At 71.1% G+C, this 115,004-nt stretch carries 100 protein-coding genes and 3 pseudogenes; 62 read left to right on the top strand and 41 right to left on the bottom strand.

Annotated features, from left to right (window positions below; genetic code table 11):
• Positions 1-198: 198 nt before the first annotated feature.
• Together IH45_RS0110460 and IH45_RS0110455 are read right to left on the bottom strand one after the other, a co-directional pair.
• On the bottom strand, positions 199-477 hold the full coding sequence (locus IH45_RS0110460) for a hypothetical protein (RefSeq protein WP_158813004.1): 279 nt from the start codon (positions 475-477) through the stop codon (positions 199-201).
• A 1,132-nt stretch (positions 478-1,609) separates the two neighbouring features.
• Positions 1,610-2,377: an SDR family oxidoreductase gene (locus IH45_RS0110455; protein ID WP_030664957.1), complete on the bottom strand. Its 768-nt coding sequence runs from the start codon at positions 2,375-2,377 to the stop codon at positions 1,610-1,612.
• Between the two features lie 191 nt (positions 2,378-2,568).
• Between IH45_RS0110455 and IH45_RS0110450 the strand changes: the two genes are divergently transcribed.
• The gene (locus tag IH45_RS0110450) at positions 2,569-3,075 is read left to right on the top strand and encodes a carboxymuconolactone decarboxylase family protein (RefSeq protein ID WP_030664954.1); all 507 of its coding nucleotides are present in this window, start codon (positions 2,569-2,571) and stop codon (positions 3,073-3,075) included.
• Positions 3,076-3,752: 677 nt separating this feature from the next.
• Here the strand turns inward: IH45_RS0110450 and IH45_RS0110445 are convergent.
• Positions 3,753-4,544: a MerR family transcriptional regulator gene (locus IH45_RS0110445; RefSeq protein WP_030664950.1), complete on the bottom strand. Its 792-nt coding sequence runs from the start codon at positions 4,542-4,544 to the stop codon at positions 3,753-3,755.
• A gap of 210 nt (positions 4,545-4,754) precedes the next feature.
• Between IH45_RS0110445 and IH45_RS0110440 the strand changes: the two genes are divergently transcribed.
• The 5 genes and pseudogenes from IH45_RS0110440 to IH45_RS0110420 all read left to right on the top strand — a co-directional run bounded on the left by IH45_RS0110440 (position 4,755) and on the right by IH45_RS0110420 (position 9,423).
• Positions 4,755-5,918, top strand: coding sequence for a serine hydrolase domain-containing protein (locus IH45_RS0110440; RefSeq protein ID WP_050514707.1), 1,164 nt, complete (start codon positions 4,755-4,757; stop codon positions 5,916-5,918).
• A gap of 673 nt (positions 5,919-6,591) precedes the next feature.
• Complete coding sequence (locus IH45_RS0110435) at positions 6,592-6,795, top strand: cold-shock protein (RefSeq protein WP_030664939.1); 204 nt, start codon at positions 6,592-6,594, stop codon at positions 6,793-6,795.
• 341 nt (positions 6,796-7,136) lie between these two features.
• Positions 7,137-8,609 carry a DEAD/DEAH box helicase gene (locus IH45_RS0110430; RefSeq protein WP_030664937.1) on the top strand — a complete coding sequence of 491 codons (1,473 nt, stop codon included), beginning with the start codon at positions 7,137-7,139 and terminating at the stop codon, positions 8,607-8,609.
• 46 nt (positions 8,610-8,655) lie between these two features.
• Positions 8,656-9,059, top strand: a pseudogene (locus tag IH45_RS0110425) (CBS domain-containing protein).
• Between the two features lie 49 nt (positions 9,060-9,108).
• Positions 9,109-9,423, top strand: a complete 315-nt coding sequence (locus tag IH45_RS0110420; RefSeq protein ID WP_030664933.1) for an SCO5918 family protein — start codon at positions 9,109-9,111, stop codon at positions 9,421-9,423.
• 248 nt (positions 9,424-9,671) lie between these two features.
• On the opposite strand, the gene IH45_RS0110415 is transcribed toward IH45_RS0110420, so the two are convergent.
• Positions 9,672-10,010, bottom strand: coding sequence for a MerR family transcriptional regulator (locus IH45_RS0110415; protein ID WP_030664931.1), 339 nt, complete (start codon positions 10,008-10,010; stop codon positions 9,672-9,674).
• A gap of 1,600 nt (positions 10,011-11,610) precedes the next feature.
• Complete coding sequence (locus IH45_RS0110410) at positions 11,611-12,453, bottom strand: AfsR/SARP family transcriptional regulator (protein ID WP_030664930.1); 843 nt, start codon at positions 12,451-12,453, stop codon at positions 11,611-11,613.
• A gap of 200 nt (positions 12,454-12,653) precedes the next feature.
• On the opposite strand from IH45_RS0110410, the gene IH45_RS0110405 reads away from it, so the two are divergent.
• The 4 genes from IH45_RS0110405 to IH45_RS0110390 all read left to right on the top strand — a co-directional run bounded on the left by IH45_RS0110405 (position 12,654) and on the right by IH45_RS0110390 (position 16,198).
• On the top strand, positions 12,654-13,412 hold the full coding sequence (locus tag IH45_RS0110405) for an IclR family transcriptional regulator (protein WP_030664927.1): 759 nt from the start codon (positions 12,654-12,656) through the stop codon (positions 13,410-13,412).
• Between the two features lie 194 nt (positions 13,413-13,606).
• A complete protein-coding gene (locus IH45_RS01000000143440) occupies positions 13,607-14,818 on the top strand; it encodes a cytochrome P450 (RefSeq protein ID WP_030664925.1) in 1,212 nt (403 codons plus the stop codon).
• 6 nt (positions 14,819-14,824) lie between these two features.
• Positions 14,825-14,911, top strand: a complete 87-nt coding sequence (locus tag IH45_RS1000000151175) for a hyalucidin A family RiPP precursor (RefSeq protein ID WP_461791938.1) — start codon at positions 14,825-14,827, stop codon at positions 14,909-14,911.
• Positions 14,912-14,974: 63 nt separating this feature from the next.
• Complete coding sequence (locus IH45_RS0110390) at positions 14,975-16,198, top strand: cytochrome P450 (RefSeq protein ID WP_030664922.1); 1,224 nt, start codon at positions 14,975-14,977, stop codon at positions 16,196-16,198.
• A 34-nt stretch (positions 16,199-16,232) separates the two neighbouring features.
• On the opposite strand, the pseudogene IH45_RS1000000147795 reads toward IH45_RS0110390, so the two are convergent.
• Positions 16,233-16,322, bottom strand: a pseudogene (locus IH45_RS1000000147795) (IS5/IS1182 family transposase); the annotation flags it as partial.
• Positions 16,323-16,663: 341 nt separating this feature from the next.
• The gene (locus tag IH45_RS0110385; RefSeq protein WP_030664919.1) at positions 16,664-16,999 is read right to left on the bottom strand and encodes an ArsR/SmtB family transcription factor; all 336 of its coding nucleotides are present in this window, start codon (positions 16,997-16,999) and stop codon (positions 16,664-16,666) included.
• A 170-nt stretch (positions 17,000-17,169) separates the two neighbouring features.
• Here IH45_RS0110385 and IH45_RS0110380 point away from each other — a divergent pair, with 170 nt between their 5' ends.
• The 6 genes from IH45_RS0110380 (at position 17,170) to IH45_RS0110355 (ending at position 25,855) form a co-directional block, all read left to right on the top strand.
• Complete coding sequence (locus IH45_RS0110380) at positions 17,170-18,312, top strand: FAD-dependent monooxygenase (RefSeq protein WP_030664916.1); 1,143 nt, start codon at positions 17,170-17,172, stop codon at positions 18,310-18,312.
• A gap of 568 nt (positions 18,313-18,880) precedes the next feature.
• Positions 18,881-19,942, top strand: a complete 1,062-nt coding sequence (locus IH45_RS0110375; protein ID WP_158813002.1) for a class I SAM-dependent methyltransferase — start codon at positions 18,881-18,883, stop codon at positions 19,940-19,942.
• Positions 19,943-20,052: 110 nt separating this feature from the next.
• Entirely contained in the window at positions 20,053-21,546 is a 1,494-nt protein-coding gene (locus IH45_RS0110370) for an asparagine synthetase B family protein (protein WP_158813000.1), read from the top strand.
• A 114-nt stretch (positions 21,547-21,660) separates the two neighbouring features.
• Positions 21,661-23,040: an ATP-grasp domain-containing protein gene (locus IH45_RS0110365; RefSeq protein ID WP_030664905.1), complete on the top strand. Its 1,380-nt coding sequence runs from the start codon at positions 21,661-21,663 to the stop codon at positions 23,038-23,040.
• Between the two features lie 61 nt (positions 23,041-23,101).
• Positions 23,102-24,304: an MFS transporter gene (locus IH45_RS0110360; RefSeq protein WP_050514704.1), complete on the top strand. Its 1,203-nt coding sequence runs from the start codon at positions 23,102-23,104 to the stop codon at positions 24,302-24,304.
• 765 nt (positions 24,305-25,069) lie between these two features.
• Positions 25,070-25,855: a phosphotransferase gene (locus IH45_RS0110355; protein ID WP_030664900.1), complete on the top strand. Its 786-nt coding sequence runs from the start codon at positions 25,070-25,072 to the stop codon at positions 25,853-25,855.
• Between the two features lie 292 nt (positions 25,856-26,147).
• Here the strand turns inward: IH45_RS0110355 and IH45_RS1000000150985 are convergent, their stop codons facing one another.
• Both IH45_RS1000000150985 and vanY-N read right to left on the bottom strand, forming a co-directional pair.
• Complete coding sequence (locus IH45_RS1000000150985) at positions 26,148-26,501, bottom strand: hypothetical protein (protein ID WP_030664896.1); 354 nt, start codon at positions 26,499-26,501, stop codon at positions 26,148-26,150.
• A 203-nt stretch (positions 26,502-26,704) separates the two neighbouring features.
• Positions 26,705-27,283, bottom strand: coding sequence for a D,D-peptidase/D,D-carboxypeptidase VanY-N (gene vanY-N / locus IH45_RS0110340; RefSeq protein WP_050514703.1), 579 nt, complete (start codon positions 27,281-27,283; stop codon positions 26,705-26,707).
• 86 nt (positions 27,284-27,369) lie between these two features.
• Between vanY-N and IH45_RS0110335 the strand changes: the two genes are divergently transcribed.
• Both IH45_RS0110335 and IH45_RS0110330 read left to right on the top strand, forming a co-directional pair.
• A complete protein-coding gene (locus IH45_RS0110335; protein ID WP_030664891.1) occupies positions 27,370-28,065 on the top strand; it encodes a response regulator transcription factor in 696 nt (231 codons plus the stop codon).
• The gene (locus IH45_RS0110330; protein WP_030664887.1) at positions 28,058-29,314 is read left to right on the top strand and encodes a sensor histidine kinase; all 1,257 of its coding nucleotides are present in this window, start codon (positions 28,058-28,060) and stop codon (positions 29,312-29,314) included. Before IH45_RS0110335 ends, IH45_RS0110330 begins: the two co-directional genes overlap by 8 nt.
• Positions 29,315-29,418: 104 nt before the next feature.
• On the opposite strand, the gene IH45_RS0110325 is transcribed toward IH45_RS0110330, so the two are convergent.
• Both IH45_RS0110325 and IH45_RS0110320 read right to left on the bottom strand, forming a co-directional pair.
• The gene (locus tag IH45_RS0110325; protein ID WP_030664884.1) at positions 29,419-30,537 is read right to left on the bottom strand and encodes a lipid II:glycine glycyltransferase FemX; all 1,119 of its coding nucleotides are present in this window, start codon (positions 30,535-30,537) and stop codon (positions 29,419-29,421) included.
• Positions 30,538-30,545: 8 nt separating this feature from the next.
• On the bottom strand, positions 30,546-31,928 hold the full coding sequence (locus tag IH45_RS0110320) for a UDP-N-acetylmuramoyl-tripeptide--D-alanyl-D-alanine ligase (protein ID WP_032917115.1): 1,383 nt from the start codon (positions 31,926-31,928) through the stop codon (positions 30,546-30,548).
• A 514-nt stretch (positions 31,929-32,442) separates the two neighbouring features.
• Here IH45_RS0110320 and vanH point away from each other — a divergent pair.
• From vanH to IH45_RS1000000148655, 4 genes are read left to right on the top strand one after another with little or no spacing between them, the layout of a single operon-like run.
• On the top strand, positions 32,443-33,483 hold the full coding sequence (vanH, locus tag IH45_RS0110315; protein WP_078897419.1) for a D-lactate dehydrogenase VanH: 1,041 nt from the start codon (positions 32,443-32,445) through the stop codon (positions 33,481-33,483).
• The gene (vanA, locus tag IH45_RS0110310) at positions 33,471-34,511 is read left to right on the top strand and encodes a D-alanine--(R)-lactate ligase (RefSeq protein ID WP_030664875.1); all 1,041 of its coding nucleotides are present in this window, start codon (positions 33,471-33,473) and stop codon (positions 34,509-34,511) included. Before vanH ends, vanA begins: the two co-directional genes overlap by 13 nt.
• Positions 34,508-35,116, top strand: coding sequence for a D-Ala-D-Ala dipeptidase VanX (gene vanX, locus IH45_RS0110305; protein WP_030664871.1), 609 nt, complete (start codon positions 34,508-34,510; stop codon positions 35,114-35,116). Before vanA ends, vanX begins: the two co-directional genes overlap by 4 nt.
• A complete protein-coding gene (locus IH45_RS1000000148655; protein ID WP_158812998.1) occupies positions 35,088-35,759 on the top strand; it encodes a hypothetical protein in 672 nt (223 codons plus the stop codon). The genes vanX and IH45_RS1000000148655 overlap by 29 nt, the downstream gene beginning before the upstream one ends.
• Positions 35,760-35,808: 49 nt before the next feature.
• On the opposite strand, the pseudogene IH45_RS1000000149805 reads toward IH45_RS1000000148655, so the two are convergent.
• Both IH45_RS1000000149805 and IH45_RS0110295 read right to left on the bottom strand, forming a co-directional pair.
• Positions 35,809-36,197 (bottom strand): annotated as a pseudogene (locus tag IH45_RS1000000149805) (IS5/IS1182 family transposase); the annotation flags it as partial.
• Between the two features lie 287 nt (positions 36,198-36,484).
• Positions 36,485-36,793, bottom strand: coding sequence for an AMP-binding protein (locus IH45_RS0110295; RefSeq protein WP_030664861.1), 309 nt, complete (start codon positions 36,791-36,793; stop codon positions 36,485-36,487).
• 480 nt (positions 36,794-37,273) lie between these two features.
• Here IH45_RS0110295 and IH45_RS0110290 point away from each other — a divergent pair, with 480 nt between their 5' ends.
• Positions 37,274-37,846, top strand: coding sequence for a dihydrofolate reductase family protein (locus IH45_RS0110290; RefSeq protein ID WP_030664858.1), 573 nt, complete (start codon positions 37,274-37,276; stop codon positions 37,844-37,846).
• A gap of 248 nt (positions 37,847-38,094) precedes the next feature.
• On the opposite strand, the gene IH45_RS1000000147785 is transcribed toward IH45_RS0110290, so the two are convergent.
• From IH45_RS1000000147785 to IH45_RS0110245, 10 genes are all read right to left on the bottom strand, one after another.
• The gene (locus IH45_RS1000000147785; protein ID WP_158812996.1) at positions 38,095-38,583 is read right to left on the bottom strand and encodes a hypothetical protein; all 489 of its coding nucleotides are present in this window, start codon (positions 38,581-38,583) and stop codon (positions 38,095-38,097) included.
• Positions 38,486-38,767: an NAD(P)-binding protein gene (locus tag IH45_RS1000000150980; RefSeq protein WP_158812994.1), complete on the bottom strand. Its 282-nt coding sequence runs from the start codon at positions 38,765-38,767 to the stop codon at positions 38,486-38,488. The genes IH45_RS1000000147785 and IH45_RS1000000150980 overlap by 98 nt, the downstream gene beginning before the upstream one ends.
• A 220-nt stretch (positions 38,768-38,987) precedes the next feature.
• Positions 38,988-39,800 (bottom strand): sulfite exporter TauE/SafE family protein, encoded by an 813-nt coding sequence (locus IH45_RS0110280; protein WP_030664852.1) that lies wholly within the window; start codon positions 39,798-39,800, stop codon positions 38,988-38,990.
• Entirely contained in the window at positions 39,800-40,948 is a 1,149-nt protein-coding gene (gene aepY / locus IH45_RS0110275; RefSeq protein WP_030664849.1) for a phosphonopyruvate decarboxylase, read from the bottom strand. The genes IH45_RS0110280 and aepY overlap by 1 nt, the downstream gene beginning before the upstream one ends.
• Positions 40,945-41,898 carry a phosphoenolpyruvate mutase gene (gene aepX, locus IH45_RS0110270; RefSeq protein ID WP_063762967.1) on the bottom strand — a complete coding sequence of 318 codons (954 nt, stop codon included), beginning with the start codon at positions 41,896-41,898 and terminating at the stop codon, positions 40,945-40,947. Before aepX ends, aepY begins: the two co-directional genes overlap by 4 nt.
• A 73-nt stretch (positions 41,899-41,971) precedes the next feature.
• Positions 41,972-43,330, bottom strand: a complete 1,359-nt coding sequence (locus IH45_RS0110265; RefSeq protein ID WP_234440491.1) for a cupin domain-containing protein — start codon at positions 43,328-43,330, stop codon at positions 41,972-41,974.
• 78 nt (positions 43,331-43,408) lie between these two features.
• Positions 43,409-44,674 (bottom strand): phosphonoacetaldehyde reductase, encoded by a 1,266-nt coding sequence (locus IH45_RS0110260; protein WP_050514700.1) that lies wholly within the window; start codon positions 44,672-44,674, stop codon positions 43,409-43,411.
• 23 nt (positions 44,675-44,697) lie between these two features.
• Positions 44,698-45,714: a C-terminal binding protein gene (locus tag IH45_RS0110255; RefSeq protein ID WP_030664833.1), complete on the bottom strand. Its 1,017-nt coding sequence runs from the start codon at positions 45,712-45,714 to the stop codon at positions 44,698-44,700.
• A 113-nt stretch (positions 45,715-45,827) separates the two neighbouring features.
• Positions 45,828-47,228: an aldehyde dehydrogenase family protein gene (locus tag IH45_RS0110250; RefSeq protein ID WP_032917114.1), complete on the bottom strand. Its 1,401-nt coding sequence runs from the start codon at positions 47,226-47,228 to the stop codon at positions 45,828-45,830.
• A gap of 279 nt (positions 47,229-47,507) precedes the next feature.
• Positions 47,508-48,194: a TetR/AcrR family transcriptional regulator gene (locus IH45_RS0110245; RefSeq protein ID WP_030664823.1), complete on the bottom strand. Its 687-nt coding sequence runs from the start codon at positions 48,192-48,194 to the stop codon at positions 47,508-47,510.
• Between the two features lie 195 nt (positions 48,195-48,389).
• On the opposite strand from IH45_RS0110245, the gene IH45_RS0110240 reads away from it, so the two are divergent.
• Positions 48,390-49,253: an NAD(P)H-binding protein gene (locus IH45_RS0110240; RefSeq protein WP_030664818.1), complete on the top strand. Its 864-nt coding sequence runs from the start codon at positions 48,390-48,392 to the stop codon at positions 49,251-49,253.
• Positions 49,254-49,362: 109 nt separating this feature from the next.
• Here IH45_RS0110240 and IH45_RS1000000145145 read toward each other — a convergent pair whose 3' ends face one another.
• A complete protein-coding gene (locus tag IH45_RS1000000145145; RefSeq protein ID WP_030664815.1) occupies positions 49,363-51,099 on the bottom strand; it encodes a nitrilase-related carbon-nitrogen hydrolase in 1,737 nt (578 codons plus the stop codon).
• Positions 51,100-51,113: 14 nt separating this feature from the next.
• Complete coding sequence (locus IH45_RS0110230) at positions 51,114-52,544, bottom strand: cobyrinate a,c-diamide synthase (RefSeq protein WP_030664814.1); 1,431 nt, start codon at positions 52,542-52,544, stop codon at positions 51,114-51,116.
• A gap of 266 nt (positions 52,545-52,810) precedes the next feature.
• Between IH45_RS0110230 and IH45_RS0110225 the strand changes: the two genes are divergently transcribed.
• From IH45_RS0110225 to IH45_RS0110195, 7 genes are all read left to right on the top strand, one after another.
• Positions 52,811-53,485, top strand: a complete 675-nt coding sequence (locus tag IH45_RS0110225) for an SCO2322 family protein (protein WP_030664810.1) — start codon at positions 52,811-52,813, stop codon at positions 53,483-53,485.
• A 177-nt stretch (positions 53,486-53,662) separates the two neighbouring features.
• A complete protein-coding gene (locus IH45_RS0110220) occupies positions 53,663-54,226 on the top strand; it encodes a hypothetical protein (RefSeq protein WP_030664808.1) in 564 nt (187 codons plus the stop codon).
• A gap of 410 nt (positions 54,227-54,636) precedes the next feature.
• Positions 54,637-55,218, top strand: a complete 582-nt coding sequence (locus tag IH45_RS0110215) for an EF-hand domain-containing protein (protein WP_158812992.1) — start codon at positions 54,637-54,639, stop codon at positions 55,216-55,218.
• Between the two features lie 118 nt (positions 55,219-55,336).
• Positions 55,337-56,875 carry a PfaD family polyunsaturated fatty acid/polyketide biosynthesis protein gene (locus tag IH45_RS0110210; protein ID WP_234440490.1) on the top strand — a complete coding sequence of 513 codons (1,539 nt, stop codon included), beginning with the start codon at positions 55,337-55,339 and terminating at the stop codon, positions 56,873-56,875.
• Positions 56,876-56,989: 114 nt separating this feature from the next.
• Positions 56,990-62,053 carry a type I polyketide synthase gene (locus tag IH45_RS0110205; RefSeq protein WP_063762966.1) on the top strand — a complete coding sequence of 1,688 codons (5,064 nt, stop codon included), beginning with the start codon at positions 56,990-56,992 and terminating at the stop codon, positions 62,051-62,053.
• Between the two features lie 64 nt (positions 62,054-62,117).
• The gene (locus tag IH45_RS01000000143420; RefSeq protein WP_032917112.1) at positions 62,118-63,569 is read left to right on the top strand and encodes a polyketide synthase dehydratase domain-containing protein; all 1,452 of its coding nucleotides are present in this window, start codon (positions 62,118-62,120) and stop codon (positions 63,567-63,569) included.
• On the top strand, positions 63,566-64,606 hold the full coding sequence (locus IH45_RS0110195; RefSeq protein WP_030664797.1) for an SDR family oxidoreductase: 1,041 nt from the start codon (positions 63,566-63,568) through the stop codon (positions 64,604-64,606). Before IH45_RS01000000143420 ends, IH45_RS0110195 begins: the two co-directional genes overlap by 4 nt.
• Before the next feature lie 60 nt (positions 64,607-64,666).
• Here the strand turns inward: IH45_RS0110195 and IH45_RS0110190 are convergent, their stop codons facing one another.
• The 3 genes from IH45_RS0110190 to IH45_RS0110180 all read right to left on the bottom strand — a co-directional run bounded on the left by IH45_RS0110190 (position 64,667) and on the right by IH45_RS0110180 (position 68,684).
• A complete protein-coding gene (locus tag IH45_RS0110190; protein WP_030664793.1) occupies positions 64,667-65,251 on the bottom strand; it encodes an Rv1733c family protein in 585 nt (194 codons plus the stop codon).
• Between the two features lie 123 nt (positions 65,252-65,374).
• Positions 65,375-67,114 carry a GAF domain-containing sensor histidine kinase gene (locus tag IH45_RS0110185; RefSeq protein WP_158812990.1) on the bottom strand — a complete coding sequence of 580 codons (1,740 nt, stop codon included), beginning with the start codon at positions 67,112-67,114 and terminating at the stop codon, positions 65,375-65,377.
• Between the two features lie 124 nt (positions 67,115-67,238).
• On the bottom strand, positions 67,239-68,684 hold the full coding sequence (locus tag IH45_RS0110180; RefSeq protein ID WP_234440489.1) for a serine hydrolase domain-containing protein: 1,446 nt from the start codon (positions 68,682-68,684) through the stop codon (positions 67,239-67,241).
• 325 nt (positions 68,685-69,009) lie between these two features.
• Between IH45_RS0110180 and ppk2 the strand changes: the two genes are divergently transcribed.
• From ppk2 to IH45_RS0110120, 12 genes are all read left to right on the top strand, one after another.
• Positions 69,010-69,852, top strand: a complete 843-nt coding sequence (gene ppk2, locus IH45_RS0110175; protein ID WP_032917128.1) for a polyphosphate kinase 2 — start codon at positions 69,010-69,012, stop codon at positions 69,850-69,852.
• Positions 69,853-70,031: 179 nt separating this feature from the next.
• Positions 70,032-71,207, top strand: a complete 1,176-nt coding sequence (locus IH45_RS0110170; protein WP_030664782.1) for a 4Fe-4S dicluster domain-containing protein — start codon at positions 70,032-70,034, stop codon at positions 71,205-71,207.
• A 23-nt stretch (positions 71,208-71,230) separates the two neighbouring features.
• The gene (locus IH45_RS0110165; RefSeq protein ID WP_030664778.1) at positions 71,231-71,680 is read left to right on the top strand and encodes a cyclic nucleotide-binding domain-containing protein; all 450 of its coding nucleotides are present in this window, start codon (positions 71,231-71,233) and stop codon (positions 71,678-71,680) included.
• Entirely contained in the window at positions 71,677-72,510 is an 834-nt protein-coding gene (locus IH45_RS0110160) for an FAD/NAD(P)-binding protein (RefSeq protein WP_030664775.1), read from the top strand. The genes IH45_RS0110165 and IH45_RS0110160 overlap by 4 nt, the downstream gene beginning before the upstream one ends.
• Position 72,511: 1 nt before the next feature.
• Positions 72,512-73,336, top strand: a complete 825-nt coding sequence (locus IH45_RS0110155) for an NADH-quinone oxidoreductase subunit B family protein (RefSeq protein WP_030664772.1) — start codon at positions 72,512-72,514, stop codon at positions 73,334-73,336.
• A complete protein-coding gene (locus IH45_RS0110150) occupies positions 73,333-74,733 on the top strand; it encodes a Ni/Fe hydrogenase subunit alpha (RefSeq protein WP_030664769.1) in 1,401 nt (466 codons plus the stop codon). The genes IH45_RS0110155 and IH45_RS0110150 overlap by 4 nt, the downstream gene beginning before the upstream one ends.
• Positions 74,724-75,422 (top strand): CBS domain-containing protein, encoded by a 699-nt coding sequence (locus IH45_RS0110145; protein WP_050514699.1) that lies wholly within the window; start codon positions 74,724-74,726, stop codon positions 75,420-75,422. The genes IH45_RS0110150 and IH45_RS0110145 overlap by 10 nt, the downstream gene beginning before the upstream one ends.
• Complete coding sequence (hypD, locus tag IH45_RS0110140) at positions 75,422-76,531, top strand: hydrogenase formation protein HypD (protein WP_030664763.1); 1,110 nt, start codon at positions 75,422-75,424, stop codon at positions 76,529-76,531. Before IH45_RS0110145 ends, hypD begins: the two co-directional genes overlap by 1 nt.
• Positions 76,528-77,559 carry a hydrogenase expression/formation protein HypE gene (gene hypE / locus IH45_RS0110135; protein ID WP_030664761.1) on the top strand — a complete coding sequence of 344 codons (1,032 nt, stop codon included), beginning with the start codon at positions 76,528-76,530 and terminating at the stop codon, positions 77,557-77,559. Before hypD ends, hypE begins: the two co-directional genes overlap by 4 nt.
• Positions 77,560-77,580: 21 nt before the next feature.
• On the top strand, positions 77,581-78,156 hold the full coding sequence (locus IH45_RS0110130) for a flavodoxin domain-containing protein (RefSeq protein ID WP_063762965.1): 576 nt from the start codon (positions 77,581-77,583) through the stop codon (positions 78,154-78,156).
• Between the two features lie 98 nt (positions 78,157-78,254).
• On the top strand, positions 78,255-78,965 hold the full coding sequence (locus IH45_RS0110125) for a response regulator (protein WP_030664755.1): 711 nt from the start codon (positions 78,255-78,257) through the stop codon (positions 78,963-78,965).
• 212 nt (positions 78,966-79,177) lie between these two features.
• Positions 79,178-79,594, top strand: coding sequence for a cupin domain-containing protein (locus tag IH45_RS0110120; RefSeq protein WP_050514698.1), 417 nt, complete (start codon positions 79,178-79,180; stop codon positions 79,592-79,594).
• A gap of 64 nt (positions 79,595-79,658) precedes the next feature.
• Here IH45_RS0110120 and IH45_RS0110115 read toward each other — a convergent pair whose 3' ends face one another.
• Positions 79,659-80,525, bottom strand: a complete 867-nt coding sequence (locus IH45_RS0110115) for a universal stress protein (RefSeq protein WP_107058604.1) — start codon at positions 80,523-80,525, stop codon at positions 79,659-79,661.
• A gap of 207 nt (positions 80,526-80,732) precedes the next feature.
• Here IH45_RS0110115 and IH45_RS0110110 point away from each other — a divergent pair, with 207 nt between their 5' ends.
• From IH45_RS0110110 to IH45_RS0110080, 7 genes are read left to right on the top strand one after another with little or no spacing between them, the layout of a single operon-like run.
• The gene (locus IH45_RS0110110) at positions 80,733-81,275 is read left to right on the top strand and encodes a hydrogenase maturation protease (protein WP_030664746.1); all 543 of its coding nucleotides are present in this window, start codon (positions 80,733-80,735) and stop codon (positions 81,273-81,275) included.
• A gap of 5 nt (positions 81,276-81,280) precedes the next feature.
• Complete coding sequence (gene hypF, locus IH45_RS0110105) at positions 81,281-83,602, top strand: carbamoyltransferase HypF (protein ID WP_030664743.1); 2,322 nt, start codon at positions 81,281-81,283, stop codon at positions 83,600-83,602.
• A 5-nt stretch (positions 83,603-83,607) separates the two neighbouring features.
• Positions 83,608-84,048: a HypC/HybG/HupF family hydrogenase formation chaperone gene (locus tag IH45_RS1000000149795; protein WP_234440492.1), complete on the top strand. Its 441-nt coding sequence runs from the start codon at positions 83,608-83,610 to the stop codon at positions 84,046-84,048.
• On the top strand, positions 84,045-86,738 hold the full coding sequence (locus tag IH45_RS0110095; RefSeq protein ID WP_030664737.1) for a bifunctional acetate--CoA ligase family protein/GNAT family N-acetyltransferase: 2,694 nt from the start codon (positions 84,045-84,047) through the stop codon (positions 86,736-86,738). The genes IH45_RS1000000149795 and IH45_RS0110095 overlap by 4 nt, the downstream gene beginning before the upstream one ends.
• A 24-nt stretch (positions 86,739-86,762) precedes the next feature.
• Positions 86,763-87,656: a universal stress protein gene (locus IH45_RS0110090; protein WP_030664734.1), complete on the top strand. Its 894-nt coding sequence runs from the start codon at positions 86,763-86,765 to the stop codon at positions 87,654-87,656.
• A gap of 52 nt (positions 87,657-87,708) precedes the next feature.
• Positions 87,709-88,437, top strand: a complete 729-nt coding sequence (locus IH45_RS0110085) for a CBS domain-containing protein (RefSeq protein WP_030664731.1) — start codon at positions 87,709-87,711, stop codon at positions 88,435-88,437.
• A 42-nt stretch (positions 88,438-88,479) separates the two neighbouring features.
• Positions 88,480-88,977 (top strand): flavodoxin domain-containing protein, encoded by a 498-nt coding sequence (locus IH45_RS0110080; RefSeq protein WP_030664728.1) that lies wholly within the window; start codon positions 88,480-88,482, stop codon positions 88,975-88,977.
• A 10-nt stretch (positions 88,978-88,987) separates the two neighbouring features.
• On the opposite strand, the gene IH45_RS0110075 is transcribed toward IH45_RS0110080, so the two are convergent.
• The 3 genes from IH45_RS0110075 to IH45_RS0110065 form a co-directional block, all read right to left on the bottom strand.
• A complete protein-coding gene (locus IH45_RS0110075; RefSeq protein WP_030664715.1) occupies positions 88,988-91,708 on the bottom strand; it encodes a cation-translocating P-type ATPase in 2,721 nt (906 codons plus the stop codon).
• A gap of 38 nt (positions 91,709-91,746) precedes the next feature.
• A complete protein-coding gene (locus tag IH45_RS0110070; RefSeq protein ID WP_030664714.1) occupies positions 91,747-92,760 on the bottom strand; it encodes a polyphosphate kinase 2 family protein in 1,014 nt (337 codons plus the stop codon).
• A 303-nt stretch (positions 92,761-93,063) separates the two neighbouring features.
• Positions 93,064-93,600, bottom strand: coding sequence for a SixA phosphatase family protein (locus tag IH45_RS0110065; RefSeq protein ID WP_030664711.1), 537 nt, complete (start codon positions 93,598-93,600; stop codon positions 93,064-93,066).
• 296 nt (positions 93,601-93,896) lie between these two features.
• Between IH45_RS0110065 and IH45_RS0110060 the strand changes: the two genes are divergently transcribed.
• The 3 genes from IH45_RS0110060 to IH45_RS0110050 all read left to right on the top strand — a co-directional run bounded on the left by IH45_RS0110060 (position 93,897) and on the right by IH45_RS0110050 (position 96,856).
• Positions 93,897-94,445 (top strand): DUF1269 domain-containing protein, encoded by a 549-nt coding sequence (locus tag IH45_RS0110060; protein WP_030664709.1) that lies wholly within the window; start codon positions 93,897-93,899, stop codon positions 94,443-94,445.
• A gap of 156 nt (positions 94,446-94,601) precedes the next feature.
• Entirely contained in the window at positions 94,602-95,021 is a 420-nt protein-coding gene (locus IH45_RS0110055; protein ID WP_030664707.1) for an SHOCT domain-containing protein, read from the top strand.
• A 218-nt stretch (positions 95,022-95,239) separates the two neighbouring features.
• Positions 95,240-96,856 carry an alpha/beta hydrolase gene (locus IH45_RS0110050; protein WP_234440488.1) on the top strand — a complete coding sequence of 539 codons (1,617 nt, stop codon included), beginning with the start codon at positions 95,240-95,242 and terminating at the stop codon, positions 96,854-96,856.
• A 125-nt stretch (positions 96,857-96,981) separates the two neighbouring features.
• Here the strand turns inward: IH45_RS0110050 and IH45_RS0110045 are convergent, their stop codons facing one another.
• Positions 96,982-97,725, bottom strand: coding sequence for a CPBP family intramembrane glutamic endopeptidase (locus tag IH45_RS0110045; protein ID WP_234440487.1), 744 nt, complete (start codon positions 97,723-97,725; stop codon positions 96,982-96,984).
• 207 nt (positions 97,726-97,932) lie between these two features.
• Positions 97,933-98,841, bottom strand: coding sequence for an NADP-dependent oxidoreductase (locus IH45_RS0110040; protein WP_030664700.1), 909 nt, complete (start codon positions 98,839-98,841; stop codon positions 97,933-97,935).
• Positions 98,842-98,911: 70 nt separating this feature from the next.
• On the opposite strand from IH45_RS0110040, the gene IH45_RS0110035 reads away from it, so the two are divergent.
• Positions 98,912-99,499 (top strand): TetR/AcrR family transcriptional regulator, encoded by a 588-nt coding sequence (locus tag IH45_RS0110035; protein WP_030664696.1) that lies wholly within the window; start codon positions 98,912-98,914, stop codon positions 99,497-99,499.
• A gap of 75 nt (positions 99,500-99,574) precedes the next feature.
• Here IH45_RS0110035 and IH45_RS0110030 read toward each other — a convergent pair whose 3' ends face one another.
• Positions 99,575-100,054, bottom strand: coding sequence for a MarR family winged helix-turn-helix transcriptional regulator (locus tag IH45_RS0110030; RefSeq protein ID WP_030664692.1), 480 nt, complete (start codon positions 100,052-100,054; stop codon positions 99,575-99,577).
• Positions 100,055-100,170: 116 nt separating this feature from the next.
• On the opposite strand from IH45_RS0110030, the gene IH45_RS0110025 reads away from it, so the two are divergent.
• Positions 100,171-100,920 carry a dienelactone hydrolase family protein gene (locus IH45_RS0110025; protein ID WP_030664691.1) on the top strand — a complete coding sequence of 250 codons (750 nt, stop codon included), beginning with the start codon at positions 100,171-100,173 and terminating at the stop codon, positions 100,918-100,920.
• Here IH45_RS0110025 and IH45_RS0110020 read toward each other — a convergent pair.
• From IH45_RS0110020 to IH45_RS0110005, 4 genes are all read right to left on the bottom strand, one after another.
• Positions 100,845-101,489 (bottom strand): HAD domain-containing protein, encoded by a 645-nt coding sequence (locus IH45_RS0110020; RefSeq protein WP_063762964.1) that lies wholly within the window; start codon positions 101,487-101,489, stop codon positions 100,845-100,847. The genes IH45_RS0110025 and IH45_RS0110020 overlap by 76 nt on opposite strands.
• A gap of 101 nt (positions 101,490-101,590) precedes the next feature.
• Positions 101,591-102,400, bottom strand: coding sequence for a bestrophin-like domain (locus IH45_RS0110015; protein WP_030664688.1), 810 nt, complete (start codon positions 102,398-102,400; stop codon positions 101,591-101,593).
• A 177-nt stretch (positions 102,401-102,577) separates the two neighbouring features.
• Positions 102,578-103,291 carry an SDR family NAD(P)-dependent oxidoreductase gene (locus IH45_RS0110010; RefSeq protein ID WP_030664685.1) on the bottom strand — a complete coding sequence of 238 codons (714 nt, stop codon included), beginning with the start codon at positions 103,289-103,291 and terminating at the stop codon, positions 102,578-102,580.
• The gene (locus tag IH45_RS0110005; RefSeq protein ID WP_030664677.1) at positions 103,288-104,316 is read right to left on the bottom strand and encodes an NAD(P)H-dependent flavin oxidoreductase; all 1,029 of its coding nucleotides are present in this window, start codon (positions 104,314-104,316) and stop codon (positions 103,288-103,290) included. Before IH45_RS0110005 ends, IH45_RS0110010 begins: the two co-directional genes overlap by 4 nt.
• 356 nt (positions 104,317-104,672) lie before the next feature.
• Here IH45_RS0110005 and IH45_RS0110000 point away from each other — a divergent pair, with 356 nt between their 5' ends.
• The 3 genes from IH45_RS0110000 (at position 104,673) to IH45_RS0109990 (ending at position 108,234) form a co-directional block, all read left to right on the top strand.
• The gene (locus IH45_RS0110000) at positions 104,673-105,305 is read left to right on the top strand and encodes a helix-turn-helix transcriptional regulator (RefSeq protein ID WP_030664673.1); all 633 of its coding nucleotides are present in this window, start codon (positions 104,673-104,675) and stop codon (positions 105,303-105,305) included.
• A 173-nt stretch (positions 105,306-105,478) separates the two neighbouring features.
• Complete coding sequence (locus tag IH45_RS0109995) at positions 105,479-106,156, top strand: Pvc16 family protein (protein ID WP_030664670.1); 678 nt, start codon at positions 105,479-105,481, stop codon at positions 106,154-106,156.
• Positions 106,153-108,234 carry an ATP-binding protein gene (locus IH45_RS0109990; RefSeq protein ID WP_030664666.1) on the top strand — a complete coding sequence of 694 codons (2,082 nt, stop codon included), beginning with the start codon at positions 106,153-106,155 and terminating at the stop codon, positions 108,232-108,234. Before IH45_RS0109995 ends, IH45_RS0109990 begins: the two co-directional genes overlap by 4 nt.
• 21 nt (positions 108,235-108,255) lie before the next feature.
• On the opposite strand, the gene IH45_RS0109985 is transcribed toward IH45_RS0109990, so the two are convergent.
• Positions 108,256-109,656: a hydrolase gene (locus IH45_RS0109985; RefSeq protein ID WP_030664663.1), complete on the bottom strand. Its 1,401-nt coding sequence runs from the start codon at positions 109,654-109,656 to the stop codon at positions 108,256-108,258.
• Between the two features lie 206 nt (positions 109,657-109,862).
• Here IH45_RS0109985 and IH45_RS0109980 point away from each other — a divergent pair, with 206 nt between their 5' ends.
• The 4 genes from IH45_RS0109980 to IH45_RS1000000149250 all read left to right on the top strand — a co-directional run bounded on the left by IH45_RS0109980 (position 109,863) and on the right by IH45_RS1000000149250 (position 112,628).
• Entirely contained in the window at positions 109,863-111,464 is a 1,602-nt protein-coding gene (locus IH45_RS0109980; protein WP_030664660.1) for a phage tail sheath family protein, read from the top strand.
• Positions 111,465-111,532: 68 nt separating this feature from the next.
• The gene (locus IH45_RS0109975) at positions 111,533-111,976 is read left to right on the top strand and encodes a phage tail protein (RefSeq protein WP_030648231.1); all 444 of its coding nucleotides are present in this window, start codon (positions 111,533-111,535) and stop codon (positions 111,974-111,976) included.
• Complete coding sequence (locus IH45_RS0109970; RefSeq protein WP_030664657.1) at positions 111,976-112,473, top strand: hypothetical protein; 498 nt, start codon at positions 111,976-111,978, stop codon at positions 112,471-112,473. The genes IH45_RS0109975 and IH45_RS0109970 overlap by 1 nt, the downstream gene beginning before the upstream one ends.
• Complete coding sequence (locus IH45_RS1000000149250) at positions 112,470-112,628, top strand: DUF6760 family protein (protein ID WP_199810650.1); 159 nt, start codon at positions 112,470-112,472, stop codon at positions 112,626-112,628. Before IH45_RS0109970 ends, IH45_RS1000000149250 begins: the two co-directional genes overlap by 4 nt.
• 44 nt (positions 112,629-112,672) lie before the next feature.
• Here the strand turns inward: IH45_RS1000000149250 and IH45_RS0109960 are convergent, their stop codons facing one another.
• Positions 112,673-112,945, bottom strand: coding sequence for a hypothetical protein (locus IH45_RS0109960; protein WP_030664654.1), 273 nt, complete (start codon positions 112,943-112,945; stop codon positions 112,673-112,675).
• Positions 112,946-115,004: the final 2,059 nt, after the last annotated feature.

Below are 115,004 nucleotides of genomic sequence, written 5' to 3'. Positions count from 1 at the left end.
CGAATCCGCCTGGCGCGCTGCCTCCAAACCAACACCGACTGGACCGCCACGCTGCAACGCGTCGCACACGTGCGCCATTCCGCCAGGAATCCCCACAGCCATCTGGCTCCGCCGGCTTGAAGGCTGGCTCCACTGCTGACTCTTGGCGGAGGCCTGAGCACGATGAAGGCCCCGCGCAGCACATCGGCCTCCGCTGGCTCACGTGATGGGGCGGCCCACCTCGTGGCGGCCCTGCCCGGGCGCGTGGATCCAGCTGTATGCCTGGGTGCCGCAGCAAGCCACGGCCCACAGCAGCGCGAACGGCAGCGCGCCGTAGTCGGGCCACAGCAGCCATATCCAGCCGATCGCGGAGCCTGCCGTCGCCGACAGGTCGAGCAGGATGCGTACCTTCCAGGGCAGGTCCCTTGTGGCCCGGGCCACAAGGCGGCCGAAGCCGACCCCGAACCCGACAATCAGGGCGCACCAAATCAGGAGCACCGCATCCACATCCCTTCCGGCTGCCGCCCGCCCCGGTCGCGCGAGCCGGCGCTCCATGCCCCCGCGGCGCGGGCCGAGGACAGCGCGAGCACGGCGGTAACCGCGAGCACGCATGCTTGCCCCGCCCCTGGCCCGGCCCCGGCACCCGGCGTACGCGCGTTCCGGTTCAAGGTGCAGTATCACACCTGCGGACAAAGGCTTGCGCACCGGGCGCTTTGTCTGTCCGCCCGACGCCCTTGTCCGACGCCCTTGCGCGGCGTCGACTCCTGATGTGGTCGTTCCACATCCACGCAGCGGGTCAGCCCGTCCGAGCCACGGCGCCGAGCCTGTCGGCGGGGACGTCCCCCGCCGTCAGTCTTTCCTGATCTGACTCAAGAACGGACCTGCGTACGGGGAAGCGGGATTCAATCTCTGCGGGGCTCCGGAGGTCGGCCGGCTGCTGGCGTCAAAAGGCCGGTTCGTCGTCCACGGATGCCGCGGAGCCGCATTTGTTGTTCGCCAGTGCGGTATCGAGCTGCTTCTTCAGCGTGTTCTTCTATTCGTAGCGGGTCTGGTTCTTGCCGGCTTTCAGGCACTTCTTCGCGTCGTTCTTGAACATCTTGTGGATCCCGATATTGCTCTAGGATCCCGACTGATCGTGATGACCGGTCGGGATGTTGCCGTTCCGGGAACTTCGTTGTTTCGGGATCAGCTCAAGAGCCCGTGCTGACGTCACGAAGCACCGACGCAGCGGTGTGACCATCCGGCTCAGCCGACTGGTGAGCAGCTGGGGTCGGACGGGTTCGAGGCGTAGGCCGTGGCGAGCTGTTCGAGCAGAGATGCTGTGCAGGAATGAGCGTTAGCTGCACCCCTTGGCGCCCCTGAACGGGCGTGCTCTACCGTGATCGCCGCGACCCTGTCCACCAAGACCTCGACCATGTCCGTGCTCACAGTAGGGCGGGGGCGGCAGTCGGGTCACGGCTTGCGGGCTGTTCCGGTGCCCACTCCTGGGCTGAGCTGGGCTGCGCCGGCCACGTCGCGAGGCCGTGCGAGGCACCGCGGAATTACGCATCACGCACCACACGCTGACGTTCAGATCAGCCTTACCGCGGCAACCGGAAACTTCGGGCGTACGCGAAAGGTCGCGAAAGGTTCAGCCAGTCCGCTCGGCCAGGAACGCCTCCCAGGTGCGGGTGCCCGACACGCCGCCGTGAGCGGCCAAATTCTCCCCGGCCCGATACGCGCGGCCGACCTTTCCGGGCATGCGGACCGGCAGCAACGGGCGCCGTTTGCCGGTCGACTTCAGGTAGCTGCGGACCAGTTCGCCCAGTTCGTACACCGTCGGTCCCGAGAGCTCGGGGACCATGCCCGCGGGTTCGCTCAACGTCAGCTCCGCCATGCGGGCCGCGACCTCGCGGGCGTCCACCGGCTGCCAGCGCATTCCGCCCGGCGCCGGTACGACCGGCAGCTTCCCCATCTTCTCCGCCACCGTCAGCGCCAGATCGTGGAATTGGGCCGCCCTCAACGTCGTCCACGGAATTCCCGAATCGGCGACGGCCCGCTCCGCGCCCAGCTTCGCACGGAAGTAGGCCAGCGGAATCCGGTCCGCGCCGATCACCGATATGTACACCAGGTGCCGCACCCCGGCTGAGCGCGCGGCGGCCACCAGGTTCCTGGTCGCCTCGTCGTCGCCCTTGGGGCCGCCCGCCAGGTGCAGGACCGTCTTGACGTCTTTCAGCGCTTCGTCCAGGCCGGCACCTTCCAGCAGGTCGCAGCTTCGGTATTCGATGCCGCGCGCCGGTTCGCGACTGTTGCGGGTCAGGATACGGACGTGGTGGCCCGCCTCACGCAGCAGCGGTACGACGTGACTGCCGAGCGTGCCCGTGCCTCCGGTGACGAGGACGGGGGCGGATGTGTTCATCGTTGTCTCCCGGACGATCGACCATGTGCCTTGCTGCCATGACGCGCGGCGCGCCGGGAATGTGACGGCCCAGTCGCAGGTCGTCCAGGATGCGCCTCGGATTGATTCACGTCCGCCTGTCACATCGTTCCGTCGGGCTCCGTCAGAGGGGTGTCAACACGATCCCCCCTGGACTTGAGGAGTTGTCGACTATGGAATCGCGTGCGATCACGGCGGAGGTTCCGATGGTTCCGCGGATGTCGGAGGACCCGGCGGAACTTGTTCCGGAGCTGGCGGAGGTGTCGGCGGCGTTGTTCAAGCTCGTCGGGAACGGTTCGGTGCCGCGTGCCACGATCAGTCTGGTCCAGCTGCGGGCCGGTCAGCTGGTGGGAAGTACGTATCTGACCGTTCTGCACACTGGTTTCCTGCGCACGGGCGGGGAGCCGGAGGAGCGGATCACGTCGGTGGCGTCCTGGTGGGACTCGCCGTACTTCACCGCTGCCGAGCGGGCCGCGCTGGCGCTCGTGGAGGCGGTGGCACAGCCGTCCGCGGGTGGTGAGCGGGTCTCGGACGAACTGTATGCCCAGGTGGCCGAGTACTACGACGCCAAGGCGTTGGCCACCTTGATGTTCGCGATCGGTCAGGTCAACTTCTTCAGCGCCGTGGCCCTCATCGCCAAGCCGGTGCCCGGTCGCTCCTTCACCGACCCCTGGAACTAGCACCGCCCCTGGTAGCGAACTGACTACGTCATGCCTCCGCATCAGCCAGGGCCAGTTCCTCGGCGAGGTGGCGGGCGTAGACGATGTGGTTCGGGAGGGCCTGGCGGCCACACCGCGCTCCGTCTGTCCCTGGGCGGAGCAACGGATCGGCCGGGGAGTCGGGCCTGGCAGGCGAGGACGCCACCTGTCCGCTGGCCATGTCGCCGAGCACGCCGCACTACTGATCGCCGCCGACTGGCTCAGCCAGGCCGACACCACCGCGAACCGGCTGCGCGGCCGGTTCGCCGAGCGCGTCTGGCCGCTGAGCGCACTACTGTCGAGCCGCTCACCTTCTTGTCCCCGTGAGCGGCCCCGTCAGCCGGCCCGGAGTGGGCCGGCCAACATCGCCACCGAGGGGTCAGTAATCACTGCTGCGCCTGCCTGGCACTGCGTTCACGGCGGCATGCGTCAAGCGGCTGCCCAGTTCTCGTACTCGCGGCGGGCCTTGTGCTGGGCCGGCACCGTCGGAGCGGCTGGCAGCGGGCGTTGAGCCGGTAGTGCATGGCCAGGGCGCGGTGATGCGCAGGGTGTGGCCCTGGCCGCGTCGTACCGTCGTCTCACCGAGGAATACGCGGCACCTCAACATGCGAGCCCAGTCCCGGGACCGGGAGACCTGGAGACCTGGAGACGGGTGGCTGTCATGGACGCGGGACGTCGATGCCGGCCGCGCGCAGATTCGTCTCGACCAGCGCGTTGAGCCGGGCGATGGACGGTGCCTCGTCCGCCCGGTGACCGTTGATGACCGCGTACCGGGAGGCGGCGTCGGACCGCTTGCGGAACCCGGTCGGCATCGACGGCAGCGCGCGGTCGGCCAGCAGCTTGCCGGCCAGCGCGGCCGCCAGCTCCTCGATGCGCGGGTCGTCCGGGTCCCAGGTCCTCGCCTCCCAGCCGCGCCGGGTCAGCTCGACGTGCTCGGGGTCGTCCAGGAGACGTTCCAGCCGGGTCAGGAAGCTGTCGAGGATCTCCGGCATCAGCGCCCGGACCAGCACCAGAGCTTCCCGTTGGACGGCCACGTAGTCCGGGCCGAAGCCGGCACCGACGAGCCGGTCCAGCACCGCGCAGGCCCGGTCGGGAAGCAGGGCCCGGTCGCCGTGGGTGAGCCGGTGCAGCGTGTCGCGGCGCGCGGTCAGGTCCTCTATCTGTTCGGTGAGCCGGCGACGGACGTCGTCCAGGGCGGCGGTGAACCGCTCGGGACCGGCGTCCAGCAGGTCGGCGATCCCGGCCAGCGGCACGCCGGCCCCGGCCAGGGTCCGGACCTGGATCAACCGGTGCAGGTCGGCCGACCCGTAGCGCCGGTAGCCGGAACTGTCCCGGTCCGGCTCGGCGACCAGGCCGAGCCGGTGATAATGCCGCACGGTCTTGACCGTGACGCCCACGAACGCCGCCGCCTGGCCGATCGTGAGCCCGTTCGCCGGGTTACGGGTGATCACAGCGGCGAGGGTAGCGCGCCTTCGCGCCGGTGCGGCACCCCCTCGGGGACGCCGGCAGCGCAAGGATCGGCAGAAGTTGACCTTGACCTTGGGTCAGGGTGAACGCTCGTCTCATCGCCGCCTCGAAGGGGCCGGTGCCCACCTTCCGGGGCCACCGACGCGCGGCCCGAGCGGTGCCGCGTACCTGCTGACCTGAGACAAGGAATGACCATGAGCGAGTCCCTGCACACCGCCGAGAACTCCGCCGCCGGGCCGGACCGCCCGGAGCTGCGCAAGGCCCTCCAGGAGATCGTCGATTCCGGTATCACCGGAGTGCACCTGCGCGTGCACGACGAGCGGGGCGGGTGGGCCGGCAGCGCCGGGGTGGCCGAGCTGAGGGCCGATACCGAGCCGCCGGCCGACGGGCACGTGCGGATCGGCAGCAACACCAAGACCTTCACCGCGACCCTGGTGCTGCAACTGGTGGCCGAGCAAAAAGTCGAACTGGACGCCCCGGCAGCCGGCTACCTGCCCGGCTACGGGCTCGACGAGCGCATCACGGTGCGGATGCTGTTGCAGCACACCAGCGGGGTGTTCAACTTCACCGGCGAGTACTACGAGGACGGGACGGTGGCGCCGGGCATCCCCTCCACCATCTCGGGCAAGGAGTGGGTGGACAACCGGTTCCACACCTACCGGCCCGAGGAACTGGCACGGCTGGCGCTGTCCCGGCCCGCGCGGTTCGAGCCGGGGACGGACTGGAGCTACTCCAACACGAACTACGTACTGGCCAGACTGCTGGTCGAAAAGGTCACCGGCGGTTCGTGCGCCGAAGTGACCCAGGAGCGGATCGTGCGGCCGCTCGGACTGTCGGGCACCGTCGTGCCGGGCACCTCACCGGAGATCCCCGGGCCGTACGCCCATGCGTACTACCGGTACGAGGACGCCGGCCGCCAGGAGACGGTCGACGTCACCCGCCACAATCCCTCCTGGATCTCCGCCGGCGGCGACATGATCTCCACCACCCAGGACCTCCACACGTTCATCTCCGCGCTGGCGGGCGGCCGGCTCCTGCCCGCGCCGCTGCTGGCCGAGATGGCAAAGCCGCACCCCAAGAGCGGTTTCGGCCTGGGGCTGCGCGTGCAGGAAGCGGGCCCCGGCGGCGGCACGCTGTTCTTCCACAACGGTGGCGCCGCCGGCCACGCGGCGCTGATGTACAGCACGTCCGACGGCAGCAAGACCCTGACCGCCTCGCTGAATTATGTGGACGACGCCGCACTGTCCCTGGCTGGAGCGTTCCTTGAGGCGCAGGACAGGCTCGTGCAGGAAGTGTTCTGCGGCAAGGGGACCGGACCGGCCGGCGAGGCGGCCGAGCCTGCCCAGCCGACGGGCTGAGGACGACGGGCTTGCCACCTTGAGCGCGCCCGCCTCCCCGGCCCATGCAGGCCGAACACCCGGGCCGCCGCCGGAACGCTTCGCGGGCCGGACGGCCTTAAGGCCGCGATGCGCCGCGGCCCTGGGCGGCGGCCCTGGGCGGCTGGGGGCAGCCGCGCTGCCGCTGTTGCTTTTGGCCACGTCTGCCACAGCCGCACCGCCCTTCGCAGCCTTCTTCAGCAGCAGGCCGGCGGGGGTGAAGGCGGCTTTCCTTCCCGCTCAGCCGGCGGCGGGCTTGCGCAGCGCAGTTTGGTGGAGGTCCAGCGGGGGCCGGGGGCCGGGGGCCATCACAGTCTGCAAGCCCTGCTTGCGGCTGAAGTCTTCGCTTTTTCGGAGGTAGCAACTCCGATTTGGCCAGTATCTGCGCCCGCGAGGTGAGAGTTTGGCGGGTCGCGTAGTGAGAGTTCTTGCCGCGGTGAGCGGAGTGGAATTATTCGAGCGACGGGGGCCGTTGCGGCGTGCTACTGTCGATCTCAGTTGCAGTTGTGGTTCCCGAACTTCAAGTGCCCCCACTCGGCTTCAGCCGGCGGATGCGCTTTTGCTTTTCCGGTCATTTCCGGGCGGGGTAATCATTGCGGCGACACGGCGTCCGCGCAGTGCGGATCCCGATGTACTGCCCCGAAGGAGATATGGCATGGCTGCTGGCACCGTGAAGTGGTTCAACGCGGAGAAGGGCTTCGGCTTCATCGAGCAGGACGGCGGCGGCCCCGATGTGTTCGCCCACTACTCGAACATCGCCGCCCAGGGCTTCCGTGAGCTGCTCGAAGGCCAGAAGGTCAACTTCGACATCGCGCAGGGCCAGAAGGGCCCGACGGCCGAGAACATCGTTCCGGCCTGACATTGACGCACACTTCGCAGCTGGGGCCCGCATCCTTCGGGGTGCGGGCCCCAGCTGCACGCGATTCCCGCAGCGGTATCACCGGCGGGACGATACGGAGGATTCCGTAGCCCCGCCACGCACGGATCCCCGTTCAGAGGTGCAGGAGCATCCTGAAGAGCTGCACCGAAGCCGGCGCCCTGATTTTACGCATCCCGACGCATCACCTATTTCAGCACCTGCGTCCGCGCGTTTCCCCGTCGGCCAGATGTGTTTTTACTATCGGTCCATACTTGAAATTCTCCATGCCGCTCGCCGCTGCGGGGATTCCTTGATATGCGCCGTATCGAGGAAGGTTCCGCATGAACCGCACACGCTCGAACGACCGCTTTGACCGCAACCGCAGTGCCGATGCCGCCGCTGGAAAGGGCGGCAGCCGCTCCGGCTCGACGCCGCGCCGTTCCGGCGGTCATGGCCGCCGGCCCGCCGCGGTGCAGGGTGAGTTCGCGCCCCCCAGGACCATCACCCGCGGGCTGCCCGCCGTCGACAGCTTCGCCGATCTCGGCATGCCCGAGCAGTTCCTGGCCGAACTCGGCAGGCAGGGCGTGAGCGCCCCGTTTCCGATCCAGGGCGCGACGCTGCCGAACTCCCTGGTGGGCCGTGACGTCCTGGGCCGCGGGCGGACCGGTTCCGGCAAGACCCTCGCCTTCGGCCTCGCGCTGCTCGCCCGCATCGCTGGACAGCGTGCCGAGCCCCACCGGCCGCTGGGGCTGATCCTCGTACCGACACGCGAGCTGGCGCAGCAGGTGACGGATGCGCTCACTCCGTACGCCCGCTGTGTCCAGCTGCGGATGGCCACGGTGGTGGGCGGGATGTCGATCGGCAGGCAGGCCGGCGTGCTGCGGGGCGGGGCCGAGGTCGTCGTCGCGACCCCGGGCCGGCTCAAGGACCTCATCGACCGTGGCGACTGCCGGCTGAACCACGTGGGCATCACGGTGCTGGACGAGGCCGACCAGATGGCTGACATGGGGTTCATGCCGCAGGTCACCGCGCTGCTGGACCAGGTGCGTCCAAAGGGGCAGCGGATGCTGTTCTCCGCCACCTTGGACCGTAACGTCGACCTGCTGGTGCGCCGCTATCTGAGCGATCCGGTCGTGCATTCGGTCGATCCGTCGGCCGGTGCGGTCACGACGATGGAGCATCACGTCCTGCACGTCCACGGCGCCGACAAGCACGCCACCACCACGGAGATCGCCGCCCGCGACGGCCGCGTGATCATGTTCCTGGACACCAAGCACGCCGTCGACCGGCTCACCCGGGACCTGCTCAACAGCGGGGTACGGGCCGCCGCGCTGCACGGCGGCAAGTCGCAGCCGCAGCGCACCCGCACGCTGGCGCAGTTCAAGACGGGGCACGTCAGCGTGCTGGTGGCGACCAATGTCGCGGCGCGCGGCATCCACGTCGACAACCTCGACCTCGTCGTCAATGTCGACCCGCCGACCGATCACAAGGACTACCTCCACCGCGGTGGCCGGACCGCCCGCGCCGGCGAGTCCGGCAGTGTCGTCACCCTGGTCACACCGAGCCAGCGCCGCGGCATGGTCCGTCTGATGTCGGACGCCGGAATCCGGCCGCAGACCACCCAGGTCCGCTCGGGCGACGAGGCGCTGAGGCGGATCACCGGCGCCCAGGCCCCGTCCGGCATCCCGGTCGTCATCACCGCACCGGTGGCCGAACGCGCTCAGCGCAGCGCCTCCTCCCGACGCCGGCGCCGCTCCGCTTCGGCGACCCTGCGTGCACCCGTACGCAAGTCCGTCGTCCGTGCGGCGGCTTAGAACCTTCGTGGTCAGGAAGCTGACCCATCTCTGCAGGAGGCACCTTTTGACGCTGGTTCAGATGCAGCCCCGCCCGACGGGTTCCAGTCCCGTGGACAGGAAGGCGGTTGAGGTCATGGACGCAGCCGGACCGCAGGTCTGGGGCGACATGAGCGTCGAGGTGGCGTTGTCCGTCATGGCCGCCGCCCGCACGGGCCGGCTGGTCGTCTGCGACCAGGACAGCCGGTGCATAGCTCTGGTCACCCAGAGGGAACTCACTGCCGTCCGCGACAGCTCCGCATACACGGACCGCGTCCGCCTGCGCGACGTCCTCGGTGTCCACGCGCCGTTCGCCGCACCGTGACCACGATGGCCGAAGCCGAGCACGCGAGGTGCATCCGTCGGCTCGGCGGCCTGCCGGTGGTCGATGAGCAAGGCGAAGCTCCGGGCGTCCTCGCCCCCTCCCGCTGAACGGCCACGCCCCGGCCAGGCCGTTCTTCCCCTCTCCTTGTGAGGTCATATGCGCTGTGTCATCGCCCGCTTCCCCTTCGAGCTCACCAAGAGCGGTGTGCTGGAATCGATGAAAGACATCAAGCCCGAAGCCTGCACCGGTGAATCCGTGACCATCGGCCGCCGCCGCTATCCCGTCAAGCAAGTCGGCCAGGTCATCACCCACCAGGACCGCCGTGATTTCACCGTCGGCGAAGTCGTCCGGGCCATGACGCGGCTCGGCTTCACCTGCCACCCCCGCCCCGAGGCCGAGGCCGCACCCGTACGCGCCCTCAGCCCGCTCCAGCACGCTTCCGCGATGCTCGGCACTCCCCTGTCTGCCTGACCGGGGAAACAGGCACGACCTGGACAGTGTGGGCCCGGCCGGAACGTACCGGCCGGGCCCACACCGCTTGCAAGCGGTTCCCGGCGCTCGCGGAACCTGGACGAACCTCTGTGAAAACGACGGGGCGTGACATCCGTGGCTTGAGGCGGCTCCGGACCCGGGCGAAAGCGCTCAAGACGTACAGCGCTGCGGGCAGCGTGCGCGAGTGGCAGTCACGAAGCTTCGGAAGACCGCCGGCCCCGTCCGTCTCAGGGCTCGGTCGGCGGGTTCGGCCGTTCGGCGGCGCGGCGGTATTCGGCGTTGATCCGCTGGGCTTCTTCGAGCTGGTCTTCGAGGATGATGATGCGGCAGGCGGCCTCGATGGGGGTGCCCTGGTCGACGAGCTCGCGGGCGCGGGCGGCGATGCGCAGCTGGTAGCGGGAGTAGCGGCGGTGGCCGCCGGCGGAGCGGAGCGGGGTGACCAGGCGCGCTTCGCCGATGGCGCGCAGGAAGCCCTGGGTGGTGCCGAGCATCTCGGCGGCCCGCCCTATCGTGTAGGCGGGGTAGTCCTCATCATCGAGCCGGCCGTACGAGTCGTCTGCTGTCATCGAACCTCTCTCATGGAACGCGTCGAGGGGCCCGGATGCCGCACCGGCACCCGGGCCCCGAAGGAACTGCTACACCATCTGCCGACCGTGATACTGCGTCGGCCTGCTGTTTCCGCCGGCCCGGCCGAAAGGCTGCCGGGACCGCGGGGATCGCGGTTGCTTGACCGGAGACCACCTCACTATCGATGTCCTGCGGTACCCGGACTCAGACAGCCGCCCGGGCGATCCTGATGGCGATCGCTCCTCCGTTCTTCCCTCAGTGATCAACTACTCCGCTGTACTACTGGTGATGCGAACTGCTCAGCGGCCTGTGGCAGCGCCGCTTCCCGGCAGCAGGCCCCGTCGCCCATCCTGCGGCGCGAGACTCACTGCCTTACGATCCGGTGCGCGCGCCTGCAGCCGACGCCTTCACCGGGGTACTGCTCCGGCGGCCCCTGATCACTGCGGGCCACCCGGTGCGGCCGTCAGTCCCGTCGCCGTCCTGCACCAGCTATGGCTTCGGGACTCCACCGCCGCACCGTCCTGCGTGCTGCATGTGCGGGTCCTGCTGCCCGGCAGTTCGTCTCTGCCGGGCCCTGCGGTCTCTTTGGGTTACGAGAGAAACCATAACCATGCCACTGCCCGATGTCTACCCTGGCCGACATAGATTTTTGCCTGTTCGGCAGGGAAGTAATCGGCTTCGAACGGTGTCGGGGCAGGCGCACCGCCCGCACCGCCGGAGTAGCGGGCCGCAAGCCGGGCACAGGGTGTGGTCGACGGCTTGACGGCCCATTACGCATCACGGCCTCTTCATTTCCCCCATGCTCCGCCGCGCCCAGGCGCACACGCCCCAGCGCACACGTGCCGATCCGCACCCCCCGGAGTGCACCACCCCGGTCACACCCCACCTCACCTCAAGGCCTCTCGGCCAGGCCCAAAAGAATCTCCAACCCTGTACGCCACATGGGGCACATCTGCCTGTCCGGGCAACGCCGGTGGCCGCCGGGACATCTGCGGTGGTGCGGGTGATCGGGCCCGTACGGAGCCTCGGCAGAGGAGGCGCTGTGCCGCTGTACATGGCCTGGCGGGACGAGCGCGACCAGGCACTGTGGTGGACGATGTGCGACGGACGCGGCTGGAGCGGACCGCGCGCGATCCCCGGCAGCACGGCGCAGAGTGGAACCACCGCAACGTCCTGCACGGACCGCGGACCGCGGCCGGCTCCTGGCCCTCGGTGGTCGGCCGGACCGGCCCGGGGCGCGCCGACCGCCTACTGCTGGCCTGGCCCGACCGCGACGGCGCCGTCTGGTGCGCGCGCTCCGAGGACGCCGCCCGGCACTGGTCGCAGCCGGTCCCCGTACCCGCCCCCCGCTGCAGCACGGCCAACGACGCCTGGACGAGCACGCCTCGCTCAGAGAACCGGCCATGGCCGCCTACGGCACCATGTGGCGATGACGCCACGGTAGCCCCCGAACCGGGGTGTGCAGCCGGTCGGCGCGGACCGGTCCCTCCGGACGGACTAAGCGCCCGCGCCGCACGCTCTGCTCGCACCGGTGGCCGGGTTGCCTGGAACCCGGAGCGGCCGGGGACGCGGGGGTACCTGTGCAGTGAACAGCGGACGTCAGTCAGCGAGGAGGAGCTGACCGACAGGGCTGATTCGTGCGTCCGTGTCCGGGACAGCGGGCGCGGACGGCATGTACGGCGCGCCTCCCGGGGGTCGGCCCAGCAGGATCCGTCGATGCAGGTCCCGCAGACCGTGGCCGGGTTCGGCACCGAGCTCTTCCACGAGGCGGTGCCTGAGCTGCGCATAACAACGCAGCGCCTCCGCGCCGTCTCCCGCCAGGTACAGGGCGTGCATGAGGGCCTCGGCGACGGATTCCGTCGTGGGGTGCTCATCCAGCAGATCCCTCAGCTGCTGTGCCACGGCGGCCGGGTCGCCGCTGCGCACCTCGATGTCCGCCAGGCGTACGGCGGCATCCACCCGTCGGCGCCGCCATGCCTCGCGCACCCTCACCGGCCATCCTCCGCGCAGTCCGACGAGGGGTTCGCCGCGCCACAGGGCGAGGGATTCGCGGAGCAGCGCGGCCCGCCTGTCCTGAGGCTGTCCGCTCACGTGAGCCAGCGCCACCAGTCGGTGGAACCTGCGCAGGTCGACCGCATCGGGGTCGAGGTCCAACTGGTAACCGCCGGACCGGCGCAGCACCGGCAGCCATCCCCGGCCACCGCTGTCCGGCTCCTCACCCAGGCGCCGAATGCGGCATATGTGAGCGTACAGCGCGCGGCGCGCCCCTTCCGGGGGGTTCGCGCCCCACACCCGCTCGATCAGCACATCGACGGGCACCGCCCGGCCGGCATCGACCGCCAGCGCGGCCAGCACGGCCCGGCGTTGAGGCGGCCCCGCATCCACCGAACGCTCCCGCAGCACGACTTCCACCGGCCCCGACAGACACAGCCGTACCACCATATCCAGCCCCCGTTCACCTTTTCTCCACGGTCCTCGCGCAGTCGCCACAGGGCGACAAGCTTTCGGCAAACTTTCAATCAATAACCAGCCGTCAGCCTGAACCCGGACATGCCGGGTCCCGCCACAGGCGACGGGCACCGGCCGGAAACCGACGCGGAGTTCGGTGCCCGCGAACACCACCCGCAGAGGGGAGTTGACCCGTGTACCGATCGAACACGGCGACGGCGGTCCGGTGGAACGGCTCACCACCGGCGCCCTCGACGGCCGGAGCGCCGCGGCGTGGCGTACTGGCGGGTGCCTTCGCGCTGCTGTCCGTCCTACGGCAGATCGAGGACGCGAGTCTCACCGCCCTGGCGTCCGCCAGCGGCCTGCCCAAGACGACGGCGTACCGGCTCCTGGAGCAGTTGAGCGACCTCGGGGCCGTCGAACACCGGCAGGGCCGGTACCGCATCGGTCCGCATCTGTTCCAGCTCGGCCAGGGGTGGCAGCCATGTCCCGAGCTGCGTCCCGCCGCACGACGGCCATCGCGACGGCTGGCGTCCGTCACCGGGACAACGGTGGGACTCGCCGTGCTGTACCAGGGACAGACGATGATCCTGGACTGGACGACCGGACTGGACACGACGCCTCCGCCGGTGAACGACCGGTCGCTCTGGCCGTGGTACACGGCGGCCGGGAAGGTCCTGCTCGCCATTTCCCGCTCCGAGCTGCCCTTCGCTCCCTTGCCGGACACTTGGCCGGACGAGGCGGCCGCCATCCGCCGGCGCGGAGCCGCTTTCGACCGGGAGGAGGTGCTGGAAGGTGTGTGCTGCACCGCGGTACCGGTGCTGGGGCGCAGCGGTCTACCGGTGGCGGCGCTGTGCGTGCTGACCGATCCGCAACACCGTCTGGACCGCCTCACCGAGGCCGCCCGGCGGACCGCGACCGCCATCGGCGCGGCGCTCGGCCACCGGCGATGACCCCGCCCCGCACTCCCCGAGTTTCCGCCTCCCCGGTTCCTTGCAGGTGTTCCGGCCCGCGGCCCTGATCCCCTGTTCCACTCAGCGGCACAGCGGGCGACAGGACACCGCCCGGTCGGCAGGCTGTCCACGCCGGCCGGGTTCCTCGTACCGCGCAGGCACACCGAGCTCCGACGGTCTGCTGGGAGGGCCTCATGAAGTCGTCCGCGACCCGGCCCGGGACCAGTGGGGACGCCCGCACCCCGCGCGGCGCCGTGGCCCGCGCCCGCTCCAGCGGCCCACTGGGCCTCTTGACCGCCGAGTTCGACGGTGTTCACGACGTGTGGCGTTCGGCCCCGGGGATGGTTTACGTGGCCGGCCCGGAGGCGGCCCGGGCGGTGCTGGGCAACCGACCGGCCATCGTGGCCGAGACGTCCGACTTCTACCGGACCCGGCACGGCGTCTTCGGGCCGCGGGCCGCGCAGGCGGAGATCGGCCGTGCGGCCCGCGCCCTGATGCACCACCACCTCGACGCCCGGCGGTCGCAGCTGCCCCGGCTGATCCACGAGCGCCTCGCGCCCCGCAGTTCCTGGCCGGACGCGGGGAACCTGCTCGTCCACGAGCACCTGGCGGATGTCCTGCTGCACCCGGGCGCGCCGATCTCCCTGCGTACGACGGTCGACAAGGTCGTCACCCGCGCTGTGCTGGCGGGTGCCCGCAGGCGCCACGCACCGCCGTCCAGGCTCCTCCTCCGCCACCGCGCGTCCGCCGCGCTGCAGGCCGAGATACGCGCCCGGCAACACCTGCGACAGCACCACGGCGGCAGCGCCGGCCCCCGAGACCTGCTCGATGTCGTGGTGGACGGCTGCGGTCCCGCGACGGCGTCCCACGATCTCGCCGAGGTCTACCTGTCTTTCCTGTTCGCCGCGGTGGGCTCCATCGGCTTCGCCCTCGGATGGTCGGTCCACCTTCTCGGCACCCACCCCGGCTGCCCCGCGGCGGCACCGGACCGGATCGTGCGCGAGGCCCTGCGCCTGTGGCCGGTGGCCTGGCTGTTCGCCCGTACGCCGCTGCGGACTCTGGAACTCGGCGGGACGACGGTGACGCCCGAGGACCGGCTCGCTGTGTGCACCTACCTGGTGCACCGGCATCCCGCGTACTGGGAGCGGCCCGACGAGTTCCTCCCGCAGCGCTGGGCGGCACCCGTCTCCCGGGCCGCCTACCTCCCCTTCGGGCACGGGCCGCACACCTGTGCCGGAGCGACCGTCACCCTCCGGCTCCTGGAGGACATCGTCGGCCTCCTCATCCATGACTGGCAGCTGTCGGTCATCCACGACGGCGGCGGGCCCCAGGTGGGCCCGGCGCTGGCTCCGCCGCGCTTCACCGCTGTGCTGAGCACACGTGCCAACAGCTCCGGAAGGAGGTGAACCCCCATGCGCGCGTTGTACCGCCAAGTGAAATCGGCTCTCAACATCCGACGCCAGTACGAGTACTTCTGGTACCTCTACCACCACATCTGACCGGCCCGGCGCGGGGACCCACGCCCGGCCGGCTCCCCGCGCCACGTAGGGGGAACGCTCGCCATGACCACTCCCCAGCACCCCGACGACTTCCTGCGTCTCATGCTGATGCGCAGCGCGGCCGAGGACGGGATCTTCTGGGTCGACGACGAACGGCTCGCCGTGTTCGATCCGGAAGCGGCCCGCCGGGTCAGCGCCACGAACTGGCACCGGTTCGTCATGCACGACCGACTGGTCGACATGGTGCGGCGGCGCCGGAGTCCCGAGGTGCGGTGGAGCCGGGTGAGGTCCGCCTGGCTCACCCAGCTGCACGCCCTGGCCACGCCGGAACACCACGGCCGGCTGATGGAGCGCATGGCACAGGTCATGGACGCGCGGCTCGACCGGGACGTGGACCTCACCATGCTCGGCCAGGACGTGGCCGTGCGGTCGTTGCTGCCGCTCGCGCTGTCGGGCCTTACCACCGGTGAGGCGGACCTCGTCCGCCGGGACCTGGAGATGAAGCTGCTGCGGCTGGTCTCGCCCGACCCGGGCAGCACCTGGCACCACCTGCGGTTCGTCGCGGTCCAGGTACGGTCGGGACTGGTCGTGCGCCGGGTCCTGCGCCAACGCGCCCGCGGGCGGCGAAGCCGCGAACCGGACCTCGCCGACCCGATCGTCGACCTGCTGCCCGAACTCGGCATGGACCGCGCCCTGGACGTGGTGACGGCCGTCCTCACCGCCATCGGCGGCCCGCCGGGCACGGCCGCCGCGAGCGTGCTGTACGAGTTCGCCCGCCGCCCCGAGTGGCAGCGGCGGCTCGCCGATGAGCTGGGTGCCGTCGACTCCGCCGCGTTCCGTACGGCACCGCCGGACGCGGCCCCGGTGACCCACCGCTTCGTCAAGGAAGTGCTGCGCCTGTGGAGCCCGCCGCTGCTGCTGGTACGACGCTCCACGGTCCCGTCCGACCTCGGCAAGACGCGACTGGCGCCGGGCGACTGGTACTTGCTGAGCCCGCACATGATCCATCGCGACGACCGCGTCTGGAAACGGCCCGACCTCTTCGACCCGGACCGATTTCTGCCCGGCGCGCCGCACGGCCCGGCGGACCGCACGTGCTACGTGCCGTTCGGCTGGGCGCCCAAGAAGTGCGTCGGCGCGAACGTCGCCATCGTCCAGCTGATGGCCCTGTGCCACCTGCTGTGCACCAGGTACCGCCTGACCGTGCACCGGCCGGACGAGGTCACGATGGCCTTGCGCTTCGCCCCGGTACCGGAGAACTTCCGGGGGCGACTGGCCCTCAGGTAGCGAGGGCCGATTTCTCAGTGAGCCTTTTCCAACCTCAGTTTGAGCATGCCAGGTGCAGGGTGAGGATGGCCTGGGCGAGGCTGGTGATACGGCTGGTAGAGCATCGCAGTTTGCGCATGAGCCGCCCCCGGCTGGGTGGACGAGCATGCGGAAAGCTCCTGGCAGGACGGCTCGGACTCGACACGCACCCGTCTACCAGGAGCTTCTCTACGCCCGGACCCCGCCCTCACCCCAGTGGCCCCGCTCCGCACGCAGGTTGAGGAAACCTCAGTGGGTGGTGGCATGAGGGAGCGCGCGCGGAAGTGCCCGGCGCCGATCAGGAGCGCGGGACGGTGGTCGAAGCGACACCGATCCCCTGCGTGCCCGCGTCGTGCCCGGCTACCTGCGGGCCGGGCGCGAGCTGGATTCGGTCGAGCTCGCGGCGCAGGGCCGAATCGGACTCCCCTCCGGCGTGCTCAGCAGTGCTCAGCGAGGAGCGGTATCGGCCGGGGGCCCTGCTCCCAGGAGCGCGAGGAGCCCGGGGAATCTCTTCTCGATGTCCGCGCGTCGTAGTCGGATGCCCTTGCGGTTGCCGTAGTCGATCTCGTCGATGAGACCTGCCTCGCGCAGGACCCGGAAGTGGTGGGTCTGGGTCTGCTTCGAGATCGGAAGATCGAACGAGTTGCAGCCCCGCTCGCTGTCGCTGCGGTCGGCGGCCAACTCCGTCATCACCGAACGACGGTGCTCGTCGGCGAGGGCGCGAAACACCGCACCCAGATCGAGCGCATCGGCCTTTGGGCCGCCCAGGTTCCTCCCGGCCACGCGGCACCTCCTTCAAGTACGACTTGCATCGTACCTGAAGGGCATGCTTCCCTGAGGTACGAAATTGATCGTACCTTGGTCCGGTTGCACCGCCCCGTGCCGCCGCTCCCTCGGACCCGGCCCGGCACTCGCCGGGGACCTGGTCATCGACATTCCGAGAGGTCATCGTCATGAAGAAGCCCGAGGTGCTGATAGTCGGTGCCGGAATCGCAGGGCCCGCACTCGCGTACTGGCTCTCCCGGAACGGCTACCGGCCGACGGTCGTCGAACACGCCCGGCAGCTGCGCTCCGGTGGCAGCGCGATCGTCGTGAAGGGGCCCGCGATCCCGGTCGCCGAGCGCATGGGCATCCTCCCGCAGCTCCGCGAACTCGCCACCCGCAACCGGTCGCTGACCCTGCTCGACCCCGGCGGCAGGCGCATCCTGCAACTCCCGCTCACCTCGGACAAGGCGCCGACGGTCGAGGTGACCCGAGCCGACCTGTCCGAGGTGCTCCACCGGTCGGCGCAGACCGAGGCCGAGTTCGTGTTCGACGACACGGTCACCGCTCTCGACCAGGATGAAGACGGGGTGGACGTCACCTTCCGGCGGTCCGCGCCACGGCGCTTCGACCTGGTAGTCGGTGCCGACGGGATGCACTCCACCGTACGGCGCCTGGTATTCGGGCCGGAGCGGCAGTTCGCGAGCGACCTGGGCCTGTACGGCGCGACCGTCCCGCTGGAACCCGACGCCATCGAGGACCCGACCGAGATGACGATGCTGACCGTGCCGAACCGGATGCTGGTTCTCCACCCCTCGCGGACCACCCCGCTCGCGATCTTCACCTTCCGGGCCGCACAGCCGGCGCCCCACGACCGCAAGAACATCGCCCTTCACAAGCAGACCGTGGCCGACGCCTACGCCGACGTGCGGTGGCGGGCACCGGAACTCGTGGCAGCCTTCCTCGACCACCCGGCTCCGTTCTTCGACCCCCTGACCACCCTCCGGGTGCCCTCGTGGTCCCGCGGACGGGTCGTACTGCTCGGGGACGCGGCGGCGGCGACGGCCCTGCTGGGCGACGGGTCCAGCATGGCGATGGCGGGCGCGTACGCCCTCGCGGAAGAGCTCGCCGCCCATCCCGGAGATCACGCCCGCGCCTTCGCCGCCTACGAGTCGCGGCTCCGCCGTGAGGTAGGCCCGCGGCAGCGACGCGTCGGTCTGCTCTCCAGGCTCATGGTGCCCCGCACCCGGCCGGGCCTCGCGGTGCGCAACGCGGTGGGCCGCGCGGTCGGTCGCACGAACCGGATCGCCTCTCGCGAAGCCGCGAACCGGTAGACCGGGTCCGCACCGACCGGTCACCGGTCGGTGCGCAGCTCCGCGGTAGCTCTCAGCCGGGTCGGCGCCGCCATGTCCGAATAACCGCACCCACACCAGGATCCGCTGCCCCGGCGAGCAAGCCATGGCCGCTCTGAAGGGCTGGTGCCGCCCGCAGAAACTCCGCTGTAGCACCAACCGGGTCACCGCCATCGTGAAGACCATCCCCGCCCTTCGTCACGCCTCAACCTGAGGTCGGAAAAAGCTCAGTGGCAGTACCGCCGCACACCCGCAGTCGTGCACTGGTGGCGGCCCTGTTCGAGGTGACCGACTCCGCACACCGACTGCACCGCCTCCCTGACGCCGTACAGCGCACCGGGCGAACCGTCAGCGTCGGCCTGCGTGGCCGCTGATCCGGGGTGTGAGCGTGTGAAGTCCCACCGGGAGCAGACGGGTTCCGATGAGCGGAACAGAGCATGACCGGGAGACCGCGGGCGTATCAGACTTCCGACTGCGTCATCTGAGCCGCAACCGTCGGAGGGTGCCGGATCATTCGGCTCCGCGCACCTCAAGACAGTGGGGAATCGCCATGGAAGCGCAATCTCTGTTGCATGAATTACGTGACACCGCATACCTGGACGGAATCGACGTAGGCACCTATCTCGACCTGGCCCGCGAGCAACACCCACAGCTGTACGCGGAACTCGACTTCGGCCGGGACGGCGCCCAACAGGCCCTCGAATCGCTCGCCCAGGTGTTCAACGAGTTCGAGACCGACGACCGGGAGAACGGTCGCGGAGATTCCTATCGCCGAGCTCAACAGAACATCGCCGTACGGATGACGGGAATCCGCCGGCTCTTCGAACTGGCCGGTGGAGTACGGGACGTACGGGACCTGCCCCCCACGTGGCGCACCCTGGACCTGCTCGCGGGCGACGGGCTGCTCACCCGAGCCCTGCAAGTGCTGGCACCGCAGGTGCGCGGCGGCGTCATCAGCAGCGACATCGCGCGCACGATGGTGACCGCGGCGCTGGCCGCGGGCCTGCCCGCGATCCGGCAGGACGCCCGGTTCCTCTTCATGCGGAACGCCACCATGGACGCCGTCATCCTGGCCTACGGAAGCCACCACGTGCCGCCGGACGACCGCACCACGGTGTTCCTGGAGGCCGCGCGGGTGCTGAGGCCGGGCGGACGGTTCGTCGTCCACGACTTCGAAGAGGGCTCGCCCTCCGCGCGCTGGTTCTCCGAAGCCGTCCACCGGCACTCCGCGGCCGGCCACCCATACCGGCACTTCACGACGGAGGAATTACGGCGGGGCCTCGGCGCGGCCGGACTGCGCGACATTCGCGTCCAGCGCGTCTACGACCCCTTCATCATGCACGCGGCCACACGCGAGGACGCCGTCGGGCAGCTCGCCGACTACATGCACGACATGTACGGCCTGTGCGGTCTCGACCGCGGCGACGCGACACGGGAATCGGTACGTGCGCGGGTCTGGAACCTGTGTGAGGAGTGTTTTCGCTTCGGCTCCCACGATGGTGGTGCCGACCGTACCGACACGTGGCCGCGAAGTCCCGCCGTGTACCGCGTGGGCGGGCAGTGGGTCGCGGAGATTCCACGTATCGCGCTCGTCGGAGTGGGCGAAAAATAGCCCGCCCCACGCACGCAAGGAAAACCAAGGGAAGCAAAGGCAGGAGAACAGGGGGGGCTTGGAAGATGTGTGGAATCGCCGCGGAATTACGGCCGCGCACGCCGGGAGAAGTGACCGTCGCGCGTATCGGGAAAATGCTCGCGGAGATCACGCACCGCGGTGACCCGGAGAACTCGGGAGGGGTCCGCGGGCTGCCGGGAGCGGCCCTGGGCTGCAACCGGCTGGCCATCGTGGACCGGGAGTCGGCGATCCAGCCGATGTCCGACAGCACCGGCGACCTGTGGGTCGCGTTCAACGGAGAGATCTACAACCACGCCGCCCTGCGACGCGAACTGCGCCGCCTCGGCCACCCCGTCCGCACCGGCTCGGACACCGAGATCCTGCTGCACGGATACCGGGAGTGGGGCCATGACCTGCCCGCACGTCTGGACGGCATGTTCGCCTTCGTGGTGTACGACGTCGCCCGCCGCGCATACCTGGCGGCCCGCGACCGGTTCGGGGTCAAACCGCTCTACCGGGCCACGGACGGCGACGCCGAGTACTTCGCGTCGGAGATGAAGTGCTTCCTCCCCTTCGGGCCGACGCCCGAGGTCTTCCCGGCCGGTCACTGGACGGACGGCAGCACCACGGTCCGCTACCACGAGGAGCCCGAACGGCCGGCGGCCGGGGCGGACAGCTCGCTGGTCGCGGAGTTCGGGCACCTGCTGGACGAAGCCGTCCGCAAACGGGTGGCCACGGACCTGCCGATCGGCGTCATCTACAGCGGCGGTCTGGACAGCGCCTCCGTGCTGGCCCTGGCGGCACGGCACCATCCCGACGTCACGGCCATCTCGGTCGGCTTTCCCGGCTCGTCCGACCTCACGTTCGCCATCAGGTCCTGCGCGGACCTCGGCATCCGCCATGTGGTGCGGCACCTGACCCTCGACGGCCTGGTGCGCGATCTGCCGGAGCGGGTCCGGGAGGCCGAGACGTTCGAGACGGTCGACATCATGGACGCCTCCGTCATGGCACCCGCCTTCGAGACCGCCGCCGAACTCGGCCTCAAGGTCGCCCTGGTGGGAGACGGCAGCGACGAACTGCTGGCCGGGTACGACCTCTTCCGGGAGCACCCCGACCCCGTGGAGCTCATGCGGTACCGGGTGGGGAACCTGCACCGTACCGATCTGCAGCGGGTCGACCGGGTGTCGATGCACCGCACCGTCGAGGCCCGGGTACCCTTCCTCGACCGCGACCTCGCCGATTTCGCCTGGCGGCTGCCGATGGACGTCAAGTACCGCCACGGCACCGAGAAATGGATCCTGCGGGAGGCCATGGTCGGCATCCTCCCGCCGTACCTGGCCCGGCGCCCCAAGATCCGGATGCCCGAAGGCACCGGCCTGCTGTATCAGTTGCTGGAACACGTCAAGGGGCAGTGGCCCGGCCGGGCCCCCGGCCGGGACCCGGAGCTGCGGCGCCGGATCGGACTGGACCAGCCGGACGCCGCGTACCTCCTGGAGCTGTACCTGGAACACGGCTATCCGCTGCCCCGAAGCCGTCACAAGCGGCCCGGCTGGGACTTCGCCCCCCACGGCTACTTCGCCTTCTCGGGCGCCGGGGCCCACTGACCGGTTCCGTCACCTGACGAGGAAGCCCGGCCGGGCAGTCCGTCGGGGAGCCCTGTGAGGAAGCCCGGCAAGGAAGCCGGAGGAAGAAAGCAAGAAGAGGAAAGGGACGACCCTATGGGGGATTCAACAGTGCTGCTGGTGTACGCCCGGGGCGGGCCGCCACCGAGCGACGCCATTCCGAAGGTCGCGGCCACCACGGACCGCCTCCACCTGTTGCTCCTCGACCCGCTGCCCCTCCCGGCGGTCGCCCTGGCGACCCGGTGCTGCACCTCGGTCACCGACCTCACCGCCGACCGCCCGGAACCGGGTGGGCTGATCGACAGGATCGTCGCCCTGGCCCGCCACACCGCGGCCGACGCGGTGCTGACCTTCTCCGAGTTCGCGCTGCTCGCCGTCGCCGAGGCCGCCGAGCGGCTCGGCCTGCGCGGGCCCGGTCCGGGCGCGGTCAGAGCCCGCAGCAAGCGCCTCATGCGGAGCACCTGGGCGGGCGCGGACCTGCCCGTACCCCGCTTCCGGTACGTCGACTCGCTCACCGACCTGGAACGGGCCTGGGCCGAACTGGACCCGCCCGTGCTGCTCAAGTCGGCGTGGGGCGCCGGGTCGATCGGCCAGGTCGTCCTGGAACGGGGGGCCCAACTGGCCGGCGCGTGGAGCCACATGCTCGGAGCGCTGACGGCGGCGAGGGCCCGCGGCATGAGCGAACTCAAGGCCGGCGAGGCCGGCCACGAACTCATCGTGGAAGAACTCATCCCGGCCACCACCGAGTCCTGGTACGACGGATCCGGCTACGGTGACTACCTCAGCGTCGAGGGAATGGTCGTCGACGGCGTCTACCACCCGGTGTGCGTCACCGGGCGGCTGCCCACGGTGCCCGACTTCACCGAACTGGGGAACATGGCGCCCTGTGTGCTGCCCGAGGCGCTTCAGCACACGGTCTCCGAGCTGTCGCGGCGGGCGGTCGACGCCCTCGGCCTGGGGACCTGCGGTACCCACACCGAGATCAAGCTGATGGCGGGCCGCCGCCTGTGCCTGCTGGAGACCGCGGCCCGGTTCGGCGGCCTGCTCCTCACCCAGCAGATCGAGGCCATCCACGGTGTGGACCTGGTCAGTGCGCTCACCCGGGCGCACCTCGGGCAGGATCCGGGCCTGCCGGACGGGCTGCTGACCGGCCCCGGACGCTGCGCGGCCGGCTCGGTCAACATCCTCGCGACCGACTCCCGTGGCCGGCCGTGGACGACCCGGCCGCTCTTCATCCCCGAGGCGGTGGACTGGGACCGCCTGTTGTCCCCGGGCAGCGGTATCCGGGTGGCACCCGATTTCACGGTCCCGTCCGGCACCCTCATGCACCGTTACCGGACCGGCCACGGCTCCCTGAACCTGGCGGGTGTCCTCCTCCTCACGGCACCCACCCCCCAGGTTCTGCTGCGCGATTCCTACGCGGTCCTCAACGGTCTCGAAAAAGCCTTGCCGGGCACCGCCCTCGCTCATGGCTGACCGGCCCCGGCCGCACCTCGCACCAGGCCGCCGGACCCCTGGTCCTCCGCGCGCCGGGGTGATGACGACCTGGCGCGAGGCGCCGCCCGCGGCCCGCGCCCTGATCGGCGGCATGTTCGTCAACCGGCTCGGCGGCTTCGTCCAGGTGTTCATCGTCCTCTACCTGACCGGCCTGGGGTTCTCCGCGACGCAGGCGAGCCTGACGCTCGCCGCGTACGGCACGGGCTCGGTGGCCGGAGTCCTCGCGGGCGGCCGACTGTGCGACCGCGTCGGCGGGCACGCCACCATCGTCGGGTCCATGGTGGTGTCGTCGGTGCTGCTGCCCGTTGTCCCGTTCACCCGCAATTTCACCGTACTGCTGCTCGTCCTCGCCCTTCAGGCGGCCGCCGGGCAGGCCTACCGCCCGGCCGCGGCCGACCTGCTGAGCCGTATGCTGCCGGCCGACCGGCACGTCATGATCTTCTCGATGTACCGATTGGCGATCAACCTCGGCGCCGCGGCGGCCCCGCTGCTGGGCGCGGCACTCGTCGCCCAATCGTACGAACTCCTGTTCTTCACGGAGGCGGCCGTCGGCCTGATCTACGCGGTGGTCGTCGCGCGCTACGTGCCCGGGCAACGACGCCGGGAACCAGTGGCCCGCGCCCGCCCGGGCTCACGCGGACGCGGCTACCGTCCGCTGCTCGCCGACCGCCGTTATCTGCTCCTGCTCCTCGCGATGCTGATCAGCACCCTGGTCTACGTCCAGTACCTGTCCGTCCTGCCGCTCGCCGTCCACGACCGGGGCCTGTCCACCACGGTCTACGCGGTGCTCATCGCGGTCAACGGACTCACCGTCGTCGCCTTCGAACTCCCGGTCAGCCGCTTCACCCAGCGGTGCCGCGTGCGGCCGGTGGCCGCCGCGGGAACGGCACTGACCTGCCTCGGTATGACGCTGTACGGACCGTACTGGGGCATCGCGGGACTGGTCGTCGCGACCCTGACATGGTCCTTCGCGGAAGCCCTGTCGGCCCCCACCCTCTTCCTGGCCTACCCGGCCAGGGCAAGCCCGCCGGACCTGCGGGGCCGCTACCTGGGCGCGGCGAGCGCGATGTACGGCCTCGGATCCACCGCGGGCCCGGCTCTCGCGGTCGCCGGCTGGGACGTGCTCGGCCGCTCCCTGTGGTGGTGGTCGGCCGTCGCCGGGCTGCTGGCCGTACCCGCCGCATGGGCAGGCGTACGGCCCGATGCACACGGCGACGGCTCACGTCCGGCCGTCGGCCCCTGACCCGGCCCATCGAAGACCCGGTCGGCCGAGGGCACCGCGCAGGGCGTCGGGCCTCGATACGCGATGCGGAACAGCCCCTTCTCCCAGCGGGTCACAACACCCGCCTGCTCGCTCGCCCGCCTGCAAGCCCCCGACCGGCATGAGCGCGCAGATCTCCGAACACGCCTCCCTGCGTCCGCTTCCCCGTCCCCCCGTGTCCGCCTCTCAAGTTCGGCGAAGGCGACGGCTGGCGCATCCTCGCCACCTGCCCCGGCCGGCGAGCCCGGCTCGTGCCGGGCCAGGCCGCGGTCGAGCGGCTCGCTCTCCTCCGCCTCGGCCCGGGGTGCGGCCTCGTCGGTGAGGCGGTGCCGGCGTGCCGTCCACGCCGTAGTGTCACCGCCGCAGGCCCGCACGTACGCCAAGACGACCGGCAGGGACGGCGGCCTGGTCGCCCGAAGCGGCCTGGGCCAGCGTCGCCACCAAATAGCTTGCCCTCTTGGCCATCTCGCGGTAGGTCGGCCCGCCTGCTTCCCGGCGCAGCGTGCATAACTCATACGCGAACTGCTCGACCGGGCCCGCTGTAGGAGCCCAGCAGCTTCCCCTTGCGTCCCGCCATCGAGCCTCCCCGCCAACTGCTGCCGCTCGGTGCTCGGGGCGGCCAGGCCAGGCAGCGCCCAAAGGTGCGGCAAGAGCGTTTCTGGGGCGTGGTCGTAGTTCTTGTATCCGGCCGAGCGCCGGACGCATTCGGCATTGAGCTCGGGCGGGGCCGCAGGTAAGACTGGCTTTATGGCCGAGCAGCGTCTCCCGGGCGGCAGGACAACTGGAGCGGTGCTTCGTGGTGGCGCAGTCCACCGGCCCGTCCAGCCGTGGACACCCGCGGTCCACGCGGTGCTGCGCCATCTGGAGGCCACCGGGTTGGAGGGCGCGCCCCGGGTCCTGGGAGTGGACGACCAAGGGCGCGAAATCCTGACTCACCTCGACGGGGAAACGGCGGGCGAGAACCTTCCCTGGCCCGCCTGGGTGTACTCACAGACCGCGCTGGAGGACCTCGGCCGGTGGGCCCGCAGGCTGCATGACGCGACCCGGTCCTTCGTGCCGCTACCGGGTGCGCGCTGGCTCGCCGGCCAGACTTGGCGCCCCGGCCTGGTCATCGGCCACCATGACGCCGCTCCGTGGAACGCGGTGTGGCGCGACGGACACCTGGCGGGCTTCTTCGACTGGGACACCGCCGGCCCCTCGACACGCGAGTTCGACCTGGCTTTCATGGCGCTGACCTGGGTCCCCCTGCACGCGCGCACCTTTGCTGAACGGACCGGATTCACCGCCTTCGAAGACCGCTCCCAGCGGCTGCACCGGCTGCTCGATGCCTACGCGTACGAAGGCGACCGCTCGGCATTCGGGACCGTGGTGGCCATGCGCGCCAGGACCAACGCGGAGGTCATCCGCCGTATGGCCGCCGATGGCGACCCGGTCTACACCGCTCTGGAACCGATCGCCACCGAACTGGACCAGGCCGCCCGCGAAGTCGACATGCTGCCTGCCTCCTTCTGGCAGCCCCCACCCCGCGGCTAGCGGCCCCGTCGAAACCAACTTCCCGCTGGAGTACCTGCGTGAGGCATATAGCGGCGGTTCAGAGCAGGATCCGGACCATACACGGCCCAACGCTCCCCCAACGACAGCCCCGCCCAGCATTACCGCAGGTCAGCGCCACCATGATCTCTGTATCACCAGCAGGCGAAGAACCTGTTGGCGTCGTATTCGCCGAAGAAGCTCGGGCTCTTCTGAGCGCACAAGAAAGGGCGCCTGCCCTGGGCTTTGCCCGTCAGACGCCTTCCGCTGGGCTCACTCAGAGCCAGGACCGACTTCACCCCGCGGGAGCGGTTCCTCCGCTGAGTCGATACCAATCCCGCAGAAACTGCTCGATGAGCCGGTTGGCCTGCTCGTGGACGCCGCAATGGCCTGCCCTGTTCCGGAACAGCCGCCCGTCCGGTGCCACGCCGAACCGTTCCATGTACGCCCTGAGCATGCGCACGAACTGTGGCGGGATGGGCACCGGCCGGGTCGCGGTGACCGCACGGCGCTTGAGCGCGTCCACCTCGTCCACCTCGTGCACCTCGTGCACCGGACCGTCGTCCTTCTCGTCACCGGTGGTCCGGTCACGGCGCACGGTCGCCGTTGCCGACAGGAGGGCCTCGGCGTCCTCGTCGTAGAGGTCCAACCCGAACGAGCCCGGTCGACGAACCGCACCGCCGCAGCCAGAACAACAGCATCGCCGCATGACGGCGGCACCCTCGCCCGCAGGTGCCGCGGCACCGAGCGAGAGGGCAAGCGGGTCCGGCGGCGAAGGCGAGCAGCGGATCGTGCAGCTCATCGGCCACGCCGCGGGAGTCCAGCGGTGCGGCGGCGTCCGTGCGCTCCAGCTCACCCAGCCTGATGATCTGCAGCAAAAGCGTCCCAGCAGCGCCGACTTGCCGATGCCGCCGGGGGCGTGAGGGAGCCGGCGTCCGGATGGTATTCGAAGTGCCACCACTCGTTGTCATAGATGCGGTAGAGGCCGTAGCGGGCACCGTGTTCCTCTAGCCAGCGCGCGCCTTCGAACGGGCGCACATCCAGCGCGGTGCCCTTGACGTGCCGGGATTCCGCCGGTGGCAGTACGAACATCCGCGCCGCGGCCGGTGAGCCTACGCGGCGCACCTCCTTGTCGAACAACCGTTGCTGGACGAGGGGATCGCGGTATCCCGAGGTGAGGCCGATGAGCTGCCCGTGGCGCCAGAGCGCCGCAGCGCGTGCAGCGGTGAACGCCGCCCTGGCACCCTCGGTCAGCCCGGTGAGGTCCTCGGCAGGAAAACGGAGCGCCAGCGCCCAGCGGCAGGCCAGTTCGCGGGCGCGGCCGGGATGGCGGACGAACGCAACGGGCAGCAGGAGCACGGCGAGCACCACCGCAAGCAGGGCGAACAGCCGGTCACGGGGCCGAGGTGGGATGATGTGTGGTTCGTTCATGCCTCCAGTCGAGGGGGCGTGGTGTTGCCGGTCCGTATCCGGTTTTCGATATACCGGCGATATGCACCGACTCGTAGCATCTGACCATGCGTGTGTTAGTCGTCGAGGACGAGCCCTACATGGCAGAGGCCATACGGGACGGGCTCCGCCTGGAAGCGATCGCGGCCGACATCGCCGGTGACGGTGATACCGCTCTGGAACTGCTGAGCACCAACGCTTACGCCATCGCCGTCCTGGACCGGGACATCCCCGGGCCGACCGGCGACGAGATCGCCCGGCACATCGTGGCCGCCGGCGGCGGCATGCCGATCCTCATGCTGACCGCTGCCGACCGGCTCGACGACAAGGCCAGCGGGTTCGAGCTCGGCGCCGACGACTACCTCACCAAGCCCTTCGACATGCGCGAACTCGTGCTCAGGCTCAGAGCACTCGACCGCAGGCGCGCCCACAGCAGGCCGCCTGTGCGGGAGATCGCGGGCTTACGTGTGGACCCCTTCCGCCGCGAGGTCCACCGCGAGGGCCGCTACATCGCGCTCACCAGGAAGCAGTTCGCCGTGCTCGAAGTGCTCGTCGCTGCCGAAGGCGGTGTCGTCAGCGCAGAAGAGTTGCTGGAGCGGGCGTGGGACGAGAACGCGGACCCGTTCACCAACGCCGTACGCATCACGGTCTCGGCCCTGCGCAAACGCCTCGGCGAGCCCTGGCTGATCGCCACCGTGCCCGGGGTCGGTTACCGCATCGACACAGGGCCGGACGCCGATGGCCGGGGAGCGGAGCGTGGATAGGCGTCAAGGGTTGAGCGCCCGTCTCAAGCTCACCCTCAGCTACGCCGGGTTCCTCGTGATCGCGGGCGTCTTGCTGCTCACCGCCGTGTGGGTGTTCCTTCTGCGAGGAAGGTCGAACAGCCTCAGCTTCCCTGATCGGTCCGACTTCCTGCGCGTCTTCGACCCCAGCAATTTCGGCCCGATCGTCTTCATCCCGGCGGGAATCCTGGTGCTGGCGTTCCTGCTGGTGTTCGGTCTCGTGGGCGGGTGGATTCTGGCCGGCCGGATGCTCGCCCCGCTGACTCGCATCACCGATGCCACACGCAGGGTGGCGAACGGGCCGCTCTCGTACCGGATCCACCTACCGGGCCGCCGAGATGAGTTCCGCGAACTCGCCGACTCCTTCGACACCATGCTCGCGCGGCTCGAAGCCCACGTCGCCGAACAGCAGCGATTCGCGGCCAATGCCTCTCACGAACTGCGCACCCCGCTGGCGGTGACGCAGGCGCTTCTCGAAGTGGCCCGCAGCGATCCGAACCGCGACACCTGCGAGCTTGTCGAACGCCTCCGCGTGGTCAACACCCGAGCCATCGACCTCACTGAAGCATTGCTCCTGCTCAGCCGCGCCAACCAGCGGTCATTCACCAGGGAACAGGTTGACCTGTCCCTTTTGGCGGAAGAAGCCACTGAAACGCTCCTCCCCTTGGCAGAAAAGCAGGGCGTCACCATTGAAGCCTCCGGCGACATGGGCACCACCATCGGCTCACCGGCGCTCCTGCTGCAGATGACCACGAACCTTCTGCACAACGCGATCGGCCACAACCTGCCTGGCCAGGGCATGGTATGGGTGAATACCAGCGTCCGCCACGACACTGTTGTGCTCACTGTCGAGAATACCGGCGAGAAACTCACCTCACAGCTGGCCTCGACACTCACCGAGCCATTCCAGCGCGGCACCGAACGCTTGCACACCGGCCAAGCAGGTGTCGGCCTCGGCCTGGCCATCGTCAAAAGCATCACCGAAGCACACGACGGAACCCTCACCCTCACCCCACGCCCCGCCGGCGGCCTCCGCGTCACGGTGCAACTGCCCGCCGCGTCAGCGCACACACCAACAGGTCGGTCAGGCCTGACGAACGTCCGGATCTCCCAGGGGGAACCCGCTGCCCGCCCACGGCTGGAGCGGCGTCGTGGGTTTCGGCGGCCGAGCGCCAGGTGCGATGCGAACGAGTGGCCCAATGCTGTCACCAACCGATCTGTTGATCGCTGAGACGGCACGTGCAATCGACGGGCACGAGCACCCGAACAACGCCGCTTGCTGCTTCCCTGCCCACTTCGCGTCTCACCCGCCGCGTTTCGCCACCCCCAAGTGCCTCAGCCTCGGCGGGACATGTAGACGTCAAATGCCTTATAGAGCAGGCGATTCAGCGGCAGATCCCATTCGCCGAGATACTCCACGGCTTCGCCGCCGGTGCCGACCTTGAACTGGATCAGGCCCAGGTGCGGGCCGTTCTCGTCCACGGTGTCGGTGATGCCGCGCAGGTCGTAGACCGTGCATCCGGCAGCCAGAGTGTCAGTGATCATCTTCCACTGCACGGCGTTCGACCCGCGTACCGCCCGCTTGGCCGTGGTAGAGGCGCCGTAGCTGTACCAGGCGTGTTGCCCGACCCGGATCCAGATGGTGGCGGCAACGAGGTCACCTTCGTGGTGGGCGAGGTAAAGCCGGATCCGGTCCTTGTCCTCGGCCAGCAGCGCCTCGAACATGGTCGGGAAGTAGCTGAACGGCCGCGGGATGAAATGATCACGTTTCGCGGTCTCGAGGTAGACCCGATAGAAGTCGGGCAGGTCCTCGACGCCGCCCTGGGTCACGATGACGCCCGCTTTGTCGGCCTTCTTGATGTTGCGCCGCCAGAGCTGGTTCATCCCCTTGAACAGTTGATCTTCGTTCTTGCCGGCCAACGGGACCTGGAAGACCCAGCGCGGCTGCCCGGCCGAGAATCCTTCCCCTGCTTTCGGCGGGCGCCAGCCCAGATGCCGGAGCTGGGTGCGTGCCCGGGCGGCGGCGTCGTTGACAGTATCCGGCGGCACGTCGCTGAGCCTGGTGACCTCCGGGTCGGCAATCGCGGCCTTGATCGTCACAGCACTCCAGGTGCGGGCCACCACCGTCGTTCCGATGCGTATGGCGAATGCGCCAGAGCGCTTCAGGTGGTCCACCAACGGGCCGAGCCAGCCGGCCAGATCATCCGAGGCCCAGTCGATCACCGGCCCTTCGGGCAGGTACGCCAGCGACGCCTTGACCCCGGGCAGCCGCCGATACAGCACCAAGCCCGCGCCGACCAGTTGATCGCACTCGTCGAACCAGCCCAGCGACTCGGCTCCCCACTCACTCTTCACCGACGCCCAGGCTGGGGTCTGCAGGAAACTCACCGCAGGTCGGGACGCGTTGAACGCGGCGTGCTCCCCCGCCGTGATGGTCCGTACCCGAAAAGCCACAGCCGCTCCTACCTGTCGGTCATAGGTCGATCTACCAGCACATCGCGGGATCCGGACACGAGCGCGCCGGCGACCTCGTCGAGGCGCGCCCCACGGGAGGCCTTGACGAGCACCACATCGCCGGCAGCGAGCCGGCCGCGCAGCCATTGGACAGCAGCGGCGTTGTCGGCCAGCGCCACCGCCCGCTCTCCGGCGCCGTCGGCGAGCGTCCGGGCGCCGACCGCGACCACCACGTCGGCCCGGACGGCGGCGTACTCCCCGACGGCGCGGTGCTCGGCCTCGCTGCCGTCGCCGAGTTCGAGCATCTCTCCCAGGACGGCGATACGGCGCTTGCCCTCGATCGCCGCCAGCGCGTCCAGGGCGGCACGGGTCGAGTCGGGGTCGGCGTTGAAGGAGTCGTCGAGCAGCGTTGCGCCGCCGACGAGGTCACGCAGTTCCAGGCGCCACTTCGACAGCGAGACCGTGGGCAGCGCCGCTGCGGCCGCATCGAGGGAGACGCCGGCCGCCAGCCCCACCGCCGCGGCAGCGGCCGCGTTGAGGGCCTGGTGCGCGCCCACGAGTGGCAGCGCGACCGGAGCCCGGGCGACGGTGGTCCGCAGGGTGAAGGACGGCCGGGCGAGCCGGTCCAGTGCCACGTCGAGGAGGCGAACGTCGGCGTGTTCCGCCCGGCCGAAGGTCAGCGCCGGGCGGTCGGTGAGCGAGCGCATCGCGGCCACCCGAGGATCGTCGGCGCAAAGGACCGCGGTGCCGCCGGGCGCCAGACCCTGCACCAGCTCACCCTTGGCCCGGGCGATCGCCGCGCGCGATCTGAGATGGCTGAGGTGAGCCTGGCCGACGTTGAGGACGACACCGACGTCGGGCGCGACCAGGCCGGTGAGCTTGGCGATGTCGCCGATGCGGCGCACTCCCATCTCAAGGACGAGGAACCGGGTGGCCGCATCGGAACGCAGCATGGTGAGCGGCACGCCGAGCTCATTGTTGAGCGAGCCGACCGTGGCGACAGTCGGCGCGGCGCTCGACAGCACGGCTGCCAACAGGTCCTTGGTGCTGGTCTTGCCGCGGGATCCGGTCACCCCGACGACGGTCAGCCCCTCGCGCAGCCGGGCCACGACGTGGGCGGCGAGCGCCTGCAACGCGGCTTTGGCGTCCTCGACAACGACAGTCGGCAGCGCCGTGGGCCGGGAGCCGAGCACAGCCACCGCGCCGGCCCGGCCGGCCTGGACGGCGTAGTCGTGGCCGTCGACGTGCTCGCCGTCGAAGGCGACGAAGAGGCTGCCCCGCTCGGCCTGCCGACTGTCGAGCACGGCCGGCGCGGTCACCGTCACGGTGCCGTCGCCCTCGACCCTCCCGCCGACCACGGAGGCGATCTCGCCGAGGCTGAGCGGGATCATGCCTTGACCGCACAAGGATCGGCGCAGCGCATCAACAACCGGCCCATTGCAGTGGGGGCGGGCGGGGGCGGGCCGGCGAGGCAGAGGACGGCAGAGATTGGTTTGCTGAAACTCATGCCGTTCAGTCAAGAGAGCGTTATGTTGCCGGCGCGTATGCAGTTTTCGATACGCCGACGATATGTTGCCGACCAGCACGCCGCGAGAGCATGAATGCGGCCGGCCGACCGCGTCGGCTTCGCCCGTGGGACCGACCGGACAACCCGTCAGTTCGAGCATCAGGTCCGGCAGCAGTGTCGTCGGCCCGCCTGAGCGCCGCTTCGGGACCGCCCGGAGCTTCGAGGGCGACACGGCAACGTGTTGCACATGCTTCCGCTGGCATTCTCTGCCGGGCTGGGGCTCACCCTTGGCGATCAAGGCGGGCATCGTCCTGCGCGTGCAGCGGCCGGCAACATATCGTCGGTGTAGCAAAAAACGCATACGTGCTGGCAACACCGCGCTCTCTTGACTGGACGGCATGAGTTCCAGCGGACCCACACGAGCGGCGGCATGCCGCACCCGAGCGTCGGCGCCGTCCACACGGGCTGTCTCGGCAACGGGAATCACGGTCTATGGGTGCGAGCAGGATGAGGCCCTTCTCTTCCGGGAAATGGCTCCTCGCTTCGGCGTGGTGCCGACCATCACGAAGGAAGCGGTATCCGAAGCCAATACCGGCCTGGCAGCCGGGAACCGATGTGTCAGCATCGGCCACAAGACGCACGTCACCCGTGCCACGCTCATCGAGCTGAGCCGCGCCGGTGTGGAGTATCTCTCCACACGAAGCGTCGGATGCAACCACATCGACGTGAGCTACGCGGAGAGCGTCGGTATCTCCGTCGGAAACGTGACGTATTCTCCCGACAGCGTTGCCGACTACACGCTGATGCTGATGTTGATGGCTGTGCGCCACGCGAAAGCCACCCTCCGCCGCGCCGATACCCATGACTACCGGCTGAGTGAGATACGCGGCAAAGAGCTGCGCGACCTGACGGTCGGAGTGGTCGGCACGGGGCGTATCGGCACAGCAGTCATCGACCGGTTGCGAGGCTTCGGCTGCCGCGTGCTGGCCTACGACAACCGTCCCGCGGCCTCCGCCGATTACGCGCCGATCGACGAGCTGCTCCGGCACAGCGACATCGTCACGCTCCACACCCCGCTCACCGCAGAAACCCGCCACCTCCTCGATCATCGGCGTATCGAGCAGATGAAACACGGTGCATTCATCGTCAACACCGGACGCGGCCCGCTCATTGACACCGAAGCCCTTCTGCCGGCGTTGGAAAACGGCAGATTGGGCGGCGCGGCGCTGGACGTTCTCGACGGCGAGGAAGGAATCTTCTACACCGACTGCCGAAACAAGCCCATCGAGAACCGCTCGCTGTTGCGACTGCAAGAGATGCCGAATGTGTTCATCAGCCCACACACGGCCTACTACACCGACCACGCGCTGCGCGACACCGTCACAAACAGCCTCATCAACTGCCTCGACTTCGAAAGCGGGAAAACATGGACAGGTTGAAGATCGGCATCATTTTCGGGGGCTCTTCCGAAGAACACCCGGTCTCCGTCAAGTCCGCCCAGGAGGTTGCAAAGAACCTCAACACGGATACCTACGAACCGTACTGGATCGGCATTACGCAGTCCGGCGCCTGGAAGCTCTGCGGCTCCCCAGGCGTCGACTGGGAGAACGGCGGCGCCCGCCCGGTCATGCTGTCACCGGACCGAAGCGTCCACGGGCTGCTCGTCCTGGGACAGGGAGGATTCGAAGTGATCCGCCTGGACCTCGTGCTGCCCGTTCTGCACGGCACACTCGGGGAAGACGGTGCGGTCCAGGGCCTGCTGGAGCTCTCCGGCATCCCTTATGCCGGCTGCGATGTCCAGAGCTCTGCGATCTGCATGGACAAATCCCTGACCTATACCGTGGCCAAGAGCGCGGGAATCGCCACGCCGCATTTCCGGGTGGTCGCGGAGAACGAGAAGGTCGACGCCGGCCAGTTTGCCTACCCTGTCTTCGTGAAGCCGGCCCGTTCGGGCTCGTCCTTCGGCGTCAGCAAGGTTGCCGGAGAAGAGGACTTGCCGAGTGCACTGGACGCAGCACGACAGTACGACTCGAAGATCCTGATTGAAGAGGCCGTGGCCGGCAGCGAGGTCGGCTGTGCAATCCTGGGGGATCCCTCCGCCCCGATCGCGGGTGAGGTGGACCGCGTAGCCCTCTCGCACGGATTCTTCAGGATCCACCAGGAGGACTCACCCGAGACCGGCTCGGAGAACTCGGTGTTCATCGTTCCCGCTGACATCTCCGAAGAGTCGCGTCGGCTCGTCCAAGAGAGCGCCAAGACCATCTACCGCACCCTGGGCTGCCAGGGGCTTGCCCGCGTGGACATGTTCCTCAAGGAGGACGGCCAGGTGGTACTCAACGAAGTCAACACCCTGCCCGGCATGACCTCCTACAGCCGCTACCCCCGGATGATGGCCGCCGCAGGACTGCCGCTTTCCGACGTGATAGACCGGCTCGTCTCCATGACGCTGCACCGGAAGAAGCGATGAACGACGACTTCGTGTACCTGGACGAGCTGGTGCCCGGCATCCGTTGGGATGCCAAGTACGCCACTCGGGACAACTTCACCGGAAAGCCGGTGGACGGATACCTGGCAAACCGGGTAGTCGGCACCAGAGCTTTGTGCACAGCCCTTGGGCGAGCGCAAGAAGAAGCCGCGCCCCTCGGCTTCGGATTACTTGTTTGGGACGGATACCGTCCGCAACGTGCCGTCGACTGCTTCCTGCGCTGGTCAGAACAGCCGGAGGACGGTCGGACAAAGAAGCGCCACTATCCCAATATCGACAGATCCGAGCTCATCGACAAGGGGTACGTGGCCGCCAAGTCGGGCCACAGCCGTGGCAGTACCGTCGACTTGACGCTCTACAGCCTCGCCACCGGCGAATACGCCCGCATGGGCGGCGGCCACGACCTCATGGACCCGATCTCACATCACGGAGCAAGAGGACTGACGCCCACCGAAGCGGGAAACCGCGAGCACCTTTGCTCCATCATGGAGAACTGCGGATTTGTTCGCTACGCCTGCGAATGGTGGCACTACACGCTGAGAAGCGAGCCTTATACAGATGCCTATTTCGACTTTCCCATCACGTGATGGAAACCTCCCTTACGTCTCACAGTGGGGAAGCCTGGACCGGAACGACGAGGTCGTCATGCGGCGTGCCGCCCCATCAGGTCTCGACGTCTTCCTGAGGCGCACCGATCCATCGCAACTGCACGACTGGGCCTCCGACGGGTACCACTCTCGCGAGGAATACCTGTTCTGGTCCCGCAAAGTATGCGGTTTGGCATGTCTGCAGTCCCTGCTCCATGGCTGGACGGAAACCCGACTGTCGATGCGTGAACTCCTTGCACTGGCTCTCGACTGGGGCTGCTACGTGGTGGAATCCCGGGGCAAGGTCCATGGACTGATCTACAGGCCATTCATGGCGTGGGTCAGCTCACAATTCGGGCTCACCTGCCAACTGATCGAGAACACGCCGATTCAAAAGTCCGCCCAAGCAGTGCACCCCGGGCAAGTCCTGATCGCTTCAGTATCTCCTGAGATCCGCGACCCGAGAACCTACGAACCGCGACGGGGAGGGCATCTTGTACTGATTCATGCGGTCCATGGCAGGATGGTGCGGTTCCATAATCCGTCGGGCTACTCCCACAATGCAGACTCCGCATCGCTACCCATGCGCATATTCGAGCGGTTCCATGCAGGACGAGGGATCCTGATCAGCGCGCCATCGTGAGGCCAGGCGAACCGGCACCACCCGCCTTTGTCACCGGCGGCCACTCGGTATTGACGGTCCGCTGAGTTGACATCAGCCCACGGCCGGGCGGGCGTTTGAGGGGCGTCGTTCCCACGGCGCGGTGCCCATGCAGGCGCGGTCGGCCAGTACCGGGATGCACTGGCGCTCGCAGATGCGGATGATCCGGGGGATGCGGGCGGCGGTCAGGGAACGCGAGTGAGATTTACAGCGCACAACCGGCTGGATCGGTCACCAGCTGGACGTTCACCCCCTGCCGACGACGCTCGGGGGAGCAGTCGGCTCGGCCGCCCCCGACGCGGTCGCACTCCGCCAGGGTGCGGTCGAGCAGGACGTGGTCGGGGTCGATGTCACGCGGCACACGCAGCAGGCCGGGGCACAGTCGGCGAGCACGTCGTTCACGGCGGTGGTGTAGGCATGATTGCAGCGCCGCAAGCCCCGGGTCCTCGCCACTGTGGTCGGTGCCGGTCAGCGCCCGCAACGTCTCCTCGTGTGCTGCGAAGTGAGCCTCGAAGACGTCCTTGGGACCGCTGTAGAACGTGAACAACTCCGGCTGCCCGATACCCGACGGCGGCACCTGCCCGCCACCGGTCAGCTGTGTCACCCCGTGTCCGAGCTGAGGTTGAGAACGAACTCGGCTGGCGAGCGCCTCGGCGGCCGGCTTGTCCGCCTTGGAGACCGTGCGATTCCACAGCATCACCTTGCGGTCAAGGCTGGGCCGGTATAATGCGTGAAGAGCTGGTGCCCCTGACGGTGACCTCGCCGGTCTCGCCGGGCCCGGACACACTGCCGTCGAGGCGGACGATGCGCACCCGCACCCCGGTCACCGTCCTGCCGATGGTTCGGGAGAACTGCTCGTCACTGTCGTACGACGTACCCACCGTGATCGTCGGGCACTCCGTCACCCCGTACTCATACCCGTGGACGACCGCGCGCCCCAGCTCCCGCACGGCTGCGAAGTAGGGGCGGTAGGCCGCCAGGGTCGGCGGTGGGGCCCCTTCCGCGATGTAGAGCACTCGCCCCCCTCGCCCGCGACCTTCCATGCCGTCGCCGTGCGGGCGAACCTTCGCCTTCACCTGGGACCAGGACACAGCGCGCGCCGGTCTCCGCCAAGATGAAGCCGACCTCCCGCTCGGTGCAGGGGGCACGGGGATCTGTACGGCGCCGAGCCGGCGAGCGCGACCGAGACGACGATCGTGTTTCGTTCGGGTCACTGATCCCAGTTACATCAATCCGCCGTGCCGCCTGCTTTGACGGGTTGTGCACCGCCGTGCGCTGTTGCGCTGCTGGCGGGTCCCACAGTCGGGCGCTTGTGTGTTCCACGGCATGATCCGGATGGCCGAGGCCGCCGTGAGGACGGGCGACGGCCGAGGAACTGCTCCACGAACCGCAGTGTCAGTGGTAGCTGCTGTACTACAACCACAGCCGGGAGGTCGGCGCAGCGCGCATCGACCGACCTGCTGAGACTCAGCCATGAGACACGTGGGAGACCTCGGATGCGTACTCTGATCAGCACCGCTTTCATTTCGCTCGACGGCGTTGCGGAGGCTCCGGGCGGCGAGCCCGGGTACCGGAACTCCGGGTGGACCTTCAAGGACGTCGAGTTCCTCCCCGAGGCGTTCGACATCAAGGGCCGGGAGCAGGAGGAAGCCACTGCGATGTTGATGGGCCGGACCAGCTACGAGGCGTTCAGCCCGGTGTGGCCGGGCATGGAGGACTTCGCCGGCTACAAGGTGGTGCCGAAGTACGTCGTCTCCACCACACTCACCGAGGACGACCTGGTGTCGAACTGGGGCGAGACGACGATCCTGCGCTCGCTCGACGATGTCGCCGCGCTGAAGGAGACCGAGGGCGGACCGATCATCGTCCACGGCAGCATCTCCCTGAACCAGGCCCTTTCGGATGCCGGCCTGATCGACCGATACCACCTGCTCGTCTTCCCGCTTCTGCTCGGGGCGGGCAAGCGGCTCTTCAGCGCCACGGACAAGGACACCCAGAAGCTGAAGCTCGTCGAGCACGAGGCCTACGCCAACGGTCTGCAGAAGAACGTCTTCGACGTCGTCCGCTGACAAGACTCCCGCACTCGCCCTGCCGTCGTGTCGCCGGGGGCGGCGCTCGCCGCAAGGATTTCCCCGGCGGGCGGACGTTGGATCACCGCGCAGACCAGAAGAAGGTGCCTGTCAGGATCTTCACAGCTCGCTCACTCGCAGTCGGATGCCCCGGCGCGCCCGTCGGGTACGGGGCACCATCCTGAGCACCGCGATCGGTGTGCCCCTCGTCGCCCAGGAACCGCTGATCCAGACCGCGGCTTGCGGTCTCATCTGGCCGCCCACGCTGACCGTCCACGCCGGCCGCGGGTGGCGAGTGCGTGGAACGCTTGCTTCGGTTCCCAGGGCATGCCGGGATAGGCCCGCTTGTCGGCGGGATAGTTGTTGTGCTCGTCCAGAACTTTGACTATGCGCACCAGGCCGGGGCCGAGGGTGACGCCGCCGGCCTCCATGATGGCTACGGGCTTGCCGTGGCCGCATTCCTTGCGCAGGCCAGCGCGATAGGCGGCCGCGTTGCGCAGGCTCCGGAAGGCGTCCAGGCCGACGATGTCGAACGGGGCCCGGTCCACCTCGTCCAGAGGGCAGGGGGCGTAGCTCACGCGGCCCCCGAAGAGGGGCCGCACGGCGTCGGCGGCCTCCCCCAGGAAGGCGTTGACCTTGTCAGGGAGGCCCTGGAGCGCGGCTTCGCGGCCGGGGACCGCCAGGACCAGAACGCACTCGTTGAGTGTGCCCCCGGGCAGGTAGCCACGGGCGAACACGCTGAGTTCGCAGCCGGTGACGAGGACGGCCTCGATGCCGTCGCGCCGCAGTCGCTCCGCCCGCTCGGCGCCGTCGGTCAACAGCGGCAGCATCTCGGCGTTGGACAGCTCGCAGGGAAACGGCGAAAACCAGACCTCCAGGCCCGCCTCCGGTGGGGTGGCTGTGTCTGCCGTACAGCGTCATCGTCCAAGTTGCCGTTGCGTCAGCGTCAAGGCCGTGGATGACCATGGGAACGGCGGCGGCTCAGAAGTCACTTTTACGGGTGGATGACGGCGTGCAGCCGCTCCCCCACCACCCAACCTGCACGTCGAATACCTGCCCCCTCCTCCTTGCAGAGGCGAGCAGCCGTTGCCCCGGCTCGCGTCTCATCACACGGCACGCGAGCCCGGGGCATCAGATCCCATCAGATCCAATACCGGAAGATGAGCACGGTGGCGGCGCTCAGGCCGATGGCCACCACGCACGCCCGTAGGAGTGCGGGGGACATCCGCCGGGCGACGCGGGCGCCGATCTGGCCGCCGAGGAGGGAGCCGGCCATCAGGAGAAGGGCCGGCAGCCAGGCGATGGGTGAGATCAGGATGAAGAGGAGGGCGGCGGCGGCGTTCACCACGCCGATGCAGACGTTCTTGATGCCGTTGAGGCTCTGGATGTTCTCGTTCAGGAGCAGGCCGAAGAGGGCGAGCAGGACGACTCCGGCCGCGGCGCCGAAGTAACCTCCGTACACTCCGGCGGCGAAGATGCCTGTCCAGAGGAGGGGGCCGCCTTCGGCGGCGACGGTCCGCCACCGCTTCCCGGGCTCGCCTTCGCGGTGGTCCGCCGTCTGTGCGGAGCGGGCGAGTCTCTTCTTGAGCCACGGCTGGGCCATGACCAACAGGCTGGCGATCAGCACCAGGGCCGGTACGACGGCGTCGAACGCGGCGGCCGGCAGGATGACGAGTCCCAGCGCGCCGACGATGGATCCCAGCAGGGAGACGGCTCCGAACAGGGCGATCCGGCGCCACTGTCCCTTGAGTTCGTGGCGGTATCCGTAGGCTCCGCTGAAGTTGCCCGCCACCAGTCCCACCGTGTTGGACATGTTCGCCAGTACGGGCGGGAGACCGGTGGCGACCAGCACGGGGAAGGTGAGGAGCGTGCCGGAGCCCACGATGGTGTTGATGATTCCGGCGAGCACGCCACTGGTCAGCACCAGGGCCACGGTCAGTGCGCTGACCGTCATCACAGGGCTGTGCCCAGGAAGCGGCGGAAGCGGCGGGCGACGTCGTACGGTGTGACGGTGGGCCGGCCCAGGTCCGTGCGGGAGCCGGGTCTGATGCGTGCGTGGATCAGGTGTGGGCCGGGGGTCGTCAGTGCGCGGGAGAACGCTTCGGTGAAGCCCTGGAGGTCGTCGCTGACGGCGGCGTGCCGGTAGCCGCAGGCGAGGGCCACGCGGGCGAAGCCGACGCCGGCGGAGACGGTGGCCTGGCCGCCGGTGGAGTCGTGGACTTCGTTGTCGATCACCACGTGGACGAGGTTGTCGGGGCGGGTGGCGCCGATGGTGGCCATGTTGCCGAGTTTCATCAGTGCGGCCCCGTCGCCGTCCAGGACGACGACGGGGCGCGGTGTGTTCAGTGCGACGCCCAGGCCCAGGGCGCTGGCGCATCCCATGGAGCCGACCTGGTAGAAGTGCTGTTCGCGGTCGGCCAGGGTGAACAGTTCGCGTCCGCACTTGCCGGTGCCGGCGATGATCGCCGCCTGGGGCGGTACGGCGGCGAGCACGGCTTCCAGCACGCTCGCGCGGGCCGGGCGCCGGGCACCGCGGGTGTGGTCCACCGCTGCGGCCCGGTCGCGTCGGCGGGCGGGCGGGGGCTGGTCGAGCGGGCCGTCCGCGGCCACCGTGCCCTTCTCCATGATCAGTGCCGTGGGCAGTTCGGTGGTGGTCATGAGGGCGCCGGCCTCCTCCAGTACCGTCTTGATTCCTTCGGGCCGGTCCGGGAAGGGCCGGTGGGAGACGCCGATCACGGACAGCAGGTCGTGCATGACACGGCCCATGACCTCGTGCTGGGGTTCGTCCCGCACTCCGGGCCGGCCACGCCAGGTGCACACGAGCAGCAGCGGGATACGGAACGGATGGCTCATGGAGGTCAGGGGGTTGACCATGTTGCCGAGTCCCGAGTTCTGGCACATCACCACCGGCTGCCGCCCCGCCAGCCAGGCGCCGCCGGCGACGGCGACGGCCTCGCCCTCGCTGGTGGCGCCCAGGTAGCGCAGTTCGCGGCGGCTGATCGCCCCGTTGATCAGCGGAGTGAGGAAGGAGCACGGAACCCCGGTGTAGAAGTCGAACCCCCGGTGCAGGGCCGCGTCGAGGAACTGTCCGGCTCTGATCATGAGGCGTTCCTCCTGGGGGCCCGGGTGGGTTCGGCCGGCAGGTACCGGCGGGAGGCGTCGTCCAGTTCGTCGTAGTCCAGGAAGTCGAAGACCTCCTTGACCGGGACCAGCGCCTGCTCCACGTCGCTGACGCGCCGGTTCCTGAAGACCTCCTCGCAGACCTCGCGCATGGCGTGCATCGAGGCGCGCATGTTCTGGTTGGCCCAGATCAGCGTCGAGATGCCGGCCCTCTCGAAGGAGTCCACACCGACGGCCCGGTGATAGGTGGTGGGGGTGATGACCAGCGGGCACCTGCGTCCCCACTCCTTGGCGAAGGCCAGTACCTCCTTGCCGTCCTTGCGCTTGGAGTGGATGAAGACGGCGTCCGCCCCGGCCCGCCGGTACGCCTCCGCCCGGTCGAGGGCCTCGCCGAGGGAGTAGCCGGACACCAGCGCCTCGACCCGCGCGACGACGCAGAAGTCGTCGTCGGTCTGGCTGTCCTTGCACGCGGTGATCTTTCCGCAGAACTCGTCGGTGTCCGCGAGGGGCTGGCACTCGCCGAGGAAGGAGTTGGTCTTGGGGAACAGCTTGTCCTCGATGCAGACCGCCGCCACTCCCAGTCGGCACAGCTGGCGTACGAAGCGCCGTGCGTTGTTGAAGTTGCCGTACCCGGTGTCCCCGTCCACCATGATCGGGATGTGGGTGGCATCGGCCATGTACGCGACGGTGTCGAGCACTTCGCCCGCGCTGACCTCGTTGCTGTCCCGTACGCCGAGCGCGGTCGAGATGGAGAAGCCGGAGGCCCAGATGCCCGAGAAGCCGACGTCCTCCACGATGCGGGCGGACAGGCCGTTGTGCGCTTCCATCAGGAAGCCGAGGGACGGGGAGAGCAGGAGCGCGCGCATCATGGCGGCTTTCGAGGCGGCGGCCTGGTTGTCGTGGTGATCGCTGTGGTGGTTGTCGTTGCGCATGTGGTCCTCCCGTTGGATGCCGCTTCCGACGCCGCCCGCGGGACGGCGCGTGCGTGGATGCTCGTATGGGTGGCTAGGTGGTCGTGGTGGCTTCGTAACCCCAGTTCGTACGGTCCCGCCGGGCGCGGCGCAGGGTCTGCGGCCGCCGGACGGTCTGGGTCAGCTCCAGGTGTTCCAGGTAGCCGTAGCCCTCACCGTTGCCGAGCTTGATCAGCGCGCCGGTGCCGCTGAAGCCATGGGGTACGCACGGGCCCACCCACAGGCTGTCGTCGGGAGCGAGCTGCTGCTCGTGGACGGCACCGTTCTCGTCGGTCCACCAGGCGACCGGGGCCCCGCGTGTCGCGAGGTAGTGGCCGGCGCCGTGGTCGAACAGGTCGAGCGCGCGGGTGTCGGCGCGGTCGACGGCGAGGTAGAGGCCCACGATGTCGGGCAGTTGGGGTGCGCCGGCCATGGAGGTGGCGCGGTAGGCGCCGAACTCCCGGATGGCGGCGATGCCGTCCTCGACGGAGCACCAGGTCTTGCCGATCTCGTCGTGTACGGGTTCGGCGGGCAGCAGCAGCCGGTGGTCGACGCCGAGTGCGCGGCCGATGGACCGCAGGTCGGTGAGGGTGAGCGCGTCGCAGTCGCCGGACAGGCAGGCGGCGATCCGCTGCTCCGGGACGCCGGTGGCGGCGGTCAGTGATGCGGCGGTGTGGGCCCGGCGGCGAAGGGCGACGCCGAGCACCGCGGCCTGTCCGTCGGCGGACCAGTCCTCGACGAACCGGTCGTAGGAGCCGTCGGTCCACTCGTTGGCCCGCGTCAGCAGCGCGTGGAGGTTGGACTTGCAGGTGTAGGAGATGATGCGGGCGGGTTCCTGGCCGGCCAGGGAGTAGCTGTGCGGCCGGTAGGAGGGTTCGAGGTAGGAGTCGCCGATGATCCAGGCGTGCTCGGGGTCCCGGTTGGCCTTCAGGACGGCCCAGGTCAGGTCGTTGATCTCGGTACCCCAGCGGCCGTGGATGTCGCCGGGCCCGATGTTCACGGTGATGGCCGGTTCCAGGTGGCCGTTGTTGAGCTTCGGCAGCCGCCCTTGTGGGCACAGGATGTCCAGGATCACCGGGGCGATGTATCCCGAGGGAGCCGGCAGCGAGTAGTAGTTGTAGAAGTGGATGCCGTCGCGCTGGACCGCGCGCCGGGTCGCGGCGGTTTCGGCGCGGCTCTGGAAGAGGGCGGCGGGCTGCCGGGCCGGTCCCACGGCGAGTTCTTCGACGGGGATGTCGAGGGACGCGGCCAGTTTGCGGACCTCGGCCCCCGAGAGTTCCAGGTTCTTGTCCGTGGTGTCCGGACGCAGGTCGAGTGCGATGCCGGTACGGTCGCGCACGTGTTCCGGGGTGAGTTTGCGGGCGTTGAGCCAGTGCATGAGTTTGTACGGGTCGACGGCGGGCGGATTCGGCACGATGGCCTCCGTGGTTCCTGGGTGCTGGTTCCTGCGTCCGGGTTCCTGGGTCCTGGGTCCTGGTTCCTGCGTCCTGGGTCAGCGGTCGCCCTCCGCGTGCAGCAAGGCGGTGAGCTGGTCCCGGCTCATGTGCCGGGGGTTGTTGTCGAAGCGGCTGTAGGTGACCACGTCGTCGGCGAGCGCGCCTGTGTCGATGTGGCCGAGTCCGCGCAGGGTGGGCAGCTCCAGCCGGGTCAGGAGGGTGTCCAGGCGCCGGTTCGCCTGGGCCGGGGTCCGTGCACCGAGCTGTCGGCATACGGCACGCAGTACGCCCGTGGTGTGCTCCGGGCCCCGGGGATCGCGGCAGTCCTGTGCGGTGACGGCGGCGTTGAACCGTAGGACGGCACCGAGGGTGAGGGCGCAGGCATGGCCGTGCGGGATTCCGTAGCGCAGGGTCATCGGGTACGAGACGGCGTGCGGGACCGTGGTGCGGGTACCGGCGATCGCCAGCCCGGCGAAGACGCTCGCGCAGCTGAGCACGGTACGCGCCGCTTCGTCGCCGGGATCCGTCAGGACGGCTTCCAGTCCCTCGGCGGCCAGGCGTACGGCAGGCACGCTGAAGCGCAGCGATGCGGCGTCCGCGGCGACCGCCCAGCTGGACTCCACCGCCTGGGCCAGCGCGTCCAGGCCGCAACTGCGCCACACCCGGTCCGGTGCGCTCATCGTCAGCAGCGGGTCGACGACGGCGAGGTCGGGGAAGAGCCCTGCGTGGTCCAGGGCCCGCTTGCGCTGCTCACGCTCGTCCCACACGGTCGCCGTACGGGTGGCCTCCGCGCCGCTGCCCGCCGTGGCCGGTACGGCGACCAGGCCGGTACCGCGTGAGAGGCCGGGGCGGGCGGCGGCAGGGCCCGCTTCGAGGTCCACCGCCTGGGCGACGGACTGTTCTCCGGGCGCCAGCAGGGCCACGGCCTTGCCGGTGTCCAGCACGCTGCCGCCGCCGATGGCCACCACCCCGTCGACGCGGTGCCGCCGCGCGATGTCCAGGACGTGCTGCATGCTCTGCGGTGTGGGATTGGCGCGCGGATTCTCCGCGACCACCACCGTGCCGAGGCGTCGGCACGCCGCGATCACCGCGTCCAGCCAGGGTTTGGCGGCCGTCTCCCGCCCGGTGAGCACCATCGGCCGGTGAAACCCGTGTGTTCCCAGCCGGTGCCGGATCACGGTGTCCAGCGCGTGGGCGGCGCCCCGGCCGAACACCACTCGCGTCGGCACGTAGGGGGGCACCGGAAGGTCCAGCGGATGGTGTGCGGACTCCAGGATCCGGCGGACTTCGGCCTCCTGGCCGGGCAGCTGGGTGATCGTCACGATGCTCCTTCCGTACCCGTCCGCTAGGCCAGCCGGCCGAAGAGCGGCGGCCGGCCGCCCAGCAGGACGCGCCGGATCTCCTCCGCGACCCGCAGCCGCTGGCTGCGCTCCGAGGCATCGGACAGGAACGCCCGGTGTGCGGTGACCACCGTGTTGGGCAGGGTGAGGATTTCCTTGTTCACCGGGTGGTCGCAGGGGTTCTCCGGGGTGAACACATCGGAGCCGTAGCCGCCCAGCCGCCCGCTCCGCAGCCCCTCCAGGACCGCTTCGGGCTGTACCAGTCCGCCCCGGGCGGTGTTGACCAGCAGGGCACCGCGCCGCAGGGGCCGCAACGACTCGTGGTTGACCAGGTGCCGGGTGCTGTCGTCCAACGGAGCGTGCAGCACGACGGCGTCCGCGTCGGAGAACAGCTCGGCCAGTGAGGGCCGGCCCTCGACCCCGTACCCGCGCATCAGGTCGTCGTGCACGTAGGGGTCGAAGGCCAGCACCCGCCGGTAGAGGGGCTGGAGTTTACGGCTGGTGGCACGGCCGATACGGCCGAAGCCGACGATGCCGACGCTGAGATCACCGGTGCGCCGGGGGACACCGCCGCCGTGGATGCTCCACCGCCCCTGCTTGACCAGGCCGTCCTGGGTGGTCAGTCCGCGTTCCAGGGCCAGCAGCATGGCCACGGTGTGGCTGCTCACCTCGTCGACGCAGTAGTCGGGCACGTTGAAGCCGAAGATCCCGTGGCGTTCCAGCAGCCCGGCGTTGAGGTTGTCGGTGCCGACGCCCTGGCGGGCGACGACCCGGCAGCCCGGTGTCAGCGCGTCGGCCACCTCCTCGGTGATCTGCGCGCGGTAGATGGCGACCGCGTCGGCTCCGCGCACGGCGTCCAGGAACGCTGCGCCGGAGACGTCGTAGGCGCCGTCCCGGCGGGGACCGAACCGCACCTGGATGTCCGTGCCGTACACCTCACGTTCGATGTCGGCACGGCGCGCGTCCACGGTGCCGTCGGGACCGATCACCCACGCGGGGTCGGTGTACACGACGACGGGCATACGGCATCACCTCACTGTGCACTGGAGAGAAGACGGGCGTCTTCGGTACGGGGCGGTCTCGGCGGACCACCCGGAACGGGCTCCGGCACCGCGCGGTGGCGCGGCGGTGCCGGTTACAGCACCAGGGTCTTGATGCGGGTCATCTCCCGCATGGCGTAGCGCACGCCCTCGCGGCCGTGGCCGCTGTCCTTGACCCCGCCGAAGGGGATGTTGGGCGACTCGAACTGCGGGCCGCCGTTGATGATGACGGCACCGACCTGCAACGCGCGGGCGGCTCGCATCGCGTCGTCGATCCGCCGGGTGAACACCCCGGCCTGCAGGCCGACCCGGCCGGCGTTGAGGTAGTCCACCGCGTCATCGAGGTCCTTGACCCGTACCAGCGGGGCGCACGGGCCGAAGGTCTCCTCGCACACCAGCGGTGCGGCGCGGTCGACGTGGTCCAGCACCGTCGGCCAGAACTGTGCCCCGCGGCGCCTGCCCCCGGTCAGTACTTGTGCACCGCCGTCCACAGCCTCGGCCACCCGCTGCTCCACCCGTACGGCCGCCGGCTCGTCGATCAGTGTCCCGATATCGGTGCCGGGGTCGCGCGGATCGCCCACCACCAGCCGCTCGGTCGCCGCGACCAGCATGCGGACGAACTCGTCGGCGACCTGCTCGTGCACCAGGATCCGCTTCACGCCGCGGCACGACTGCCCTGCCGTCGCGTACGCCCCCGCCGTGGCGGCGGTGACGGCCGCCGGCAGATCGGCGTCATCGGCCACGATCAGTGCGCCGCTGTCCCCGAGTTCGAAGGCGCTGCGGATCATGCCGATACGGCGGGCGATCCGCTGTCCGACCGCGGCGCTGCCGGTGAACGTCACCATGTCGACGTATTCGCAGCTCACCAGCGCCTCGCCGACCTCCAGCGGGTCACCGGTGACCAGCGCGATCTGACCGGCCGGCAGTCCGCTGTCCAGCAGGGCCCGGACGAACAGGCCGGCGGTCAGCGGCGCTTTCTCCGACGGTTTGACGATGACGCTGTTGCCTGCCGCCACGGCGGGCACCACTTTGGTGACGACCTGATTGAGCGGACGGTTGAACGGAGTGATGGCGCAAATCAGGCCGAGCGGTTCGGGCAAGGTCACCGCGAGCCTGCGGGCCGCGTAATCCGTGACGTCCGTCGCGATGCTCTCACCGGTCAAACGCTTGGCTTCTTCGGCGCCGAAACGCAGCTGCGCGATGGCGCGCCGCACCTCACTGACGGCATCCTTGTGAGCGTTTCCGGTCTCTTCGACGATCGACCGGATGAATACCTCGGACGAGGCGTGAATCTCCTCGGCGGCACGCCGGAGAACAGCGGCTCGCTCATGAGCCGGCGAACCGCACCGGAAACGCGCGGCGGACCGGGCGGCAGCCACCGCCTGGCCCGGCTCCGCCCGCGCCATCCGTCCCACCGTCTCGCCGGTATACGGGTTGATCACATCGGACGTACGGTCAACCGGCAACCAGCGCCCGCCGCTGAAGATTTCATTCATGGGCGCTCATCGCCTTCCGTCGCAGCGACCATTGTCGCGCACGCTCCGCGACTTCACCTGTACTTAGCGTAGCCATAACTCGACGTTCAACGTCAAGTAAAGAATTGCCATATGCCACACCCAGGGGCCGCCTGGCCCCCGGTCACCGATTTCATCGGGCAATAATTTGATAAGCCTTCGCACCAACCGAGTTCCGGTGTTGACGGCGCGGGACGGAAACCGCAGCCACTGCGTCCGGGCCCAGCGGCCGGTGCGCCGCTCGCTGTACGACTGCCTGGATCAGCGTCGCAGCCACTCGTCGAGAAGCGCGGCCTCGGCTTCGCTGAGACCGGGCAGTTCGGGCACGAGGGTGCGGAAGGCCGCGACGACGGCTGCCTGGTCCTGGACGGAGACAGCGGGCTCATCCGTGAGGATGGCGCGGGCGACGGCGTCGAAGGCCGCGTCGGCCAGGTGCGGGTCGTCGTGCTCCGGTGGCAGGGTCAAGAGGGTGTGGACGGTTCCGACTCCTGCCGAGTGGATGAGGTTGACGGCGCGTTCCTCGCTCACCCGGAGCCGCCCGGCGGCGGCGATCCTGTGCACCCGCTCGGCGAGGACCCGCATCCCCATGGCCTGCGCGGGGGCGTCGCGCGCGCGGGCCGGGTCGAGCAGCAGTCCGTAGACGTACGGGTTGGCCAGGCCGAAGCTGATCTGCGTGTTCCATCCGGCGCGGAGGTCCGCCACGGGATCGTCCGAGGGCGCGGCGGCCTGCTTGCCCGCCACGTGCTCGGCGAAGACATGCTCCGCGGCGGCGTCCAGCAGTTCGTCCTTGTCCTGGAAGAAGCGGTACAGAGCGGGGGGCTGCAGCCCCGCCTCGTGGGCCACGCGGCGCGTGGTCACCGCGACCGGCCCTTGCTCGCGCAGCAGGCCGGCCGCTGCCTTCACGATGCGGTCCCGGGTGAGGTCCCGCCGCTGCGTGTTCGATGCCATGGAGGCGATGGTACCGCCCGGGTGTGACGGGTGATGTTATCGCTGATACGGCCGGCCATCCACCGTGCGGCCGTGCGTCACACCTGGCACCTACCAGGCCGGGAATCGGACGAGCGCACGAAGCGCTTCCAGCGGTAGTATCACTGTTATCAATTTTCACCTTCCGCTGGAAACAGCGTCAGAGGGGAGCCATCGATGCTGATCGTCACGGGAGCCACCGGACGTCTCGGGCAGCTGATCGTCAACCGCCTGCTGGAGCGGGTGCCGGCCGAAAGGATCGGCGTGAGCGTGCGCGACGTGCGCAAGGCCGCCGGCCTCGCCGCGCGCGGCGTCCGGGTCCGGTCGGGAGATTTCACCGAACCCGGCACCCTTGAGCACGCGTTCGAAGGCGCCGAGCGCGTGCTGGTCGTCTCCGCGGCCATCCGAGGCGACGGCGCGTCGACCGCCAACAGCGCCGCCATCGACGCGGCGCGCGAGGCGGGTGCCCGGCACATCCTGTACACCAGCCACCAGGCCGCCTCTCCCCTGTCGCTCTTCCCGCCGCAGAGGGTCCACGCGGCCACCGAGGAGCACCTCAAGCGGCAAGGAGTCCCCTACACCGCTCTTCGCAACGGGTTCTACGCCTCCGCCTTGGGCCCCTACATCGGCGCGGCGCTCCGTACCGGCACGCTCGCGGTGCCGCAGGACGGACCGGTGTCCTGGACGGCCCACGAGGACCTGGCAGAAGCCGCGGCTCTCGCACTGGCCGGAGACGGGGTGCTGGAAGGGATCACTCCGCCGCTGACAGCCCCTCAGACGCTGGACTTCGCCGATGTCGCCGGCGTCCTCAGCCGTATCACCGGCCGGGCCGTCACCCGGGTCGTCATGGACGACGACGAGTGGATCGCCGCGGCAGTCGCCGGGGGGATGCCGCGGCAAGCCGCGGAGTTCTCCTTGACGATGTTCGCCGCATCGCGCAACGGCGAATTCGACGTCACCGATCCCACGCTGGGAGCCGTCATCGGCCGCCCCGCCAAGACCGTCCAGGAGGAGTTGGAGACCGTCATACGCTCCCGGTGAACCGGCCGGCTCCGGTTCCCGGCGGGCCGACGCCTCGTGGCGCGGCCCGCCGGGCGGAGGCCGCTGCCGCGGCGCCCCGTCGGCCCCGGCGGGCCTTCCGGTCACCGCCCTAGCAGGTGCGGGCTTCCTCCTGACAGGGCTGGAGGATGGTGGTGGGGTCGAAGAAGCGGGCCGAGGGCTTGGCGCGGACATCGCCGGTGGTGAGGTCGCGGATCACGGTGCCTTCGTCCTCGGTGAAGCTGGGATCCGCCTTGTAGCCGCCGAGGTAGATCCCCTCGGGTCCGGACTTGTTGGCGGTGACGATGTGCAGGTAGTCACCGGTGCGGCTCTTCCAGAGGGCGCTGCGGACCGGGTCGCTCCCGTCGCTGTTCATCGCGACGACGTCGACTCCCATCCGGGCGAGGACCTGGGCGGTCTCGGGCGGCATCATGTCGACGTCCTGCATGAGGGCGAGCCGTGCGTAGTCGCGGTCGATGACCAGGTAGTCGTTCGACAGCCGGTCCTTGCGGAGCGTTTCGCCGCGCTTGTGGTGCGTGCGCCTGTAGTCGTAGGACTGCCCCGTCGAGGTGATCAGGGTGCTCTTGGGCACCTCGGTGCCGGTGGCCGGGTAGTGGATGAGCAGGTCGGTCCGGTGGCCGGTGGCGAAGGACTTCAGCTTCGCGAGGCCCGCCGTGTCGGGGCCGGGGAAGTAGTCGGCCGGGAAGACGATCAGGCGCAGCTTCTTGCCGGAGGACTCGGCCTGGGAGGTGGCTTTGGCTGCGGCATCGAGGGCGGCCTGCCAGGGGGTCGCGCCGGCGCCCGGGTCGACAGCGGCGGCGGTGAACGTGGTCGGCGCGGGCTGCTGGAACTGCTTCTGCGTATAGGGCTCCAGGGTGTCCTGGCCCATCAGGGAGTACATCGCGGGTTTGCGCTCCACCGGGAAGGTGCGTGACGTGCGCACGGGGATCTCACCGTAGCCGATCTGATCGGGCCGGCCGCTCACGTCCGAGAGAACCCTGCCGTCATGGGTCATGATGAGGCTGCGCGACCCCAGGTCGAAATCGTAGGGGAACGGCGACGGCACGGTGAAGGTGTTCTGCGTGAACACCTCGGGCTTGGTCCCCTTGGTTCCCTTTCCCCAGCGGTTCGCGACAATCATGGAGAAGTCGTTCTCGAAGGTCCGGACGCGCACGAAATCCGTGTCGATCCCGACGTTCGCGGGCGCGATGAGGATGTCCGTTCCCTGCACCGCGGCCGCTCTGGGGAACTGGGAGTTGAACATGTCGGAGCAGATGACCAGCGCCATCCGGCCGTATTCGGTGTCGAAGGTCGGGATCCGGTCGAAGCTCGACGCGTTGTACGAGGATTCGATCAGGTGGTTGCGCTTGCGGTATACGCCGCGGGTCTCGCCGTCCGGGCCGAGGAGCACGGCCGAGTTGTAGTAGCGATTGGTGTCCGGATCGTGCACGGGCATGCCGAACGCGATGTAGGCGCGGTGTTGTCTGGCGACGGCGCCGAGTGCGTCGGTTGTCTTCCCGGGGACCTGTTCCGCGGCCTTGGACATCTCCGCGCGGCTGAAGAAGGAGTAGCCGCTGGTGGCCATCTCGGGCAGCACGATGAGCTTGGCGCCCTTGCCGGCTGCCCGGCCGGCCAGCTCGACCATCTTGGCGCGGTTGTCGTCCACCTTCCCTTCCTCCGGGGCGAAGTGAATCGTCGCGGTCTTGAGGGTCTTGGGTGCCGGTGATCCGCTCGATGCGGCGGCGCTCGTGGGTTCGTGGCCCGGCAGCAGGGGAATCAGTCCGGCCAGGAGGGCCGCCACCACGACCGACCGGAGCCGACGGCGGCGGAACAGCGCGATCCGGTTCAATTATTTCTCCGATCTCATAGGGCGGGCTCCTTCTTCGAGTACTCCAGAGCAGCGCTCAGGAAATTGCGCGGGATTTCCGGGTGCGTGCCGAAATGGAGGTGGATGTAGCTGGCCGCTACGTTGTCGAGCAGAAACCCCGCAGGGCGGCGTTCGCCCGTGCTCGTCGTCACCTCGTACAGATTGGGCTCGATATCGGCAGTGGTGATACGGGACTGGTGGAACTCCTGGCCCCGGGCCCGCTGCCCCGTCCCGCCGAGCGGGGACGGCGCCTGTGTGCGGACGTCCACGTAATGGATGGAGAGGTACTGGCGGTCCATCACCACATCGATCGGGAGGACACCGGCCATGGCCGCGCTGTTTCCGTCGAAGTCGGCCAGCGACCGGGCGAGATACATCATCCCGCCGCACTCTGCGTAGACCGGCATTCCGTGCCCGGCACGTGCTTTCAGCTCTTGCGCGAGTGAGCGGTTGGCAGCCAGCTCGGCGGTGAAACTCTCCGGATAGCCACCGCCGAGGTAGACCGCGGCGACGTCATCCGGCAACCGGGGATCGACCGTGGGCCGGAACGGCACCACCGTGAACCCGGCCTCCTCCAGCGCGCCCAGGTTCTCCTCGTAGTAGAAACAGAACGCGGCGTCACGGGCCACCGCCAGCCGCACGCGGGGCGCGCCGGGGCCGGTTCCGCGTGGCGGACGCTGTGCGGGTGTTCCGGCGGGGCGGGGCAGCGCGGTGCGGGTGGCGGCCAGCAGTGCGTCCAGGCCCACCGTGCGGCCGGAAGCGGCCTGCGCGCGGGCGCGTTCCGCGGCGCCGGTCGGGTTCTCCTCGACCGTGGTCAGCCCGAGGTGCCGCTCGTGGACCCGCAGATGCTCGCTGCGCTCGACCCAGCCGGCCACGAGTTCCCGCAGGTGACCCGGCAGCGCGGTGAGCACCATCTCGGCATGGGTGCGGCTGCCGACCTGGTTCAGGACGCATGCCGCGATCCGGACCTCGGGGTCGAAGGCCAGCAGGCCGCCGAGGACGGCTCCGGACGTACGCGTCATCCCCCATACGTCCATGACGACCACGACGGGAACGCCGAGGAGCTTGGCGATGTGCGCCGCGCTTCCCTTCTCCGTGCCGTTCTCCCCGTCGTACAGCCCGCCCATGGCCTCGATCACGCACACGTCCGCCTCCGCGGACCAGCGGCTGAAGGAGCGGCGCACTCCCTCGGCCCCCATCATCCACAGGTCCAGATTGATCGACGGACGTCCGGTGATCTCCCGGTGGTATCCGGGGTCGATGAAGTCAGGGCCGATCTTGAAGGCTTGTACGTTCAGCCCCCGTTCACGCAAGAGCCGCAGCACGATGGCCGTGACAGTCGTCTTGCCTGCGCTGCTGTGCGTCGCGGCGACGACGAAAGCGGGCCGCGACCGCGGTGCGGGATCGGCGCTGGCCGTGTTCTTCACTGCTGCCCCTCCAGTACGAGCCGGATCTCCGGTGCAGTGCCGCACAGTACCGTCAGGCTGCGGGACGGTACGGCCCCGATATCCGGTCGGCGCCCGGGAACTTGCCGAAATGGGCGGGCGGTCCGCCTGCTCAACCTGCCGCGGCCGACTACGTACACTCGCAACTCGGCGGCACCCACCTGGAGAAGCCCAGCAATTTCCTGAACTCCGCAGCGGGCCGCAGTCGACCGCAGCGGGCCGCACCGGGCAGACGGAAGAATCACACCATGAAACGCAGCGTCGGACCCATCAGTTACAGCCTGGCCGCGGCGGCCACCGCGGGCACTCTCGCGCTGACCACGGCAGCGCCCGCCCACGCCGACGACTTCCGCTACTGGTCGCTGCGGCACGGGGACCACGGCGCCTGGCGCACCACAGCCGAGGGGCCGGGTACCTACCGTCCGGCCGACGGCGCTGTGGAAGGGTGGCGCTTCGCCGTATTCCAGGCGGACACCAAGGAATCCGTCGTCCCCCGTGCTCCCGCCGACTTCGATGCGGTCTGCGCTGCCACCCCGGAAAAGGCAGGCACCAAGCGGGTCGCCCTGGTCCTGGACTTCGGCACGGCGCAGGACGCCCCGTCCGGAGAGAAGCCCCCGACGGTACGTTCGCACTGCGTGCAGTTGCCGCCGGAGGCCACCACCGCGGAGGCGCTGGCCAAGGCCGCACCGCCACTGCGGTACGCAGCCTCCGGGTTGCTGTGCGCCATCGCGGGCTACCCGCGGCGCGGCTGCGGGGAAGCGGTGACCGACCGCTCCGAACGCGCGAGCGGCGGCACCAGCTCCCACAGCGGCAGCGGTTCGGGCGGCGGACCGTCCGCAGGGCTGCTGGTCGGCGGGGGCGTCGTCGTCGCCCTGCTCGGCGCAGCCGTATGGCAGGCCCGGCGCCGACGCGACACCGCGTGAGCGTGCCGCTGCCGGCAGCGGTTGAAGCAGGGCGTACCGCATCGCTGCGGGCCGCCGTTTCCTTGCGCTTTCACGGACAACGCTGCCGATCCCGCGACGGCCGGCCCACGTTTCGGCACCCTCTGGTGGAGGGTTCTGCCGAAGCGGACCATGGGGATGTGGACGCGGAGGGCAAACATGGGGTCCGGAGTCGCAACACAGCTGATAACCGTCGGAGCCACGCTGAGCGGCGTTGTACTGACCCTTCTCGCCAATGCCTCTCTTGAGCGCCGCCGAGCTCGGGACACGCGCGACTTGGAGTCGATGCGTATGGGGTCGGAGCATGCGAAGTGGCTGCGGGAGGAGCGGGTCAGGGCCTATGCCGACATGTCACTTGCGGGCGAGGAGGTACTGCAGTTCATACGGACTGAGATGCCGCTGCTCATCGGTTCGGACGATGCCGGTCGGCGCGTCGATACGGAAGCTCGCTGGCGTGCACTGCGCACCGATCTCCGGAAGGCCTACAACCAGGTGGCTCTCTTCGGCGCCGACCACGCACGGGCAGCGGCTCTGCACATGTGGCGCACAGCTCGTAATGGAGCCAACGATCTCTTGCGCGACCTGGACTGTCCTGACAACGAAGCTCTCGCAGCCTGGCCCGACTTTCCCGAGCGGATCCGGGAAATCGCAGCGGACCTCGGTTCCGCTGGTGACCGGTTCTTGGATGCCTGCCGGAAGGATCTGCTGAAGGGTGTTCCTTGACTGATCCTTGGTATGCGGCAGCAGCCGGTACCACCGGATCACCGCCGAGTTCCGGGCGGACGCCGGGGCCGATCCCGGGTACGTGCTTGCCTGAGCATGCGCAGATCCCGCGAGACCGACAGCCCTACCGGGCGCGGTCCCAGCTCCGTCTTGTGGCTTGACAGCAGCATTAGACAGCCACCTTGTTCGGTACGTCCCCAAGTCGGGGGAAGCAGGTGCGCATTCGGGTTGAGGGCGACGTATGCGGCCGATGCTTTCTTCAGGAGGCGCACAACAGTTGGTCCGAGAAGCGATTATGCGCCGTTCCGTCTCTCTCCGCCGGCTACGGCTTTCCGGACCGGCGCCGTGTGACGGTTACGTACGCGGGCTGTGCGCCGGCCGGTATCCCGCTTTTGGAGGTGTACCGCAGCATGCCCCCTTCCGAAGACCCCGCCCCCACGCCGATGTCCGATCTCCGCCGCCGCAAACTGAACCGGATGTTCGAAGTTCTCGACTCCGAGCGCTCCGGCACCGTCACCGAGGAAGGGTCGCTGCGCCTGGGCCGTGCCTTCGCCGAGGCGGCGGGGAGCGCGGGCGACGCGCGGCGTCAGGAGCAGCTCGCTGCCACGGCCCGGGAAATCTGGCGGGAGTTCGAGCCGTCCCCGGATGCCACCGGAGTGCGTCAGCTCGACCAGGAGCGCTTCGCGCACGAAATCGACACGGACCTGGTGCGGGATCCCGACAAGGTGATCCGCCTGATCGGCTCGCTCACCAACGTCCTGTTCGGAATGGTGGACCGGGACGACGACGGCAGTATCCGCAAGGACGACACGATTCCCATGGCGGTGCGCTTCCTCGACATCTCCGAGGACGAGGCGACATCGACCTGGGACAAGCTGGACGTGGCGGCTCAGGGGCATCTGAACTATGCGACGTGCCTCAAAGCCATCACGGAGTACGTGGTGAGTGAGGACCCGCAGGCTTCCGGGAACTGGGTCTTCGGTCATTTCTGACGGGATGCTTTTCGAGGGATCGGCTGCTGACGGCCGGCCGGGAACGGATCCGCCGGTGGGTGCCCGGCAACGGCCCGGTGACGGGGCCGAGCGCGGCGCCGTGTTCGACGGCGAAGGTATGACGGAACTGGCTCAGCGGGTGACGACACCGGTGCATCTGGTCGCCCGGGTTTCCGACGGGCTGCTGGGGCTGGCGGACGGCCGGTCGGCGGCCCCTGGTCCCGGCCACGGCCTGGTCCCGGTCGGGACGCTGCCCGCGCTGTATCCGGAGTGGCTGGGTGAGCGGACGTTCGGCCAGGCGCACGGAGTCCGTTTCCCTTACGTCGCGGGTGAGATGGCGCGCGGCATCTCGACCGTGTCGTTGGTGGCCGCCATGGCACGCGCCGACATGCTCGCCTTCTTCGGCGCCGCGGGCCTGCGCCCGGCCGAGGTGGAACGCGCCGTGCACGAGCTGCGTACCGGGCTGGCGGACCGCCGGAACTGGGGCGTGAACCTGATCCACACCCCGGGCGACGCGTCCTTGGAGGAGCAGGTCGCCGACCGGCTGCTGGGCGCAGGGGTCCCGTGCGTCTCGGCTTCGGCCTTCATGGAGCTGACGCCCGCGGTGGTGCGCTGCGCCGCCACGGGGCTGCGGCAGGACCGGGCGGGCCGGATCGTCCGTCCGACAGCACTGTTCGCCAAGGTCAGCCGTCCCGAGCTGGCGCAGGCGTTCATGTCGCCCGCCCCCGCCGCACTGCTGCGGCACCTGGTGGAACACGGCCGGCTCACCGAGTACGAGGCGGGGCTGGCCACCCGCGTACCGGTGGCCGAGGACATCACCGTGGAGGCCGACAGCGGCGGTCACACCGACCGCCGCCCCCTGGCCGCGCTGCTGCCCGCCGTCGTCTGCCTGCGGGACGAGCTGGCGGCCCGGCAGCGCCTTGCCCGCCCGGTGCGCGTGGGGGCGGCGGGCGGCCTCGGGGACCCGGCCGCGGTCGCCGCCGCCTTCGCGCTCGGCGCGGCGTACGTCGTCACCGGATCGGTGAACCAGATGTCGGTCGAGGCCGGCGTCTGTGGCGCCGCCAAGGCGATGCTCGCCGAGGCGGACATCGCCGATACGGCCATGGCTCCCGCCGCGGACATGTTCGAGATGGGGGCGCAGGTGCAGGTGTTGCGGCGCGGCACGCTGTTCGCCGGGCGGGCGGCGCGGCTGGAGCGCGTCTACCGCGGGTATCCGTCGCTGGACGCCGTGCCGGCGGCCGAGCGCCGGGCGCTGGAGCGGGAGGTGCTGGGGGCTTCGGTCGATGCCGTATGGGCGTGGACGTACGAGTACTGGACGCGGCGGGACCCGGCGGAAGCGGCGCGGGCCGAGGCGGATCCGAAGCACCGGATGGCGCTGGTGTTCCGGTGGTACCTCGGCCAGTCGAACCGGTGGGCGGTCACCGGGGATCCGCACCGGCGGGCCGACTATCAGCTGTGGTGCGGCCCCGCGGCCGGGGCGTTCAACCGGTGGAGCGCGGGTTCCTTCCTGGCGGAGCCGGGGCACCGGACGGTCGTACAGATCGCGTTGAACCTGCTGCGGGGAGCCGCCGTGGTGACCCGCGCCCACCAGCTGCGGACGTGCGGGGTCGCCCTTCCGCCGCGGGCCTTCCGCTTCCGACCACGCCGGCTGCGCTGAGCGCGGTGTACGCCGTATCCGCCGCAGACGTCTTGTCCGCACGCGTCTTGTCCGCCGCACACATCTTGTCCGCACACGTCTTGTCCGCTCATGTCGCGCGAAGGGAGCAGGCTCATGCCCGACAACCGGCCGGCCGTACGGGAACCGATCGCCATCGTGGGGATGAGTGCGATCATGCCGGGCGCCCCGGATCTCGACGCCTTCTGGCAGGCGATCGTCGAGGGCCGGGACCTGGTGACCGACGTGCCGGCCGACCGGTGGCTGGCGGCCGACCACTACGACCCCGACCCGCGGGCCGAGGACAAGACGTACTGCAAGCGCGGGGCTTTCCTGCCGACGGTGGATTTCGACCCGCTGGCCTTCGGCCTGTCGCCCCGGTCCGTCGCCGCCACCGACTCGGCCCAGTTGCTCGCCCTGATCGTGGCCGACCGGCTGCTGGCGGATCTGGGACCGGCGCGAGCGGGCCCGGACGGCGAACGGGTCGGCGTGTACGTGGGCTGTGCGGCACTCCAGCTGATGGGAGAGATGAGCGCGCGCACGGGGCGCCCCGTCTGGCGCAAAGTCCTACGGGAGGAAGGGATTGCGCCGGAGCGGGTGGAGGAGGTCTGCGACCGGATCGCCGGCCACTGCGTACCGTGGCAGACGGCCACCTTTCCCGGCCTGTTGAGCAACGTCGTCGCCGGGCGGATCGCCAACACCTTCGACCTGCACGGGACGAACCTCACCGTGGACGCCGCGTGCGCGAGTTCCCTGGCCGCGCTGTCCGTCGCCGTCGACGATCTCGTACTCGGCCGGGCGGATCTCGTCGTCACCGGCGGCGTGGACACCCTCAACGATCCGATGACGTTCACCTGCTTCAGCAAGACCCCGGCGCTCTCCCCCACCGGCGACTGCCGGCCGTTCGCGGAGTCGGCGGACGGCACCCTGCTGGGTGAAGGCGTCGCCCTGTTCGCGCTCAAGCGCCTCGCGGACGCCGAGCGGGACGACGACCGGATCTTCGCCGTGGTACGCGGCATCGGGTCGGCCTCGGACGGCAGCGGGACGTCCATCTACGCTCCGCTGGCAGCCGGGCAGGTCCGGGCCATGCGCCGGGCCTACGCGGCAGCGGACTACGACCCGGGCACGGTGGGCCTGGTGGAGGCCCACGGCACCGGGACCGTCGCGGGCGACACCACTGAAGTGGCCGCGCTGCGCGAAGTGTTCGAGGCATCCGATGGGCCCGGCCGCCAGTGGTGCGGTCTGGGCTCGGTGAAGTCCCAGATCGGTCACGCCAAAGCCGCCGCCGGTGCCGCCGGGCTGCTGAAGGCCGTACTGGCACTGCACCACAAGGTACTGCCCCCGACGATCAAGGCGGAGCCGACCAACCCGGCGCTGGAACTCGACCGCAGCCCCTTCTACCTCAACACCTCGGCCAGGCCCTGGGTGCACCTCGCGGACCACCCGCGGCGGGCATCGGTGTCGAGCTTCGGGTTCGGCGGCTCCAACTTCCATGTGGCGCTGGAGGAATACGTCAGGGCGGACGCGGTCCCCGGCGTGCGCCGCCCCGCTCCGCGGTGTGCTGCCCGCCCGTCGGAGTTGGTGCCGCTGTCCGCCGATGCCCCCGAAGGGCTGCTCGCCCGGTGCCGGGAACTCGTGGAGAGCATGGGCGAGCGCGAGCGCCTGTCCGAAACCGCCCGGCGGGCGCAGGGCGCCTTCGACGCCACCGCGGAATGCCGCCTGGCGCTCGTCGCCTCCGATTGCGCGGAACTGGCCACCAAGCTGGAGCAGGCAGCCACGGTGATCGAGCGGCAGCCCGAAGACGCCTTCTCAGGCCCTTCCGGGATGCATTACGGCACCGGTGGCATGGGCGTCGGCCGGATCGCCTTCGTCTTTCCCGGGCAAGGCACCCAGCACCTCCGCATGGGCACGGATATGGCCTTGCACTTTCCGCGCGCGCTGGCGGTATGGCAGCACGCGGCCGAACTGGGCCTCGGTGAACGGCCGCTGACCGACGTGGTGTTCCCCAGGCCCGCGAGCACCGAGGCCGGGCGGAGGCGCCACCGGGCCGAGCTGACCCGTACCGAATGGGCGCAGCCGGCCCTCGCCGCGCACGCTCTCGCCCTGCTGGCGGTGCTCGACGCGACCAGGGTACGGCCGGACTGCGTCGCGGGCCACAGCTTCGGCGAACTGACCGCGCTGCACGCTGCCCGGGCGTTCGACGCGGACACTCTGCTGCGGCTGGCCCGCAGGCGCGGGGAACTCATGCGGGACGCCGGTACGGGCCCGGACGGCGGCGCCATGCTCGCCGTGGACGCCTGCGCGGAACGCGTCAGCGGCGTCACCGGCCTCGTCCCCGACGGCCCGGCCGGGGACCTCCGGATCGCCAACGACAACGCCCCCGGCCAGGTCGTGCTGGCAGGCTCGGAGAGCGAGGTCGCGCAGGCGGCGGAACGCTGCGCCGCGGCCGGTCTCACTGCCCGCCGCCTGGATGTGGCCACGGCATTCCACAGCCCGCTGGTGGCTCGCGCCGCAGAGCCTCTGGCGGAATTCCTCGCCGCGCAGACGGTCCGGGCCCCGCTGCTGGACGTGTACGGCAACACGGCCGCCGCCGTGTATCCCGTACGGCCTGACCTGGTGCGCCAGACGGTTGCCGGGCACTTGGCCGCCCCCGTCCGGTTCGTCGACATGATCAAGGCCATGTACGGCGACGGAGTACGGACCTTCGTGGAAGTGGGGCCGGGCAGCGTACTCAGCGGCCTGATCGGCGAGATCCTGCACGACGTCCCGCATCACGCCGTGCCCACCGCCCCGTCGGGAATCTCCGGGGTGACCGGCCTCCACAACGCCCTGGCCAGGCTGGCCACCCTGGGCGTCCCCCTGCTGCCCGCCGGACTGTGGGAACACCACGCCACCCCGCGGACCGCACCGGAGCCACGTTCCGGGCCCCAGGTGCGCATGGCGATCAACGGCGGTAATCATGGGCGGCGTTACCCGCCTCAAGCGGATGATCGTCAGACGGGTGAGCGTCAGACGGATGGACCTCAGACAGCTGGGCCTCAGATGGACGAGTCTCAGACGGATAGGTCCCAGTCTGCGACTCCCGTGACCGAAACTCCCATGACCGATACGGAACCTGTGCCCGCCCCGGCACCCCCCGAGGCCGGCACCGAGGTCGTACGGGCACTCCTGGAGGTGCAGCGGCAGACCGCGGAAGCCCACGCCGCGTATCTCGGCCTGGCGGCCAAAGCGGTCGAGGCTCTTGCCGGGGCCGAGGGGAACACCGTGCAGGAGCCGGACGGGACCGGTTGGGGCGACGACCTGGCTGATCCCGCCGCCCCCGCCGCCCCCGTCGCCCCTATGGTCGCCGAAGAAAGCCCGGCCCCGCCCCTGCCCCCCACCGAGTCGGGCCGGCCCACGCCCCCAGAGGCTCCGCCATCACCGAACCTGTCCCCCTCCGACATGGAAGCCCTGGTACTGAGGACAGTGGCGGAGAAGACCGGCTACCCCGTCGACATCCTGGCGCCGCACATGGAGCTCGAAGCCGACCTGGGCCTCGATTCGATCACCCGGGTGCAGGTGCTGGCAGCGCTGCGCGAGGCGTTCCCCCATCTGGAGGCCGTGGACCGGGCCGACATCGGGCAGCTGGCGACCTTGCAGACCGTAGGAGAGGTGGCCGGCGCGCTGCGCGAACTCCTCGCGGTGACAGCACCCGCCGACGGTGCACCGCCTCCTGCCGCGACGGACTCGGCCCCGGCCGGTCCCGCCCCGCCGGATGTGCGGGTGCACCGGCAGGTCCCGACGATGGTGGCCGAACCCGCTGCCGGCACGCCGCTGCCGGGACTGGGCGAGGGCCCCCTGTCCGTGGTCGGGGACGGCACCGGACTCGCGGACGAGGTGGTCCGGCTGCTCGGCCGGCACGGCGTTGCTGCCGAGCGCCATACGGACGTGCCCGCCGGGGCGGCCGGCGTCGTCTTCCTCGGCGGCATGGCCGAACCGGCGTCGGTGGCCGAGGCCGTCGCACGTCAGCGGGAGGCGTTCCAGGCGGCCCACGCCGTCGCGCCGCGGATGGAGCAGCACGGTGGCGTCTTCGTCACCGTGCAGGACACGGGCGGCTGGTTCGGGCTCCGCGACTGCGCGCCGGGCCGTGCGTGGCTCGGGGGCATCGCCGCTCTCGCCCGTACCGCGGCAGCCGAGTGGCCGCGGGCCTCGGTCAAGGCGGTCGACTGCGCCCGCGGGCCCCGTACCGACGGCGAGGTTGCCGCGGCGGTCGTCGGGGAACTGCTGGGCGGCGGGCCGTCGCTCAACGTCGGTCTTCCGGCCGACGGCGTACGGCGCACTTGGGCCGTACGTGACGAGGACGCCCCGGGGGACGCGCCGCCTGCGCCGGCCCTCGGTCCGCTCCCCGTGATCGTCGCGACGGGCGGCACCGGCGGTGTCACCGCCGAGGCGCTGGTCGAGCTGGCGCGTACCTGCCCGGCCCGGTTCGTCCTGATCGGCCGTTCGAAGCCGGACGGCCCGCGGGCGAACCGCATCCGCGCGACGCTGGCCGCTCTGGAGGAGGCCGGTTCGCAGGCCCGGTACGTGCGTACGGACATCCGGGACCGGGCGGGCCTCGGGGCCGCGCTCGCCGGCGTCCGGGCCGAGTGGGGGCCGGTCACCGGGCTGGTGCACGCGGCCGGCGTCCTGGCCGACCGGCGGATCAGGGACAAGTCGGCCGCGGACTTCGACGAGGTCTTCGGTGTGAAGGTCGACGGGCTGGCGGCGCTGCTCCAGGAGACGGCGGCGGATCCGCTGCGTCTGGTGTGCGTGTTCTCCTCGGTGGTCGCCTCGTACGGCAACCCCGGCCAGTGCGACTACGCGATGGCCAACGAAACCCTGAACCAGGTGATCGCCGCGGAACGGGCCGGCCGCCCCGAGGCGTTGGTCCGATCCCTGGCCTGGGGCCCGTGGCAAGGCGGCATGGTCACGCCGCGGCTGGCCGAGCTCTTCCGTCTGGACGGTGTCCCCCTGCTGTCCATGGAGGCCGGGGCCCGCGCCTTCGCCGCCGAACTGGCCACCGCGGCACCGCAACCACACGTGATCATCTCTGCCGGTCCGGCCGACATGCTCTTCGGGAAGGCTTCCCATGCAGCCCACACAGCCAACACAGCACATGCAGCCCGCACAACCCACTCAACCCACACGGCCCGTACCGCCTGACGCCGAGCCGGCCGAGGAAGCGGAAGTGATGCCCCGGCCACCGGAGTACGGGAGGGGCGGGCCGGTGGCGAACGTCCCGGCGGGCCCGCTCCCCCGAGCGCGGGCTGTCAGCGGGCTCCGAACCGTCAAGGCAGCCGACGTGCTCGCGCTCGTCACCGCGCAATACGGCCGGGCGACCCTGCTGCATCATCAGTTCCTCCGACAGCAGGGCCTGGTCACCGCGTACCTCTCCGACCCCCGGAGCACATCTCATCCGCTGCCCGCCGGTTCCCCGCCTCCGTCTTCCGGCCCTGCGCAAGCGGCGCGGGCTCCCACGGAGACCCTGCTCGACCCGGCCGTCGACACCTGGCTGGCCGACCACTGCCCCACCTGGACCGTACCGGCGCTGCCCCTGATGGCGATGGCGGATCTGCTCGCGCAGGCGGCCACGGACCACGGCGGCCGTACCGTCGCGGCGCTCCGCGACGTACAGGTGCAGCGCTGGCTGCCGCTGCCGGGGCCCACCAGCATCCGCGTCACCTGCGACGGGCCACCCGACCGGCCGAACCTGACGCTGTCCACCTGGCTGGAGGCACGCAACGGCAACCCCGCGCTGTCGCGCTTCGCGCCGGTCGCCACGGGCACGGCCCTGTTCACGCCACAGCCACCGCCGCGCCGATTCGCCCCGCTCCCCCACACCCGCCCGGTTCCCGACCCGTACGAGTCCGGCGCGTGCTTCCACGGCCCCCGCTTCCAGTACCTCCGCTCATCACGCATCGGCAGCGGCGGCTCCTCGGGGGTACTGGACACCGCCCGGGGCGGGGTCCCGCGAGGGCTGCTCCACCACGGGCTGCTCGACGCGGCGACCCATGTCATCCCGCACACGTGTATGGGGCGGTGGTCGGCGGACATCGGCCGGGACTGCGTGACCTACCCCCACCGTCTCGCCTCGCTCGACGTCCACGCGCCGTTGCCGGAGACCGGCCTGCTCGACGTCGAGGCGCGCTTCGCCGGGTTCGACTCCGGTACCCCGCGTCTGCCCGGCAGCCCACGTCTGCCCGCCGTCGACCTACAGCTGTGCGCGGGAGAGCGGGTGCTCCTCGCCATGCGTCTGGTACTCGTCCTCGTCCCGGCGGGCGGTTTGCTGGAGGTGTCCGGGCGGCTGCGCCGCGACTACCTCAGGGACCGTCGGTACGTGCCGGGACTGTTGCTGTCGACCCGGGACGGCGCGGTGACCGTGCTGCGGCGCGCGGCAGTGGCACGGCTCGACTACTTCCCCGGTACCGTAGCCGCCGTTTACGGCCTGCCCCCGGGCGCGCGCGTGCGGGACAGCGCGCCGCTGATCGCCGTGAAGGAACACGTCGCACGCAAGACGGAGACCCACCCGAGCCGTGTCGTCGCCGACGGGGACCTGCGCACCGCCTGGCCCGCGGACGCGCCGGACACCCGCCATGCGCTGGAGGTCACCGCGGACGGTACGGACATCCGGGTCCGTGACCGTGCCGCCGGTCCCCGGCCCCGGACGGAGCGGCCATGACGACGGCGCCGGTGGTCCTGCTGACCGGGGCGTCGGGCGTGGTCGGCTCCGCGCTCCTGCGTACGCTGGCCGGCCAGGGCGCCGGGGTCATCGCTCTCACCCATCACAAACCGGCCGCGGGCAGAGCGGTGCGCGGGGACATCACCCGGCCCTGGCTGGGGTTGCCACCGGCCGAGTACCGGGAGCTGGCCGCCACGGTCGACGTGGTGCTCCACTGCGCGGCGCGGGTGAGCTTCGGCGCGACGGCACGCAGCCTGCACCGCGTCAATGTGCGCGGTGTCGGCCACGTCCTGCGGTTCGTCGAGGACGCCGGCGCCCGGCTGGTGCACGGCTCCACCGCCTTCATCGCCCGCAACGGGCCGGACACCGCCCTGGCCGCGTACGCCGACTCGAAGGCCGCGGGGGAAACCCTGGTCCGGGAGTCCGGCCTGCCGGCCGCCGTCGCCCGGATCTCGACGGTCATCGGGGACACCCGCACCGGCGAGCTCGCCCGGCTGCAGGCGTTCCACCAGTTGGTCGGCATGGCCATGTGGGGGCAGCTGCCCTTCCTGCCGTGCGAGACGGGCACCCGCGTCGACATGGTGCCGGTGGACGTGGTCGCCGCGGCGCTGGCCGCTCTGGCGGGGGACGAGGACGCCCGCGGCGACTACTGGCTGACGGCAGGTCCGGCGGCGCTGCCGATGCGGCGGATCATCGACGTCGGGTACGAGGTCGCGGCCGCCCGGATGAGCGCGGACCGCGGTCTGCCCGACGTGGACCTGTCCCTGCTCAAACCGCATCTGATCGAACCGGACGCCTTCGACGCCATCGTCTCCGGCGTGCTCACGGCCGCAGGCGCCGACCACCCACCGAGCGTGTTCCGGCACATCACCGGCCTCATGGCCGCCTTCAACGGCTTCGCTCCTTTCCCCACCTCACTGGGCGCCATCCGCGAGGGCCCGCCCGCCCTCTCCGATGCCTCCGCCCACACCGCCCTCCGGGCCACACTCCAGCACCTCGCCACCCTGCCACGGACCATGTGGGGTTCCCGGCAGTGAGCGATGCGCGGGGCCGGGGGAACCAGGAGCCCGCGCCGACGGCGCACCGCACCCGGCCCGTCACCCCGTCCTGCGCCGCCAAGCGGGACCCACCTCGGCCCACTCCCTGGCCCAGGCGTCCAGACGCCTGCGGTCCAGCGTACGGCGGGCCCACCAGGCAGCCGAGAACACGGCCGTGCCCGCTCCCGCCGCGGCCCACACCCCGGTCGCCGTGGCCGTCGACAGGACGTCGTCGTGGTCGACGGGCTTCCCGGTCAGCCGTCCGTCGTTCAGGACCCAGACCGTGATCCGTTCGCCTTTCCGTTTGCCGGCGCCCACGTCCGTCTCTCCGGTACGGGGCGATCCGTCCGGCGCCCTCCAGCTGACCTTCGCCGGGTACCCGCCGCCCACCGCGCCGTCCCGGTGAGACCTGCGCACCGATACGTCCTGCACCAGCACCGCCGGCACCGGATGACGCGCCCGCTGCTGCTCGCGCATGGTCCGGCTCTGCTCCCCGTAGGCCCAGGACGCCGCGCGGAAGCCTGCCGCCGGGGCGCCGACGGCCAGCAGCAGTGCCGTCAGCAAGCCGATCCACGCATCGAGAACGTCCACCCTGCGGCGCAACGGGTTACGCCGCCAGCGCCACCATCGCTTCGCAGCACGCATAAGGCGACACCTCCTTCGCCATGCACAAGGTCCTGTCCGGCGGCAATGCCCCGGCAGAGGCGCAACGAGGCACGACGGGGGCCGTCCGGCCGGTGGCCGGCGACGGAGAAGTGCGCTCGCGCGTCAAACGGGCCGGAGCGGGATCCGCCATACGACGCGGGTTCCGTGCGTCCCGGTCGCCCCGCGGTCCTGGACGTCCGCCTTTCCGCCGAGGAGTTCGGCTCGCTGCCGGATGTTGCCCAGCCCGCTGCCGGGAGCGCTGCCGCCGATACCGATTCCGTCATCGACGACCTCCAGGACCACCTCGTCGGCGACGCCCAGCGTGACGTCCACGTGCCGGGCGTCGGCGTGCCGGGCGACATTGCTGAGCGCCTCCGCCAGTACGGCCAGGACGTGTTCGCCGGCCGCTGCCGGAATGTCGGTGTCGATGCGTCCCGCCATCTTCAGCGACGGTGGGCATCCGAGCGGTTCCGCGGCAGCCGTGATCACCTCGGCGACGCGGCGGCGCAGGCTCCGTCTCATTGCCGGTTCTCCCTCGGCCCGCAGGGCGAAGATCGTGGAACGGATGATCTTGATGGTCTCGTCGAGGTCGTCCACGGCCCTGCCCACCCGGTCGGCCGCCTCGGGCCGGTCGATGAGCCGCCCGGCGCTCTGGAGCGTCATACCGGTCGCGAACAGCCGTTGAATGGCCAGGTCGTGCAGGTCACGGGCGATGCGGTCACGGTCGTGCAGCAGCGCCACCTGCTCGGCCTCCCGTCGGTGACGGCCGAGTTCGAGAGCGAGCGCCGCCTGTCCCGCGAAGCCGGACACGAGTTCCACCTCACTGTCGTCGAAGGGCGGCCGGCCTGCTGACCGGCTCAGCCGCAGGGCGCCCGAGGCGCCTTCGCCGACCATCAGCGGGACCGCCACGACGGGGCCGCATTCCTGGCCGAAGTCGGGCATGGCGTAGGCACGGGGGTCCGTACGGACGTCCCTCGTCACGACGGGCCTGCCGGTTGCGGCCGCCAGCCCGGTGAGGGAGCCCCGGGACGGGATGACGGCAGCGGCCATGGAGTCGGCGCCGTCCCCCGATGCCACCTCGACGGCCAGTCCGTCCGCGTCGCACGGCAGCAGTACGGCGGCGGAGTCCGCCTGGGCGACCTCCAGGGACCGCCGGGCGATGAGGCCCAGCACTTCCCCGACATCGGCTCCGGACAGCAGGCTGCGGGTGACGTCCCCCAGCGCCTCCAGGCGCTGTTCGCGCCGCAGACTCTCGTTGTACAGGCGGGCGTTGTCGATCGCGACGCCTGCCGCGACCGCCAGCGTGGCCACGATGGCCTCGTCATCGGCGTCGAAGAGCGCTCCGCCGCGCTTCTCGGTGAGATAGAGGTTGCCGAAGACCTCTTCTCCGATGCGGATCGGCACGCCGAGGAAGGTGTGCATGGCCGGATGGTGCTCCGGGAAGCCGTGGCTCGCCGGATGCCGGGTCAGGTCCGCCAGGCGCAGGGGCTCGGGGTGACGGATCAGTTCTCCGAGGATGCCGTGTCCTTCGGGCAGCGGCCCGATGCGTTCGATCAGCTCGTCCGTCATGCCCACCGGCAGGAAGTCGGACAGGTAGGCGCCCTGCCCGACCGTGCCCAGCGCACCGTACTCGGCGTTGGTGAGGGCCGCCGCGGCCTGCACGATGTGCCGCAGCACCTCGGAGAGTTCGAGCTTCCGCCCGACACCGAGCACCGCCTCCAAGAGGCTGTACATGCGGCTCTGTACGGTACGCGCGGCGTCCAGCCTGGACTGCAGCTCCTCCAGCAGCGCGTCCAGACGCAACTGCGGCAGCGGAACCGGCCATGGCGTGGGCCGGGCGCTGCCGCTGCTCCTGTCCGTCATGGCTCTCACCTCCGGACCCTGAGGGCAGCGTATCCGTGGGGCCGAGTGCCGGGGAGTCTGTGTACGTCCGGGGCCGGAAGTACCGCTCCGGGTGCCCGCGACGGGGCCTACGAAGCCGGGTTTTTCAGCGCCGGAGAGGCCGTGGAGCTGTGCGCTTGTGCAGGGAGAGGGGGACGGGCACGAAGTGCAGCGCGGTGGTCCCCGTCTTCGGCTCCTGCCCGAACACGATCCGGGTCTTGCCGATTCCGTACCGCGACAGGTCGATGCGGAACACGTAGGGATCGTTCTCGTCGTCGGGGTGGAGCGGGATTCCCCGGAGCATCGTGGGGACGGGGATCAGGCTGCGCAGCATGAGCCGGCCGCCGCGGACGAAGACTTCGACGGCGGAGCCCGCCATGGCCCGGGCCCGTACGTCCGTGACCCGTGCGGCAAGGGTGTACCAGCCGCACAGCTCGCCCCACACCTCGGGACGTTGCGGCACATCGGTACGGATCGCCTGTTCCGGCAGGCCGAGCAGCCGGCGCAGGAACGCCTCCGTCTCGCCGGGCAGCCACAGCAGTGCGCGGTGGGCGGCGTTGGTCAGCGCGAACACCGCGAGCCCGTCGTCCGGGGCCACGAACATCTGTGAGGTGAAGCCGGGCAGGATGCCCTGGTGCTCGACGAACCGGTGGCCGTCGGCAGCGCCGCGGAAGAACGCCAGGCCCATTCCGGGCACGCGGGGATCGGGCTGGTAGTGCGGGGCGAACATCGTGGCCAGGGTCGCGGAGGCGAGGACCGTACCGTGCTCGTTGGTGCCGCCGCCGAGGAGGGCGCGCAGGTAGCGGGCCATGTCCCGTGGTGTCGAGCAGACGGATGAGGCGCCCGGTGTGGTCCGCTCCCGGTCGGTGACCGGCTTCAGGCCGCGGGCCCGCAGCTCGTAGCCCGTCGCCAGGCGGGCGCGGATGCGTCCCGTACGGACCAGGTCGGTGTCGGTCATGCCGAGGGGGGTGAAGACGTGCTCGCGCAGGTAGTGGTCGAGGGGTTCGCCGCTGACCTCGGCGACGATCTGGCCGAGGGTGGCGAATCCGTGGTTGGCGTACGTCCATCGCGTGCCCGGCTCCGCGTCGATCCGCAGGCCGCGGCGGTAGTACTCGGCGAGCGACGGCAGCGGCCGGTCCGCTCGTACGCCTTCGCCTGCGTTGGGCCGCAGCAGGTCGGCGGCCGAACGCAACTCGCCGATACCGGCGGTGTGGGTCAGCAGGTGGCGCGGGGTCGCGGGCCCGAAGCCGGGGTCGGACGGGGTGAGCGGGTACGCGCTGAGGTAGCTCCCGGCCGGTGCGTCCAGGTCCACCAGTCCCCGTTCCCACAGCTGCATCACCGCGATCGCGGTGAAGGTCTTGCTCAGGGACGCGACGCGGAAGACCGTGTTCCCGCCGACCGGTTCGCGCGTCTTCAGGTCGGCGAATCCATGGGCCACGAGGTGGTCAGGGCGGTCGCGGCGCACCACCCCGAGAGCCAGCCCTCCGACGGGCCGGCGATTGAGCAGTCCGGTGGCCCAGTCCTCGGTCGCGGCTGTGATGTCGTCCAGCACGGCTCCTCCTCTCGCCACCCGTGCGCGCCGGGCCGTCGGGCACGCTGCCCAACCGCCCGGGGCCGGATTCCGCTGCCGCGCCGCCCGCGGCGGCATGGCCGTGTGGGCGCAGTTATCGGGCGTGCGCCGGTACCCGTCAAGGGGTCGGACGGGCCGGAATGGGGACGCCCGGACCGAGGCCGGTCCTCCGCGCCGACACCACGGTGGCAGGAGGACGAGCCGCACCGGAAGCAGGAGGGGGATCTTCCTGGAGACGGCACCGGTGGCGCCCGTGCTCCTCCAGGAAGACCTCCGCGAACTCGGACGCCGGAAGGAAGGCCGGGCAGTGGGCGAGAAGCGCAAGGGCGGTACGAAGACCCCACCGGGCCCCGCGCGGCCCCCGGGTTCTCTCCGCCGGGCCGCCTACCAGCGCGAGTTGCTGCGCCTGCAGACCGAGCTGGTCAAGGTCCAGGAGTGGGTGCGGGCCGAGGGCGCCCGGCTCGTGGTCGTCTTCGAGGGGCGGGACGCGGCCGGCAAGGGCGGTGTGATCAAGCGCGTCGCCGAGCACCTCAACCCGCGGGTCGCGCGGATCGTCGCGCTCCCCGCGCCGTCCGGCCGGGAGCGGGGGCAGTGGTACTTCCAGCGGTACGTGGAGCGGCTGCCGACCGCCGGCGAGATCGTGCTGTTCGACCGCAGTTGGTACAACCGGGCCGGTGTCGAGCAGGTCATGGGCTTCTGCGACGAGGAGGAGTACCGGCGCTTCCTGCGGCAGTGCCCGGTGTTCGAGCGGATGCTGGTGGAGGACGGGATCCTGTTGCGCAAGTACTGGTTCTCGGTGAGCGACGCCGTGCAGGAGCAGCGGTTCCGCAGCCGCCTGGGGGATCCGACGCGGCGCTGGAAGCTGTCGCCCATGGACCTGGAGTCCGTCACCCGGTGGGAGGCGTACTCCCGCGCCAAGGACACGATGTTCGCGCACACGGACCGCCCCGGGGCCCCGTGGTACGTCGTCGAGAGCGACGACAAGCGGCGGGCCCGGATCAACATGATCGCGCACCTGCTGTCCACGCTCCCGTACCACGAGGTACGGCAACCGGCGCTCACGCTGCCGCCGCGGCCGCCGTCCACCGGCTACCGGCGCCCGCCGAAGGAGTCGCAGACCCGTGTGCCGGACCATCCCGTGCCCGGTTGACTCCTCGGTCGGGCACGGCACGGCTTCCGTGACCGGTCTGCCCGTCACCGGTCTGCCCGTCGCCGCCGGTGGCAGCCGGGCCGGGCGGCGTGCGCCAGGGCCGTTCGGCCCCCTCCGCGCCGGTGTCCGCCGGCCGACGATGGGGGCACGGACCACGGGACGCTGCCGAGGAGGCGCCGATGTCCCAGAGCGCACCCGTACAGGACGCGGTGATCTCCGTACCGGAAGGGCTCGCCGCGCTGGTCGGCGTCCTCGCCGAGGACCGCACCGTCATCGGCCCCACCCCTCGCGACGGCGCGATCGTCCTCGCGGAGATCTCCACGGCGGACGACCTGCCGCACGGCTGCGGTGTGGAGCTGGCGGCCGGCCGGTACCGGCTGGTGCGGCGCCCGGACGCGATGATCTTCGCGCACAGTGCCGGGCCCCAGTCGTGGAAGGCGTACCTGCACCCCCAGCGGGAACGGCTGTGGACGGTGGACCGGGACGCGCGGGGCCGGCTCGCCTTCCAGGAGGAGGACGCGGAGCCGCCCGCGTACGCGTTCCTCGGTGTACGGCCGTGCGATCTGCGGGCCATCGCGATCCAGGACCGGGTGCTCGGCGGCGGCCCGCACGCGGACACCGCCTACCGGCGCCGCCGCGACCGTACGTTCATCGTCGCCGTGGAGTGCACCGATCCGGGAGCCACCTGCTTCTGCACGTCCATGGGAACGGGGCCGGGTGTCGGGGAGGCCGGTCCGGCCGCGTACGACCTGGCCCTGACCGAGGTACTGGACGAGGACGGGCACCGCTTCCGGGCCCGGGCGGGGAGTCCGGCCGGTGAGCGCGTCCTGGCCCGCCTCCCCCGCCGTACCTGCGACCCGACGACCCGGGCCGCCGCCCGGCGAGCGGTCGCCGGCGCGGCAGAGCACATGGAACGTGCCATGCCGCCGGTCGACCTGCACGCCCTGATGGCCGGCTCGCCCGACGCGGCCCGCTGGGACGACGTCGCCGCGCGGTGCCTGACCTGTGGCAACTGCACGATGGTCTGCCCGACCTGCTTCTGCACCACCACCGAGGACATCACCGACCTGACCGGCGACCACGCGGAGCGGTGGCAGCGCTGGGACTCCTGCTTCGACCTGGAATTCAGCCACCTGCACGGCGGCCCGGTCCGCGCGTCCGCGCGCAGCCGCTACCGGCAGTGGCTCACCCACAAACTCGGCACCTGGCACGACCAGTTCGGGGAGTCGGGCTGTGTCGGTTGCGGGCGCTGCATCGTGTGGTGCCCGGTCGGCATCGACATCACCGAGGAGGCCGCCGCCCTCCACGCGGAGGGCCGAGGCTCCCGAGCCACCGACGAGGAGGCACCGTCATGACCACCAGGGCAGGGCTGAAGACCATGATCTGCCGGCTGGACACCCTCACCGACGACCAGCGTGCCCGCTTGATGGGGCCGGCCCGCGAGGTGTCCTTCCCGGCAGGCGCGCGGCTCTTCGAGGAGCGCCGCGCCGCCGACCGGTTCTGGATCATCCGTACCGGCAGCGTCGTCCTGGACCTCCATGTCCCCGGCCGCCGGGCCGCGGTGATCGAAACCCTCGGCCCGGGGGACCTGGTGGGCTGGTCCTGGCTGTTCCCACCGCGCAGCTGGCACCTGGGCGCGGAGGCCCAGAGTCCCGTACGGGCCTGGGAGTTCGACGCCGAGGCGGTGCGCCGGCTGTGCCGGGAGGACCCGGCGCTGGGGCACGCGCTGGTGCTGGCGGTGGCCGAGGTCATCGGGCACCGGCTGGAGTGCGCCCGTACCCGGCTGCTGGACCTGTACGGACCGTACGGGAGCGGGCTGCCACGATGACCGGCGCGACCGCCCCGCCCGACGGGCTCCCCCTCCCCTATCGTGTCGTCCGGCGCTGCCCGGAGACCGCGGACACCGCCACGTTCAAGCTGCTCCCGGCCGGTCCGGCGCTGCGGCCCTTCCGGCCGGGGCAGTTCGCGATGCTGTACGCGTTCGGGGTGGGCGAGATTCCCGTATCGGTGTCCGGGCTGCCGGTCGGCGAACCGGCGCTGGTGCACACGGTGCGGGCGGTCGGCGCGGTGTCCCGGGCCCTGTACGGGCTGCGGGCGGGCGACACCGTGGGGGTGCGGGGGCCGTACGGTATCGGCTGGGGCCTGGAACGGGCCCTGGGGTGCGACGTTCTGGTGATCGCGGGCGGTATCGGGCTCGCGCCGTTGCGGCCTCTGGTCCTGGAGGTGCTCGCCGAACCCGGCCGCTACGGCCGGCTCAGCGTCCTGATCGGCGCCCGTACGCCCAGCGATCTACTGTACCGGTTGCAGACCCGGACGTGGAGCGCCGCCGCACGCGTGGCGGTCACGGTGGACCGGCCGGAGGCGGGCTGGCGCGGGGACGTGGGCGTGGTCACCCGGCTGCTGGGCCGCGGGGGATGGACGCCCACGCGTACGTACGCCTTCGTCTGCGGACCCGAGCCCATGATCTACGCCGCCGCGAGTGATCTGGTGGGGGCGGGCGTCCCGCCGCACCGGATCGAGGTGTCGCTGGAGCGCAACATGCGCTGCGGCGCGGGCAACTGCGGCCACTGCCAGCTCGGCCCCCTCCTGCTGTGCCGGGACGGGCCGGTCGCCGGCTGGGACCGCGCGGAACCTCTGCTGGCCGTGAAGGAGCTGTGAGATGAACGCCCCACCGGCCGCCCCTCCCGGCCGCGGCAGCCGCCCGACGCTCGCCGTCTTCAAGCTCGCCTCGTGCGACGGCTGTCAGCTGACCCTGCTCGACTGCGAGGACGAACTCCTCGCCATGGCCGGGCAGGTGGAGATCGCCCACTTCCTGGAGGCGTCCAGCGCCGTACGGCCCGGTCCGTACGACCTCGCCCTCGTCGAGGGGTCCGTCACCACGCCCCGGGACGCCGAACGCGTACGGGAGATCCGGGCCGCCGCGCGATTCCTGGTCACCATCGGCGCCTGCGCCACGGCGGGCGGCATCCAGGCGCTGCGCAACTTCGCCGACGTCGAGGAGTTCCGCGCCACCGTCTACGCCCGCCCCGAATACATCGCCACCCTCGCCACCTCAACCCCCGTCTCCGCCCACGTCCCCGTCGACTTCGAACTGCGCGGCTGCCCCATCGACCGCGGCCAGCTCCTTGAAGTGATCACGGCGTTCCTGGCGGGCCGCAAACCGGATGTGCCCGACCACAGCGTCTGTTTCGAGTGCAAGCGGCGCGGCACGGTGTGCGTGACCGTCGCCCACGGCACGCCCTGCCTGGGCCCGGTCACCCACGCCGGGTGCGGCGCGATCTGCCCGGCGTACGGGCGCGGCTGCTACGGCTGTTTCGGGCCGTCCGGCTCGGTCAACCTGCCCGCGCTGATCCCGCTGCTGCGGCGGGACGGCATGAGCGAGGACGACGTGCGGCGCGCCCTGCGCACGTACAACGCCGTGTCCTTCGCCGCGGTGGAGGCAGCCGGGGCCGAGGGAGCCGAGGCGAAGGGAGCACCGTCATGACGCACCGGGGTTCGCGGGTCCTGCACGTCGGCTCCCTCGCCCGGGTCGAGGGGGAGGGAGCGCTGCACCTGACGGTCGACGGCGACACGGTCACCGGCGCCGAACTGCGCATCTACGAACCACCCCGCTTCTTCGAAGCGTTCCTGCGCGGCCGTTCGTACACCGAACCGCCGGACATCACCGCGCGGGTGTGCGGCATCTGCCCGGTCGCGTACCAGATGAGCGCCTGCCGGGCCATCGAGGACGCCTGCGGGGTGACGGTCGGCGGTCAACTGGCGGCGCTGCGGCGGCTGCTGTACTGCGGCGAGTGGATCGAGAGCCAGATCCTGCACATCCACCTGCTGCACGCCCCGGACTTCCTCGGCTTCGACGGCGCCGTGGAGCTCGCCCGTACCCAGCGGGCCCATGTGGAGCGCGGGCTGCGCATCAAGCAGGCGGGCAACGCGATCCTCGAACAGCTCGGCGGGCGCGCCATCCACCCCGTCAACGTACGGCTCGGCGGCTTCCACCGCGTACCGGCCGCCGGAGAGCTGAAGCCGCTGGCCGAGCGGCTGCGTCGGGCCCGCGACGACGCGTGGGAGACGGTGTGCTGGGTGGCGGGCTTCGACTTTCCCGACGCCGGGCTGGACCACGCCCTGTTAGCACTCGCCGAACCCGGCCGCTACGCCATCGACTCCGGCACCCCCACCGTCATGGCCGCCCCGCACACCCATGGGCTACCCTCCGGGGCGTCCGCTCCCCTGCCGCTGCGCCAGTTTCCCGTGTACGCGTTCCCGGCCGAGGTCACTGAACACCAGGTCCCGCACTCCACCGCCCTCCAGGCCACGCTGGACGGCGAGCGCTATCTGACCGGATCGCTGGCCCGTTACGCGATCAGCGGGCGCTGGCTGTCCCCGCTCGCCCAGGAAGCGGCGCGAGAAGGCGGCCTCGGCGATCCGGCGGCCGGAAAGGTCTGCCGCAATCCGTTCCGCAGCATCGTTGTACGGGCCGTCGAAGCGCTGTACGCGATCGACGAGGCGCTGCGGATCATCGACGCGTACGAGCCGCCGCCCCGCCCGTACGTGGACGTGCCGCCGCGCGCCGGGACCGGCCACGGCGCCACGGAGGCCCCACGCGGTCTGCTCTACCACCGCTACACGCTCGACGCCGACGGCCTGATCACCGCCGCCGCCCTCGTCCCGCCCACCTCCCAGAACCAGGGCGCCATCGAGGACGACCTGCGCCGCCTCGTCCAGGCCCGGCTGGACTCCGGCGTCCGGGACACCGAGGCGGAGCTGACCGCCCTGTGCGAGCGCGGCATCCGCAACCACGACCCGTGCATCTCCTGCTCCGCCCACTTCCTGGACCTCACCGTCGAAGCCGCCGACCACGCCCGAAGGAGCCCGCCATGCCCGTGACCGACCCCGGCAACCCGCAGGAGCACGGCCTGCACACCGTGAGCGACGTGATGACCCACACCGTCGTGGCCGTCGGCCGCGACGCGTCGTTCAAGGAGATCGTCCAGACGATGGAGCAGTGGAAGGTCAGCGCCCTGCCGGTGCTGGAGGGTGAGGGCCGGGTGATCGGGGTCGTCTCCGAGGCCGACCTGCTGCCCAAGGAGGAGTTCCGCGACAGCGACCCCTCCAGGTTCGAACAGCGGCAGCGGCTGGAGGACCTGGCCAAGGCCGGAGCCCTGACCGCCGGCGAGCTGATGACCGCGCCCGCCATCTGCGTCCACGCCGACGCGGCCCTCCCCCAGGCCGCCCGCATCATGGCCGTACGCCACGTCAAGCGCCTGCCGGTCACCGACGCCCAGGGACTGCTGCAAGGCGTGATCAGCCGCAGCGACCTCCTCAAGGTGTTCCTGCGCTCCGACGCGGACATCGCCGGGGAGGTGCGCCGGGTGGTGGTCGACCGGGTCTTCCCCGGGCAGCATGTGGGCGTCACCGTGCGGGACGGCGTGGTGCGGCTGAGCGGGCAGGTGCACGACCGTTCGTTCGTCCCCGTCGCGGCCCGGCTGTGCCGTGCCGTCGAAGGCGTCGTCGATGTCGTCTGGGAACAGGGCGCAACTCCCGGCGGGCCGCCCTCCGGCGCGACGGAACCGTGATGCGTTACCTCGACGAATACCGCGATCCCCAGCTGGCTCGCAGCCTGCTGGACCGGCTACGGCGTATCGCCACCCGGCCCTGGCGCATCATGGAGGTCTGCGGCGGGCAGACCCACACCCTCGTGCGCCAGGGCATCGACGAGCTGCTGCCCGCCGGCATCCGCATGATCCACGGCCCCGGCTGCCCGGTCTGCGTCACTCCGTTGGAGACCCTGGACCGGGCCATGGCCATCGCCGCCCGCCCCGAGGTGACCTTCACCAGCTTCGGGGACATGCTGCGCGTTCCGGGGACGCGCACCGACCTGCTGTCGCTGCGGGCCCGGGGCGCCGATGTACGGGTCGTGTACTCCCCGATGGACGCCGTACGGATCGCCGAGGCCGAGCCCGGCCGTCAGGTCGTCTTCCTCGCTGTCGGGTTCGAGACCACCGCCCCCGCCAACGCGATGGCCGTCCTGCACGCCCGCCGGCTGGGTCTGGCCAACTTCTCCGTCCTGGTCAGCCACGTCCTGGTACCCCCGGCCATGACCGCGCTGCTGGCCGATCCGGACTGCGAGGTGCAAGCCTTCCTCGCCGCCGGGCACGTGTGCGCCGTGATGGGTTGGAGACAGTACGAGCCGATCGCCGCCCGCTGGCGCGTGCCCATCGTCGTCACCGGATTCGAACCGCTCGATCTCCTCGAAGGCGTCCTGATGGCGGTCGAACAGCTCGAAGAAGGCCGCAACGCGGTCGAGAACCAATACGCACGCGCAGTCCAGCGCGCCGGGAACCATCACGCACAGCAGGTCGTGGACGAGGTCTTCCGGATCACCGACCGCACCTGGCGCGGCATCGGACCGCTCCCCGCCAGCGGCCTCGAACTCACTCCGGAATTCGCCGCTTTCGACGCCGCGCGTCGCTTCGGCGTGACAGACGTGCGCTCCGCCGAGCATCCGGAGTGCATCGCGGGTGCCATCCTCACCGGCTCCCGGGAACCGACCGACTGCGCCGCCTACGGCACCCGCTGCACCCCACGCACCCCTCTCGGCGCCCCCATGGTGTCCGCCGAGGGCACCTGCGCCGCCTACTTCGCGGCCGGACGTACCCCTGCCCCTACCGGGAGCCCACCATGACGATCCAGTGCCCCGCACCCCTGCACGAGGACGAGCGGGTCCTGCTCGGCCACGGCGCGGGCGGGCGGCTCACCACCGAGCTCCTCAACGCCCTTGTGCTTCCGGCGCTCGGGCCGCCGCCCGGTCCGCTGGAGGACGCGGCCGCACTGCCTCCCGTGGGCCTGCCGGTCATCAGCACCGACAGCTTCGTCGTCAGCCCGCTGTTCTTTCCCGGCGGCGACATCGGCTCCCTCGCCGTGCACGGCACCGTCAACGACCTCGCCATGCGCGGCGCCGAACCGCTCGCCCTCGCCGTATCCCTCATCATCGAAGAGGGCCTGCCCCTGGCCGACCTGCGCTCGGTGCTGGAATCGCTGGGCAAAGCCGCCACCGAGGCCGGGGTGCCGGTCGTCACCGGGGACACCAAAGTCGTGGGGCGCGGCGCCGCCGACCGGCTGTTCATCACCACGACCGGCATCGGCCGGCGCATTCCCCCGCTGCACCCCTCGGCGGCACGCGCCCGGCCGCACGACGCGATCCTGCTCTCCGGCCCCATCGGCCTGCACGGCACCGCCGTGCTCAGCACCCGGGAGGGCCTGGGCTTCGAGGCCGACATCGCCTCCGACTCCCGCCCCCTGCACCGGCTCGTACACGCCCTCATCCCCTTCGGCAGCGACATCCACACCCTGCGCGACCCCACCCGCGGCGGACTCGCGGCGACCCTCAACGAGATCGCCGAGGCGTCCGGCACCGGAGCCGACATCGACGAAAGCGCCCTGCCCGTGCCGGGTCCCGTCGCGGCCGCCTGTGACCTGCTGGGCCTCGATCCCCTGCACGTCGCCAACGAGGGCTGCCTGGTCGCCTACATACCGGAGCCACAGGCGGACGGCGTCCTGGACGCGCTGCGCGGCGTGCCCGAAGGAGCGTCGGCGGTACGCATCGGCCGGACGACCGCCGCCCATCCCGGACGCGTGGACCTGCGCACCCGCGTCGGCTCCCGGCGCGTCATCGACATGCCGCTGGGCGAGCAACTGCCCCGCATCTGCTGAAGAAGCCCCCGAGGAGGAGTCATGCGCGTGTTCATCGGTTACGTGGGAGAGCACGGCTCCACCCGCGGCATCGCCGAGCGCATCGCGGCCACGCTCACGGCACAGGGCCATCAGGCCGACGTAGCGGATTTGGCCGACGCGCGTACTGCCGCCCCGGACCACGACGCCTGCGTGCTCGGCAGCGCCGTCCACAACGGCCGCTGGATGCCCGCAGCCGCCGAGTACCTGCGCCGGTACGCTCCCGAACTCGCCCGCCAGCCCCTGTGGCTCTTCAGCGTCGGGCTCGCCCGCGTCCTCGGCGGCCCCCTCGAACGCTGGTCCCGGAACCCGGAGCCCCTGCCTTCCGTCCGCGACCTCCTCGCGCCCGCCGATCACCACCTGTTCGCGGGCGCCTTCGAGCGGGAGCACACCACCTGGGCAGGCCATGTGTTCTTCCGGGCGCTGGGCGGCCACTACGGGGACCACCGCGACTGGCGGGAAATCGACGCGTGGGCCACGGGCATCGCGCACCGGCTGCTACCCGTTCCGCCGACGAAGGAGCACCATCGAAGCGGCTGCACCCAGGACCACCCAGGACCGCTGACCCAGGACCGCTGACCCCGGGCCGCGCCGAAGGCCGTCCGTGCGACGCCTCCGGTCCGGGCGCCGCGCGGACGGCGGCCCGCCACGCCGAGGGCCGGACGGAGCGATGCCCCATGACCCCACCCACGCCGCCGGGAAGGCCGGGCCCGGTCCGCGTCTTCCTGCTGGACGATCACGAGATGGTGCGCAGGGGCGTGCGCGATCTGCTCGACGGTGAACCGGACATCGAGGTGGTGGGCGAGGCCGCCGATCAGCGCGGGGCGCTGGCCCGGGCGCCCGCCCTGCGCCCGGATGTCGCGCTGCTGGACGTACGGCTCGGTCCGGGCAGCCCGGAGGGCGACCACGAGGGCATCGAGGTGTGCCGCGAGCTGCGCGCCCGGATGCCGGAGCTGGCCTGTTTGATGCTGACCTCGTTCGACGACGACGAAGCGCTCTTCGACGCCATCATGGCGGGCGCCGCCGGTTACGTCCTCAAGCAGATCAAGGGCTCCGACCTGGTGAACGCCGTACGGACGGTGGCGGCGGGCGCGTCCCTGCTCGACCCGGGCGCCACCGCGCGGGTCATGGCCCGGGTGCGCGGCGACGAGGATCCCGTACCGCCCGAACTGGCCCGTCTCTCCCCCCGGGAGCGGGAGATCCTGGAACTGATCGGCGAGGGCCTGACGAACGGGCAGATCGCCCGGCGGCTGTACCTGGCGGAGAAGACCGTCAAGAACCGCATCTCCTCGATCCTCGCGAAGCTCGGCGTCGGCCGCCGGATCCAGGCCGCGGTCCTGGCCGAGAAGCTCCGGCACCGCGACCCGGCACCCGACGGACCGGAGTGAGCCGGGGTCCGGCCGGCCGCCGGTGAGCCGGGCTCCGGCCGGCTGCCTACGTCAAGCGGCGGTACGCAACGTTCGCCACCTCCGCGCCTTTCCGGGTGGTCAGGGCGCCGGCGCCACAAATTCGCATGTTAGATTCATATTTTGTGGTGACCCGGGTCGCGTGGAGTCGCCACGGTTCCGGCCCCCGCACTGCGTACCGATGGTGACAACTGATGGTTGACGCGCAAGACGCGCATATTGCCCGTACCGAATCCGCCGCTCCCGCCCCGCAACTGCTCTGCGACATCAACACGCTCGTCGCCGAGGAGTCCCTGTCGGCCGGGGCGCTGTGGCGACTGGCCGAGCCCGGCCGTCAGCTCGACGCCAATCTCATCCATCTCCGGCCCGGAGAAGTCATCGCCGTTCACACCGAGCCGGACCTGGACGTCCTGATCTTCGTTGTCGCCGGCCACGGCACGCTGGGTACAGCGCACGGCACACAGCCGCTGGCCGAAGGCCGGGTCGCCTGGCTTCCCCGCAACGCTCCCAGGAGCCTGGCCGCGGGCAAGGACGGCATGTCGTACGTCACCGTCCACCGCCGCCGGCCGGGCATGCAGATCCGTACCCGGCCCGAGCCCCACAGCGCGTGACCGTACCGCGCTCTTGACCGGGCCGGTGCGGCCGGGTGCGCCCGGCACAGCCCCGGCTCCCGGTTCACGCGCGCGGCACGACGGCCACCGGACACCTGGCGTGGTGGAGCACGGCGTGGTTGACCGGGCCCAGTTGCAGGCCGAGCGTGTGCTGACGGCGTTCCGCGCCGATCACGAGGAGGTCCGCGGCGGCCGAAGCGGCGAGGAGGACGTCGCGGGGGTTGCCTTCGGCCGGCCGCGGCGTCACCGGCACCCCGGGGTACTCGCACGCCGCGGGAGCGAGGGCGGCTTCGAGCGTGTCCGCGGCGCGTCGGACGTGTTCCTCACGCCGCCTGCTGTACGGCCCGCTCTCCTCGGGCAGTCCGCTGCTCGCACACCGCCAGGCGTGTACGGCCTCGACCTCCGCGCGGCGCAGGACCGCCTCCTCGTACGCGAAAGCCACCGTGGCCGCGCTGCCGGAGTCCTCGCCGACACCGACGACGATCCGGCCGCCCCGGCCCGGCGGAGGCCCGGGGCGGCCTTTCCCCCGTACGACGATCACCGGGCAGTGCGCCCGCCCCGCCACCGTCAGGCTCACCGACCCCAGCAGCAGCGAAGCCAGTTCGCCGCGGCCCCGGTGCCCCACGACCAGCAGCGCGGCGGTGTGGGACTCCGCGGTCAATGCCGCCGCGGGATCCTCCGGGGCCGGGTGGGCCGTCACCTCCGCACCGGGCACCCACCGTGCGGCCCGTTCGACCGCGTCGGCCAGCACCCGCTCCTCCGCCTCCTTCTCCTCGGCGGCCCCTTCCCCGTACCGCTCCCACAGCGAGGCGTACACGATGCGCAGCGGCAGGCCGCGGAGCCGGGCCTCTTCGGCCGCCCGGTCCAGCGCGTGCATGCTGCTGTCGGATCCGTCCACGCCCACCACAACAGGCCGTTCCACCTCAGCCACCGCCTTTCCGCGAATCGGCTGCCCGCACTGTGCGCCCGCGGGCTCGCGTCACGCAGGGGTGGGCCGGGGTATGTCGAGGGCCGTTCGGCCCCAAGCCAGGGGTGGCGCGAGGCCGCACTCTGACGGAGAAGGGCCCGGAGCCCCGGGTCCCGGCGGCTGCCGGAACCCGGCCCCACCGGTCTGCCTCCTTCCGGACAGGAGAGTCCCGTGTCACAGGCGCCTCGCATCGCGGTGATCGGCGTCGGCAACGCGTTCCGTCACGACGACGGGATCGGGCCGGCCGTCGTGCACCGGCTGCGGGAGCGGGCCCTGGACCGCCCGCTGCCGTCGTCGGTCGCCCTCGTCGACTGTGATGGTGAGAGCGGGCGGTTGATGTCCGTGTGGGAGGGTGCGGAACTGGCCATCGTGGTGGACGCCGCCCATGCCCACCCCGGCCTCCCGGGCCGCGTCCACCGCTTCGACCACGAGGGCCCCTACGCCCGCCCGGCGGCGACCAGTTCGCACGGTCTGGGCCTGGGAGAGGCCATCGAACTGTCCGACGCGCTCGGCCGCCTGCCGGGCAGACTGATCGTCTTCGCCGTTGAGGGAGCGGACAGTTCCCTGGGCACCGGGCTGTCGCCGGCCGTCGCCGGCGTCCTCGACCGTCTCGCCGCGACCGTGGAAGCGGAGATCACCCTGCACCGGGACGCACGGGCGCGCAGCGGCGCGGGCCACCGGGCCGGTGGCGGCCCCCATCCGGCGGGCGGGTGAACGCCGTGGGGAGCAGTCGGGAGGCACGGCGCTTCGAGGTGTTCGGGACGGTGCAGGGCGTCGGCTTCCGCCCGTTCGTCCAGCGCCTCGCCTCCGGGCTGGGCCTGGACGGCTGGGTGCGCAACAGCGACGGCCATGTCGTCATCGACACCGCCGGGCCTCCGCAGTCGCTGCGCCGGTTCGCCGCCGCTCTGCGCGCTCAAGCGCCGCCGCTGTCCGTCGTACGGCGGATTCGCAGCTCCGCCGAGGTCCTTGAACCTCCCGCGCCGGGCAGCGGGTTCACCGTACGGGCCAGTACCGCCGCCGGCGAGCGGCCGACGCCGCGCGAGATCCCGCCGGACACGGCGACCTGTGACGCCTGCCTGACCGAGCTGTTCGACCCGCGCGACCGCCGCTACCGCTACCCGTTCATCAACTGCACCGACTGCGGACCACGCGCCACAGTGATCACCGGCCTCCCCTACGACCGGCCCCGCACGACGATGCGCTCCTTCCCGCTGTGCCCGGCGTGCGCGGCCGAATACCGCGACCCGTACGACCGGCGCTTCCACGCCGAGCCGCTGGCCTGCCCCGCCTGCGGGCCCCTGCTGTCGTGGCTCGCGAACGGGCGGAGCGCCACCGGTCCGGCCGCCCTCCGGGCCGCCGAGGAGCTGATCGCGGGCGGCGGGATCGTCGCCGTCAAGGGCCTGGGCGGCTACCAACTCGTCTGTGACGCCCGGCAGACGCGGACCGTACTGCTTCTGCGCCGGCGCAAGCACCGGCCGCACAAACCGTTCGCCGTGATGGTCACCGACCTGGCCGCGGCGTGCCGGGTCTCCCGGCCCACCCGCGCCGAACGCCGACTGCTGGCGTCGCCCGCCAGGCCCGTGGTGCTGGTCGCGGACGGCCCGTCCGGCGGGCCGGTCGCCGCGGCCGTACACCCCGGGACCGGACGCATCGGGCTGTTCCTGCCCACGACCGGTCTCCACCACCTCCTCCTGCGCGACCTCGGCCGGCCGCTGGTGGTCACCAGTGGGAACCTCTGCGACGAGCCGATCGCGACCGCGGACGCCGACGCGCGCGAACACCTCGCCGGGGTCGCCGACGGCTTCCTGGCCCACGACCGCCCGATCGCCGCCCGCTACGACGATTCCGTGACGCAGGCCGTACGGGGGCGGGTGCTGACCATCCGGCGGGCCCGCGGGTACGCCCCCGCCCCGCTGCCGCTTCCGGTGCCGGCCCGCACAGCGGTCGTGGCGGCCGGCGCGCAGAGCAAACACACCGTGACGGTGGCCGTCGGCGGCCGTGCCGTGACGGGACCGCACACCGGGGACCTGTCCGACGCCCGCACCATGGAAGCCTTCGAGCGCTGCTACGCGGATCTCGTGGCGCTCACCGGCGTGACAGCGCGGGTCGCGGCACACGACCTGCACCCCGGCTACCTCTCCACCCGGTGGGCGGCCGAGCATTTCCCGTCCGAGCGGCGCATCCCGGTCCAGCACCACCACGCCCACATCGCTGCCTGCGCCGCCGAGCACCGGCTGCGCGGGCCTTTCCTGGGCATCGCCTACGACGGCCTGGGCTTCGGGGACGACGGCACGCTGTGGGGCGGCGAGGTCCTGGTCGCCGACTACACCGGCTACCGACGCGTCGGCCGCTTCGCCACCGCGCCGCTGCCCGGCGGCGAGGCCGCGGTCCGGCACCCGGCGCGGATGGCGCTCGGCTGCCTGTACGGCCTCGAACCGCTCGGTGTGCCGCCCCCGTCCCCCGAACTGGCCCGGCAGTTCACCGACCGGCTGGACCCGCGCGAGGCCGCGACGGTGCGCACCATGGTCGGACGCCGCCTCAACTGCCCCCGCGCCTCCAGCGCCGGCCGGCTCTTCGACACCGCTGCCGCCCTGCTCGGACTCGCCGTCGGTGAGATCTCCTACGAGGGGCAGGCCGCCGCGGCCCTGGAGTACGCCGCCGGCACCGCGCGCGGCGAAGCCCTGCCCTGGCGGCTGATCCGCGCTGACGGGCTGTGGGTTTACGACCCGGCGCCCACCCTGACCGCGCTGCTCGACCGGCTCGGCGGCGGCACCCCCGTACCGCTGCTGGCCGCCTCCTTCCACACGACGATCGCCGAGGCCACGGCCGCGCTGGCCGAGCGGGCCGTGGCCGCCGGTGCCCCGCGCACCGTCTGCCTGGCGGGCGGCTGCTTCGTCAACCGCCGCCTGCTGACGGATGTGCGCCGCCTGCTGCGCGCCCAGGGGCTGCGGGTGCTGGTCGGCGGTGCCGTGCCCGTCGGGGACGGCGGGATCAGCTACGGCCAGGCAGCGGTCGCCGCCGCCCGCATGAAAGGCAGGTGACACCGATGTGCCTGGGCATTCCCGGCCGCGTTCTCGATACGTACGACAGTGCCGGACTCCGTATGGCCCGTGTGGACTTCGGCGGGATCCGCCGCGAAGCGTGCCTGGAGTACACACCGGAGGCCGGCGCCGGTGACTACGTCGTCGTGCACGTCGGCTTCGCCATCACCACCGTCGACGAGACCGAGGCGGCCCGCACGCTCGCCGTACTGCGGGCGATGTCGGACGCCGTGGCGGGCGAGCTGGGGGAACCGCTGCCTGCCGGGAACCCCACCGAGGTTTTCGCACCACACGCGGGAGACCGCCCTCCGGATGCGGGCCACGGCTGGACGCGGCCTGCCGCCGGGGCCGCACGGCCCGGACCGGGCCCGTACGGCCCATGGGGAGCCCGTCCAGGGCCACGGAATCTGGAACCAGAACCCATTCCGTCCGAGGAGCTGCGATGACGAGCACCGAGCGGCCCGGAAACAGTGTGTACGCGCTGCTGTCCGACGGCACCACGGTCTGCGTACGGCCCGCCCGCGCGGAGGACCGGGAACGGGTGCTGCGCCTGTTCACCGGCATGTCCCCGGAGAATCTGCGGCTGCGGTTCTTCACCGCGGGGTCCGGATCCGCCGAGGCAGCCGCGGACCGCGTCAGCTCGCCCGGGGACGCGGGCGAGCACGCTCTGCTCGCGCTGGTGGGCGACGAGGTCACCGGTACGGCGGAGTTCCACCGCTCCCCCGCCGTCCGGGAGACGGCGGACATCGGGCTCGCGGTCGCCGACGCCTGGCACGGCCGCGGCATCGGGACCCTGCTGCTGGAGCATCTGGTGCACGCCGCGCGCGCCGCCGGCATCCACAGGTTCACCGCCGACGCCCTGGCCGAGAACCATCTGATGCTGAAAGTGATCTCCGACCTGGGCCTGCGCACCGCGCGGCGCTTCGACGGACCGGAGGTGCACTGCACCATCGAACTGGCCGAGAACGAACCGTACTTGAGCGCGGTGGACGAGCGTGGGCGTACCGCCGACGTGGCCAGCCTCCAGCCGCTCCTGCGGCCCGCCTCGGCCGTCGTGATCGGCGTCGGCCGGTCACCGTCCTCGGTTGGCCGCGCGCTCCTCGGCAACCTCCGCGCCCACGGCTTCACCGGCCGGCTCGCCGCCGTCAACCCGCACGCCGACACCATCGACGGCACGCCCTGCTTCCCGTCCGTCGAGGAACTGCCCTACGTCCCGGACCTCGCGGTCCTGGCGGTACCCGCCGCCTCCGTGCCCGAAGCCGCCGAACAGTGCGGCAAACACGGCGTGCGGGCCCTGGTCACCGTCGCCTCCGGGCTCGACGACGGCCAGGCCGCAGGGCTGCTGGCCGCCTGCCGGCGCCACGGGATGCGGCTGGTGGGCCCCAACTGCCTGGGCCTGGCCAACACCGAACAGGCCGTACGGCTGGACGCGACGTTCGCCGCACAGCCGCCCCTGCCGGGCACCGCCGGGGTCGCCGTGCAGTCCGGCGGAGTGGGCATCGCGCTGCTCGGCGCCCTGTCCCGGCTCGGCATCGGGGTGTCCTCCTTCGTCTCGCTCGGCGACAAGTACGACGTGAGCGGAAACGACCTGTTGCAGTGGTGGGAGAGCGACGGCGTCACCGACCTGGCGCTGCTGCACCTGGAGTCGTTCGGCAACCCGCGCGGATTCTCCCGCACCGCGCGCCGGGTGGCCCGTACGATGCCCGTGCTGACCGTGGACGCGGGCCGTTCCGAGGCCGGGCGCCGCGCCGCCGCCTCGCACACCGCCGCGATCGCCACCCCCACCGTGACCCGCCGGGCCCTGTTCCGGCAGGCCGGGATCATCGCCACCGACAGCGTCAGCGACCTCATGGCCACCGCCGCGCTGCTGCGGTCCCAGCCGCTGCCGGCCGGTGCGCGGGTCGCCGTGGTCAGCAACGCGGGCGGCGCGGCCGTCCTGGCCGCCGACGCCTGCGCCGAAGCCGGCCTGACGGTCCCGGAGCTGCCGGGGCCGCTCATCACCGACCTGCTCGCCGTCCTCCCGTCCACAGCCCGTGCCGTCAACCCGGTGGACACCACGGCCGCCGTGTCCGGCAAGCAACTGGCGGCCTGCCTGGAGTTGTTGACCCGGCACGGCGCCGTGGACGCCGTCCTCGTGGCGCTGGTCCCCATCGCTCTGTCCGCCGCGACCGGGGACGACCCGGCCCGGGCCCTCGTCCCGCCGTCCGGGACGAGGGCCCGGCCGGTCGCCGCGGTCCTGCTCGACCAGGACGTGCCCGTACGGCTGCTGCACGGAGGCGCCGCCACCGTCCCGGCGTACGCCGAGCCGTCGTCCGCCGCGCGCGCACTGGCCCACGCCGTCTCCTACGCCCACTGGCGCGCCGAGCCCCTGGGGACCGTACCGGCGCTGGAACGCATCGACAGTGAAACGGCCGCCGCGCTCGTGGCCGACTTCCTGGCCCGCAACCCCGACGGCGGCTGGGCCGGACCCCGGCTGTGCGCGGCGCTGCTGGACGCGTACGGCATCGCCCAGTCGCCGTGGGAGTGGGTCACCGACGCCGACGCGGCGGTGGCCGCCGCCGAACGGCTCGGCGGCGGCCGGATGGCGCTCAAGGCGTACTGGCCCGGACTGCTGCACAAGACCGACGTCGGAGCGCTGCGCCTGGATCTCGAAGGGCCACAGCACATCCACGACGCGTACACGGAACTGGCCCGGGGTTTCGCCGGTGTGATGACCGGAGCGGTCATCCAGCCGATGGCCGCGCGCGGCATCGAACTGGTCGCGGGCGTCGTCCAGGACCAGGTGTTCGGCCCGCTGGTGCTCTTCGGACTCGGCGGCACCGCCACCGAGGTCCTGGCCGACCACGCCGCCCGCCTCGCACCGCTCACCGACCTGGACGCGCACGCGCTGATCACCGCCCCGCGGTGCGCGCCCCTGCTGTTCGGCCACCGCACCGGCCGGGCGGTGGACCTCGAAGGGCTCGAACAGCTGCTGCTGCGCCTGTCCCGTATGGCGTGCGACCTCCCTCAGCTGGCCGAGGCCGACCTGAATCCCGTACTCGCCCGTCCGGACGCCGTCCTGCCCCTGGACGTCCGCATCCGCCTGCTCCCGCACACCGCGCGGAACCCGTACCTGCGCCGGCTGCGCGCCCGCTGACCGGCTCCGTCCCAGGAGGCTGTGATGACCCGAGCACCGACCCCCTTCTCCGGCCGTGTGGTCGTCGGATTCGACGGCTCCGACCACGCGGTACGGGCCCTCGACCGGGCCGCCGACGAGGCCGCCCGCCGCGGGACCTCGCTGGAGATCGTCTGCGGCTGGCCCTGGGGCAAGCACCCGCTGCCCGACTTCGGCGTCACCGACGAGACCGGCAGGCTCCTCTACAGCAGCGCACGCCGTCTGATGGACGCCGCCACCGAACGCGTCCGGGCCCGTGCCGGGCGGGTGGCCGTCAGCGAGTCGCTGACCACGGAGTCGGCGGCGCGCGCCCTGCTGCGCTGCGGACGCGACGCCGCGCTCACTGTGGTCGGCACCCGTGGCCACGGCGGCTTCACCGGGCTGCTGCTTGGCTCGGTGAGCCTGCGCGTGGCCGCCCACTGCACCACGCCGCTGATGGTGGTACGGGGCGAAGGCGGGGACGAGCACCACCGGGTCCTCGCCGGCGTCGAATCGGAGGCGGACACCGACGCCCTCCACTTCGCCTTCCAGGAAGCCCGACGGCGCGGGGACGCTCTGCGGGTGCTGCACGCCTGGCAGTACCCGGCAGCCCCTCGTGGCTCGCGCGCCACGTCGTACCACCTCTCCTGGGACGAGCTGGAGCAGCTGCGCAAGGGAGCCGAAACGGTTTCCCAGTACGCCGCCGCGCCGCTGCGCGAGACCTACCCGGACATCGAGGTGCACGCGGACACGGTCTGCCAAAGCGCGGGCAAGGCCCTCGTGGAAGCGAGCCGGAACGCCGACGTGGCCGTACTCGCCGCCCACCGCAGCACCCGTCACGTAGGCCTGCAACTGGGCCCGGTCACCCACGCGATGCTGCACCACGCGCACTGCCCGGTCGTCCTCGTACCCGTCGACTGACCGGCGGGGCCACCGCCGGAGAGAAACCACGAAGCCGGAAGGAAGACCGGAGATGAAGCACCGGCTGATCGACCAGGTCATGAACCGGGACGTCCTCAAGACGTCTCCCGACACGCCGTTCAAGGAGGTCGCCGACCTGCTGGCACGGCATGCCATCAGCGGGGTGCCCGTCGTGGACCGGGACGACAAGGTGCTGGGCGTCGTCTCCGAGACCGACCTGATGTACCACCAGGCCGCACAGGACGACCAGGCGCCGCGCCCGTGGTACTCGCTGCGCCGCCGCCCGGGCAGCGCCCGCGCGGCGCGGAGGAAGACGGGAGGCCGGACGGCCGGCGACCTGATGTCCTCCCCCGCCGTCACCACCGGACCCCGCCGGACCGTCGCCGAGGCCGCCCGCGCCATGGCCGCCCACCGCGTCGAACGCCTTCCGGTCATCGACGACGAGGGACGGCTCATGGGCATCGTCACCCGCAGCGATCTGCTCTCCGTCTTCCGCCGCCCCGACGAGGAGATCCGCGACGAGATCATCGACGATGTCCTCGTGCGCACCCTGTGGCTCGCCCCGCACACCGTCGAGGTGACCGTCCACGACGGCACCGTGACCCTCACCGGCAAGCTCCAGCGGCGCAGCGAGGTCCCCATCGCCGTACGGCTGGCCGGCCGCGTCGACGGCGTCGTCAGCGTCACCGACCGCCTCGGCTACCAGGAGGACGACTCCCATCTGCGCCCCACCGAACAGGCCCTGCACGGCATCACCGAGGAATGGCTGCGAAAGATCTGACCCCTCTCACGATCCCGGCTTTCCGGAAGGAGCTGAACAGCCATGACCGAACAGCGCGTCCTCGTCGCCTACGGATCCCGCAACGGAGGCACGGCGGGCATCGCCGAGGAGATCGCGGCGACACTGGGGAAGGACGGCCTGTCCGCCGAGGCCCGTCCGGCAGCGGACGTCGCCGATCTGTCCGCCTACGACGCGGTCGTACTCGGCGGTGGCCTGTACGCCGGCCGCTGGCACCGCGACGCCCGGCGCTTCGCCCGCAGGCTCAGGACCCCGCTGCGGCAGCGCCCGGTGTGGTGCTTCAGCAGCGGCCCGCTCGACGCCACCGCCACCGAGAAGGACATCCCGCCCACCCGGGCGGTGCAGCGCGACACATCCCGCTTCGAAGTACGCGGCCACATCACGTTCGGCGGCCGCCTCGACCCCAGCCCCCAGGGCTGGCTCGCCCGCTCCATGGCCAAGCGGGGCATGGCCCACGACTGGCGCGACTTCGACCAGGTCCACGCCTGGGCCCACACGATCGCGGCCGAACTGCGCAGGTAGCCGCGGGCCGTCACCGGACATGTCCGCGCCCGCGGGCCACGAGCTTGCCGAGTTCCCACAGCGCCAGCAGTGCGACGGCGGGTACGAGAGCCCACGCGAAGTGCCGCAGGCCGAGTTCGGTGGTGCCCAGCAGGTGGTGGAAGAGGTCCATCTGGGTGACCGCGACGGCGAGGACGACCTCGATGAGCATCGCCCGGTTCATCTGCTTGCTGTCGAAGCTCGCGGTCGTCAGCGCGGTGCCGGTCTCGCTGCGGCATTCGAGTGCGGCCACGATCAGGCACAGGGCGAAGGAGGTGAACGCGATGGAGTTGCCGATGGGAAGGCTGTCGTAGAGCGACCGGCCGAGCTGGATCATGCAGAGCAGGCCGATGCTGATGGCCAGTCCCGCCGCACCGACCGTGACCATCACCCCGGGGGTAAGTACCGGCTCGCCGCGGGGCCGCGGCCGGCGGGCCATGAGGTCCGGGCTCTCCCGGTCGAAGCCGAGGGCGAAGCCGAAAGCGGCGTTGACGAAGAAGTGGATCCACAGCACCTGCGCGGCGGTGAAGGGTTCACCGGCGGCGATGTCGAACAGCGCGGCGCCGAGGAACGTCAGGACGAAGACCACCAGCAGCACCAGGACGAAGCGGATGTACTTGGTGAGGTTGTCGTAGATCTTCCGGCCCTGCTCGACCGCGGAGACGATGCTGGCGAAGTTGTCGTCGGAGAGGATCATCTGGCCGGCGTTCTTGGCCACTTCCGTACCGGAGCCCATGGCGATGCCGACGTCGGCCGCTTTGATCGCCGGGGCGTCGTTGACGCCGTCCCCCGTCATGGCCACCACATCGCCCTTCTTCTTCAAGGTGTCCGCGAGCAGCACCTTGTGTTCGGGGGCGACCCGGCCGAGCACCCCGATGTGCTCGATGGCGGCCAGCCGTTCGGGCTCGGTCAGGGCGGCGAAGTCGGCGCCGAGGACGGCGTCGCCGTGGATGCCGAGCTGTTCGGCGATGGCGGCGCCGGTGGTGACCTCGTCCCCGGTGACCATCCGGACGCGGATCCGGGCCGCCTGCGCGGCGGCGACCGCGGCCCGGGACTCGGCACGCGGCGGATCGGCCATCCCCACCAGGCTCGTCATCTGCAGCTCGGTGACGTACCCGAGGAGGTCGCCGGCCGGGTCGAACCGCGCCGGGTCCAGGTCGCGGACCGCGGCGGCCATCACCCGCTTGCCCTGCCGTGCCATGCGGTCCTCGTGCGCCTGTGCCCGCTCGCGCACGTCGGCGTCCCACGGGAAGGTCATGCCGTCGGAGAGCGCCGTCGCCGCGCGCGCCGTCACCGCCGTCGCCGCGCCCTTGACGAAGCACCGTACGACCGGCCGCCCGGCGGCGTCGCTCGCCGAGTTGAACGTGGCCATCAGCTTGTAGGTCGGATCGAACGGCAGAGTGGCCAGCCGGGGCAGGCGCTCCCGGGTGCTGTCGATGTCCAGGCCGGCCTTGTGGCAGAGGACGACCAGCGCGCCCTCTGTGGGGTCCCCGATCACTTTGCCGTCGACGAGTGTGGCGTCGGAGGCCACCAGGTACGGCAGCACCGCCTGCTCGATGGTGGTCGAACTGCCCGCGGCGTGGTGCACCTTGCCTTCCAGCCCGTAACCGCTGCCGGAGACGGTGTAGCGGTCCGTCGGCGTCACCACCTCCACCACCGTCACCTGGTTCATCGTCAGGGTGCCGGTCTTGTCGGAGTTGAGGGCCGAGGTGAATCCCAGGGTCTCCACCGACGGCAGGTCCTTCACGATCGCGTGCCCCTTGGCGAGGTTGACGGCCCCGATCGAGAGGATGGTCTGCGCCACCGTGGGCAGTGCCTCCGGGATGGCCGCGATGGCCAGGGCCACGGCGCTCACGAAGAGCACGTCCCAGGCTTCGCCGCGGCTGCGCCCCAGGGCGAACATCGCGATCATCGTCAGGCCGGCTGCCGCCGCGATCCACAGGGTGAGCCGGTCCAGCTCCCTGGTCAGCGGCGAGGCCTCCCTGGGAGTGGCGGAGAGCATGCCGGAAATCGCCCCGAGTTCCGTGCCGGCCCCGGTGGCCGTGATGACGACGGTTCCGCTGCCGTGCGTGACGGGCGTGTTCATGAACGCCATGTTCGACTGATCCGCCGGCCCCGTCCGTTCGCCGGACAGCGTCCGCGCCTCCTTGGCCACGGGCGCGCTCTCACCCGTCAGCGCCGCCTCGTCGATCTGCAGAGCGCCGGCCGCGATGATGCGGCCGTCCGCCGGCACCTCGCTTCCGGCCGAGAGGAGCACGATGTCGCCGGCCACCACCTGCTCGGCCGGGATCTCGGCCTCCCGCCCGTCCCGGCGCACCCGGGCGGACGCTTTCATCATCGACTTGAGGGCGTTCATGGCGCTCTCGGCCTTGCCGGCCTGCCGCATGCCGATCACCGCGTTCAGCACCGTCAGGGCCAGCAGTATCCCGGCGGTCCCCCACTCTTTGATCAGCAGGGACACCACCGCGGCGACGACCAGGATGATCTGCATGTAGCTGCGGTACTGGGCCAGGAACCGGTGCCAGCCCGGCTCGGCCTCCTCCGCCGGCAACGCGTTCGGGCCGTTGCGGCCCAGCAGTTCGGCGGCGCGCGCCGCGGGCAGCCCGACAGCCGGATCGACCCCGAAGGCCGCCGCGACCTCCTCCGGTGACCGCGCGTACCACCGCTCGGGCTCGGCTGCTCGCTGGTTCCGGGCACCTGTCTCCACGGCCATCGTGACTGCCTCCGCTCCGGTCGTCCCCGGGCTGCGCCCTACCCCTGCCTCTTCCGCCCGTCCTTCCCGCTCGCCTTCCTGCTGGCCTTCCCGCGTCGCTCGCGGTTCTTGCCGGCGGCCGACGCCTCGTACGGATCCGCCGGGGCGCCCTCGGGCGCTTCCTTCTCCAGGTCCTTCTTGGCCTTGGCGAGCTCCTGGCGGTCCGCTTTACTCGTCCGCGGGTACTGCGGGCCGATGTCGATCAGCGTGTGCGCGAGCACGGCGGCCGCGCAGAGCCGCGCCAGCCACTTGCGGTCCGCGGGCACGACGTACCAAGGAGCCCACGGGGTACTGGTGGCGGAGAGCATCTGGGAGAAGGCCCGCTGGTAGGCGTCCCAGTGCGCGCGTTCGCGCACATCGGCCGCCGAGAACTTCCAGTTGCGCTCCGGCACGTCGATCCGCTTGAGGAACCGGACCCGCTGCTCCTCCTTCGACAGGTTCAGCATCAGTTTGACGACCCGGAAACCGTTCTCGGCGAGGTACCGCTCCCAGGCGTTGATCTCCCGGTAGCGGCGCGCCCACACATCGCCGTCCCGCTTCGCCCCGGGCAGCCTCTGCCGGCCGAGATTCTCCGGGTGCACCCGCACCACCAGAACCTCCTCGTAGTGCGACCGGTTGAAGATGGCGATCTCGCCGCGCCGGGGCAGCTGACGCGCGTAGCGCCACAGGTAGTCGTGGTCGAGCTCCTCGGTGGAGGGCACCTTGAAGTTCGCCACCCGTACGCCCTGCGGGCTCATCCCGCTCATCACATGGCGGATCGTCCCGTCCTTGCCGCCGGCGTCCAGCGCCTGCAGACACACCAGTACGCCCCGGGTCTGCTCGGCGGCCAGCCGCCGCTGGTACTCGGCCAGCAGCTCGATCCCCACGCTCAACAGCTCGATCCCGTTCGTCTTCTTCGCGATGCCCGCCCGGAATCCGGGATCGAAGTCCTTCTCCAGGTCCACCTCCGTCCCGGGAGGAACCCGCAGCTGTTCGATGAACGCCTCGATACGTTCCGCTGTCGTGTCGGTCATCCGCGGTCGGCCCTTTCGGTGTGCGCGGGCCCGCGAGCACCAGTTGTCCGGCCTGCCGCGACATCGGTGCCGCCGCGCGGTTCCGCGGCTGTTCCGCCGCGCCCGTGCCCGACGCGTACGAACCTCACCGACGGCAGACCCCGCTGGTGCACGCCGCATCACCCGCTGCCCGTTCCCGGGTCACACGTCCATCAGTGACACGAGCCGCCGAGGTCCGGGGCGACAACTGTAGGACGAGCGTACGGCGGACCATCCGCTTGAGGAACACCGTCCGGCCCTCCTCGCCGGCGGACGGCGACGCCGCTACGGTCGGTCCCGCCGGGCTCCCCGGGCAACGGCCAGCCCCGTCAGGAGCGCCGTACGGGGGCCGAGCCCTTCCCACGTTCCGCGCCAGGCCAGCAGGGCGATCGCGGCGGTCGGAAACTTCTCCTCGACCTGTCGGATCCGCCGGCCGACCCCGTCACCGGCCGCCACCAGGACCGCGTCCCGCAGGCTCGGATTGTGGCCGACCACCAGCAACGTCGAGACGTGCGGGGGCACTTCGCGCACGACGGCCAGGAGCTGCGGCACGGGCGGGTGGTACAGCCGCGGCTCGAAGCGCACCGGAGGCAGTCCCGCCAGTTCCGCGGCGGCCAGGTCCCAGGTCTCCCTCGTACGGAGGGCCGTGGAGCACAGCACCAGGTCGGGCAGCCAGTCCTCCTTCGCCAGCAGCTGCCCGGCGGCCCGCGCGTCCCGGCGGCCACGCTCGGACAGCGGCCGCTCGTGGTCCGCCGTCCCCGGGGGGCGGTCCGCTTTGGCATGCCGCAACAACAGCAAGCGCCGCAGAGGCGAGATGGTCACACCGGGACACCTCACGTCGAAAGTGCCGTAGGCCTGCCGGGATGCGCCCCGGCGTCGGGCCGGTGCGCGAAGGCGCGGGCCGCGGCCACCAGGGGTGTTCGAGCACTGCAGGTGAAGCACACAGTACCCGGAGCCCGAGCGGGTCCGTCCCGCCGGAGGCATCGCCTCACGTCTTTCGGACAGCGGTCGAGTCGCCGCACGCTGCCGCCGCGCGCCGTGTACTCACCTCCTACGGGGGATGCCGTCCCACCCGGCCTGTTGCTGAATGACGGGGAACTCCTACAGAGGGAGACCGCATGACGACCGAGACCGGCCCCATACAGCTGTTGACGATCGCGTTCGGTCCGGACGCGACGTTCGAAGGGCGGATCGTCGAGGAGCTGGACGAGCTCACGGCCGCCGGCCAGATCCTCGTGCTGGACCTGCTCGTCGTACAGAAGCAGACCGACGGCGACCTCGTCTCCGTCGGCTACCAGGCGGAAGGCATGGGCGACACGGTCAGCGCGCTGCTCGGGCTGGGCCCGGGCAGCTTGCGGGAAGCGGAAGCCGCGTTCCCGTCCCTGGCACCGGGACGCCCCTTCGGCCTCGACACGGACGACGTCCGGCAGCTCGCCGATGCCCTGGAGCCGGGCACCACAGCAGGTTTCCTGCTGCTGGAACACCGCTGGGCGAGGAAGCTGAGGCGCGCGGTCCGCGAGCAGGGAGGCGTGCCCGTGGCCGAGGGGTTCCTCACCGAGGAAGCGCTCGCCCCCATTGCCGCGGAACTGCTCGCGACGGCCGCGCGGTTCGACGACGAGGCGGAAAAGAAGGCGGGGGAAGGGACCGATCCTCGAACCGGCCCCTGAGCCGACCCTCGAACCGCCTCCCGGAAGAAGCACTCGTGAAACCGGCGAGGAAGCCACAGACACCCTGGTCGGCAGACGACGGACCGGGACCGTGCCCATGAGATTCCGTACGCCGGGCGCCTGCCTCATCGGAACGAGCCCGCGAAGGAGTCAACCATGAGCGGTTCCGTCACCCTCGCATACGACTATCCGCTGCTCGGCGTTTTCTGGACCACGTTCTGGCTCTTCATGTGGATGCTGTGGTTCTTCCTGCTGTTCCGCGTCATCGGCGACATCTTCCGCGACGACCGGCTGAACGGATGGGCCAAGACGGGCTGGATCGTCTTCGTGATCGTGCTGCCCTTCCTCGGCGTCCTCGTCTACGTCCTCGCCCGGGGCCGGGGCATGGGCCGGCGCGAAGTGAACCGGGCGCAGGCCCAGCAGGAGGCTTTCGACGCGTACGTACGCCGGACCGCGGCGAAGGACGCTCCCCGCACCACCCAGGCCGACGAGCTGACGAAGCTGTCGCAGCTCAGGGAGCGGGGCGACATCTCGGAGGAGGAGTTCCAGCGGGCGAAGGGCAAGGTTCTGCACTGACCTCCGCGGTGACAACGGTCGTTGTGCTGTCCTGGCGGGGTCTTCGGTGAGGCTTCGGCGGGTCTTCCGGAACGGAGGTTGCCATGGCGGGCGACACATCAGGGGCGCCGGACGGCCCGGCATCAGGAGCGCCGGACGGCCCGCCCCCTCCCGCACGCACCGCGGCAGCGGCGGAGGATTCCGGTCGGCCGCCGGAGTCCCGTAAGCGCCGGAGGCTGTTGTCCGCCACCCTCCCCGGATGCTGGGGCGCGCTGCTGTTCGCCTGCCTCTCCTTCACCCCGTCGCTGCTCCCGCGCGGCGGCATCCTCCAGGGCCTGATCTGCGGCATCAACGCGGCCCTCGGCTACGCGGCCGGGATACTCGCCGCGTGGGTGTGGCGCGCGTTCGCCGACCGGGAACCGAGGCACCCGCGGCACAGGTCCTGGACCGCCTTCTTCATCAGCGGCGTCATCCTCTTCGGCCTCTTCTTCGGCTTCGGGCAGTACTGGCAGTACCAGATCCGCCGGCTGATGGGGGTGACCGGCTACAACGTGCCGCTCGCCGTGGTGTCCCCGCTCATCGCGGCCCTGGTCTTCTTCCTTCTCCTGCTGACCGCGCGCGGCGTCCGCGGCCTGTACCGCCGGCTCGTACGCCTGCTCAAGCGCTGGATCGGGCCGCGTGCCGCGTCCGCCGTCGGCTGGACCGTGGTCGCCGCACTCATCTGGGCCATCGTCACCGGGCTGCTGCTCGACGGCCTCGTCGGCCTCGCCAACAACACCTTCGCGCTCCGCGACACGACGACCGAGGAGGGGGCGCACCGGCCCACGACGACCCTGCGCTCCGGCGGGCCGGGCTCGCTCGTACCGTGGGATTCGCTGGGCCTGCAAGGACGCAACTTCACCGGCACCGGTCCGTCGGCAGCCGCCATCGGGGCGTTCACCGGCCGCCCGGCGACCGAACCGATCCGGTCCTACGCCGGGCTCGCGTCCTCCGACGACACGGAGGCCCGTGCCGCCCAGGCGGTCGCCGACCTGACCCGGCAGGGCGGCTTCGAGCGCGAGAACCTGCTCGTCATGACGACGACCGGCAGCGGCTGGGTCGATCCCGCCGCGGTGGACACCTTCGAGTACCTCAGCGGCGGCGACTCCGCCACCGTCGCGATGCAGTACTCCTACCTCCCGTCGTGGCTCTCCTACCTCGTCGACCAGACCAAGGCCCGCGAGGCGGGCCGTGCCCTCTTCGACGCCGTTTACGACACCTGGTCGAAACTGCCGTCCGACCACCGCCCCCGGCTGTTCGTCGCCGGGGAGAGCCTGGGGTCCTTCGGCGGCGAGACCGCATTCAGCGGTGAGTACGACCTGCGCAACCGCACCGCGGGCACCCTGTTCGCCGGCCCGCCGGCCTTCAACACGCTGTTCCGGGAGTTCAGCGATCACCGGGACGCCGGCAGCCCCGAGGTCCGGCCCGTCTACAAGGACGGTCGGACCGTACGGTTCACCAACGATCCGGGCGCGGAGATCCCCCCGGCGGACCGGCCCTGGAACGGAAGCCGTGTCCTCTACCTCATGCACTCGTCCGACCCGATCGTCTGGTGGAGCCCGCACCTCGTCTACAGCGAACCGGACTGGATCGGCCAGCATCCGGGCGACGATGTGCTCGAACAGATGGTGTGGCTGCCGTTCGTGACCTTCTGGCAGGTCACCGCGGACCTTCCGTTCGCCGCCGACGTCCCGAGAGGCCACGGCCACACGTACACCACCGAATACGTGGACGGGTGGAACGCCGTCATGCGGCCCCCGGACATCACCGCACAGGACCTCGGCCGGCTCAAGGACATCATCGCCGCCGAGAAGTGACCGCGTGGTGCGATACGCACGCCTCCGAGTGGCGCGGCGGCCTCACCCAGCTCGTCCCCGTCCGGTCACCGCAGTTCCAGTCATTGCAGCTCCGGTCATTGCAGTTCCAGTCATTGCAGCTCCGGTCACCGCAACAGGAAACCGACCAGGTAGCCGAACGCGTTGACCGCCCAATGCAACCCCATCGGCGCCAGCAGACTCCCGCTACGGCGGCGCAGTTCGCAGAAGAGCACGCCCGCCGCCCCGGTGAACAGCACCGCCGCCACCACGGCGGCCACCACACCGAACGCGGAACGGCCGAACAGCGGCGTCAGGGCGGGCTTGTCGGTCGCCAACCCCAGCGACGGCAGAACGTGCCACACCCCGAACAACACGCTCGACACCGCCGTCGCCCACACGGCGCCCCGGACCCGGAGCACCAGGCCGTACAACACCCCCCGGAAGGCGACCTCCTCCAGCAGCACCGTACCGACCGGCACCGTGACCAGAACACGCAGCGCCACCTGACCACCGGTCAGCCCGCCGTACCGCTCGTCCGCGAACAGCCCCCGGGTGACCGGCAGCAAGGCCGCCGTCGCATACCCCGCAGCAACCAGCCCGACCAGCACCACCGCCCAAAGCGCACCGCTCCTCAGCGTCGCCGCACCAAGCCCCGCGTCCGCCCAGCCGCCCCCGGCCCGGAACAGAACGCCCAACAGCAACGCGCTCACCACAACGCCGGTCAGCACCCCGAACGACGGCGCCCACCGATTGTTGACCACATTGGCAACCGCCAGCACAGCCACCGTGACGCCCACCGCTGCACCGGTGCCCATCGGCCGTGCCGCGCGGTCGGTGTCGTCGGCCGAGCCGGTTCCCTTGCGATCCATGGCATCGTCCCTCGGGAGGCTGCCTGCTGAGCACCACGGCGGCGTACTGGTCGCTGCGCTTATCGTGCATCTGGAGAGCGGCGCGGTCGAGGCGATGGACCGCTTGGCGCCGGGCCATCGGATCAACGCCTCGGCGGCGGCCAGAGCATGCGCCACCGCCGAGGAATGCAGCGTGCCGGGCGGGCGTGCGACCGCTCAGGAATCGGCTCAGACGAGGATGACCCGGCGCCCGCGTGTGTGTCCGGCCTGGCTGTCGGCGTGTGCCGCCGCGGCCTCGGCGAGGGTGTACGACTTCTCGACCGGTATCCGGAGCTTGCCCCGCGAGATGAGGTCGGCGGCCTCGGCGAGCGCGTCCGGTACGTTGCCGGTCACACCGGAGTACCGGGCGCCCAGTTCCGGCGCTTCGAGATCGGCGATGGAGATCACCTTCCGCGCGTCCCCGGTCAGCTCGGCCAGTTCCCGGATCACGCCCGAACCGGCCAGATCGAGCGCCGCATCGACCCGGCCGAGCCGCCGCACCCGCTCGGCCCAGCCCTCGCCGTACGTGGTGGCGAGGGCGCCCAGGCTCCGCAGGTAGTCCTGGTTCGCGGCCCCGGCCGTGCCGATCACCGTGATGCCGCGGTCGCGGGCGATCTGCAGCACCGCCGACCCGACTCCCCCGGACGCGCCGCTGACCAGCAGCGTCTGCCCGGCCTGCACACCGGACTCACGGACGATGCGCAGCGCGGTCTCCACCACGGACGGGTAGCCGGCCGCCTCTTCGAACGTCAGGCCCTCGGGCATCCGGGCCCAGGCCGCCAGCACGGCGAACTCGGCGTAGGTGCTCGAACCCCTGCCGAACACCCGGTCGCCGACCTCGACCCCTTCGACGCCTTCGCCGACCTCGTCCACCACACCGGAGGCGTCCTGCCCGATTCCGGCGGGCAACGTGATCGGCCGGTGCACCGTGCGGCTCTCTTCCTGGAACTGGCCCTCGCGGATTCTCCAGTCGACGGGGTTCACGCCCGCCGCCCGCACGGCGACGCGTATGTGGCCGGGGCCCGCGTGGGGCTCCTCGGCGTCGATGAGTTGCAGAACGTCGGGGCCGCCGAACTCGGCGAAGCTCACTTTCTTCATGCCGCCGACCGTAGCACTAACGGTTAGTGTTTTGAAACTGTTCCGCTTTCGCATTTGTTAGCATCAGGGCATGACCGAGCCGCCCGGACGCCGCGAACGCAAGAAGGCCGCGACCCGCCAGAAGATCGCCGACACCGCGCTGCGGCTCTTCCTGGAGCGCGGGTACGACGCGGTGGGCATCCGGGACGTGGCCGCCGAGGCCGACGTGGCCGTCACCACGCTCTTCTCCCACTTCGCCTCGAAAGAGGCCCTGGTGTTCGAGCAGGACGCGGACTTCGAGCAGCGCCTCACGCGGGCGGTCACCGACCGGGCGCCGGACGAGCCGCTCATCCCCGCGCTGCGCCGCGAGACCGAGGCCCTGGTGCGGCACTGCACGGCGGACGGCGCCGCCCCGATCTGGCGCATGATCGAGGCATCACGCGCCCTGCGGGAGTACGAGGAGTCGATGCGGCTGCGCCACGCGGAGTCGCTGGCCACGGCCATCACCGCCGACCCCGGCCTGGCGCCGACCGCCACGGCCGGCCGGACGATCGCGAGGTTCGTCATCGACGCCTACGCACTGGCCCGCGAGGCGGCCGATCCGGAGGCCGCGGTGGACGAGATCTTCCGGATGATCGAGGCGGCTTGGGAGGCCGCCTGCCCGTCTCCACGTAAGTAAGGTGCGTGTCACGGCCGCGGCCACGATCGTGGCCGCGTGTTCCCGATCGGATGGCCCGCCCCTGCCACCCCCGCGTCAGCCCCGGGTGTGGTGGTCCAGCAAGCGGGTGAGCAACTGTACGAACTGGTCGCGTTCGGCGGGGCTCAGCGGGGCGAGCAACAGGTCGTGGAGGTCGTCGAGGACCGCGTCGAGACGGTGCAGGCGGCTGCGGCCCCGGGCGGAGATCGTGATGATGTTGCGGCGCCGGTCCGCCGGATCGGGTGCCCGCTCGACGAGGCCGCGCTCGGTCAGTTCGTTGAGTACGCCGACCATGTCGCTGCAGTAGATGCCGGTGCGCCGGCTCAGCGTCGCCTGGCTGCCCGGCCCGTATTCGAGCAGCGAGGCGAGGACCGCGTAGTGCCACTTGCGGGCGTCGGCCTCGGCCAGTCCCTCGGTGATCAGCCGGTCCGACCGCACGGTGAGCTGTGACAGCAGCCGGCTCGCGCGCCGGCGCAGCCTGTCGGGCGTCCGGGGCGCGCCGTCGTCGGGCAGGTCCGCTGCTTCGGCTCCGATCATGGCGTCATCCTACTCATTGCGTTAGTCCGACTAACGATGTACGTTCACTCGCGCCGAGACGGCCGAGACGTCAGGGCGGCACGCGAGTGCGAAGTCCGCCCCGAGGAAGGAAGACCTTGCCCACCAAGACGCTGCAGATTCCCACCGCTGACGGACACGCAGACGCTTTCGCCGCCTTTCCCGACCGCGGCGGGCGGCACCCGGGGGTGCTGCTGTACATGGACGCCATCGGCCTGCGGCCCGAACTGGAGAACAAGGCCCGCGAACTGGCCGAGCACGGGTACTACGTACTCGTCCCCAATCTCTACTACCGCAACGGCCCGGCACCGGTGACCGATCTTCCCGACTACATCGGGGAAGAGAACCGGCCCGCGGTCTTCGCCCAGCTGAAGCCGCTGGTCGATGCGCTCACCACCGACCTCGTCCTGCGCGACGCCGACGCCTACCTCGGTTTCCTCAGTGCCCAGCCCGAGGTCGGCGACGGGCCGGTCGGCACGATCGGCTACTGCTTGGGCGCCGCCCTGGCGATGCGTGCCGCGACGGCCCACCCCGAGAAGGTGGCCGCCGTCGCCGGGTTCCACCCCGGCTTCCTGGTCACCGACGCGCCCGACAGCCCGCACCGCCTGGTCTCCCGGCTCACGGCCCAGGTCCACATCGGCCTCGCCGAAGGCGACTTGACGCCCGAGGCCCTGAGCGAACTCAACCAGGCCCTGGATGCCGCGGGTGTCGACTACACCACGGAGATCTACCCCGACACCGTTCACGGCTTCACCATGAGCGACACCGCCGCCTACAGCCCCTCCGCCCTGCAGCGCCACTGGGACCGGCTGCTCCCCCTGCTCGACCGCGCCCTGACCACCGGCTGAGGATCCGGCGCCGAGGAGGCGGAGCCGTGCAGCGTGGCTGCGAAGCCGGCCAGAACGGCGAAGTCCTCGTCCCGTAGGCCGATGCGCGGATTCACGTGGTGGAGCAAGGCCCCGGCCCGGTGGGCGGCGGTGATATGAGCGTCGTCCGCATCGGTCTGCTCGTCGTCCACCCAGGCGAAGGGCCGGCCGCCCGCATGGGCGACGAGCGGAGCGGACTTCCAGTGAATTCCGTCCGGCCGCTCGCGCATCAGGGCTTCACCGAAGTCGACGAAAGGCAACGGCGGAAGACCGAGGACGGGGCCGATCCACCGGTTCGCATCGTCCATCCAGGCGCTGGCCCAGCACAGCTCGAACCCGAGGGACAGCAGCGCGGGGCCGTGGGCCGGGTTGAGCCACACCGTCTCCGGTCGCATGTAGGATCGCGGGCTCGCGGCAGCGGAGGGGCGGCGCGCCTCGGCCGGGAGGCCCACGGTGAGGTATTCCTCGGGACACGTGCCGGACGGCGTCGCGTACGGGTGCAGTGGCCCGTCGATGTCCAGGAACAGCAATGGCCGCCGGTCGTTCACCATATCCCCCTGTCGGGCAACGATTTCCGGCACCTTAGCCCGTGCTTGTACTGCCGCCCGCCGCAGTCGACATGCTCGCCTCCACCTGGCCGGCGCTCGGAGCGTCAAGCGTTGCCGCTCTGCTTGTGGCCTTGGGAGTCGCAGGGCAGGTCCACGCCCGGGGCGTCGGCCTGGAAATCGCGGGCGGCTTGGTGTTCGACGTCGGCGATGGCGGTGGGGCTGACGGAGATGGCTCCGCCGAAGGGGCATTCGGCGTCGCGGACGAGCAGCAGGGTGGCGGTGAGCAGGGCGGTCGCCATGGCCAGGGTGGCGAGCTGGGGCCGGTTGCGGCGTCTGGGGATGCACAGGCACAGGGAGATGACGGTGATGGAGAGCAGGACGAGCATGAACCAGTAGATCGCCGCGGGTACCGCGGCGGTCGACTCCGTCAGACGTGCCTGACGGGCCTTGGAGCGGGTGTCGTCCGCCCCCACGAGCATGCCGAAGGCGCCCTGGTCCGTGCCGATGTCCTTGAAGGCGGCGCGCAGGTCGGCGGTCCAGACGCTGGGCACCGGGGAGCTTTCGCCGTGGGCCATGGTCGGCCATTCGTAGTGGCGTACCGCGCGGGTGTAGCAGACGACGTCGGCCTGCACCCGGCGGCGCTGTGCGGCGTTGGGGAGGAATTCCGCCGTCTCCTCCAGGTGGTCGGCCGCGTTGGCCTCGTTGTGCACCGCTTCCTCGGCCCTGTTGTAGGAACCGGCTGCGGTGGCCAGGACGAAGGCGAGGATCAGTACGGTCAGGGTCTGTACCGGGCTGATCAGGTCCCGCACCGACAGGCCTTCGTCGTCGGCGTCGGAGTCGTGGCGGCGCAGGAAATGGTGGGCGATCAGCCCGAGGATCAGGGCAACAGCGGCCACCACGATGGTGACGATCATGAGTGCGTCTCCGGGAGCGGGGTCAGGGCTCGGGCCATCGGTCTCTCTCCCGATGCCTTTGCCTGAGTGCCCTGAGCGGCATGCGGTTCCGCCCGCCCGGCCACCCGTACGAGCGACACTCCTGCATCGCCTGGAGGTACCGGTCCCGACGCGGAGACAGCGGCACCTGACCGTGAGTCAGCGCCCGGCGCTCTGGCCGCCGTCGACGTGGAGGATCTCGCCGGTGACGAAGGCGGCGTTCTCCAGGTACAGCACCGCGTCGACGATGTCGCCGGGCGCGCCCAGCCGGCCGACCGGGAGCAGGCCGCTCAAGGCCGCGTGCTCCTCCTCCCGGTGCATCGGGGTCTTGATGACGCCCGGCGAGACGGCGTTGACGCGGATGCCGCGTGTCGCGTACTCGATGGCCAGCGACTTGGTGGCGGACTGCAGGCCGCCCTTGGTCAGCGAGGTGAGTACGGAGGGCACGCGGGCGTCCGCGTTGTCGACCAGGCTGGAGGTGAGGGTGACGATGTGACCGCCGCCCCGGGTGAGCATGTGCCGGACGACCGACCGGGTGAGGTGGAAGAAACCGGTCACATTCACGCCGATCACCGAGGCGAACTCCTCCGGTGTGCAGTCGGTGAACGGCTTGGCGAGGAAGATGCCCGCGTTGTTGACCAGGGTGTCGATACGGCCGAACCGCTGCACGCCCGCGGCGACGATCCGTTCGGCGGTCGCGGGATCGGCGATGTCGCCGCGTACGGCGATGACGTCCGGGGACCGGGACGCGACGATGGTGCGCGAAGTGGCCACCACGCCGTATCCGAGCTTGCGGTAGGCGGCCACCAGCGCGGCGCCGATGCCCTGCGACGCACCGGTGATGACGGCAACCTTCTGGTCCTGCGCGTTCATGGCGCGCCCCCGGTCCGGAACCGGCTCAGCACCCGTCCGGCCTCGTCCATCATCTCCCGGACGATGTCCCCGGCGGGCCGCACACTGTGTACGAGGCCGACGCCCTGCCCCATGAGCCAGGGCATCTCCTCCCAGTCGGCCTCCGTTTCCGGCACCGGCGGGAACACGTTGAACTTGTGCAGTACCACCCGTTCACCCTGGAAGACCGTGGTGCCGATCTCCTCCAGGGCGTGCCGGTCGGCCGGCACCTGGTCCAGCCGGTCGTGCCACTGGGACACCACGCGGTCGCGCTGCACCCGCATCGGGTTGAAGTCCGGCCATTCCGGGCCGAACACCGCCGTACGGACCGTGTCCTCCCCTCGGGAGGCGACCAGCCGCCGGTGGTGCTCGGGATGCACCCGCGCCTGCGGCGAGGCGAGCAGCCGGGTGCCCACCCACACACCGTCGGCGCCCAGGCACAGGGCCGCCGCCACCTGGCGTCCGTCGGTGATGCCGCCCGCGGCCAGGACCAGCGCCCGCTCCCCCACGGCGTCCACGACGGCGGGAACGCCGACCATGGTGGGCAGGCCGCCGTAGTTGTGCCCGCCCGCCTCCCAGCCCTGGGCGACGACGACCTCCACCCCGTCCGCCACGGCCCGCTCGGCCGCGTCGGCGGAGCCGACCTGTTCCCACACCGACACCCCGGCCGCGCGCAACCGTTCGATCTGCCCGGCCGGCGGGTGGCCCCAGTGGTACGAGACGACCGGTACCCGCTCCTCCACGCAGACGCGGACGTGTTCGGCGTTGTCGAAGTACGTGATCAGATTGACGTTGAACGGTGCGTCCCGCACGCTCCCGCGGATCTCGTGGATGAACTGCCGGAGGTGGTCCGGATGCATGAGCGCGGCCCCCACCGCGCCGATGCCGCCCGCGGTGGTGACGGCGACCGCCAGATCGGCGGTCCCACCCGCGAACGCCATCCCGGCGCAGGCGAAGGGATACGGTACGGCGAACCTCTCGGTGAACCTGGTGGACAGCACCCCCATGACGGCCCCCTCCTGCCTCTCCCGGCAGGTTCCCACCGGCGTCCGTACGGGGCCAGGGCCCGGGTCGGATATGCGCGTACAGCCACGTCGTCGCCCGTGCCCGGCCCGGGGGAAGGCGTCTTTCCATTACGTAGGACGCCGCCTACGTAGTTCTCGCCGACGCGGCATTTCCCTTCCCGGCGGCATGGTTGACACCGCAGTCACGTACCGGATCCGGACGGGTACGGCTACGCGAGCGGCGTCATGGCCGGCCGCCTGCCGGTGGCGCTGCCGCCGAACGGCTCCGCCGGAGAGGCGCCGGTGAACAGAACGAGGGGGAATCGTTGCTCAGCACGCACCCGGCCGTCCCGGCCGTCATGGCTTCCGTACCCACCGTGAGCCGGGTGCGGGTGGCGGTCACCGCACCCGACCCGATCAGCCGCGAGGGGGTCATCAGTCAGCTGCGCCGCCACCCGGAGGTCGCCCTCTGTGAGGATTCCGGGTCCGCCTCCGTGGTCGTGCTCGTCGAGGACGTCCTCGACGAGGCCGCGCTCGCCCGGCTGCGGCGGGTCGTGCGCAGCGAGGGCGCGCGGGTGGTGCTCGTCGTGGGCACGATCCGGGAGAACGAACTGCTGGACGTCATCGAGTGCGGCGCCGGGGCCATCGTCTGGCGTCGGGAGGCCACCGCGCACCGGCTGGTGCAGGCGGTGCTGACCGCGGCCGAGGGCGGCGGCGATCTGCCCGCCGACCTGCTGGGGCGGCTGATCAGCCAGGTGGGGCGCCTGCACCGGGGCGGCGGCGACCATCCGGCGTCCTTCCTGGGCCTGACGCCCCGCGAGGTGGACGTCGTACGGCTGGTGGCCGAGGGGCTCGACACCACGGAGATCGCCGGCAAGCTGTCGTACTCCGAACGCACCGTCAAGAACGTCATGCACGGCCTCACCACACGCCTGCACCTGCGCAACCGCTCGCACGCCGTGGCGTACGCGCTCCGTGAGGGCTACATCTGAGCGGACGGCGGCGGGGCAGGTCGGCAAGCCCCTCGGGGCACGAGGCCTGCCCCGCCGCCGTCCCCGATGTGCCTGCGCGGCGAGCGGCGCGGGGAGCACGATCGGCGGCAGGGCCGTGCAGAGCCGACGCCGGGATCCGGCCGGGGCGGCGGCCGGCAGCTGGGAGCGCGTAAGTGATTCATGAGGCGGACGAGGTCCTCAAGGGCCTGATCGGTGGCGGGGCACTGGCCGGGTCCGGTATCGACGTGTCCTTCGAGGTGCCCACCCGCGACTGGGCGGCCCGGCGCAACGCGCCCGTGGTCAACGCCTACTTGTACGACGTCCGGGAGGACGTGTCCCGGCGGCAGCGCGGGCGCACGGCGCTGCGCGACGAGCGGGACATCGTCGTACGCCGCCGCCGTCCGCCGCGCTGGTTCCGGCTGTCCTACCTGGTGACGGCCTGGACGAAGACGCCGCAGGACGAACACCGGCTGCTGTCCGCGGTGCTGGCCACGCTGCTGCCGCACGAACTGCTCGCCGCCGAGGACCTGCCGGAATCACTCGGACGCCTGGGTCTGGCGCTGCCGCTGACGGTGGGCGGCAGCCAGCCGGAGGCCCGTTCCGTCGCCGACATCTGGTCCGCGGTGGGCGGTGAGCTGAAGCCCTCCCTGGATGTGGCGATGACCGTGCCGTTCCCGGCGTACCCCGATTACGACGCCGGGCCCCCGGTCACCGAGGGGGCGGCGGTCCGGATACGAGGGGTGGACGGCGGCCCGCCCCGCTCGGAGGAACGCGCCCACCGGCCCCGTCAGATCGCGGCGGCCCGCGCCGCGCACGAGCAAGCGGCGGCCCGCCGCGCGGAGCAGACATGAACACCTCGCCCCTGGAAGACCTGCTCCCCACGGCCGCCGGGCCCGAAGGCTCCGAAGCCGCCGGGCCGGGGGACGCCGCGGCCGCCGGTCCGGCGCGCCCGCTCCTCGGCCGGCTGGCCGAGCTGCGGCATGCGGTGACCGCGCTGGTCGAACACCGCGCCACCGGCGACCCCACCGCCGACGACCCGTTGCGCGGCCTCTACGTGTCCGAGGAATCCGTGGGGCATCTGCTGCGCACCTGGCCGCGTGCGGAACCGGACGCGGTGTGGGAGGAGGACGTACGGCCGGAAGTGCCTGCCGAGTGGCCAAAGGACGCCGACGACCGCCTGGCCCGGACGGCCGCCCGGCTGCGGCTGACCGAGCTGGACACGGCCGTGCTCCTGATCGCCCTCGCCCCCGACCTCGACCGCTCCTTCGAGCCGCTGTACGGCTACCTCAACGACGAGGTGAGCCGCCGCCGCGCCACCGTGGGGCTCGCCCTCGACCTGTGCGGCATGCCCGCGCACCTGCCGGAGGCCCGCGCCCGGTTCCACCCCTCGGCGCCGCTGCGCGCCTTCGGCCTGCTGTCCGTCGAGGAGCCCGACCGCCCGCTGCTCACCCGGTCGTTGACCGTGCCCGACCGGCTCACCTCCCATCTGCTGGGCGACGACACGCCGGATGCCGTGCTCCGCGGCCGGCTGCGTCCGATGCCGGGCCCGCTGCCCGGCGCGGAGCACGACGAGGGCTTCGTCCGGCGGCTGGCCGCCCGTATCGACGACGGGCCGTGCACCGCGTATCTGCGGGAACACCGCGAGGGTGACGCCTTGGCCACCCTCGCGTCCGTGCTGTACGAGGCGGGCGTCGGCGCGCTGCACTTCGCGGGCCCCCCGGGGCATGTCCCGGAGCTGCTGCGGGAGGCACGCCTGACGGGCCGGGCGGTCGTGGTGTGCGGTCTGCCCGAGCACCCGGGTCCGATGGTGGCCGAGCTGGCCGCGGCCACCGACGTGACCGTGCTGCTGGCCGACACCCGCCCGTACGATCCGCAGTGGTCCCCGCACGACCCGCTGGTGCTCCAGGCTCCCCGGCGGCCGGCCGGGGGCACGGCCTCCTGGCGCACCGCGCTGGGGCCCGCCGCCGACGGTTTCGACCTGGCCGGCACCGTGGCCCCGTACCACCTCGGCGGTGAGCGCATCGCGCGCGCCGCCCGCGCCGCGACGGCGCTGGCCGCCTTCGACGGCACCGCGCTCACCGCCGCGCACGTACGGCTCGCCGCCCGGCAGCAGTCGGCCTCCGGGCTCGAACGGCATGCCCGCCGGATCCGGCCCGCGGTGGACTGGCGCGATCTGGTCCTGCCCGACGGACCCCTCGTCCAGCTGCGGGAACTCGCCCTACGCGCCCGCCACCGCGATCGGGTGCTCGGCGACTGGCGGCTGAGCGCGGGCGGCGGACGCGGACGCGGTGTCCTCGGTCTCTTCGCGGGCGAGTCCGGCACCGGCAAGACGCTGTCCGCGGAGGTGATCGCCGCCGATCTGGGGGTGGACCTGTACGTGGTCCAGCTGTCCTCGGTCGTGGACAAGTACGTCGGCGAGACCGAGAAGAACCTCGAACGGATCTTCACGGAGGCCGACCGTACGGACGCCGTGCTCCTCTTCGACGAGGCCGACGCCGTTTTCGGCAAACGCTCGGAGGTCAAGGACGCGCACGACCGGTACGCCAACATGGAGAGCGCCTACCTGCTGCAGCGCCTGGAGTCCTTCGACGGCATCGCCCTGCTGACCACCAATCTGCGGGCCAACATCGACGACGCGTTCACCCGCCGCCTGGACCTGGTGGTCGACTTCCCCTTCCCGGACGCCGGGCAGCGGCTCGCGCTGTGGCGGCACGGCCTGTCGCACGTGCCGCGCGCCGGGGACCTCGACGTCGGCGCCCTCGCCCGGGACTTCGAGTTGGCGGGCGGCTCGATCCGCAGTGCAGTGGTGACCGCCGCCTATCTCGCGGCCGGCCGGGACGAGCCGGTCGCGGCGGGCGACCTGTGGGAAGGCGCCCGCCGTGAGTACCGCAAGGCGGGCCGGCTGGTCCCGGGCGAGACGAGCTGGTGACGCGGCCGGTCCCGCCCGTGGTCACACGGTGAAGCGGACCGCCTCCAACTGGAGGTTCCATTCCATGGCGCTGCCGCCGTACCGCCACTTGCCGGGCTCGGTGCACCCCTTGCCCAGCCAGTTGCGGTCCTTCACATAGGCCTCGTGGCACACGGAGCCGTCGAAGACCTGGAGGGTGAACCCTTCCATCGGGGGATCGGCGCTCTCGGTGCTGCCGAGGACCAGGTCCTTGCGGTCGTCCTCCTTCTTCCACGAGTCGCCCTTGCGCCAGCCCTCGCCCACGTAGGCGCTCGCGCCGGTGACACCCTTGGTGTCGGACACCGCGATGTTGAGGGCCTTGATCGGCTTGCCCTGGCCCACCGTCCCGGCCTCGGCCCCGTCGCACACCGGCTCCTGCCAGCCGTCGTCCTGGACGAAGGCCCGGTAGCAGATGTGGCGGCCCGCGCTGCGGGCAACGATTTCGCGCACCGCGGTGGCCGCGGTCTTCTCGGCGGGCTTCTCCTTCGGCTCGTCACCGCCGCCGCCCCCACCGCCCTTCTGGTCGTCCTGCCCGCCCTTGCCGGACTTCTCGGCCGGTTCGCTCGGCTTCTCCTGTGCCTTGGGCGGCGGGCTGCTGATCGGCGGGGAGGGCCGGGGCGGCGCGAGCTGCCCGGCCTTCTCGGGCTTCTCCCGCGCCACGCTCTGCAACTGCGGCCGGTACGCCAGCCAGATCGTCACGAACGCGATCGTCAGCGCGAGAAGCAGGCCGAAGGTGGTGGCCAGCCAGCCCGGCAGGATGCCGCGCTGGACGAAGGTGCCGTTCACCTCCTCCGGCTCGGCGCCGGCGCGGCGCAGGGTGATGGCGTACGGCTGCTCCTGATTGGAGCCGAACCAGGTGATCTGCCGCGGCCGCAGCGTCGCCTTGACGAAGGCGGCCCGGCCCGGCTCGATCTGCACATTGCCCGGCTGCAGGTCGTACGCGAGCCGTTCGCCGGTGTCCTTGCCGCCGAGCGACGCGGTGACCTTGGTGTTGCCGAGGTTGTCCACGGCCAGTCGCGGCCGCCCCCGGAACCGTCCCTTCACCGTCGTCGGCACCAGTTCGGCGCGCACCTCGGTGAAGGGGGTGATGGTCAGATTGCCTTCGGGGACGGTGACGGCGTCCGGGTGTTCCGTCGGTGTGACGCGTACCGCGTACGGATTCGGTCCCGCGGTCGCGTCCGGCGTACGCGGCGGTGCGAACGTCAGCTCCACCGTGCCGGTCGTGCCCGGGTACAGCCGCAGTGCCCGCGGCTCCACTGTGGTCCACGGGGCGGGGTCACCGACCGGTTCGAAGCGGTACTCGTCGACGATGTCCCCGGTGTTGCGCACCCGTAGCCGCACCGTGGTGCTGCTGCCGGGGTCGACGGTCGCGGAGGCGGGTTCCAAAGAGGTCCAAAGGCTCACGCCACGACGCTAGGAGAGGCGGCGGACACCGTCAGGAGCCGTCCGGGCAGACCCGGCTGCCCGGCCGAGCGGGCCGCCCAGGCACGTCCCCGCACCCTCCGGGGCAACCGCCTTGCCCGGGCCCCGGCCCCCGGGGACGTTTCGGCGGCGGGACGCGCGCGCCAGGGTTGGAGACGTCCCGTCTCGTACCCCGAGGAGAGCAGAGCATGCCGTCGTACCTGTCGCCCGGCGTCTACGTCGAGGAGGTGGCCAGCGGTTCGCGTCCGATCGAGGGGGTGGGCACCTCCGTGGCGGCCTTCGTCGGGCTCGCACCGAGCGGGCCCCTAAACGAACCCACGCTGGTGACCAACTGGACCCAGTACGTCGCCTCCTTCGGTGACTTCACCGACGGCTACTACCTCGCCCACTCCGTCTACGGGTTCTTCAACAACGGCGGCTCCGCGGCGTACGTCGTACGGGTCGGCGGTTCCGCCGAGGGCGCCGCCGGGGACGGCGAGGCCCCCGCCGAGGTGACGGGCCCGGCCCCCGCGGCGCAGCTGCCCGCCGCCGAGCCGAAGCAGCTCGGCGCGTTCTCCGTGGCGGCCATCGCCCAGGGCACGGCCGGCCCCCTGACCGTGGAGGTCGCCGACCCCGAGGGCGAGGGCCCGGCCGAACGGTTCAGGCTGATCGTCAAGGACGGCGACAAGCCGGTCGAGACGTTCGACGTGAGCGCCAAGAAGGGCAACCGGTCCTACGTCGTCGCCCAGGTCAAGGAGCGCTCCAAGCTCATCACCGTGGCGGAGGCCGCGCCGGCGGCGCAGCTCGTCCGTCCGGAGAACCAGACCGTCACCCTGGCCGCGCCGCCCGCCCCCGCCCCCGTACCCGCGTCCGTGCCCGTGGAGCGGGACACGACCGCGAACCCCGGCGCGGCCGAGTACCTCGGCGACTCCGCGGACCGCACCGGTTTCGGCGGCCTGGAGGCCGTGGACGAGGTGTCCATGGTGGCCGTGCCCGACCTCATGGCCGCCTACCAGCGCGGGGCGATCGATCTGGAGGCGGTCAAGGCCGTACAGCTCGGGCTGATCGCGCACTGCGAGCTGATGGGCGACCGGGTGGCCGTCATCGACCCGCCACCCGGCCTGAACGCCCAGCAGATACGGGTGTGGCGGCAGGAGACGGCGGGCTACGACTCCAAGTACGCGGCGCTGTACTACCCCTGGCTGAAGTCCTTCGACCCGGCGACGGGCCGGGCCCGCATGGTTCCGCCCAGCGGCCATGTCGCCGGCATCTGGGCCCGTAACGACTCCGAGCGCGGTGTGCACAAGGCCCCCGCCAACGAGGTCGTACGCGGCGCCGTCGACCTGGAGATCCAGATCACCCGCGGTGAACAGGACCTGCTGAACCCCGTCGGCGTCAACTGCATCCGGGCCTTCCCCGGCCGGGGCATCCGTGTCTGGGGAGCCCGCACCCTGTCGTCCGACCCCGAGTGGCGCTACCTGAACGTCCGCCGGTACTTCAACTACCTGGAGGAGTCGATCCTGATCGGCACCCAGTGGGTGGTGTTCGAGCCGAACGACCACGCGCTGTGGGCCCGCATCCGGCGCAACATCTCGGCGTTCCTGGTCAACGAGTGGCGCAGCGGCGCGCTCTTCGGCCGGCAGCCCGAGGAGGCCTACTACGTCAAGTGCGACGAGGAGACCAACCCGCCGGAGTCGGTCGACCTGGGCCGGGTGGTGTGCGAGATCGGCGTCGCCCCGGTCAAGCCGGCGGAGTTCGTGATCTTCCGGTTGTCGCAGTTCTCCAGCGGCAGCGGTGAGCTGGAGGAGTAGGCCGCCCGCCCCCGTCGTCCGCAGCTCCCGTACCCGACCGTCCCACAGCTCAGAAGGACAGCGAATCCATGGCACTCATGCAGGGTGACTCCCTCACCTCACACAATTTCGGTCTGCAGATCGACGGGGTGATGGTCGAGTACCTCTCGGAGGTCAGCGGCCTCACCATCGAACAGGACGTCATCGTCAGCCCGCAGAACACCGCGCAGGGCCACGTCGACATCAACATCCTGCCGGGCGTGCAGAAGAACGGGCAGTGCACCGTGGTGCGCGGCATGACCCAGTCGTCGTCGTTCACCCAGTGGATCAACGACTCGATCGCCGGCCGGATGAGCACGGCCCGCAAGAACGCCTCGATCATCCTGATGGACTACGAGGACAACCCGGTGAAGCGGTACAACCTGCGCAACGCCTGGTGCAGCAAGATCGACGCCAGCAGTTTGAAGGCCGGCGAGGCCTCGGTGCTCACCGAGACCGTGACCATCGTCTTCGAAGAACTGGTCGTCGAATAATGCGGCGCACGGCTGCCGGTGCGCCGGGCGCGACCGCGGCGGCGCCGGTCCCCCCGACCGCGGCGGCGGGAGCGGAGGCCCCCACTCCGCCCCCCGCCGCTGCTCCGGCCGACCCGGCACCGCGCGCCCTGCGCACCGAGTTCCCCTTCCAGCTGCCGCGCGGATACGTGGACGACGCGGGCACCGCGCACCGGGACGGCGTGATGCGCCTGTCGACGGCACGGGACGAACTGGTTCCGCTGCGCGACGTCCGGGTCCAGGAGAACCCCGCGTACCTGTCGGTGGTCCTGCTCGGCCGGGTCATCACGCGCCTGGGCACGCTGCCGATGGTGCACGACGGGATCGTGGAGAGCCTGTTCGCCTCCGACCTGGCGTTCCTCCAGGACTTCTACCGCCAGATCAACGCCGAGGGCCACACCCGCGCCGCCGTGGACTGCCCGCACTGCTCCGAGCCGTTCGAGGTGGAGCTCGGCGGGAGCCGCCTGGGGGAATCGTGACGTACGCGACCGACCGGCTGCACGAGGAGATCGCGTACGTCGCCTACCACTTCCACTGGAGCCTGGAGGCGATCCTGGACCTGGAACACCACGACCGCCGCGGCTACACGAACCGGATCGCGTCCTTCGTGACGCGCGCCGGGGCGGAGGACTGAGCCATGGGGTTCCTGGACCGGATACGGGGCCGAGGCGGCCGTGATCATGGTGGTGGCGTGGCGGTTGGTGCCGTGACCGGCGGTGCGGCGTCGTCCAACGGTACGGCATCGTCCGCCGGGTCGGCGGCTTCCACGGGGGCGGAGTCTTCTACGGGTGCGGGGTCTTCCACGGGTTCGGCGTCTTCTACGGGTTCGGCGTCCGCGAACGCCTGGCGCGCGCTGCCGTCCATCCAGCGGTCCGTGGCCGACGGCCGGGCCGAGGTCGCGGACGCCGGGTTCGGCAAGCGGCTGCCGACGTGGCAGAACCCGTCGTTCATGGATGCGCCGTCCCGCCTCGGGGTTCTGGGGCCCGCCCCCGAAAGCCTGATCGCCGGGGCGATGACCGAGACGGCCCGGCCGTTGACCGGGCTGGAACAGCCGTCGAACGCGCTGCCATGGACGCCGGTGTCGGCGGAGCCGGTGGTACAGCGGGCACCGGCGGTGCCGTTGCGGGCGGTGTCGGGGGTGGAGGTGCTGGGGGTGGAGGTGCTGGGGGCGGCTTCCGCTGTCGCTGGAGCTGCGGGGACTGTGGGGGCTGTGGGATCAGTAGGGTCTGTTGGGTCTGTTGGGTCTGCCGTTCCGGTTCAGCTGGCTGGGCGGGCTCGGCCTTCCGTTGGTGTGGGCCGGTCCAGGCCCGCTGCCGGGGCTCAGCCGGTTTCGGTGGCCTCGCGCCACTCGGGCACGCCGGCCGCTCCGGCCGCCGCTGGTGCTCAGGAGGGTGCGGGAACGGCGGCGAACGGGTCTGCCGTACGGAAAACGCCGACGGCGTGGGAGCACCCGCCAGTTGCTCTGGCCCGGCGGACGAGCCCCGCGGAACCATCGGCACCGGCCGCTGCACCCGCCACGTCCGTAACTCCGGCGGCGCCTCGGAACGCGCAGGTGCCTGCTCCGGCCCCGGCGCGCGGCGTCTACGTGACGCCCGCCCCGCCCGCCCCTTCCGCCCCGTCCCGGCTGCCCCTGACCAAGGCCCCGACCGGGCCGGGGGCCGTACAACGGCGGATTTTTCCGGTGGCGCGGCAGGAACCCGGGTCCGTTCAGGGTCCGGTGGCGGCTGCGGCAGACCCGTCGGAGAGCGGCGGAGGGGGAGCCGGCGCGAATGCCGGTACGCCCGCTTCCGGCGGAACGTCGGCATCGCGCGGGCGGGCAGAACCTGGGCCGACAGCGCCCAGTAGCCGGACGGAGGCTGACACCGTAGTAGTCCAGCGGTCGGCCGTCCGCCGCGACCGTGCGGTGCCAGCACCCGACACCGGTACGGCACCTGGCGCGCGCGGCGGAGCGGCCGCGCCTCGCGGTGCTGCGGGTTCTACAGACGCGGCACGCGACAGGAGCAACGACACGAGTGGTGCGTCTTCCCCGAGCGGTACGTCTTCTCCGAGCGGCGGTACGCGCGGCCGGGACGCCGCTCTTCCCTCGGCCGGCGATGTCGTGGCGTCCGCCCCCGGCAGCGTGCCCGACCAGGCGGCGTCCACCACCGTACGGAACGCCACGCGTGCCGGGGACATGGCGTCGGCACCGTCTTCCAGCCGTGACAGCTACGCCCACCCAACCCCGCCCCCGACACCATCCTCGAACCCGCATCGGGCTCCTGACACCCGGCGCGAAGCGGTCGATCCGAGCGCGGCGGCCACTCCGAGTGGGACGGCCACTCCGAGTGGGACGGCCACTCCGAGTGGGACCGAGGCTGCCGTTCGGCAGCCGACGGTCATCGCCCGTCGAGTGGCCGACTCCACCGCCACCACGGATGGGGGCTCAGCGGCCGGTCCGGCCACGGGACCAGCGCAGGACGCACGCACCGGCTCGATGCCCACCCCGCACAACACCGGCGCCACGGCCGTTGCGCCGCGCGCACTCCCCGGTGTGCGGGCTGCCGCGACGCGGCTTGCCGCGCCCTCGGGACCGGCGCCGACTGCTCATCCGACTGCGGCCGACAGGACGGTCGAGGGCGCCACGGCGGCAATTGCCCCCGCCTCGGCGTCGGGATCGGGATCGGACTCGGTTGCACTGACGTCAACTGATCCTGCCCAGCGGTCGGTTCGGGGCTCTCAGCCGATCCCGGTTGCCGAGGGCCGGACCGTGCCCACTACGCCTCCGGCCAAGGGCACGCCTGCCGCTCCCCCAGCACCACCCGCTTCCCCGCCTCCACCCGTCACGCCCCACCGCCCGGTTCAGCGCAGCGTCACCCGTAAGGCCGCGAGATCCGGCCTCGGAGCCCCGATCTCGTCGGCGCCGGCGCCGGCATCGATGCCGGCGTCACCAACCGCCGTGCCCCAGCCCCCTACACCCCAAGCCCCTGCACCACGGACACCCATGAGCCCTGTGCAGCGCGCCGTCCAGCCC

This window comes from Streptomyces rimosus subsp. rimosus, from assembly GCF_000720725.1.
Lineage (GTDB): Bacteria > Actinomycetota > Actinomycetes > Streptomycetales > Streptomycetaceae > Streptomyces > Streptomyces rimosus_A.
The sequence above is the reverse complement of the archived record's forward strand: the minus strand, read 5'-3'. Positions and strand labels throughout refer to the sequence as shown.

Bases quoted from the DNA above. Each gene is read 5' to 3' on its own strand.
- IH45_RS0110225 (WP_030664810.1), top strand. From the start codon at position 52,811: ATGAAACGCAGCGTCGGACCCATCAGTTACAGCCTGGCCGCGGCGGCC.
- IH45_RS0110060 (WP_030664709.1), top strand. From the start codon at position 93,897: ATGACGACCGAGACCGGCCCCATACAGCTGTTGACGATCGCGTTCGGT.
- IH45_RS0110090 (WP_030664734.1), top strand. From the start codon at position 86,763: ATGACCCGAGCACCGACCCCCTTCTCCGGCCGTGTGGTCGTCGGATTC.
- IH45_RS1000000151175 (WP_461791938.1), top strand. From the start codon at position 14,825: ATGCGCGCGTTGTACCGCCAAGTGAAATCGGCTCTCAACATCCGACGC.
- IH45_RS0110075 (WP_030664715.1), bottom strand. From the start codon at position 91,708: ATGGCCGTGGAGACAGGTGCCCGGAACCAGCGAGCAGCCGAGCCCGAG.
- IH45_RS0110030 (WP_030664692.1), bottom strand. From the start codon at position 100,054: ATGATCGGAGCCGAAGCAGCGGACCTGCCCGACGACGGCGCGCCCCGG.
- IH45_RS0110080 (WP_030664728.1), top strand. From the start codon at position 88,480: ATGACCGAACAGCGCGTCCTCGTCGCCTACGGATCCCGCAACGGAGGC.
- IH45_RS0110410 (WP_030664930.1), bottom strand. From the start codon at position 12,453: ATGGTGGTACGGCTGTGTCTGTCGGGGCCGGTGGAAGTCGTGCTGCGG.
- IH45_RS0110185 (WP_158812990.1), bottom strand. From the start codon at position 67,114: ATGACGGACAGGAGCAGCGGCAGCGCCCGGCCCACGCCATGGCCGGTT.
- IH45_RS0110040 (WP_030664700.1), bottom strand. From the start codon at position 98,841: ATGAAGAAAGTGAGCTTCGCCGAGTTCGGCGGCCCCGACGTTCTGCAA.
- IH45_RS0110450 (WP_030664954.1), top strand. From the start codon at position 2,569: ATGGAATCGCGTGCGATCACGGCGGAGGTTCCGATGGTTCCGCGGATG.
- IH45_RS0110210 (WP_234440490.1), top strand. From the start codon at position 55,337: ATGACGGAACTGGCTCAGCGGGTGACGACACCGGTGCATCTGGTCGCC.
- IH45_RS0110245 (WP_030664823.1), bottom strand. From the start codon at position 48,194: ATGGCATCGAACACGCAGCGGCGGGACCTCACCCGGGACCGCATCGTG.
- IH45_RS0110085 (WP_030664731.1), top strand. From the start codon at position 87,709: ATGAAGCACCGGCTGATCGACCAGGTCATGAACCGGGACGTCCTCAAG.
- vanY-N (WP_050514703.1), bottom strand. From the start codon at position 27,283: ATGAACGAACCACACATCATCCCACCTCGGCCCCGTGACCGGCTGTTC.
- IH45_RS0110390 (WP_030664922.1), top strand. From the start codon at position 14,975: ATGACCACTCCCCAGCACCCCGACGACTTCCTGCGTCTCATGCTGATG.
- IH45_RS0110255 (WP_030664833.1), bottom strand. From the start codon at position 45,714: ATGCCCGTCGTCGTGTACACCGACCCCGCGTGGGTGATCGGTCCCGAC.
- IH45_RS0110195 (WP_030664797.1), top strand. From the start codon at position 63,566: ATGACGACGGCGCCGGTGGTCCTGCTGACCGGGGCGTCGGGCGTGGTC.
- vanX (WP_030664871.1), top strand. From the start codon at position 34,508: ATGAACGACGACTTCGTGTACCTGGACGAGCTGGTGCCCGGCATCCGT.
- IH45_RS01000000143440 (WP_030664925.1), top strand. From the start codon at position 13,607: ATGAAGTCGTCCGCGACCCGGCCCGGGACCAGTGGGGACGCCCGCACC.
- IH45_RS1000000149795 (WP_234440492.1), top strand. From the start codon at position 83,608: ATGTGCCTGGGCATTCCCGGCCGCGTTCTCGATACGTACGACAGTGCC.
- IH45_RS0110365 (WP_030664905.1), top strand. From the start codon at position 21,661: ATGGGGGATTCAACAGTGCTGCTGGTGTACGCCCGGGGCGGGCCGCCA.
- IH45_RS0110430 (WP_030664937.1), top strand. From the start codon at position 7,137: ATGAACCGCACACGCTCGAACGACCGCTTTGACCGCAACCGCAGTGCC.
- IH45_RS0110005 (WP_030664677.1), bottom strand. From the start codon at position 104,316: ATGGGGGTGCTGTCCACCAGGTTCACCGAGAGGTTCGCCGTACCGTAT.
- IH45_RS0110165 (WP_030664778.1), top strand. From the start codon at position 71,231: ATGATCTGCCGGCTGGACACCCTCACCGACGACCAGCGTGCCCGCTTG.
- IH45_RS1000000148655 (WP_158812998.1), top strand. From the start codon at position 35,088: ATGCCTATTTCGACTTTCCCATCACGTGATGGAAACCTCCCTTACGTC.
- IH45_RS0110355 (WP_030664900.1), top strand. From the start codon at position 25,070: ATGGCCGAGCAGCGTCTCCCGGGCGGCAGGACAACTGGAGCGGTGCTT.
- IH45_RS0110130 (WP_063762965.1), top strand. From the start codon at position 77,581: ATGCGCGTGTTCATCGGTTACGTGGGAGAGCACGGCTCCACCCGCGGC.
- IH45_RS0110435 (WP_030664939.1), top strand. From the start codon at position 6,592: ATGGCTGCTGGCACCGTGAAGTGGTTCAACGCGGAGAAGGGCTTCGGC.
- vanH (WP_078897419.1), top strand. From the start codon at position 32,443: ATGAGTTCCAGCGGACCCACACGAGCGGCGGCATGCCGCACCCGAGCG.
- IH45_RS0110190 (WP_030664793.1), bottom strand. From the start codon at position 65,251: ATGCGTGCTGCGAAGCGATGGTGGCGCTGGCGGCGTAACCCGTTGCGC.
- IH45_RS0110045 (WP_234440487.1), bottom strand. From the start codon at position 97,725: ATGGATCGCAAGGGAACCGGCTCGGCCGACGACACCGACCGCGCGGCA.
- IH45_RS0110145 (WP_050514699.1), top strand. From the start codon at position 74,724: ATGCCCGTGACCGACCCCGGCAACCCGCAGGAGCACGGCCTGCACACC.
- IH45_RS0109980 (WP_030664660.1), top strand. From the start codon at position 109,863: ATGCCGTCGTACCTGTCGCCCGGCGTCTACGTCGAGGAGGTGGCCAGC.
- IH45_RS0110120 (WP_050514698.1), top strand. From the start codon at position 79,178: ATGGTTGACGCGCAAGACGCGCATATTGCCCGTACCGAATCCGCCGCT.
- IH45_RS0110010 (WP_030664685.1), bottom strand. From the start codon at position 103,291: ATGAACGCGCAGGACCAGAAGGTTGCCGTCATCACCGGTGCGTCGCAG.
- IH45_RS0109975 (WP_030648231.1), top strand. From the start codon at position 111,533: ATGGCACTCATGCAGGGTGACTCCCTCACCTCACACAATTTCGGTCTG.
- IH45_RS0109990 (WP_030664666.1), top strand. From the start codon at position 106,153: ATGAACACCTCGCCCCTGGAAGACCTGCTCCCCACGGCCGCCGGGCCC.
- IH45_RS0110170 (WP_030664782.1), top strand. From the start codon at position 70,032: ATGTCCCAGAGCGCACCCGTACAGGACGCGGTGATCTCCGTACCGGAA.
- IH45_RS0110205 (WP_063762966.1), top strand. From the start codon at position 56,990: ATGCCCGACAACCGGCCGGCCGTACGGGAACCGATCGCCATCGTGGGG.
- aepX (WP_063762967.1), bottom strand. From the start codon at position 41,898: ATGCGCAACGACAACCACCACAGCGATCACCACGACAACCAGGCCGCC.
- IH45_RS0110440 (WP_050514707.1), top strand. From the start codon at position 4,755: ATGAGCGAGTCCCTGCACACCGCCGAGAACTCCGCCGCCGGGCCGGAC.
- IH45_RS0110375 (WP_158813002.1), top strand. From the start codon at position 18,881: ATGGAAGCGCAATCTCTGTTGCATGAATTACGTGACACCGCATACCTG.
- IH45_RS0110125 (WP_030664755.1), top strand. From the start codon at position 78,255: ATGACCCCACCCACGCCGCCGGGAAGGCCGGGCCCGGTCCGCGTCTTC.
- IH45_RS0110015 (WP_030664688.1), bottom strand. From the start codon at position 102,400: ATGATCGTCACCATCGTGGTGGCCGCTGTTGCCCTGATCCTCGGGCTG.
- IH45_RS0110250 (WP_032917114.1), bottom strand. From the start codon at position 47,228: ATGAATGAAATCTTCAGCGGCGGGCGCTGGTTGCCGGTTGACCGTACG.
- IH45_RS0110420 (WP_030664933.1), top strand. From the start codon at position 9,109: ATGCGCTGTGTCATCGCCCGCTTCCCCTTCGAGCTCACCAAGAGCGGT.
- IH45_RS0110150 (WP_030664769.1), top strand. From the start codon at position 73,333: ATGACGCACCGGGGTTCGCGGGTCCTGCACGTCGGCTCCCTCGCCCGG.
- IH45_RS0110155 (WP_030664772.1), top strand. From the start codon at position 72,512: ATGAACGCCCCACCGGCCGCCCCTCCCGGCCGCGGCAGCCGCCCGACG.
- IH45_RS0110000 (WP_030664673.1), top strand. From the start codon at position 104,673: ATGGCTTCCGTACCCACCGTGAGCCGGGTGCGGGTGGCGGTCACCGCA.
- IH45_RS0110160 (WP_030664775.1), top strand. From the start codon at position 71,677: ATGACCGGCGCGACCGCCCCGCCCGACGGGCTCCCCCTCCCCTATCGT.
- IH45_RS0109970 (WP_030664657.1), top strand. From the start codon at position 111,976: ATGCGGCGCACGGCTGCCGGTGCGCCGGGCGCGACCGCGGCGGCGCCG.
- hypD (WP_030664763.1), top strand. From the start codon at position 75,422: ATGCGTTACCTCGACGAATACCGCGATCCCCAGCTGGCTCGCAGCCTG.
- IH45_RS0110055 (WP_030664707.1), top strand. From the start codon at position 94,602: ATGAGCGGTTCCGTCACCCTCGCATACGACTATCCGCTGCTCGGCGTT.
- IH45_RS0110320 (WP_032917115.1), bottom strand. From the start codon at position 31,928: ATGATCCCGCTCAGCCTCGGCGAGATCGCCTCCGTGGTCGGCGGGAGG.
- IH45_RS0110415 (WP_030664931.1), bottom strand. From the start codon at position 10,010: ATGACAGCAGACGACTCGTACGGCCGGCTCGATGATGAGGACTACCCC.
- IH45_RS0110070 (WP_030664714.1), bottom strand. From the start codon at position 92,760: ATGACCGACACGACAGCGGAACGTATCGAGGCGTTCATCGAACAGCTG.
- IH45_RS0110240 (WP_030664818.1), top strand. From the start codon at position 48,390: ATGCTGATCGTCACGGGAGCCACCGGACGTCTCGGGCAGCTGATCGTC.
- IH45_RS0110220 (WP_030664808.1), top strand. From the start codon at position 53,663: ATGGGGTCCGGAGTCGCAACACAGCTGATAACCGTCGGAGCCACGCTG.
- IH45_RS1000000150980 (WP_158812994.1), bottom strand. From the start codon at position 38,767: ATGACGCTGTACGGCAGACACAGCCACCCCACCGGAGGCGGGCCTGGA.
- IH45_RS0110380 (WP_030664916.1), top strand. From the start codon at position 17,170: ATGAAGAAGCCCGAGGTGCTGATAGTCGGTGCCGGAATCGCAGGGCCC.
- vanA (WP_030664875.1), top strand. From the start codon at position 33,471: ATGGACAGGTTGAAGATCGGCATCATTTTCGGGGGCTCTTCCGAAGAA.
- IH45_RS0109960 (WP_030664654.1), bottom strand. From the start codon at position 112,945: ATGAACGACGGGTTCTGCCACGTCGGCAGCCGCTTGCCGAACCCGGCG.
- IH45_RS0110360 (WP_050514704.1), top strand. From the start codon at position 23,102: ATGACGACCTGGCGCGAGGCGCCGCCCGCGGCCCGCGCCCTGATCGGC.
- IH45_RS0110215 (WP_158812992.1), top strand. From the start codon at position 54,637: ATGCCCCCTTCCGAAGACCCCGCCCCCACGCCGATGTCCGATCTCCGC.
- aepY (WP_030664849.1), bottom strand. From the start codon at position 40,948: ATGATCAGAGCCGGACAGTTCCTCGACGCGGCCCTGCACCGGGGGTTC.
- IH45_RS0110020 (WP_063762964.1), bottom strand. From the start codon at position 101,489: ATGGTGAACGACCGGCGGCCATTGCTGTTCCTGGACATCGACGGGCCA.
- IH45_RS0110095 (WP_030664737.1), top strand. From the start codon at position 84,045: ATGACGAGCACCGAGCGGCCCGGAAACAGTGTGTACGCGCTGCTGTCC.
- hypE (WP_030664761.1), top strand. From the start codon at position 76,528: ATGACGATCCAGTGCCCCGCACCCCTGCACGAGGACGAGCGGGTCCTG.
- IH45_RS0110280 (WP_030664852.1), bottom strand. From the start codon at position 39,800: ATGACGGTCAGCGCACTGACCGTGGCCCTGGTGCTGACCAGTGGCGTG.
- IH45_RS0110455 (WP_030664957.1), bottom strand. From the start codon at position 2,377: ATGAACACATCCGCCCCCGTCCTCGTCACCGGAGGCACGGGCACGCTC.
- IH45_RS0110335 (WP_030664891.1), top strand. From the start codon at position 27,370: ATGCGTGTGTTAGTCGTCGAGGACGAGCCCTACATGGCAGAGGCCATA.
- IH45_RS0110035 (WP_030664696.1), top strand. From the start codon at position 98,912: ATGACCGAGCCGCCCGGACGCCGCGAACGCAAGAAGGCCGCGACCCGC.
- IH45_RS0110290 (WP_030664858.1), top strand. From the start codon at position 37,274: ATGCGTACTCTGATCAGCACCGCTTTCATTTCGCTCGACGGCGTTGCG.